Here is an 86,022-nt window from a genome sequence, read left to right as displayed (position 1 = left end):
CCGGGAGAAGGCCGAGCCCTCGCTCGCTCGACGACCGGGAGAAGGCCGAGCCCTCGCTCGCTCGACGACCGGGAGAAGGCCGAGCCCTCGCTCGCTCGACGACCGGGAGAAGGCCGAGCCCTCGCTCGCTCGACGACCGGCGGGTCGGGGCGGGTAACGTCGCACGAGGAGGATCCATGGCGGAGGGCGAAGGCGTGCTCGAGCGCACACTGCGCGTGCTCGGGTGCTTCACCGACGACGAGCCGGCGGTCACGGCGACGACGCTCGCGGCCCGCACCGGGCTCGCGTCATCCACGCTGCACCGCCTGCTCGCGACGCTCGTGGCCGAGGGCCTCCTCACGCGAGGGCCCGGCCACACCTACGCCATCGGTCCGCGGCTGTGGGAGCTCGGCGAGCTCTCGCCCCTGTCGCTGCGACTGCGCGAGACGGCGCTGCCCCACATGGTGCGGCTGTACGAGGCGACCGGCGAGAACGTTCACCTCGCGGTACTCGACGGCGCAACGCCTGCCACGACGACCGCGCTGTACGTCGGACGCCTCACCGGACGCCAGTCGATCCCGACGCTGAGCCGCATGGGCGGACGCGGGCCCCTCCACACCACGGGCGTCGGCAAGGCGCTGCTCGCGACGCGCGACGAGGGCTGGCTGCGGGAGTACTTCGAGGCGCCGCTCGAGCGCGAGACGGTCAACTCGATCGCGACGGAGCAGGAGCTCCGCGCCGACATCGCGCGCACGCGGGCCCTCGGGTACGCGACGACCCGCGAGGAGATGACCCTCGGCAACGTCTCGGTCGCGGCCGCGCTGCCGCGGGTCGAGGGCCTGCCGCCGGTCGCGCTCGGGCTCGTCGTGCACCTCGCGCGAGCCGACGAGCGGCGTCTGGGGCCCCTCGTCGTGCAGGCCGCGAAGGACCTCCACCACGATCTCCGCGTGGCGTGAGGGCGCGAGGCGGCGGGTCCCGCGCTTGGTGGGCCACGCGCTTCGCGGGGTCCCACGTGGCCTCACGTTTCGCGCTGTCGAGATCGGCATCCGCGCCCGAACGAAACGGCAGCGGTTGCCGATTTCCACAGCGCGACGGGGATGGGTGGTGCGAGATCTGCAACGTTTGTCGATTTCGACAGCGGGGGCGCGCGATGCCTGCAGGGCCGAGCGCACGACACCGACAGCGCCGACCCGCACAACGCGGGAGGGCGACGGATGCTGCGGGGTCGCCGCATCCGCGATTCCCACTGAGCGGGAATCCACGGCGGCGAGTGCACGCGGGAGTGCGACCCTGGGACGACCCGAGTCGTCGAAGGAGACCTCATGACACAGGCCCAGCCCGATCCCCGGGGCGAGGAGGCGTTCTCGTCGTCGGTGGTGCTCGAGCAGACGGCGGCGGCCCCCGAGTCGCTGCTGGCCTCGCCCGACCAGCTCACCCAGCGCGAGATCACGCAGGAGATCGTCGACTACCACGCCGCCGCCGCACGGCGTGAGGCGGCGGGAGAGCGGCTCAACATGAGCCTGCACGACTTTCCGCCGTACCGGTCGAGCCTGCTGCGCCACCCGACGAAGAACCCGAAGCTCGTCGACCCCGAGACGATCGAGCTGTTCTCGCCCGCCTTCGGCCAGCGCGACGTCGCGGCGATCGAGTCCGACCTCACGCTGCAGCACATCGGCGAGCCCCAGGGTGAGCGCATGACCGTCGAGGGCCGTGTGCTCGACTCGTGGGGGCGTCCGGTGCCCAACCAGCTCGTCGAGATCTGGCAGGCGAACGCCGCAGGTCGCTACATCCACCAGCGGGATCAGCATCCCGCACCGCTCGACCCGAACTTCACCGGCGCCGGCCGTATCGTCACCGACGACGACGGCTACTACAAGTTCACGACGATCAAGCCCGGCGCCTACCCGTGGAAGAACCACGTCAACGCGTGGCGGCCTGCGCACATCCACTTCTCGATCTTCGGCTCGGGCTTCACGCAGCGCCTCGTGACGCAGATGTACTTCCCGGGCGACCCGCTGTTCCCCCTCGACCCGATCTACAACACCATCTGGCGCCAGAAGGACCGCGACCGCCTCATCGGGCTCTACGACCACGACCTGTCGGTGCCCGAGTTCTCGATGGGGTACCGCTTCGACATCGTCGTCGACGGCCCCGACGCGACCTGGTTCGAGCCCGAAGAAGGAGAGCACTGATGGCCCGCACCGCCCGCGACCTCGGCCCGAAGACCCACGAGGCCACCGGCGGGCAGACCGTCGGCCCGTTCTTCGCCTTCGGCCTGGACTACGAGAAGAAGCACCAGGTGGTGTTCCCGCACAGCCCGGGCTCGGTCGTGCTCGGCGGCACCGTGTTCGACGGCGCCGGCAACCCGATCCCCGATGCGGTCATCGAGATCTGGAGCGCCGACGAGAACGGCCGGATCCCGCGCGCCCACGGCGCCTTCCGCCGCGACGACCACTCCTTCACGGGTTTCGGCCGCGCAGCCACGACCGACGTCGGCCGCTACGAGTTCTGGACGCGCAACCCCGGTCCGGTCGACGGCGGCGCGCCGTTCTACTCGGTCATCGTGTTCGCGCGCGGTCTTCCCGACAAGCTCGTGACGCGGATCTACCTGCCCGAGCACGAGGACCTCCTCGGCACAGACCCGCTCCTGTCCTCGCTCGAGGAGGACGAGCGCGCTACGCTCATCGCGACGCGCCTGCCGGACGGCAACCTGCACCACGACATCCACCTGCAGGGCGAGAAGGAGACCGTGTTCCTTGCCTTCTGACCGTGACCGGCCCGCACTCGATGAGGGCCTGCTCTCGCCCGTGACCGTCGGTCATGACGAGACGGTGACGGATGCTGCGTACCTCGACGCCCTCGTGACGGCCGAGGTCGCGCTCGCGCGGGCCTACCGCGAGATCGGCCTCGCGCCCGATGAGGCGGTCGATGAGATCGAGACCGAGTTCGGCTGGCAGGGTGCGCTCCGTGGATGCCGCGACCACGGCGTCGACGGCACGGCGCTGGCCGCCGCGGCCGTCGCCGGCGGCAACCCGGTGATCCCGCTGGTCGGGCGGCTCAAGGAGCGCGTCGGGGTCGAGGCGCGGGTCTGGGTGCACCGCGGCGCGACCAGCCAGGACATCGTGGACACCGCGGCGATGGTGGTCGCCCGGGCGGCGACGAGCCGTATCGTCGCGGCGCTCGTGCACACCGAGGTGTCGCTGCGCTCGCTGGCCCGTTCGCGCCGGGACGAGGTCGCGGCGGCGCGCACGCTGACGCAGCACGCCGTGCCGACGACCGTCGGGCTGCGCGCGGCCGGCTGGCTGCGGGGCATCGAGCGCGCGAGGACACGCGTCGACGACGTGCAGCACCAGCTGCCTGCTCAGCTCGGCGGCGCCGCGGGGACGCTGGCGTCGTTCGCAGAGATCGCCGGGCCGGAGGCGGCCGCCGCGCTGCCCGCCGCCTTCGCGCACGAGCTCGGACTGGCTGCCCCCGACGCTCCGTGGCACACGAGCCGCTGGCCCGTCACCGAGCTGGGCGACGCCCTGGTGCAGGCGATCGACGCCGTCGGCAAGATCGCCACCGACGTCGCGACGCTCAGCCGCACCGAGATCGGCGAGCTCGCCGAGGGCGCGGGCGGCGGTTCCTCGGCCATGCCGCAGAAGCGCAACCCCGCAGCATCCGTCCTCATCCGCTCGGCGGCGCTGCGCGCCCCCCAGCTCGGGGCGACGCTGCACCTCGCGTCGGCACTCGCGGCGGACGAGCGCCCCGACGGCGCGTGGCATGCGGAGTGGCCGACGCTGCGGGAGCTGCTGCGCCTCGCGCTCGGCGCGACCGCCCACGCGGCTTCACTCGTCGCCGGGCTCCACGTCGACACCGACGCCGTCGCCCGCAACCTCGCGGCCACCGGCGGGCTCATCGTCTCGGAGCGCCTCTCGATCGTGCTCGGGCCCGTGCTGGGTGCCGCGCGTGTGGCGGAGCTCGTGACCGAGGCCGCCGCGGGCGGCGACCTCGCCGGGCTCCTCGCGGCGTCACCCGACGTCGCCGCCCTCGCCGCAGCGGCCGGAGCGACCCCCGAGGCGTTCGCCGCCGACCTGCTCGACCCCGCCCGCTACACCGGACTCGCCGGCCGCCTCGTCGACGAGGCCGCCGCACGCACCGCAGAGGAGGACGCGTGACCGTCCCCGCCATCTCCCTCACCGACCCCGTCGGTCCTGACGGTGCGCCGCTGCTCGTGCTCGGGCCGTCGCTCGGCACGTCGACGCTGCTGTGGGACCGCGTCATCCCGGCGCTCGCCGAGCACTACCGCGTCGCCCTGTGGGACCTGCCCGGCCACGGCGCCGCGCCCGCGTCGACCGAGGCGTTCACGATCGCCGAGCTCGCCGACGCCGTCGCCGCCGCGGTCGACGGGCCGTTCCTGTACGCCGGGGTCTCGCTCGGAGGCGCGGTCGGGCTCGAGCTGCTGCTGCGCCACGGTGACCGCATCGCCGCCGCGGCGATCCTGTGCTCGGGCGCGAAGATCGGCACGCCGGAGGGCTGGCACGAGCGGGCGGCCCAGGTGCGCGCGCAGAGCACGTCGAGCCTCATCATCGGCTCGGCGCAGCGCTGGTTCGCGCCGGGATCGATCGAGCGCGATCCCGATCTCACCGGGCGGCTCCTCCACGTGCTGCAGAACGCGCACGACGAGAGCTACGCCCGCTGCTGCGACGCCCTCGCCGTCTTCGACGTGCGCGACCGGCTGGGCGAGATCGCCACCCCGGTTCTCGCGGTGTGGGGCGATCACGACGCGGTCACGCCCGAGGCATCCGCTCGCGAGATCGCCGCGGGTGTGCAGCACGGCGAGGCGATCGGGATCCCGGATGCCTCCCACCTGGCGCCCGCCGATTCCCCGGCGCAGACCGCCGCAGTGCTGCGGGAGTTCTTCGACGCCGTCGCCGCGGAGCGTGCCGCGTGAGCCGCCCGGACGGCGAGGGCCTCACCGACGAGGAGCGCTACGACCAGGGCATGGTGGTGCGCCGCGAGGTGCTGTCGGACGCCCACGTCGACCGCGCGACCGCGGGCACGACCGAGCTGACCGCCGACTTCCAGGACTTCATCACCCGCGTCGCGTGGGGCGACATCTGGTCGCGCCCCGGCCTCGACCGCCGCTCGCGGTCGGTCGCGGTGCTCACGGCGCTCATCGCGCTCGGCCACCACGAGGAGCTCGCGATGCACCTGCGCGCGGCGCTGCGCAACGGCCTCACCGTCGACGAGATCAAGGAAGTGATCCTCCAGGCGGGCCTGTACTGCGGCGTCCCCGCCGCCAACACCGCGTTCCGCATCGCGAAGGACGTGTTCGCCGAGGAGTCCTGACCGGCCTCCTTCTTCCGGGTTCGCTTCGCGCTGTCGCGTCCGGCGCGCGGTGACCTCGGGGCGTGCGGGGTGCGCCCCGAATGCACGCGCTGCGCCCCGAACCCGGGCAAAGCGCCCGAGCTGCAGCATCCGTGTCGCGCGTCGTCCTCCGGGTCGTCCCTGCCCTCGTCTTGGTGGTTTGGGGCGTGCGACGTGCGTTCGGGGCGTGCGACGTGCGCCCCGAACGCACGCGCTGCGCCCCGAACCCGTGGGGTGGACGGATGCTGCGACCACGAGTCCTCCCGACGGCCGAGCGTCTCGCCGACCGAGCTCATCGAGCCGGGGCTTCCGGCGACAGTGCCGTCCGCGCTACACTGGGTCGCAGAGCGTACAGATGTTCGCACAGCGAACAAGCGAGGAGGCGGTTCGTGATCGACAAGACTGTGGGCTCCGTCGAGGAGGCCGTGGCCGGCATCCCTGACGGGGCGACCATCATGATCGGCGGCTTCGGGCGTGCCGGGCAGCCCGTCGAGCTCATCGACGCCCTCATCGCGCAGGGTGCCAACGACCTGACGATCATCAACAACAACGCCGGCAACGGCGACGTCGGGCTCGCGGCCCTGCTCGCCAAGAAGCGGGTGCGCAAGATCCTCTGCTCGTTCCCGCGTCAGCACGATTCCTGGGTCTTCGACGGGCTCTACCGCGCCGGCGAGATCGAGCTCGAGCTGGTCCCGCAGGGCAATCTCGCCGAGCGCATCCGCGCGGCCGGTGCGGGCATCGGTGCGTTCTTCTCGCCGACGGGCGTCGGCACCCAGCTCGCCGAGGGCAAGGAGGTCCGCGAGATCGACGGCCGCTCCTACGCGCTCGAGTACCCGATCAAGGCCGACTACGCCCTGGTGAGTGCCTACCGCGCCGACCGGTGGGGCAACCTCGTGTACCGCGAGACCGCACGAAACTTCGGGCCGATCATGGCTGCCGCCGCGACCACGACGATCGTGCAGGTCGACGAGCTCGTCCCGCTCGGCTCGCTCGACCCCGAAACCGTCGTGACCCCCGGCATCTTCGTCGACCGCGTGGTCGCCGTGGGCGAGCGCGGGTGGCTCGACGCCGGCGCGTTCGTCGGGGGAGTGGACATCGAGGGCCGCCCGCTCGCCGGCGCCGCAGCATCCGGAACGGAGATCGACCAGTGACCGAGACCGCAACGACGGCGACGCGCATCTCCCGCGAGCAGCTCGCGGCGCGCATCGCGCAGGACATCCCCGAGGGGTCGTACGTCAACCTCGGCATCGGGGCGCCGACCCTGGTCGCCGACTACCTTCCCGAGGACCAGGAGATCATCCTCCACACCGAGAACGGCATGCTTGGCATGGGTCCTTCGCCCGAGCGCGGCGAGATCGATCCCGACCTCATCAACGCCGGCAAGCAGCCCGTCACGGCGCTGGCCGGTGCCGCGTACTTCCACCACGCGGACTCGTTCGGCATGATGCGCGGCGGCCACCTCGACGTGTGCGTGCTCGGCGCGTTCCAGGTGTCGCAGGGCGGCGACCTGGCGAACTGGTCCACCGGAGCACCCGGCGCGATCCCCGCCGTGGGCGGCGCCATGGACCTCGCCATCGGCGCGAAGAACGTCTACGTCATGACCGACCTCCTCACCAAGACCGGTGAGTCGAAGCTCGTCGACGCGTGCACCTACCCGCTCACCGGCGTCGGCTGCGTCACGCGCGTCTACACCGACCACGCCGTCTTCGACGTCACGCCCGACGGCTTCGCGGTGCGCGAGGCCTTCGGGAACAACACCGTCGAGATCCTCGCCGAGCTCACCGGCCTGGAATTGACGGATGCCTCGGCCCGCGGCATCCGGGAAGGGGAATGACATGACCACCTACGTGTACGACGCCGTCCGCACGCCGTTCGGCCGCGCCGGCGGCGCCCTCTCGGGAGTGCGCCCCGACGACCTTGCCGCGATCGTGATGAAGGCGACCCTCGAGCGCACCGGCCTCGACCCCGCGCGCATCGACGACGTGATCTTCGGCGACGCGAACCAGGCCGGGGAGGACAACCGCAACGTCGCACGCATGGGCGCCCTGCTCGCCGGCTTGCCGACGACGGTGACCGGCGTCACGGTGAACAGGCTGTGCGCCTCGTCGGTCGAGGCGGTCATCCAGGGCTCGCGTGCGATCGAGGCGTGCGACGTCGACGTCGTGCTCGCAGGCGGTGTCGAGTCGATGAGCCGTGCCCCGTACGTCGTCGAGAAGTCGCCGCGGCCGTGGCCCAGCGTCGGCAACCAGACCCTGTGGAACACGGCGATCGGGTGGCGCATGACCAACCCGAGGCTGCCGAAGCACTGGACGATCTCGAACGGCGAGTCGGCCGAGCTCATCGCCCGCGAGTGGGGGATCTCCCGCGACGCGCAGGACGAGTTCGCCGTGCGGTCGCACCGGCTCGCCGCCGAGGCGTGGGCCGCGGGCGTCTACGACGCCGAGACCGTGCAGGTGCCCGGCGCCGAGCTCACCCGCGACGAGGGCATCCGCGACGACACGTCGGTCGAGAAGCTCGCCGGGCTCAAGGCGCTGTTCGCCGTGGACGGCGAGGGCAGCGTCACGGCCGGCAACTCGTCGCCCATCAACGACGGCGCCTCGGCCGTGCTGCTCGGCCGCGAGGGCGTGCTGCCCACGGAGCCGCTGGCCCGCATCACCGGCCGCGCCGCCCACGGCGTCGACCCCGACCAGTTCCCGATCGCGCCGATCGAGGCCGCGAACAAGGCGCTCGCACGGGCCGGCCGCACATGGGCCGACGTGGACGTCGTCGAGCTCAACGAGGCGTTCGCATCGCAGTCGCTCGCGTGTCTGGCGGGCTGGCCCGACCTCGACCCCGACAAGCTCAACATCCACGGCGGCGCCCTCGCGATCGGCCACCCCCTCGGCGCATCGGGTGGCCGCATCATCGGCCACGCCGCGCACGAGCTCGCCCGCCGCGGCGGCGGGGTCGCGGTCGCGGCGATCTGCATCGGCGTGGGGCAGGGCCTCGCCGTCGTACTCGAGCGCTGAGTCGGCGAGCGCCCCGCAGATGGGTAGGGTGAGCCGGTGACCGACGACGCGGCCCGCTCCAACGACACCATCCAGTCCCTGGTGCGCGGGCTCGCGGTCATCCGCGCGTTCGACGCGGAGCACCCCGACTTGACGCTGAGCGAGGTGGCGCGCCGCGCCGAGATCACGCGCGCGGCCGCGGGACGGTTCCTGCGCACCCTCGAAGAACTCGGCTACGTCCGTGGTTCGGCGGGGTCGGGTGTCGGCCGCACGTTCGCGCTCACCCCGCGCGTGCTCGAGCTCGGGTTCAGCTACCTCTCCGCCCTGTCGATCCCCGAGATCGTGCAGCCCCACCTCGAGCTGCTGTCGCGCGAGGTCGACGAGAGCGTGTCGGCCGCCGTGCTCGACGGCGGCGACATCGTCTACATCGCGCGCGTCCCGACGCGGCGCATCATGAGCGTGCGCATCACGATCGGCACCCGGTTCCCCGCCTTCGCGACGTCGATGGGGCGCGCGCTGCTGGCGGGCCTTCCGGATGCCGCGCGCGACGAGCTGCTCGCAGCATCCGTCCTCCCGTCCCTCACCGACCGCACCGTGACCGACGCCGCCGAGCTGCGCGCGGAGCTCGACCGGGTGCGCGCACAGGGCTGGTCCCTCGTCGACGGCGAGCTCGAGCCGGGCCTGCGCTCGGTGGCCGTGCCGCTGCACGATCGCCGCGGCGACGTCGTCGCGGCGGTCAACGTCTCGACCAGTGCCACCCGTGACAGCGTCGAGCACGTCCTCGAGCGGCACCTGCCGGCCTTGCAGCGCACGGCCGCCGCGATCGACGCCGAACTGCGACTGGTCTGACCGGGACGGATGCCGCGGGCCGCCAGGCTCACCGGGTTTCGATACGCTCGTTCCTCGCTACTCAACCTTGACCCGGCACGCATCACCGCTCGTTCCTCGCATTGATCCGCACCGCGTCAAAACACGATCGTGTGGTTGCCGTGGCGGATGACGCGGTCCTGGGCGTGCCACAGCACAGCGCGGGAGAGGACCTGGCGCTCGACGTCGGCGCCCCTGCGGGCGAGCTCCGCGGCGGAGTCCGCGTGGGTCACCCGGACGGTGTCCTGCTCGATGATCGGGCCCTCGTCGAGGTCGTCCGTGACGTAGTGCGAGGTGGCCCCGATGAGTTTGACGCCGCGCTCCTTGGCCTTCTTGTACGGCTCGGCCCCGATGAAGGCGGGCAGGAACGAGTGGTGGATGTTGATCACCGGCACCCCGAGCTCCTTGAGGAAGTCGCCCGACAGGATCTGCATGTAGCGGGCCAGCACCACGAAATCGACGTTCCCGCGCAGGAGCTCGAGGATCTTCGCCTCGGACGCCGACTTGTCGGGGCCGGCGACGCCCGGCACGTGGAAGAACGGCACGCCGAACGAGCGGACGTCCTCGGCGGACGCGGTGTGGTTCGAGATCACCATCGGCACGGTCACGGGCAGGTCGCCGCGGCGGTGCCGCCACAGCAGGTCGAGCAGGCAGTGGTCCTGCTTCGACGACAGGATCGCCATGCGCTTGGGCACGGACTGGTCGGTGAGCGACCACTCCAGATCGAAGCCCGCGAGGGCGTGGGCGATCTCGGCCTCGATGTGCGGGCGGTCGGCCGCGAAGCCCGGCCGGTGGAACACGACCCGCTGGAAGTACGCGCCCCCCTCGGGGTTGTCGGAGTACTGGTCGAACGCGACGATGTTGCCGCCGATGCGCGTGATCATCGCCGAGACGGCCGCCACGATTCCCGGCTGGTCGCTGCCGTGGACGATGAGGCAGGCGTGGTCGGGATTCAGGTGCAGGGAGGCGGCCATTGTTCGATTCTGCCCTGTGCGAAGGAACGCCGCTTCTTGAGGCCGTTCCGCGCGACATGCGCGGGACAGACGGATGCCGCGGCCCGTACCCTGACGGCATGAGCACCACCTCCGGGGCACGGGCAGCGGCCCGCGACGATCGCATCACGATGCGGTTCATGGCGGTCCCCGCCGACACCGCCGCCGGAGGCCGCTCGGTCGCGGCGGGCAGCGTCATGGAGTGGATCGACAAGGCCGGCTACGCCTGCGCCGTCGGCTGGGCGGGCGCCTACTGCGTCACCGCGTACGTCGGGAACGTCCGCCATCGGCGGCCGATCGCGCCGGGCAGCCTCATCGAGGTGCAGGCGCGCATCGTCTACACCGGCCGCACGAGCATGCACGTGGTGGTCACCGTCTCGTCGACCGAGGTGAGCGAGCGCCTCTACACGCCGGCCACGACGTGCATCCTCGTCTTCGTCGCGAAGGGTGCCGACGGGCGGCCCGCCGAGGTTCCGGCGTGGACGCCGGTGAGCCGCTCCGACCACAAGCTCGCCGAGGGGGCCCTCGAGCGCATCGAGTCCCGCGCCGAGATCAAGCGCCTCATGCTCGATGAGGACTACACGGATGCCTCGACCGCCCCGCGCACGACGCTGAGGTTCCTCGCCCCGCCCGGCGTCGTGAACTTCGGGGGCAAGGCGCACGGCGGCACCGTCATGCGCTGGATCGACGAGGCCGGCTACGCCGTCGCCGCGGCGTGGGCGAAGGACGGCGAGGACGCGAGCGCCGCGATCGGCGTGTACTCCGGCGGCATCCACTTCCTCGCGCCTGTCGTGATCGGGCATCTCGTCGACGTCGACGCGCGCATCGTCCACACGAGCCGGCACAGCATGCACGTGAGCACCCGGGTGTGGACCGCCGACCCGCGCACGCCCGAGGACCGCACGCTCACCACGCAGTGCCTCAGCGTGTTCGTCGTGCCCGGCGCCGACGGCGTCGCCCAGCCGGTCCCGCAGTGGACCCCCGAGCTCTCCGAGGACGAGCGCCTCCAGGAGCACGTGCGCGAGATCATGGCCCTGCGCGAGGAGATCGTGCCGATCGCCGCCTCCCTCACGCTCGAGCCGTAGCTGAGGCGGCGTCGCGTCTTCGGTCTCGGCGCGATTCTCCGTTTCGACGTTGCCGGCACCCGACACGGCGTCAGGCGGGCTGGCTCACGACGGACGTCGGGCGATTCGACACGGATGCCGCGGCCTGTTCGAAGATGCCCCGCATCCAGGCGTGCTCGGGGTCGCGGCCGTGGACGGGATGCCACCACAGTGCGTTGACGACGGGCGTCGCGTCGAAGGGCGCCTCGAGCGTGCGCACGCCCGGGACGGACTCGGCGACGTGGGCGAGCCCCGCCTGGATCAGGCCGAGACGGTTGGTGCCGGCGATGAAGTGGGGCAGGGCTAGGAAGCTCTCGACGACCGCCTCGATGTGCGGCTCGATGCCGAGCTGCTGCAGCTGGCGGGCCGCCGAGGTGAACGCCGTGCGCGACTGGTAGGTGAAGACCCACGGCAGGGCGCCGAGCACGTCCATCGTGAGTTCGTCGCCGACCTGCTCGTTCGACTCGGAGGCCACGACCACCCAGCCGTCGCGCCAGAGATCGGCGTACGGGAGGTCGACGAGGTAGCCGTGCGGGATCACCATGCCGTCGGCGGAGCGCAGCCGGTTGAGGGCGTCGTCGACGATGGCGGGGTTGTGCAGCATGAAGCGGAAGCGCACGCCGGGTGCGGCCTCCGCCGCGAGACGCGACACCTCGCTGCCGATGGTGGCGAAGCCGTAGTCGGAGCCGTAGATCGAGAATTCGCGGGTCGAGTCCCTCGGGCTCCACGTCGCCTGGCTCTCGAACACGCGGCGCGCGGCCTCGAGCGCCGTCGTCGTGTGCTCGGTGAGGCGCAGGGCGAGCGGAGTGAGCTCGTACGTGTTGCCGCGGCGGGCGAGGATCTGGTCGTTGAAGTGCGTGCGCAGCCGCGCGAGCGACGCGCTCAGCGCGGGCTGGCTCAGGTGCAGCCGCTCGGCCGCGCGCGTCACGCTGCGCTCGGTCAGCAGCGCGTCCAGCGCGACGAGGAGGTTCAGGTCGAGCCGGGAGAGCAGCGGTTGATCGGACACGGCGGTGTGTTCCTCCGGGTTCGGGATGCCTCGGCCCAGTGTATCCGTGCAATCTATGTGGTGGGGAGGTGGCATCGTTCGCAACGATGAGCGGGCGTCGTCACGATTATGCGCGCATCACACTTACTTATGTCTAAATCAGTCCTAACGCTGATACTCTCGAAGAGACTCCCGGCCCGCGACAGCGCGGTCCCGACCCCAGAGAGCGAGCATCGATGCTTCTCGAGAGAGATCTCATCCAGTCCGTCGGCTTCCGCAATGTGCGCGAAGGAGGAGAGACCACCGGCTTCCAGTTCCGCCTCCGCATGCCGTCATACCGCGGCATGGCCGCATCCCTCATCGACGGCGTCGCCGTCCGGGTCGGCGATCTCGTCGACGTCCCCGCGGATGTGCCGCTGTGGACCTTCGCCGGTCGCAGCTACTCGCTGCAGGAGCTGTGGGACTCGGAGGGCGTCCGCTGGCCGCTCGAGGAGGCTGCGGTCGTGACGGTGCCCCACCCGGGCGGGCTTCCCGAGGGCACGCACGAGGTCTCGATCCAGCTGCGGCTGCGCATGTCGTACATCCCCCAGGAGCACCAGCCCTCGACATACGAGGTCTCGCGGCACATCACGCTGACCTCGTCGGAGGACGGCGGCCCCTTCAGGTACGGCGTCAGCCTCTACAGCTTCATGACCGACTACGGCACGGTGATGGACCTCGAGACGGCGCTCGCCGCCGTGGCCGATGTCGGCGCGACCGGTGTCGAGATCCTCGGCGAGGGCCACATCGAGCGGTACCCCGAGCCCACCACCGAGTGGATCGACCGCTGGTTCGCGCTGCTCGAGAAGTACTCGCTCGAGCCTACGAACTACGGCTCGTGGATCGACACGCGCCTGCACTCCAGCGGCGCGAACGCGCGTGACCTCACGGCAGCCGAGGGAGCTGCGATGCTGCAGCGGGACCTCCGTCTCGCGAAGCGGCTGGGGTTCCGCTTCGTGCGCCCGAAGATCGGCGTCGTCTCGAGCGATCTCATTCCGCACCCGATCTGGACGGAGTCCGTCGAGCGCTCGCTCGACCTCGCGGCCGAGCTCGACGTCGTGATCTGCCCCGAGATCCACTCGCCGACCCCCATCAAGCACGAGGTCGTCGACGACTACATCGGCCTCATCGAGCGCACCGGAACGAAGCACTTCGGGCTGCTGCTCGACACCGGCATCTTCCAGGACCGGCCCATCCCGCTGAAGCCCGGAGAGCTGCCCGGCCGTCGCCCCGCGTTCCTCGACGGCATCGCCGTCGACCCCGCCGACATCGCCGACATCGCGAAGTACGTCGTCTTCATCCAGGCGAAGTTCCACGACATCGACGAGAACCTCGAAGACCAGCAGATCCCGTGGGAGCCGGTGCTCCGCGCACTGAAGGACGCCGGCTACACGGGCTACCTCTCGAGCGAGTACGAGGGTGACCGCATCCCCTGGCGCTCGATCGAGCAGGTGCGCCGACAGCACTCCCTCATCCGATCCATCGCGTCCACCCTCTGACGAACCGCCCGAAAACGGAGAGAACCATGCCCAACGGACTCATCGCCGAAGACAGCCTCCGCCCCCACCCGGACGGCCTCGCGCTGAAGCTCACCATCCCCTGGTACCGGAGCCTGTGGCTCTCGTCCGTCTCGACGCTGCGCCTCACCGTCGACGGCGTCGAGATCCCCACGGACGACCTGGCCTTCGAGATCGACGGCACGCGCTACGCGATCGCTGAGCTGTCGCAGCAGAGCGAGACGCTCTGGTTCCTGCAGCAGCATCCGCTCCTCGTCGCACGTCTCGACCAGCCCGTCGCGATCGGCGAGCAGCACCAGGTGGAGATCTTCGGCGAGCTGCGCCTGCCGTACATGCAGATCATGCCCGGCCAGGACGGTGGACCCGGCATGTACGTGCCGAACATCGTGCGCCAGTCGTTCACGCTGACGGTGACGGACACGGATGCTGCGCCCCCGGCGACCGCGACCGGCATCGCGCCTCCGCCGCCCGCCGCGGAGGACGACCCCTTCAAGCTCGGCCTCACGCTGTACTCGGCGAGCGCCGAGTTCCGCGCGGGCTGGTACGACTTCGATGGCCTGCTCGACCGCGTGGCCGAGCTCGGCATCGGCCCGGGCATCGAGATCGTCGCGTCGCAGGTGCTGCCGACCTACCCGGTGGTCTCGGACGGGTTCGTCGCGCAGTGGCGCGCCGCGTTCGACAAGCACGGCTTCGACGCCAGCTCGTTCGGCGCGAACCTCGACATGGGCCGCCGGCGCGACCGCGACATGACGCCGGACGAGGAGTTCGAGTTCAGCGAGCTCATGTTCCAGGGGGCGAAGAAGCTCGGGTTCCCGCTGGTGCGCATCCAGTCCGCGAAGCCCGAGCTGCTGCGCCGGCTGCTGCCGGTGGCGGAGCGCCTCGACCTGCAGCTGGCGTACGAGATCCACGCGCCGATGGGGCCGAACGCCGAGCCGATCCTGAAGGTGCGCGACACCTACGCCGAGCTGGACTCGCCGCTGCTCGGGTTCGTCGCGGACTTCTCGTCGACGATGCACAGCATGTCGCCGACGCTGCTTCGCGCCGTGCAGCGCGCGGGCCTGGATGACGACGCGCTCGCCGAACTGCAGCGCATCTGGGCGACCGACGCGACCATGCAGGAGCGGCAGCAGGAGTTCATCGGGTACCTGCAGTCCCGCGACTTCGACCCGGGCCGCCTCGGCTCGTTCGCCCACCTCGCGTTCAACATGCACGGCCACGTCGACCCGCGCGAGTGGGCCGACATCATGCCGCAGATCAAGCATGTCCACGCGAAGTTCTACGACATCGACGAGAACGGCCAGGAGCCCGCCATCGACTACCCGGAGCTCGTCCGCGTCTTCGTCGAGGGCGGCTACCGCGGGTACTGGTCGAGCGAGTGGGAGGGCCACGCCTTCGCCGAGCTGGGCGAGGTCGACCCGCTGGTGCTCGTCCGCAGGCAGCACGACCTCATCCGCGCCTCGATGCGTGCGGTGCAGGCGGCCCATGTCTGACACCGAGGTCGACTTCCGCACGCTGCCGCTGGCCGAGGTGCTCCGGATGTTCCGTGAGCAGGGCGAGCCGGCCGACCCGCGCCCCGACATCGACACGGAGTCGCTGAAGCGCCGCTTCCCCCGACTCGCGAACGTCGAGACCCGCGAGGTCGCGATCGATGGAGCTGGGCGTGCGGTGCCGGCGCGGCTGTACACGGATGCCTCGGCCGAGGCATCCGGTCGCGCCCTCGTCTGGGTGCACGGCGGCGCGTTCATCGGCGGCCACCTCGACATGCCGGAGTCGCACTGGGTCGCGCTCGAACTCGCGGCGCGCGGAACCCCGGTGCTTGCGGTCGACTACGTCAAGTGCCTCGGCGACGTGCACTTCCCCGCGCCCTCGGACGACGTGCTCGCCGCCTGGCGTCACGCCGTCGCGCACGCGGAGGAGCTGTTCGGCACAGGCAACCTCTATCTCGGTGGGGCCAGCGCGGGCGGCAACCTGACCGCGGGAGCCGTCGCACGGCTGCGGGATTCCGGCGATCGGGTGCCCGCCGGGCTCGTGCTCGTCTACCCGGTCGTGCACCCGAACGGCCCGGCGGCCTCGGCGGACCTCGATCCCGACTCTCCGCACGGTGCCCTCGCCCTGAACTTCGCGGGGTCCGTCGAGGCGCTCGGCGATCCGCACGCCTTCGCCGCTCTCGGGCCGGTCGACGGCTTCCCGCCGACGTTCGTGCTCGTGTGCGAATTCGACGGCCTGCGTCCGTCGGGCGAGGCTTTCGCGAGGCAGTTGGATGCTGCGGGGATCGACGTCGCCCTCCGTCTGGAGGCCGGCGCCGACCACGGCCACATCAACGAGCCCGCCGACCCGACCGCGCTGCCGACCATCGAAGCGATCGCGAGCTGGATCGGCGGGACGGAGTGAGCGCCGGCGATCGCTCGGCCTGGACGTTCGGCGAAGACCTGCGTCTGCGCAAGGACGGCGAGCTCCGCCTTCTGCTGGGTGGCCAGGTGCACAACTCGTCGAGCTCGTCGACGGCATCCATCCGTCAGTCGTTCGCGCACGCGCGGCACCTGCACGCGAACACCGTGCTCGCGCCGGTCAGCTGGGCGCTGACCGAGCCGCGCGAGGGCGAGTTCGACTTCACGCTCGTGGACTCCATGATCGACGAGGCCCGGGGCCAGGGACTGCACCTCGTGCTGTTGTGGTTCGGCGCATTCAAGAACGCGACGTCGACGTACGCGCCGCGGTGGGTGCGGGCGGACCAGACGAGATTCCCTCGCGCCGTGGTGCACGCGAAGACACGGGGGAGTGCCTTCCACTATTCCGGTGTGATGCCGACGCCCGTGCTCTCGGTCTTCAGCGAGGCGCTCCGCGATGCCGATGCCACCGCGTTCGAAGCCTTCATCACTCACCTCGCAGAGGTCGATCGCACCGATGTCGTCGCGCTGGTCCAGGTCGAGAACGAGTCGGGGATCCTGCGCGACAGTCGTGACCGGAGCGACCTCGCCGAGACGGCGTGGCGTCGGGATGTGCCGCCCGCGCTCATCGCCGCCGCTCGCGAGGGCGACGAAGGGTCGCTGCTCCGCTCGCTCTGGGTGCAGGGCGGCCGACGTGAGGCGGGTACGTGGAGCGAGGTGCTCGGCGACGGCTCGGGCGCCGACGAGATCTTCATGGCGTGGTCGATCGCGTCGTACGTGCAGCATCTCGCCGAGCGCGGTCAGGCGGTCAAGCGGATCCCGATGTACGCCAACGCGTGGCTGGGCCCGCAGCCTGGGCAGGACGAGCCCGGGGAGTGGCCCAGCGGCGGACCCTCGAGTCGCGTCATCGACGTGTGGCGCGCAGCCGCACCCTCCCTCTCGCTCGTCGGCCCCGACATCTATGTGGACGACGCCGATTCGGCGATGCGGACCTACGCGACAGGTTCACAGCCGTTCTTCGTGCCGGAGAGCAGACTGCGCGCGGGAGAGCTCGTGCGGGCCATCGGCACTTATCGCGCTGTCGGATGGTCGGGATTCGGCTTCGACGGGGCCAACCCCGAGGGCCAGGTCGCCGCGATGCTCGCGTACCTCGCAGCCTTCGAGCCGGAGATCGCCGAGGCCCAGCGAGCCGGACGCATCGGCGCCGTCGTGGTGGAGCCGGGCACCCCTCCGGCCGAGACCACGGTCGGAGACCTCGCGGTGAGCGCCCGTGGGCTGAGCGACATCGTCCGCGACTTCCTGCTCGATGTGGGCGTGCAGCTCCCCGGCGAAGCGCTGCCGGTCCCCGACGAGACGCTCCCGCGTGAGCCCGTGCCGACGCCGGGTGAGCGGAGGCCGTTCGCGCTGGTCTTCGCGGTGGCCGACGACGAGCTCGTCGTCATCGGCCAGGGCGTGAAGCTCGACTTCGCCGCACCGCAGGGCTCGGTGGAGGTCGACGCCGTCGTCGAACTGCTCCTGGACGAGGGCCGCGTCGTCCCCGGTCGCGTCCTCAACGGCGACGAGCGTCTCCAGGTCGTCCCGGTGGATCGCGTGGGGGCCGCGAGGGTCACCCTGCTCCGAGTGTCGTGAGGAAGCGATGAGTCAGAACGATAGTGCGTGGCGCGAGTACCGGCGCATCCCCGTGATAGCGCGGGCGCGTATGGCGAGGAGTGCGACCCATGGCTGACCGGCCCACCTTCGTCAACCCCGTCCTGGGCGGAGACCGCCCCGACCCGGCCGTCATCAAGGTCGGCGACGAGTACTGGATGACGTACTCGTCGTTCGAGTCGGCGCCGGGGCTCCTGCTCTATCGTTCGCCCGACCTCGTGAACTGGACCTACGCGGGCTCGGCACTCGCCGAGCCGCTCGGCAGCACGTTCGCGGTCGACATCGCGGAAGTGGACGGGCGCTTCTTCATCTACATCCCCTTCATCCCCGCGCCGTGGTCGGAACTCGACGCGCCGGCGATCTTCGTCATCCACGCCGACTCGATGGAAGGTCCGTGGTCGGACCCCATCGACCTCGGCATCCGGTGGGCGATCGACCCGGGTCACGTCGTCGGCGAGGACGGCAAGCGGTACCTCTTCGTCAACGGCATCCGGCGCATCGGTCTCACCGCCGACGGCCTGGCCACCGTCGGCGAGCTGGAGCAGGTCTACGACGGCTGGCGCTACCCCGACGACTGGATCACCGAGGCGTATGCCCTCGAAGGGCCCAAGCTCTTCCGGCGCGGTGAGTGGTTCTACCTCGTGAGCGCCGTCGGCGGCACGGGCGGGCCGCCGACCGGGCACATGGTCATCGTCGCGCGGTCCCGTTCGGTCCACGGGCCGTGGCAGAACAGTCCGCACAACCCCGTCGCCCGCACGGAGGACGCCTCCGAGAAATGGTGGTCGCGCGGGCACGCGACGATCCTCTCCACGGGCGAAGGCAGCTGGTGGATGGTCTCGCACGGGTACGAGAACGGCTACCGCACGCTCGGTCGCCAGATCCTGCTCGAGCCCATCGCGTGGACCGAGGACGGCTGGCCGGTCGCCGCGCTGGACGACATCGGGGGCGAGCTGGATGCCCCGGCCGAGGCATCCGTCCCGTCACCGTCCCCGGGGTTCGACGACGACTTCGCCGATCTGCGTCTCGGTGAGCGGTGGACCTTCCACGCCCCATCGCCCGGCGAGGCCGCGCGTCTCACGCTCGACGACGGCCTGGTGCTCGCGGGCAAGGGGACGGGGCCGGGCGACACGTCGCCGCTCGCGCTCGTCGTCGGCGACCACTCCTACGAGGTCGAGGTCGACGTCGAGATCGACGGGGCCGAAGGTGGGCTGCTGCTCTTCTTCAACGACCGGCTGTTCTGCGGGATGGGGATGGACGGGGAACGGATGCGGAGCTACTCGGGCGGCCACGTCACGCACTGGCGGGAGCCTGCGCCCGCAGTGCGTCGTCTGCAGCTGCGGATCCGCAACGACGAGCACATCGTGACGGGCTGGTACCGCGAGCCCGGCGGGGAGTGGGTGCGTCACGCGATCCGCTACGAGACATCGGGGTACCACGCCAACACCATGGGCGACCTGCTGAGCCTGCGCCCGGCGCTCTACGCGGCCGGCGCGGGGACGGTGCGGTTCCGCGACTTCCGGTACCGGCCCCTGCGCTGAGTCAGACGACCCGCAGGTCGACGGCCTGGGTCGAGGCGAGCGTTGCACCGAGGTGCAGGCGGAAGAGGCCGGGCTCCACGACGAACGCCGGGGGCGCAGCATCCACAGCCCAGAAGCCGAGCTGATCGCGGCCGATCTCGAACTCGAACTGCGTGGTGCGGCCGGGCTCGATGGTCCGGCGCTCGAACGCGACGAGCCTGCGGACCGGAGGAGCGACGCTCGCGACGACATCCTCGACGTAGACCTGGACGACCTCGTCGCCGGTGCGCGCCGACGTGTTGGCGACCACGAGCGACAGTGACAGCGTCGCGCCGCCGTCGAGTTCGGCGCCGCTGATCGAGGAAGCCGACAGTGTCGCCGGAGCGTGCGCGAAGGTCGCATAGCCCGAACCGTGGCCGAAGGGGAACTCCGGCCCGAGCTCGAGGTCGAGGTACTTCGAGGTGTACTTGTCGGCGACGTTGGCCGGGCCGTGCAGGCCGATGTCGGCGGTCTCGGTGGTGAGCGATCCGCCCGTCGTCGCGGGGCGACCGGTGTTCTCGTGCGCGTAGTGGATCGGGATCTGCCCGATCGACCGCGGCCACGACATCGGCAGACGTCCGGCGGGATCGGCGTCGCCCAGGAGCACGTCGACGATCGCGGCCGGGGCCTCAGTGCCGCCGTGCCAGGCGACGACGACCGTTCCCGCGAGGTCGATCCAGTCCGAGACGACCAGCGGGCGTCCCGTCTCGAGGACGACGGCGAACGGGACGCCGGTGGCGGCGATCTCGCGGATCAGCTGCTCCTGGCGGCCCGGCAGGCGCAGGTCGCTGCGCGAGGCGGCCTCGCCCGACAGCGCGCTGGGCTCACCGACGAGCACCACGACGACGTCGCTGGCCCGGGCGGCCGCGACGGCGTCCGCGATGCCGGATGCGTCCTCGCCGAGGAAGTCGACGCCGCGGACGACCCGCAGATCGACGTCGGGTCGTCGCGCAGCGAACTCACCGGCGATGGTCTCTGCATCCGCGCCGAAGGACTGCGTCCAGGCGCCGAGGTGATCGGTCGAGTCGGCGTAAGGGCCCGTCAGCAGCACGCGCGCGGGTGCGCCGAGCGGCAGCGTTCCGTCGTTCTTGAGCAGCACCGACGACCGGGCGGCGGCGCGCCGCACGAGCGCCCGCCCCGCGTCGGTCGGGGCGGTGAGCTCGTCCCCCTCGCTCGCGTACGGGGAGTCGAAGAGACCGAGCGACTCCTTGAGCGCGAGCACGCGGGCGACGGCGTCGTCGAGGCGCGCGGGGTCGATCGCCGAGAGCAGGGCGTCGGCGACCTCCGAAGGGGCGCCGCCCATCTCGACGTCGAGCCCGGCGCGGAACGCCTGGGACGCGGCATCCGTCAGATCCTCGGCGATGCCGTGCGGAAGCAGATTGCGCACGCCCTCGGCATCGCCCACGACGACGCCGGGGAACCCCCACTCGTCCTTGAGCACCCCGGTCATCAGCCGCCGGTTGGCGTGCATCGGCACACCGGCGACGGTGTTGAACGACGCCATCACCGAGGCCGCGCCCTCGTCGACGACCGCGCGGAACGGCTCGAGATACGTGTTGCGCAGCCGGTGCTCCGACACGTCGACCGTGTTGTAGTCGCGGCCGCCCTCGGGCTGACCGTAGGCGACGAAGTGCTTCGCGGTCGCGGCGATCGCCTGTGGGCCGGCGAGGGCGTCGCCCTGGTAGCCGCGCACCATCGCGCGGCCCATGACAGAGGTGAGGTGGACGTCCTCGCCGAACCCCTCGACCACGCGGCCCCAGCGCGGATCGCGGGAGACGTCGACCATGGGGGAGAAGGTCCATGTGACGCCGCCCGAGCGCGCTTCGGCAGCCGCGAGCGCGGCGAGCTCCTCGACGAGCGAAGGGTCGAAGCTCGCGGCCTGCGCGAGCGGGACGGGCGCGATCGTGCGCTGCCCGTGGATGACGTCGAGCCCGACCAGCACGGGGATGCCGAGGCGCGTCTCTTCCACGGCGACCCGCTGCAGCGCGTTGGTCGCCGCCGCCGACCGGGGCCAGAAGATCGAGCCGAGACCCTCGCGGATGAGCTCCGCGGCATCGTCGTGCCGCGGACGGAACACGATCTGCAGCTGGCCGAGCTTCTCGGCCGGGGTCATCTCGGCGAGCAGCCGCTGCACGCGGGCGGATCGGTTCATCTGGTGCTCCTTCGGGGATCGTGACCGCGCGGGGTGGGGCGAGTCGTTCGGCGTGTTGCGCCACCTCGATGTCGGGGCCGCGCGCGGAGTCGGGTGGACGGCGATGCCGCCCGGGGCCGAGGCCCCGGGCGGCAGGTCGCCATTCAGCGACTGTGGGTCAGTTGCCCCACGCCGCGTCCATCTCGGCGAGTACCTGGTCGACCGTCTTCTGACCGGTCAAGAGGCCCTGCACTCCGACGCCGAGCGCGTCGTAGACGGCCGGGTTCGGCCAGCTGGCGTTCGGCAGGCCCGTGTAGGCGCCCGACTCGAGCAGGTCGCCGATCGGTGCGTAGCTCGGGAGCAGCTCGTCGGCGGTCGCGCCGGTGATCGGCACGTAGCCCGCCAGGTCGGCGTAGGTCTTGGCCTGCTCCGGCTGGGCCGCCCAGTCGAGGAACTCCTGCGCGGACTTCTTCACGGCGTCGTCGGACTTCGCGTTGATGGCCCAGGCGTAGTTCGCCGATGCGAGCGTGAAGGGCTCCTGGCCGTCTGCCGGAGGGAAGGCCTGGACGGTGATGTCGAGGCCGGTGGCGCCGCCGATCGAGGCCGCGGCTGAGCCGGGCGTCGCCGCCGTCAGCGCCGTGCCGCCACCGATGCCGGCGGTGATGTTGTCGAACGTGCCGCCCGCCGCGCCGTCCTGGAAGCAGCCGGTGTCGTTGAGCTCGATGATGTCGTCGAGCGTCTCCTGCCAGCCGTCGCTGTCGGCGAAGGTGACGTCGCCCGCGGCCCGCTGCTCGTTCCAGTCCGGGGTGCCCTCGTAGACGCGGGTGGCCGAGATGAGCTGGGCGAACAGGCCGGTGTTGAACGGCACGCCGCCGGCGAGGACCGTGAACGTCTTTCCGCCGTCGCGGGCCGCCTGGCAGGCGGCCAGCAGGTCGTCGTACGTCGCGGGGTACTCGTCGATGCCGACCTCTTCGGCGCCGGCGGAGTTGTAGATGAGGCCGACCGGGGCGAGCGCGGTGGGCTGACCGTAGACCTTGTCGTCGACGGTGTACTGCGCCTCGCTGCCCGCGGGGATGATGCCCGCGCTGGTGTCGTCGAGCGGCTCGAGGAAGCCTGCTTCGGCGAGCGTGACCACCGAGATCGGCTGGCCGGTACCGGGAGCGAGGATCATCGCGTCGGCGGCGTTGCCGGCCTGCAGCTGCGTGGTGACCTGCGTGTTGTACGCGTCCGACGGATACGGGATCACCTCGACCGGTACGCCGGTCTCCTCGGTGTACATGTCGGTGAGCTGCTGGTAGTAGTTGTCCGCGTCGTTCGCCTCGGCGACCATGAGCGTGAACCCCTTGTCGGCGGAGTCGCCGGAGTCTGCGCCGCTGTCGCCGCCGCCGGAACAGCCGGCGAGGATGAGGACCCCGGCGACGGGAGCCGCGAGAAGCGACCACCGGAGAGGCCGGGAAGCAGTGTGCTGTGGCATTTCGACCCTTTCGTGACTTCGTTGTCGCCAGCTCGGGTTGCTGGCTCGGCCTCGGGGCCGCACATCAAGCGTCGCACGATATGTAGGTTTCTGACATTAGCAGTGCTTATGTGCGGCAATTGCCTGGGTGATCCGCCATTTCGCCCAGGTCAGAGGGTCATCTCGATGAGCAGCGCCACGGGCCCTGCGAGGCCTGCAGCCAGCGGCGCGGCATTCTTCTCGAACACTTCGGCCATCGGCGCGAAGATCTCACCGGTGGGCACGGATGCCTCGGCGATGAGCCGATTGCGCCACGGATTGGCGATCTCGACCTCGAGCGCATTGTCGCCGGCCCTCACCGCCGCGGTCACGTCGACGTGGAACGGCGTCGTCCACGCGATCCCGCACTCGACGCCGTTGAGCACCACCCGGGCGATGTCGCCGACGCGCCCGAGCTCGAGCGTGATCCGCCCGTCGTCCGGTTGTCCGGTCAGCGTGAACCGCGTGCGATAGACCGCCGTTCCCGAGAACGCCCGTGCCTCGTCGTCGAGGTCGGTCCACGGCCGCGGTCCATCGGGCAGCGCGACCGGCGAGCGGCCGGGAAGCTCCAGCGTCCACGCTCCCTCGATCGTCCGACGATCGACGGTCCCGACGGCTGCCGCCGAACCGGGACCGCACGGCACCACGAACACCGAGCCGAACGGCGCCAGGGCGATCTCGAACGACCGGCGGTCACCGACCGCGCCGACGTCGACCAGCGGCGCGGTGCGGAGCGTGACCGGGTCCCACGCGCTGAGCGTCCCCACCTCGGCGGGCACGACGATCCGTGCGCTCACAGCCTCGGCGGTCGGATTGGCGAGGAACGTGATGCGCTGCCCGTCGACCACCCGCGCGATGGTGCGCAGCCTCGCCCCGACGACCTCGAGGTGCGGCGTGATGCCCAGCGTGCTCAGAGCTTCGCCGAGATTCGCCGTGGCCACGACTCGGCCACGCGCGCGCGGGCGAACCCAGATCTCGTCGCACAGCCGCGCGAACTCGACATCGGAGTCGGCGAGGGACGGCGACTGCTCGGGCGGCACGCCCACCACCGTCGCTCCCGCGTCGAGCAGCGCGGCGATCCGGCGCAGCGTCTCGTTGGTCAGGCGCCGACTCGAGCCGCCGAGGTGGAGCGCCCGGTATCGCGCGCCGTGCGCGACGAGCTCGCCGTCCTCCACCCGCAGCAGCGCCAGCGCGTCCGCCCCGACGTAGTCGAAGTCGAAGCCGTCCGGCACGGTCGCGTCGAAGCCGGCGTCGTAGAGGCCCGTCACCGGCGCCTCCTCGCCGACGAAGACGGCGATGTCGACCGCGGGCTCGCCCGACGAGAGCAGCGCCGAGCACCGCGCGAGGTAGTCGATCCACGGGCGTGCCATGCTCGCCCAGGTCTCGTTCGCGGTGAACGCCTGTCCGAGGAACGGCGCGAGCGCGATGCCCGGCGGCGGCGCCGCGAGCGGCTGGTGCGGCGACGTGTGGATGCAGAAGCGTGTCACGCCGAGCGCCAGCTGAAGGTCGGCGACATGCTTGAGGCTCTGCGGCGACGAGGCCCACGGGCGGTCGAAGCTCGTGAACGCCTCGGCGCCCGTCCACCGCCTGCCGTGAACATGCGCGACGGATGCTGCGCCCTTGAGGTCCGCGACATACGTCGGCCGCGGACCGGCTTCGGGGTCGAACGTCCACATGGCGCCCATCGGCACGTCGGCGTGCGCCCGCATCGCCAGGTCGTCGCCGAGCTGCGGCCGCCCGTCCTCGAGCGCCTCGGAGTAGTACGTCATGCCGCGGCGGTGCGCCTCGGCGGAGAGCGTTCCGTAGTACTCGGTCGCGAGCAGCTCCGAGAGCGTCCGACGGTAGTCGTAGAGGAATCGATCGGATGCCTCGGCTCCGCCCACGAGGTACCCGGTGAGCGTCGGCAGCCACGGCGTCGGGTCGTAGCCGCGCAGGTCGCGGAAGCGCTCGAGAATCCCGTCGGTCCAGTTCTGCGCCCCGGCCTCGATGCTGTCGCTGAGCACGGCGTCGTACCGACCGGGGGCGAACCGCTCGAGATGCCGCTCGAGGTACGCCGCGACCCGGCGGCCGTCGAGCTTGTCCACCTCGAGGCCCGTGGCGTCCGGCAGTGCCGGACCGTTGGTCTGGCCGGTGAGGGATGCCCCGATCCGCAGCACACGCCAGCGCCCGGGCGGAGCGTCCCACGTGAGGCGGGCGCCGTCGAGGTGGGCGGTGAGGTCGTGGATCTCGGACGGAGCCGTGGGGACCGTTCCGGCGATCGTGTCGATCGCGAAGTAGTCGGCGACGACGCCGAAGCCGGCCTTGACCTCGGCATGGTGCACGCGGGCGCCGGTGCGCAACGCGAACTCGGAGACGAGGAAGGCGTCGCTGCGGCGGAGCACCGGCGGCAGTCGCACGCCGTCGGCGACGGGCGGGAGCGCCTCGGCGGCGCTGGCGCCCGACAGCAGGAGCCGGAAGCGGCGGCCCGTGACCGGGGCGAACGTCGCAGATCTCGCCGGCACCGTCGTGGCCGGCAGGGTGATGACGTCGCGATAGGCGGTACCGTCGTCGCTCACCTGCAGCACGGCCTCGGGCGGTGGCGCGGCGCCGAAACCGCGCGGCCCGGGGAGGCCGAGCGTGACCGAGCGGACCGTCACGGGCTCGTCGAAGTCGAGCTCGAGCCATGCCGACGACCACGCGTCGGGATCTCGCGGGAGTGCGACGGCGCCGCCGAAGGAGCCGTCGACGAGCCGGTCGATGTCGTCGACGGGCGCGGAGCCGTGCACCCGGTCCGGACGGAGCGTCTCGTGCGCCGGCGCGGCCGGTAGGGCGACCACGCGCCAGTCCACCGCCCACGGTTCGCGCGGGTCCGCGCCGGGGCGTGGGGAGTCCTGGAAGGTGCCCGCGACCGCCGGCAGCGGCGGGAGCTCGACGGCGCGGCGCTCGCCGCCGTCGATGACGCACTCCGACCACACCACCTTCTTCATGGCGTCGGCGGGCTCCACCCACGGACCGCCCGAGGCGCTCCAGCCCGATGACGTCGCGACCGCGAGTTCGAGGCCGAGGTCGGCAGCCGTGCGCGACGTCGCCTGGATCGCCTCGTGCCAGGCATCCGTTCCCGGCCGCACCGGTTCGGGCACGACGAGGGGAACCCCCATGCCGCCGTCGAAGAGCTGCACACCGCGCACGCCGACATCGTGCAGCCAGGTCAGATCCCGCACGATGCCGGCGGGGTCGATGTTGCCGTCCATCCAGTGCCACCAGGCGCGCGGGCGCGCCTCGTCCGGCGGGTCGACGAAGTTCTGCCACAGGAAGGAGAGGCCCTCGGGCGCGCTCGACGATGACTCGGCCACGTCCTCATCCTGCGCGAGGAACGACCTGCCGCGGGGTCCTGAACCACTTATATCCGGTATTGCCAGAACTAATGTGTGCTTCCGACACAAGTGTGTGATAGTGGCTGTGACGCCGCCGGTGAAGGGGCGCATGACGACGAGGTCAGAGAGTAGATGACAGTGACGATCGAGCGAGACGCGACGCGCACCATCACGGTGCCACCCGAAGCACGACGCACGCCTCGGCCTCGCGGCCGCAAGCCCCTCATCAGCTACGGGCACTGGTGGTGGGCTCTTCCGGCCATCATCCTCGTCATCGCGGTGCACTATGTCGCCACCCTGACGGGAGGGTTCTTCGCCTTCACGAACTGGACCGGCCTCGGTGACTGGGAGTTCATCGGCCTCGACAACTTCGTGCGGATCTTCAACGACCCGCTCATGGTCGGCGCCGTGATCAATACGCTGTTCCTGGCGTTCGGCTCCGTCATCCTGACGAACATCCTCGGTCTCGGCTTCGCCCTGGCCATCAACCGCACGCTCAAGACCCGCTACATCCTGCGCACGCTGTTGTTCATGCCGGTCGTGCTGAGCCCCCTCGCGGTGGCCTACGTGTGGAAGTTCATCTTCCAGTTCAACGGGCCGCTCAACGGCTTCCTCGCCGCGATCGGCCTCGAAGAGATGCAGAAGGTCTGGCTCGCCGACCCCACCTGGTCGATCTGGGCGATCCTGCTCACGGTCGTCTGGCAGCAGACCGGCTTCGTCATGGTGATCTACCTGGCCGGCCTCGCCTCGGTGCCGGTCGAGCTGGAAGAGGCGGCCGCGCTCGACGGTGCCGGCGTCTTCAAGCGGTTCTGGCACGTCACGGTCCCCGGCATCCGTCCCTCCATCGCGATCGCCACGACGCTCGGCATCATCCAGGGCCTGCGCATCTTCGACCAGATCCTGGCGCTCACGGGCGGAGGGCCCGCCGGGGCCACCGAGACGCTCGCGACACAGGTCTACAAGCAGGCGTTCTCGCTCGGCCAGTTCGGTTTCGGCTCGGCGCTCGCGCTCGTGCTGACCTTGATCATCCTCGTCTTCGCCATCCTTCAGCAGTACGCGACGCGCGACCGCGACGCCGCTCGAAAGGCCTGACATGTTCCGGTACACCAAGCTCACCGCGGCTCGCGAGGTCCTCATCTGGATCATCACCCTGATCGGGCTGCTGCCGTTCTACTTCCTCATCGCCACCGCGTTCAAGACCGACCAGGAGGCGCTCACGACGAGCGCCATGGCTCCGCCGCAGTCGCTCGACTTCAGCGCGTTCATCGAGGTCCTGACGACCGGAGGGCGCAACAGCATCCCGATGGCGATGCTCAACAGCGCGATCATCACGGCCGGCGCGATCTTCGGCCTCGTGCTCTTCGGCTCGGTCGCCGCGTACGTCATCACGCGGCGCACGCGCGCCTGGACGAACCTGACGTTCTACCTCGTGCTCATCGCGATCATCCTGCCGGCGCAGCTGGGCACCGTGCCGCTCTACATCGGGGCGCGCTCCGTGGGCCTCACCGGCAACGCGATCGGCATGATCCTGCTGTGGATCGGCATCCTGCTGCCGTTGTCGGTGTTCCTCTACGCCAGCTTCTTCCGCGGCCTCACGACCGAGTACGAAGAAGCGGCCGTCATCGACGGGGCCTCGCCGACGCAGGCGTTCTTCCGTGTCGTGCTTCCGCTCATGGCCCCGGCGACCGGCACGGTCGCGATCCTCGCGGGCCTCATCGTCTGGAACGACTTCTTCAACTCGCTGATCTTCCTAGGCGGCTCGACGACGCAGACGCTGCCCGTCGCGATGTACACGTACGTCGGCGGCCTCGTATCGGCGTGGAACAAGATCTTCGCCGTCGTGATCATCTCGATGATCCCGATCCTGCTCTTCTACATGTTCGCCCAGAAGAAGTTCATCCAGGGCTTCGCCGGCGGCCTGAAGGGCTGAGGCGCTGGTTCCGCCGCGGTCGCGGACATCTACCGATTCGAGGACGGCCGGATCGTCGAGCACTGGGACGTGCGGCAGCAAGTCCCCGTGCATGCCGTCCACGACCACCCGATGTTCTGAAACCAGGAGAGTCATGTACCAGCTCGCACCCAACATCGAACTGCTCTTCACCGAGGCAGGCGATTACCACGACCGCGTGCGCGCGGCCGCTGCGGCCGGATTCGACGCCGTCGAGATGTGGGGCCCCACCGGAGCGGACGCTCCCGCGACGCCCAAGGATCTGCCGGCGCTCAAGGCCGCGCTCGAAGAGACCGGCACGCAGCTGACCGCTCAGCTCGCGGAGCCCCGCACGCAGTTCATGATCCCGCCGTGGGACCACTCGGAGTTCTACCGCAAGCTCGACGAGGGTGTCGCGATCGCCACCGACCTCGGCTGCCCGCGCATGGTCGTCGGCAGCGGCACGGGCTTCGGCGGCTGGAAGCGCCAGGTGCAGCTCGACAAGCTGGTCGAGATCTACCAGAAGGCCATCGCGCAGATCGACGGCTCCGGCATCACGCTCGTGCTCGAGCCGGTCAACGTGCGCGTCGACCACCCCGGCTCGCTCCTGGACCGCACCGCCGAGGCCGTCTATGTCGCGCGCGGCGTCGCGTCGCCGCAGTTCGGTGTGCTGTACGACATCTACCACTCGGCCGTCGAGGGCGAGGACATGGCCGTCGAACTGGCCGGCGCGGGCGACCTCGTGAAGTACGTCCAGCTCGCCGACGCCCCTGGCCGCGGCGAACCGGGCACCGGCGACCTCGACTGGGCGGAGCGCTTCGGCATCCTCCGCGCCAGCGGCTACGACGGGCCGATCGGCCTCGAGTATTACCCGACGGTCGAGTCCGCAGCATCCGTCGCGCTCATCCGTGAGCTGGCGGTCACGGCATGAGCCGCTACCCCGCGTCGGTCGACGTCGCGATCGTGGGCAGCGGTCCCGCCGGTGCGACGTACGCGCGCATCCTGAGCGAGGAGGCGCCGGATGCCTCGATCGCGATGTTCGAGGTCGGGCCCACGGTCTCCGACCCGCCGGGCGCCCACGTGAAGAACATCGAAGACGCAGAGCGCCGTGCCCGGGCGCAGGAGCGCTCGGAAGGCCCCGGGGCGGGCGCGGCGACGGTCAACTCGCCCGGAGCGGTGAAGTCGGGTGAGCGGCGCGCCCGCCCCGGCACCTACCTGCTCGCCGACGGCTACCAGCTCGACGGGGAGGACGGCCTTCCGGTCGCTGCCTTCTCGAGCAACGTCGGGGGCATGGCGGCCCACTGGACCGGCGCCTGCCCGCGTCCGGGTGGGAGCGAGCGCATCGCGTTCCTCGACGACCTCGACGACCTGCTCGCTGACGGCGACCGCCTCTTGGGGGTGACGACGGATGCCTTCGACGCGGCGCCGTTCACCGCGCTCGTGCGCGACCGGCTCGCGGCTGTCGTCGACGACGGCCGCGCGGAGGCCGCGCGCGTGCAGCGCATGCCGCTCGCGGTGCACCGGCGAGACGACGGACGGCTGGCGTGGTCGGGCTCGGATGTCGTGCTCGGCGACGTCACGCGCGCGAACCCACGGTTCTCGCTGTTCGACGAGTCGCTCGTGGCGCGCGTGCTCGTCGAGGACGGTCGCGCCGTCGGCGTCGAGGTCCGGGATCTGCGCACCGGTGAGGTGCACGCGGTGCGCGCCCGTGCCGTCGTGGTCGCCGCGGATGCGCTGCGCACCCCGCAGGTGCTGTGGGCGTCGGGCGTGCGCCCCGCTGCGCTCGGGCGCATGCTCAACGACCAGACGCAGGTGGTCTACGCCTCGCGACTGCGCGACGTCGAGCCGCCCGCAGAGGACGGGATCGCAGCATCCGGAGCCCTCAGCGAGCAGAGCGGGGTCAGCTGGGTGCCGTTCACGGACGAGATGCCGTTCCATGGGCAGATCATGCAGCTCGACGCGTCGCCGGTGCCGCTCGCGGACGACGACCCGGTGATCCCGGGGTCGATCGTGGGACTCGGACTGTTCTGCGCGAAGGACCTGCAGTGGGAGGACCGCGTCGAGTTCTCGGATTCGGAGCAGGACTCGTACGGGATGCCGGCGATGCGGCTGCACTACACGCTCACCGATCGCGATCACGCCGTGCTCGATCGCGCGCGGGAGGAGATCGTCGAGCTGGCGAAGGCCGTCGGCGAGCCGATCGGCGACCGGCCGTTCACGATGCCGCTCGGTGCGTCGCTGCACTACCAGGGCACGACCCGCATGGGTGAGACCGACGACGGGCGGAGCGTCTGCGGCCCCGACAGCGAGGTGTGGGGTGTGCCCGGCTTGTTCGTCGCCGGCAACGGCGTGATCCCGACGGCGACGGCGTGCAACCCCACGCTGACGTCGGTCGCGCTCGGGGTGCGCGGAGCGCGTCATATCGCTCGAACCCTCACGCCCGGTCGTTGAGCGAGCGAAGCGAGACGAAACGCCTCGAATCGACGGCCAACTCTTGCTTATGTCTGATTCAGACATTAGAGTGTAGAAACAAGAAGTAAGTGTCAAGGAGGACTCTGTGATCCCCGATCGCATCATCGAGCAGGGAACGCTCACTACCGACGGCGCCCGCGTCTCGGTCGAGGTTCGGCTGCCGTGGTACCGCGCACTGCCCGCCTCGTGCATCGGCCGCGCCACGCTCACCGTCGACGGGGTCGAGGTGCCGGCCGATTCCCTCCGCTGGGGGATGAACGGCCAGACCTTCACCTTCGACGAGCTCGTGCCGAACACCGACGAGTGGTGGTTCCCCACCGACTCCGCCGTTCTCTCGGGCGACCTCGAGCTCGCCGACGAGACCGAGCACAAGGTCGAGGTCGGCCTCACCCTCTACATCCCGTACATCGTCATCGGCGCCGACGAAGTGCTCCACATCGAGGAGCGCGACGCGAAGACCCTGACCGCACGAAAGGCGGTGGCGGCATGACCACGCTCGGCTCGCCCATCCAGGGCGTCACGCTCTACAGCTTCACCCGCGCCTTCCATGGCCGCGAATACGACCTCGAGGGCCTCATCCGCAAGGTGGCGGCCGACGGCTACGGCCCCGGCCTCGAGATCATCGGTTTCTCGAGCTTCCGCGGCTTCCCCGAGATCGACGACCGCTTCGCCGGCTGGTTCCGCGACCTCGTCGACGAGACCGGACTCGTCACCACCTCGCTGGCCGTGAACGCCGACATCGGCATCCACCGCGACCGGCTCCTCACCCAGGACGAGCTGCTCGAGTACATGCGCCGCCAGATCGCGGCCGCCGCCAAGCTCGGGTTCCCGATCGCGCGCGTGCAGATCTCGATCACGCCCGACTCGATGGAGGCGCTCGCGCCCATCGCCGAGGAGTACGGCGTCACGCTCGCCCTCGAGGTGCATGCCGACCAGTACGCCTCGCACCCGCGCATCCTGGCGCTGCGCGACCGCTACGAGAAGGTCGGCTCGCCGTTCCTCGGCTTCACCATGGACTGGGGTGCCACCGTTTCCGGTTTCGCGCCGTCGCTGCTCGAGGCCTACCGCCGCCGCGGCGCGTCGGAGGAGCTCCTCGGCAAGGTGGTCGAGCTGTGGAACGAGTTCTACGAGCAGGGCCCGCCCGCCGACCAGGCGGACCACGGGCAGCGCTTCGGACGGTTCATCGGCCTGGCCGCGCAGAACGGCCGCCCCGATCTCGGAATCGACTTCGGCATCAACGGCACGGGGCTGTTCGGCCCCGCGCGCGTCGACGACTGGCTCGAGATCTTCCCGTGGATCAAGCACGTGCACGGCAAGTTCTTCGGCATCGACGAATCAGGCGAAGAGCCCTCGGTGCCGGTGCGCGACCTCGTGACCCTGCTCGTCGAGAACGGCTACAACGGCGCCATCTCGAGTGAGTACGAAGGCTGGCACTGGAACCACTGGCAGTCGCCCTTCGACATCATCGCGGGCGAGCAGGCCGTGCAGCGCTCGGCTGCGCAGACGGCAGGGTCGCGCATGGTGACGGATGCTGCGGCCGCGCGCACGCAGCTGGCCCAGTGGCTGCCCAGCACCGAAGGGGCGAAGGCATGAGTGCCGACATCGCCGGCACCGGCATCCGCCTCGGCACGACGCTGTACTCGATGACGAGCGAGTTCGCCGCCGGGCTCTACACGCCCGAGACGCTCATCGCCGCCGTCGCCGCGAACGGCATCGGACCGGGCGTCGAGTTCAACATCGCGCAGCTGCTGCGCACGTACCCCGACGTCGACGATGCCTTCGTCAAGGTGTGGTTCGACGCGCTCGAGAAGTACGAGCTCGAGCCCAGCGCTGTCGGCACGAACCTCGACATGGGGCGCCGCAAGGACCGCGACATGACGCCCGACGAGGAGCACGACTTCCTCGCGCGGCAGCTGAAGACCGCGCACACGCTGGGCTTCAAGAGGGTCGTGATCCGCTCCGCAGGCAAGGAGCTGCTGCGCAGCCTCCTTCCGCTCGCCGAGAAGTACGACCAGCGGCTCGGCTACGAGATCCACGCGCCCGAGGGGCCGAACAGCCCCAAGGTGCTGCAGATCCGCGAACTCTACGAAGAGCTGGGCAGCGATCGGCTCGGCTTCACCGCAGACTTCTCGTCGACGATGCACAGCCTCTCGCCGCGCCTGCTGGGCACCCTTCGCCAGATGGACATGCCGGAGGAGTACTTCCCGGTGATGGACGAGATCTGGCACAAGCCGCTGCCGATGCACGTGCGGAACCAGGAGTTCGAGGACTACCTCACGGCGCAGGGCTGGGACTTCCTCAAGGCCGGTCCGTTCACGCGCCTCGCCTTCAACATGCACGGGCTCGTCCCGCCGGAGGAGTGGCTCGACATCATGCCGCAGATCTTCCACGTGCACGCGAAGTTCTACGACATCGGCGCCGACGGCGAAGAGCCCGCGATGGACATTCCGCGCATCGTGAAGCAGTTCGTCGAGGGCGGCTATCAGGGCTACCTCTCGAGCGAGTGGGAGGGTCACGCGTTCTCCGACCTCGGCGAGGCGGACCCCATCGACCTCGTGAAGAAGCAGCACGCGCTCATGCGGCGTGCGATCGAAGAGACCGTCGCCGCCCGCTCCGGCGCGGCGGTCTGAGGCCGGGAAGGATCAGCCATGGCCACCCACAACTCGCTCTTCTCCGAGAAGGACGTCCGCCGCACCGACGACGGCATCGCCATCTCGGTGCAGCTGCCCTGGTACCGCAGCCTCTGGCTTTCGGCGGTCGACGATGTCGCAGCATCCGTCAACGGCGTCCAGGTCCCCAAGGAGTCGCTGCGGTTCGAGCTGCAAGGGCGCAGCTACCGCATCGACGAACTGCCCCAGCAGTCCGAGACCCTCTGGTTCGTCGCCGACCGCCCCGACGTCGTGATCTCGCTCGACCAGGCGCCCGCGTCGGGTGAGAAGCTCACCGTCGAGGTCGTCCTCACGATGCGCCTGCTCTACATGCAGATCATGCCGGGCACAGACGGCGGCCCCGGCCGCTACGTCACCAATCGCGTGCCGGTCGAGCGTGAGGTCGTGCTCGCATGACGCTCCGCGTGGCCATGATCGGCTACGGGTTCATGGGCGCCGCGCACTCGGTCGGGTGGCGGCAGGCGCCGCACGTGTTCTCCCTGCCCGACGACGTCGAGATGGCCGTCCTCGTCGGACGCAACGTCGAGGCGGTGGCGGATGCTGCCGCCCAGTGGGGCTGGGCCGAGTCGGCGACCGACTGGCGCGAGGTGATCGAACGCTCCGACATCGACATCGTCGACATCGTCACGCCCGGCGACTCGCACGCCGAGATCGCCATCGCGGCGCTCGAGGCCGACAAGCACGTGCTGTGCGAGAAGCCGCTGGCCAACACCGTCGAGGAGGCCGAGGCGATGGCCGAGGCTGCCGCCCGCGCCGCCGCGCGCGGCGTGCGGTCGATGGTCGGGTTCACCTACCGCCGCGTCCCGGCGGTGACGTTCCTGCGGGACCTGATCGCGCAGGGCGCGGTCGGCAGGATCGCGCACGTGCGCGCGGCGTACCGGCAGGACTGGCTCGTCGACCCTGAGATGCCGCTTGCCTGGCGCCTGCAGAAGGAGCACGCGGGTTCGGGCGCACTCGGCGACATCGGCGCCCACATCATCGACATGACGCAGTTCGTGACGGGGCTGGACGTGACCGAGGTCTCGGGCGTGCTCGACACCATCGTGAAGCAGCGTCCGCTGCAGGGATCCGGCTCCGGACTCTCCGGCACCGCGGCCGAGGGGTACGGCGAGGTCACCGTCGACGACGTCGCGATCTTCACCGGTCGCCTGTCCACCGGCGCCCTGGTGTCGTTCGAGGCGACGCGCTTCGCCACCGGCCGCAAGAACGACCTCTCGATCGAGGTATCCGGTTCCACCGGCGCGCTGCGCTTCGACCTCGAGGATCTCAACACGCTGTGGTTCTACGACCGCACGGCGCCCGAGGCCACGCAGGGCTTCACGCGGATCCTCGTCACCGAGGCGCAGCATCCGTACGTCGCCTCATGGTGGCCGGCCGGTCACATGCTCGGCTACGAGCACGGGTTCAGCCACCAGGTCGTGGACCTCGTGACCGCGATCAGCGAGGGCACCGACCCGCACCCGTCCTTCGCCGAGGGGCTGTCGGTGCAGCGCGTGCTGGCCGCTGTGGAGGAGAGCTCGCAGAGCGACTCCGGCTGGGTGCGCGTCGGTGCGCCGGTCGCGGCCGAGACGACCACGGGGTGACCCGCTGCCACCGGCGCATCGCCGGATAGGTTCATAACAACAAGCGAAGGAGCTTCGATGCCTCGTCCGATCACCCTGTTCACGGGCCAGTGGGCCGATCTGCCGTTCGAGGAGGTCGCGCGGCTCGCGGGAGAGTGGGGCTACGACGGGCTCGAGATCGCGTGCTGGGGCGACCACATCGACGTGTCGCGCTGGGATGACGCGGACTACGTGCAGTCGCGCCGCGACATCCTCGAGCGCAACGGCCTGAAGGTGTGGACGATCTCCAACCATCTCGCAGGTCAAGCGGTGTGCGACGACCCGATCGACGAGCGTCACCGCGACATCCTGAACGACCGGGTGTGGGGCGACGGCGAGCCGGAGGGCGTGCGTCAGCGCGCCGCCGAAGAGCTGAAGATGACGGCGCGGTTCGCGGCGAAGCTCGGCGTGAAGACGGTCACCGGGTTCACCGGATCCTCGATCTGGAAGGCCGTGGCGATGTTCCCCCCGGCCTCGGACGAATGGATCGCCGCCGGCTACCAGGACTTCGCCGACCGGTTCCACCCCATCCTCGACGTGTTCGAAGAGGTCGGGGTGCGGTTCGCGCTCGAGGTGCACCCGTCCGAGATCGCCTACGACTACTGGACGACGAAGGCGACGCTCGACGCAATCGGGCACCGCGCGAGCTTCGGCATCAACTTCGACCCGTCGCACTTCATGTGGCAGCAGCTGGACCCGGTGGCCTTCGTGCTCGACTACGCGGAGCACATCTTCCACGTGCATGTGAAGGAGTCGATCACCAACCTCGACGGCCGCAACGGCGTGCTCGGCTCGCACTTGCCCTGGGCCAACCCGCGTCGCGGCTGGACGTTCGTGTCGACCGCGCACGGGCAGGTGCCGTGGGAGCCGCTGTTCCGCGCGCTCAACGCGATCGGCTACGACGGCCCCACCTCCGTCGAGTGGGAGGACGCCGGCATGGACCGCCTGCAGGGCGCCCCTGAGGCGATCGCGTTCGTGCGCAAGCTCAACGCGATCACCCCGCCCGCGGCCGCGTTCGACGCCGCGTTCTCGACCAAGTCCGACTAGGCCCGATCCACAGCCGCCAGCGCGCGCTGTGCGAGCGCGAGGTGCGCGCGGGTCGTCGCCGCCGGATCGTCGTCCAGCCACTCGTGGCCGCCCCACTCGCTGGTGAGGGTGCCGGTGAAGCCGGTGCGTCGCAACGCCGCCCCGATGTCGGCGATCGGCGCGGACACGCGGCCGTCGGTGTCGTCGAGATCCCAGAACTTCAGGTGCACGCCGGCGGTGAGCGGCAGCAGCGGCTCGAGGTCGGCGACGTCGGATCGGCCGAAGCGCACGAGCAGATTCATGAAGAGCCTATGGACGGAGGGCGGCACGCGTCCCTCGCGGAGGGCGGCGATCACCGCCTCGTGAGTTGCGGGCGCGCGCCACTCGGTCTCGAGGCGGTGCACCAGCGCATCGTCGACGCCGCCCCGGCGAAGCTCGTCCAGGTATGTCGGCGGCAGCGAGGGCATGAGCAGGCTGATGTCGACCAGCACCCGGATGCGGGGGTCATCGAGTCCCTGCAGCAGCTCGAGGTTCGCCGCGACCGCAGGCGCGTCGAGCGTCTGCTGCCCCTGGATCTCCTCGTAGAGGACCACGTCCAGCTCCTGGAGCACCGGCTGCGCGAGGCGCATCAGCTCCGGACCTGTCTGACCGAACGGCACGCGCACACCGCGGGCGCCCAGCCGGGCTGCCGCGCGCAGCTGCGGCACGAGGAACGCGAGCCGCTCCTGCTCGGTGCGCCGATACGTCGGCGAGATCCAGTCGTCGAGGCTCGCGCCGACGATCGTCACGGCGCCGCCCGCCGAGGCCAAACGCTCGCGGAACGCATCCACGTCCACGTCGGACAGCTCGGGGAACGAGCGCCACACCTGGCCCGCCTCGATCTCGATGGTCGATGCGACGCCGTCGGCGACGACGCCGATCGCGATGTCGTCGGCTGTGCGCTCGGCGCGGATCACCTCGGGTGTCCAGTTGAATGCGCTGGCCGAGACAGTCCAGTCGCCGCGAACCTCGTCGCGCGGAGCGTGTGCCCGGTCCTCGACGTTCACGATGCGCGGGGTCGAGTGAGGGCGAACGGATGCTGCACCCCCGAGCACGAGCGGCCGTTCGGCGCGGAACGGCAGGAGGAGCGGCCCGGACGGCCCGGCCTGCAGGTAGGGCACCACGAGGACGAACGACACCGAGATGTCGTGGGCGCCGGGAGGCAGCATCCGTTCGCCGCGCAGTTCGAGCCGGTCCTGGATGAACCACCAGCCTTGCTCGGCCTGGAGGGCGTCGGGCTCGACCTCGCGCTCATCGAGCCGGGCGGTGACCGAGACGGGGGAGCCGTCGATAGAGACCGCGAGATCGGTGACGGCCGCCAGCGGCATGGACCGGATCCACGGCAGGCTCACGCGCAGGGCGAAACCCGACTCCGTCGCGACGAGCGCATCGTTCAGCAGCAGCGGCAACGCCATCGTGTTCACTCCCTTGTGCTGGCACCGGCAGAACCGGCTTCAGACAGGAAGCTACACGCTTTTGTCGTTTTTCGTAAGAAGTTGTCGAGAACGACGAGAGTCCTACGCCACCGCTTCGAGAGCGCCGCGGATCGCCACGACGGTAGGCCGCCCGTCGCCGAACCAGCGAGGGAAGGTGACCTCGAAGAGCTGCTCGCGCACCATCTCGACACCGCCGCGCAGCGGCTCGCGCCGGTCGTTGACGGACTGAGCGATCGTCAGGTCGCGCGTGGCGAGGGGGAGCGACAGCTCGTAGACGCGCTGACGCACCTCGGCCAGCAGCAGCTCGCCGGCGCCGGCCATGGCGCCGCCGATCACGATGACCGACGGGTTGAACATGTTGACGAGCGCGGCGATCGACTCTCCGACGACGCGGGCCGAGCGCTGCACGAGCCGGATCGCGAGGGCGTCGCCGTTCTCGGCCGCGATCGAGATCAGCTCGGGCGTGAGCTCCTCGCCGTCGGCGACAGCTGTGGCGAGCACGCCCGTGGCGCCGGCCTCGATCTCGGCGAGGGCGTCGCGGATCATCGCCCATCCGCCGGCGACGGCTTCGAGGCATCCGATCTTGCCGCAGCGGCAGAGAGCATCCGAATCGCGCACCCGCACGTGGCCTATGTCGCCGGCGGCGCCGTTGACGCCGCGATGGATGCGGCCGTGCGAGAGGAGGCCGGCGCCGATGCCGGAGCCGATCTTGCAGTAGATCAGGTCGAGGCGGTCGTCGTCGCGGCGGGCCCGCTCTCCGAATGTGAGGAGGTTCACGTCGTTGTCGACCCAGACGGGAGCGTCGTAGCGCTGCTCGAAGCGGCGGCGCACGTCGAAGCCGTTCCAACCGGGCATGATCGGCGGTGCGACAGGACGACCGCTGTCGAAGTCCACGGGGCCGGGCACTCCGACGCCGATGCCCCAGACCGGCACGTCCGGGGTGCGCGCGAGCACCTCGTCGATCATGCTCAGGGCCTTGTCGAGGGTCTCCGTGGGACCGCGGGCGATGTCCCACGGCGAATGCTCCTGATCGATGACGTCGCCGTCGAGGAGCGCCACGCCGACGTGGATGTGGAGCGCGCCGAGTGCGCAGACGACGATGCGTCCGGCGTCGCCGCGGAAGCGGAGGGTGCGCGGTGCGCGGCCCCCCGACGAGGGGCCGAACTCGCCGTCGGCGAGGTAGCCCATCTCGATCGCGTGGTCGACGCGCTGCGTCACGACGCCACGGCCGAGACCGGTCACGCGGCCGATCTCGGGACGGGTGGCGGCCTCACCGGTGCGAACCATGTTGACGATGCGGAGAAGGCTCGTCATCTCGTCGGTCTGTGCGCCGAACCTCAGCGTGGACTCTCTGGCCATGGTCGATTCTTACATAACACTGCACGCTAGACGCGGAAATCGAGACATCTATAGTCAAACGGCTTCACACTTAGGTACGCTTCCAGCCGAAGTAAGGAGGCGATCATGGCGCGTGGTGTGGGCATCATCGGCGCGGGGCCTGGAGTGGCGGCGCTGCATCTTCCGACGCTCGCGCGCGTGGGCGATGCCTTCCGCGTCGTGCACATCGCCGACGGGGGAAGTGGCCGCTCGGCGGCACTCGCGGCGCGGGTGGGTGCGCGGTCGTCGACGGGTGTCGACGCCATCATGGCGGATCCGGAGGCCGAGGTCGTCGCGATCTGCAGCCCGCCCGCCCAGCATGCGGCGCAGATCATCGCGGCCGTCGCCGCCGGCAAGCGCGCGGTGTTCTGCGAGAAGCCCATCGGCACGACGGTCGCCGAGGCGGAAGAGGCCGTCGAGGCGTGCCGCCGCGCCGGGGTGCCGCTGATCGTCGGCACGAACCACTACTTCGACCCGGCGTGGGGCCGGGCCAAGCATCACCTCACCGTGTCGGGCGGGCCGGTCGTCTCGATCTCGGTCACGCTCGCGCTGGCGCCCAACGCGCGGTATCACGAGCTCGTCACCGAGCTGCCCGCATCGCCGGCCGCCGGCCGGGGCGCTCCCGACCTGACGCGCGCCGCGGTTGCCGCGGGCGTCGTACGCCAGCTTCTCACCGGGCTCGCGATCCACGACATGCCGCTCGTGCGTGATCTGGTCCCGCGCTTCGAGCGCGTCGTCTTCGCGCGGGCGCTGCCCCCGCTCGGGTACGCGGTCGGCTTCGTCGCCGGCGGGGTTCCGGTCCAGCTCACGACGGTGATGCTCCCGGAGGGCGCCGACACGCTCTGGCGCATCGCCGTCGCGACGGCCTCCGACCGGCTCGACGTCAGCTTCCCGCCCCCGTTCGTGCACGCGGGCGGAGCGCGGGTGCGCGTGCGCGCCGCGGACGGCCGCGACACGATCTACGCGCACGATCCCGGCGACGGATACGTCGCGGAGTGGCGCGCCCTCGCGGAGCTGCTCGACGCCGGTCTGCCCGTGGAGTACGACGAACTGCTCGACGACGCCCGCTACGCCCTGCGGCTGGCCGACGCCGCGGCAGAGCTGATCGGAGCCGCAGCATGACGACGCCCGTTCGCACCGACCTCGACGCCTACCGCATCGCGGTGGCCGAGCTGCCCGAGAGCGCGGTGGCGAGCCGTGACACGAAGGGTGCGGTCGCCGTCGTGCCCGGGGGCGACGGGTGGTGGGTGGTGGCCTCTGATGCGATCGCCGCCGGCGCGGCGGCCGTCGTCGTCGCGCAGCCCGCCGTCGCCCCGATCGAGGCGCTCGAGGCTCTGGGCTCGCTCGCCGGTGCGACGCCCGTGGTCGTGGAGCGCCCGCTGCTGCGCGCCGACCTGGTCGCCGGAGTGGGCGCTTCGATCGAGGAGCTCCCCGCTCCCGGCGCGCTCGTCGTCGAGTGTCATGCGCCCGCGCGCACCCTCGCTCCGGCGTTGCGCGACGCGATCGGGTGGGCGCGGGTCCTCGCGCGCGCTCCGCTCGCCCCTCTGACGACCGAGTCGTGGGGCGGCCGCGTGCTCGCGCTCCTCGGGTCCACAGAGGGCGCTTCCGTGTCGATCGTCGCCGCCGTGCAGCCGGGCGCGCCGATTCCCGGCTGCGTGCGGATCACCTCGATCGCCCCGACGCGCGTGGAGATCGACGCCGATATCGAGACCGTCGCCTGCGTCACGGATGCCGCGGGTCGCGGCATCCTTCCCGCGCTCTTCGAGAGCTCCGAGCGCGTCGCGCTGCGCCGCGCGATCGCGGCGGTCCGCACGGACGAGTCGCCCTCCGATCTCGCGGATCTGCGCCATGACACGGCGCTCGCGGCCGCGCTCCTCACCGCACCGACCTCATAAACGTCGGTGATTCGAGGGATAGCCGATATGGGATTCCTCGATATGCCCGAGTTCGGCGAAAGTGGGTGACGGGATCACCCCGATGACTCACCGAAAGGGATCGAAGATGATCAAGCTTCTGTCGCATCTGTCGTATGTGGCCATCACGTCTCCGGATGTCGAGGCATCCGTCGACTTCTACGTCAACCAGGTCGGCCTCACCGTCGTCGACCGCGTCGACGGCGCCGTCTACCTCCGCTGCTGGGGCGACTACTACGCCTACTCGGTCGTGGTCGTGCCGGGCGACGAGCCGGGTCTCGTGACCGCCGCGTGGCGCACCTCGAGCCCCGAGGCGCTCGAGGAGGCCGCCAAGCGCGTCGAGGCCGCCGGCATCCAGGGCGAGTGGATCGACGTCCACAAGATCGGCCGTGCCTATCAGTTCACCGGCCCGTGGGGCCACACGCTGACCCTGCACTGGGATGTCACGCGCCACCACGACACCGAGGGCGACGCGGCGTCGATCTACCCCGACCGCCCCTCGCGCCGCAGCAAGGTCGCGGGCGCTCCGCGTCAGCTCGACCACGTCACGATCGCGACGAGCGACGTCGACGCCTTCGTCCAGTGGTACGTCGACGTGCTCGGCTTCCGCTTCATGGCCCGCACGCAGCTCGACGAGGCGCCGATCTCTGTGTTCTCGGTGCTCACGACGAACGAGAAGTCCCACGACCTCGGCGTCGTGCTCGACGGCTCGACCCGCGCCGGGCGCGTGAACCACTACGCCTTCTGGGTCGACACCCGCGAGGAGCTGCTCATCGCCGCCGACGTGCTCGGCGAGAACGGCTACCCGATCGAGTACGGCCCGTCGATCCACGGCATCGGCGAGCAGAACTTCCTCTACTACCGCGAGCCCTCGAGCCTGCGCATCGAGCTCAACACCGGCGGCTACCGCAACTACGTGCCCGACTGGGAGGCCAACACGTGGAAGCCGTCGCAGGGGTCGAACAACTTCTACCGCAACAGCGCCATGCCGATGTCGATGACGGAGTCCTTCCCGCCCGCCGACGGTCCGTCGGCGACGGAGGAGGGCGTTCCGGACGAGATCAAGGACGCCCTGCTGAACCCCTACGCCAAGCACGGCCAGGGCTGACAGGCTCGAGGGTGGGGATGCCGGAGGCGTCCCCACCCTCGCACCACGTTCCGAACCACGGATCTGGAGAGAACATGACGACGTCGTCACACGGACTGACCGCCCCCTTCGCCCTCGCGCGCTTCCGCGACGGCGATTCCGTGCGTCTCGGGCTCGTCGCCGGCGACCGCATCCGCGCGGTCTCCGATGACGATCTCGGCGCCGCTGGACTCAACGCCTTCCTGGCGCATCCCGATTGGGACCGCCTCCGCGCGCTTGCCTCACACGACGGGGGGTGGATGCCGCTGGCCGACGTCGTGCTCACCGCCCCGGTCGAGCCCCGCCAGGTGGTGCAGGCGGGCGCGAACTATCGCGAGCACGTCATCGAGCTGGTCGTTGCCGGCCTCACGCAGGACCCCTCCCGCTCGCCCGAGGAGGCGCGCGAGTTCGCGGCCAAGATGATGGACGACCGCCGTGCGAACGGCGAGCCGTACTTCTTCCTCGGCCTACCCACTGTCGTCGTCGGAGACGACGTGCCGCTCGTGCTGCCCGGCTACAGCGAGGTGCACGACTGGGAGCTGGAGCTCGCCGTTGTGATCGGCACCGAGGCGTTCCGCGTCTCCCGCGAGGACGCGCTGAATCACGTCGCGGGCTACACGATCGTCAACGACGTCACGACCCGCGACCTCGTCTTCCGCAAGGACATGAAGGAGATCGGCACCGACTGGTTCCGCTCCAAGAACGCCCCCGGCTTCCTTCCGACCGGTCCCTTCCTGGTGCCGGCGCCCTTCGTGGCGGGGGAGGACCTCACGGTGCGACTCGATCTCAACGGTGAGACGATGCAGAACGGGTCGACGAGCGACCTCCTCTTCGACATCCCGGCGCTCATCTCTGCCGCTTCCCAGACGACGGCGCTGCTGCCCGGCGATCTGCTGCTCACCGGGAGCCCTCCCGGGAACGGCCAGCACTGGAAGCGGTTCCTGCGTGACGGCGACGTCATGACGGGATCCATCTCGGGCCTCGGCACCCAGGTGGTCCGCTGCCTCGCGGAAGGACCGGCGGTATGAGCGCACCGAGCGAGAACCCCGCCGACCTCGACCGCAACGACCCCGAGGCCGAGATCGCCGCGCGCGCCGAGGCGTTCCGCAACTGGGGCCGCTGGGGTGAGGACGACGTGCTCGGCACGCTCAACTTCATCGATGCCGCCAAGCGCGTCGAGGCCGCCGCCCTCGTGCAGGACGGCGAGGTGATCTCGCTCGCGCAGGCGTTCGACACGAACGGCCCGCAGAAGGGGTGGCGCCGGCGCACCAATCCGGTGCACACGATGACCGACACCGGCACCGACGCCGAGCGCGGCAACCAGGGCTTCCCGCACGGCATCGGCGGCGCCGACGACGTGATCGCGATGCCGCTGCAGTGCTCCACCCAGTGGGACGGGCTCGGGCACATTTTCGACCACGGCAACGCCTGGAACGGCCGGCGTGCGGGCGACGTCGTCACGAGCGACGGCGACCTCGTCACGGGGATCGAGCACGCGGCATCCGTCATCGTCTCGCGGGGGGTGCTGCTGGACGTGGGCCGCCATCTCGCGCCTGACACCGGCGAGCTCGCCGACGGCTACGCGATCACCGTCGCCGACATCGAGGCGACCATCGCCGCGCAGGGCGCGTCGAGCAGCGTCGGCCGCGGCGACATCGTGCTGGTGCGCACCGGCCAGTACGCCCGCACGCGGCGCGATGGTTGGGGCGAGTACGCCGGCGGACCCGCGCCGGGTCTGTCGCTCACCACGGCAGGGTGGCTGCACCGCACCGAGATCGCCGCGATCGCCACCGACACGTGGGGCTTCGAGGTGCGGCCCAATGAGTTCGACGCACCGGCGTTCCAGCCGCTGCACCAGGTCGTGATCCCGAACATGGGACTCACGATCGGCGAGATGTGGAATCTCGACGCCCTCGCCGACGCGTGCGCGGCGCGCGGGCGCTGGGACTTCCTGCTGTCGGCGGCGCCGCTGCCGATCACGGGGGCGGTCGGCTCGCCGATCAACCCCGTCGCGATTCTGTGATCCCCCGAAGACAAGAACAGAGAGGTTCTGACATGACCGCAGTGAACAAGGTCGCGATCGCCGGAAGCGGCGTCAGCGGACTCGCCGCCGCCATCCAGCTCGCCAAGGCCGGCGTCGAGGTCGACGTCTTCGAGGCGAAGCCCGAGCTCAGCGCGCTCGGGTCCGGCATCTCGCTGCAGGGCAATGCCCTGCGCGTGTTCGACGCGCTCGGCGCGTGGGACGACATCCGCGCCGCCGGCTACCCTTTCGAGGGGCTCAACCTGCGCGCTCCCGGGCCGGGTGCGCCGATCGTCGCCGAGCTTCCCGACGTCAAGACCGGCGGACCCGACTACCCGGCGGCGATGGGGATGCCGCGGCCCGCACTGGCCCGCATCCTCCTCGACCACGCGCAGAAGGCGGGCGCGAACGTCCGCTTCGGGACCAAGGTCACGGGCCTCGAGCAGAGCGGCGACGGGGTCGAGGTCTTCGTCGACGGCGCCTCCGCCGGCACGTACGACCTGCTGATCGGCGCCGACGGCCTGAACTCCGCCGTCCGCGGGCTCATCGGCATCGAGACCAAGCCCGAGCCGACCGGCATGGGCATCTGGCGCTCGTTCGTCTCGCGGCCTGCCGAGGTCGTCCGCAGCGAGCTGTACTACGGCGGCCCGGTCTACATCGCCGGGTACACCCCGACGGGCGACGACACGATGTACGCCTTCCTCGTGGAGAAGGCGCAGGACCGCTTCGACGTCAGCGACGAGGACGCCACCCGCGTCATGCTCGAGGAGTCGCGCGCCTACGACGGCCCCTGGAACTCGATCCGCGCCGACCTCGAGGGCGGTGCGCACGCGAACTACACGTGGTTCACGAAGCACATCGTCGAGGGGGCGTGGAACCGCGGCCGCGTCGTCCTCATCGGGGACGCCGCGCACTCGTGCCCGCCCACGATCGCGCAGGGCGCGGCGCAGGGCCTCGAGGACGCCCTGGTGCTCACCGAGCTGCTGGCCGGCCGCGATGCGGTCGACGCGGCGCTGTGGGACGAGTTCCACGCGCGTCGGCTGCCGCGGGCCACGGCCGTGGTGGAGGCATCCGTCCAGCTCGGCCAGTGGCAGTTGGACGGCGTCCGGGACGCGGACGTCGCGGGCCTCATGTTCGGCATCGCGCACCAGATGGCGGTTCCCGCATGACGGAGCGCATGACCGTCACCGGCGACCGGATGCCGGTCGTCGATGTGCACGCGCACCTGCTCCTGCCCGCCCTGCACGCCGAGGTCGAGCGCCGCGCGCCTGAGGAAGTGGCCGCGGCCGCCGATCTCGAGCGCCGGCGCAACGGCGTCGAGAGCCTGCAGGCGTCGGGCGCCATGATCGGCGCCCGCATCCCGAAGCTCACCGACGTGCACGCCCGGCTCGCCGCGATGGATGAGCAGGGGGTCGACCGGCAATGGGTCAGTGTGTCGCCGAACCACTTCTACCCGTGGGCGAACGAGGGGTTGTCGGGCTGGATCGCGGGGGAGACGAACCGGCTCATCGCCGCGCACGTCGCCCAGGCGCCCGACCGCCTCGTCGGCCTCGGCGTCGTGCCGCTGCAGCACCCCGCGCATCTCGTCGAGTACCTCGACGACGCCGTGCTCGGCCGGGGCCTCGCGGGTGTCGAGATCTCGTCGTTCGCCGGCGACGTCGAGCTGTCCGACGAGCGTCTCGAGCCGTTCTGGGCGCGCGCGGCCGAGCTCGGCTGCGTGATCTTCCTGCACCCGTTCGGCTGCAGCCTCGACGAGCGTCTCGACCGCTTCTACCTCTCGAACACCGTGGGCCAGCCGACCGAGAACGCCGTCGCGCTGTCGCACCTCATCTTCGCGGGCGTGCTCGACCGGCATCCCGGGCTCAAGATCGTGGTGGCCCACGGCGGGGGCTACCTGCCGTTCGCGATCGGCCGCTCCGACCGGGCGTGGCGGGTGCGGCCCGAGGCGCGGCGCTGCGCGCACGAGCCGTCGAGCTATCTCAAGAAGCTGTGGTTCGACACGGTCGTGCACGACCCGATCGCCGTGCGCCACCTCGTCGAGGTCGCCGGGGGCTCGCGCGTCGTGCTCGGCAGCGACTTCCCGTTCGACATGGGGCTCGACGACCCGGTCGCCTTCGTGCGCTCGGCAGGCCTCCCGGCTGAGATCACCGACCGCATCCTCGCCGGCAATGCCGCGGAGCTGCTGCGCACGAAGGTCTCCGCATGAGGATCGCCCGCTGGACCGACGGCGCCGGCATCGGCGAGGGGTTCGTCGTCGGCGATCGCGTCGTCCCGTTCCCCGACGGCCAGACCGTCGCCGACATCCTCGCCGGGGGAGTGGATGCTGCGCACGCAGCGTTCGGCCGGGTGAAGGGTGAGCCCGGCACAGCGCTCGCCGACGTGCGCCTGCTGGCGCCGGTGGTCCCGGCATCCGTCCGTGATTTCGTCGCCTTCGAGGAGCACGTCGAGGGCGTGAGCGCGTCGGTCGACGGCAAGAGTGAGGTCGTGCCCGAGTGGTACCAGGCGCCGACGTTCTATTTCACGAACCCGCACACGATCCTCGGCCCGGGCGAGCCCGTCGCCCCTCCGGTCACCGAACGGCTCGACTTCGAGCTGGAGGTCGCCGTCGTCGTCGGCAACGCGCCCGGGGTCGGCGAGGCGAACCTGACAGCGGCGGAGGCGGCCTCCCGCATCTTCGGCTACACGATCATGAACGACTGGTCGGCCCGCGACATCCAGTCCCGCGAGATGAAGGTGCGACTGGGGCCGGCGAAGGGCAAGGACTTCGGCACCAGCCTCGGCCCGTGGATCGTGACGGCCGACGAGCTGGAGCAGTACGTCGACGCCGACGGCTTCCTCGCGATCCGCGCCGAGGTGCGCATCAACGGCGAACTCGTCGGCGAGGACCTCGTGTCGAACATGGGCTGGCCGTTCCCCGAGCTCGTCGCGTACGCCTCGCGCAACTCCCGGGTCGTGCCGGGGGACGTGCTCGGCAGCGGCACGGTCGGAAACGGCGGATGCCTCGGCGAGCTGTGGGGCAGGGGCTCGACCATCCCGTCTCTGCGCGAGGGCGACGAGGTGCGCATGACCGTCGAGGGCATCGGCGAGCTCGTCGGGACGGTGGGAGCGGCGGTGCCCGCGCCCGCGTTGCCCGCTGCGCGCCCCCGCCCGCGCACGAGGCAGCGGTAGCGCCCTGCGCCGAACGAGCTGCCGAGACAGGGGATCCCGCACGAGACCCAGGGCGACGTCCTCGGTCTTGTCGTGAGTCCCCGGTTTCGACGCCAGGTGGGCCAGGGTGGGCGCAGGCTTATGTTGATTTACGACCGAAGAGTGGCTAGAATCGACAGTGACGTCGGGGCCCACGGAGGCCCGTTCCCTGCGGCGAAGCCGCCCAGGGGCACACCCCGTCGCGTCGATCGCCCGGTCGTACGGGCCAGAACGCGTATGAGCATGTCACCGTGGAGGCTTCGCCTCCTGATCGTCTCCCTCCTGACGGTCGCGATCCTCGGAGCCCTCGACCACACGATCGTGTCGACCTCCCTCGCGACCGTCGCAGGAGAACTCGGAGCCCTCGCCCAGATGGGGTGGGTCGTCGTCGGCTACACGCTGGCGAGCACCGTGCTGCTGCCGGTCCTCGGAAAGCTGGGCGATGCGGTGGGGCCGCGCGCCGTGTTCCTGGTGTCGCTGGTGCTGTTCCTCGTCGCGTCGCTCGCGTGCGGCTTCGCGCAGGACATGCCGCAGCTCATCGGCGCGCGCGTCGTGCAGGGCATGAGCTCGGCGGGGCTGCACCTGATGTCGCAGACCATCGTCGCCCGCGTGACCACACCGCGCGAGCGGCCGCGGTATCTCGCGCTGATCGGCGCCGCCTTCCCCGTCGCGATCCTCATCGGCCCTGTGCTCGGCGGCCTCATCACGGACTACTGGGGCTGGCAGTGGGTGTTCTGGATCAACATCCCGTTCGGCGTCGCCGCGCTCCTGCTCGCCCTCGTCGCCGTGCCCCATCTGCCAGGCTTCGGCCGGCGTCGGTTCGATGTCGGCGGCTCGGTCTCGTTCGCGATCGCGATGGTCGCTCTGGTGCTCGCCGTCACGTGGGTCGGCGATCCCGTGCTGGCGGCAGCATCCGTCGTCGCCTTCGTCGTGGCGGGCATGGCGTTCGCCGCGTTCTTCCTCATCGAGCTGCGGGCGCCCGAACCCCTGGTTCCGCTGCGGCTCTTCGCCGACCGCACCATCGCGGTGGGCACGGTGCTGTCGGCCATCATCGGCATCGGGCTATTCTCGATCACCGCGTATCTGCCGACGTACTTCCAGATGGCCTACCGCACGAGCGCGACGGTGTCGGGTCTCGTGCCGATCGCGACCGTGTTCGGGATGCTGGTGAGCAATCTCGCGACCGGGTGGCTCGTCAGCCGCACCGGCCATTACCGCGTCTACTGCATCGTGGGCACCGCGCTGAGCGCCGCCGGGCTGTTCGTCATGTCGGTCCTCCCGGTGGGCTTGCCGCTGTGGGTGCCGATGATCGTCATGGCCGTCGTCGGCGTCGGCACGGGCGCGTTCATGAGTCTCGTCATCGCGGTCGTGCAGAGCGCCGCGCCGCGTCGCGACACCGGCAGCATGACGGCCACCGTGAACCTCGTGCGCCAGGTCGGCTCGACCGTCGCGACCGCGATCATCGGCGGAGTCATCGGCTTCGGCGTTGCGGCGCTGCTCCCATCGTCGCTCGATGCGGCGACGCTGACACCGCAGTTCGTGCACGACGCGTCCGCCGCCGTGCAGAGCCAGGTCGCCGGGATCTACAGCGGCATCTTCGCTCCCGTGTTCGCGGCTCTCGCCGTCACCTACGCCGTCGGCATCGTCGCCGCGGTGCTCCTTCCCGCCGGTCGCCTCTCGGATGAGTCCGAGCCCGCACCGGCACCCAGTTCCGAACCCCTCACCGCGTGACCAGAAGAGGTACCCCCATGTCTTCCACCCCCACCGTCGCTGTCGTCGGCTCCGGCCCGATCGGCTCTGCCTACGCCCGCGTCATCCTCGAGGCGAGCCACGATGCCCGCGTCGTGATGTTCGAGGCGGGCCCGCAGCTCACCGCCGTTCCCGGTGAAAGCGTGCGCAACATCGCCGACCCCGACGAGAAGGCCCGTGCTCGCGAGATGTCGCAGGGGCCGCAGTCTGGCGCCTTCCGCGAGAGTCTGGGCATCCCCGCCGGTGTCGTCGTCGAGGGGATGTTCACGGCCCGGCAGGGGACGCACCTGCTCGACTTCGGCGGGCCGGGATCCGCGCACGCCGCCACCTTCCCCGCGGCGGCGGCCGCGACCAACGTCGGCGGCCAGGGCGCGCACTGGACCTGCGCGATACCGCGTCCGGCCTTCAGCGAGAAGGTCGACTTCATCGACGATGGCGAGTGGGAGGACCTGATCTCGACAGCCGAGGGACTGCTGCACGCGCAGCAGGCGGCGTTCGCCGATTCGGCCATCGGAACGGCGATCCGCTCGCTCCTGAACGACGAGTTCGGCGCCGAGCTGCCCGCCGGCTACGGCGTGGGCACCCTGCCGGTCGCCGGAGACCCGCAGCCCGACGGCTCGATGGTGTGGGCGGGCGCGAACACGGTGCTGGGACCCCTCATCGAGGCCGGCACCCCCGAGTCGGCGCGGTTCGAGCTGCGCGACCTCACGCTCGTGCGGCGGGTCGAGACCGAGGACGGCGTGGCCACCGGAGTCACGATCGAGGATCTCCGCACGAAGGAGGTCTCCTTCTTCCCGGCCGATGTCGTCGTCGTGGCCGCCGACGCGTTCCGCTCTCCGCAGCTGCTCTGGGCCAGCGGCATCCGTCCCCGCGCCCTCGGGCGCTACCTCACCGAGCACCACGTCGTCATCACGACGGTGGCCCTCGACGAGGAGCGCATGAGCGCGCGCATCACGGACGAGGAGTTCACGGCCGAGCTCGCCCGACGCGCCCAGAACGCGGCCGACCCGGTCGCGGCCGTCAACCGGATCCCGTTCTCCGAGCCGGGGCACCCCTTCTCGCTCCAGGTCATGTACGCCGAGAACCCGCCCTTCCAGCTCGACCCCTCGCACCCCGCCGCGGGCAACCGCTGGGGCTACGTGAACATGGGCTACGGCGTGCGCAAGCACCCGCGCGTCGAGGACGGCGTCACCTTCGACGACAGCGAGCTCGACTACCGCGGCTTCCCCAACATGACGATCGAGTACGCGCTGACGGATGCCGAGCAGCCCGAGCTCGACGAGGCCACCGCGCGCGTGCGTCGCGCCGGCGCCGCCCTCGGCGCCTTCGTCGCCGAGCCGCGGCTGCTGCCCAACGGCTCGAGCCTGCACTACATGGGCACCCTGCGGATGGGACCGTCCGACGACGGCACGTCGGTCGCGGATCCGTACTCGCGGGTCTGGGGCTACGACAACCTCGTCGTCGGCGGGAACGCCCTGATCCCGACGGCCAACACCATGAACCCGACGCTCATGAGCGTTGCGATCGCCGTCCGCGGCGCCCGCAAGCTCGTCGAGCAGCTGGATGCCGCGCGGGTCGAGCAGGTCGCCCGATGACCGGGGGAGATGCCGCACTTCGCGCAGGCAATCGCGCGGTGGTCGAGGCGTTCTTCACCTCGAACCTCGACAATCCGGCCGAGCGGATCGCGCTGTGGCACCCGGACGGGGTGAAGGAGCTGCCGTTCGCGCCGTCCGAGCTGCCCAAGACGCGGTGGGAGGGCCGCGACGACATTGTCGCCAACACGCACGCGAACGCCGGCATGTTCGAGAACGTCGTCCACACGGACCTCGTGATCCACGACTGCGTCGACCCCGGGCTGTTCTTCGTGACGAGTCGGATGGTCGACGAGGCGCGGTTCCTCGGTGAGCCCTACCCGCAGTCGTTCGTGCACCTGATCCGCGTGCAGGACGGCGCGGTGATCCTGCAGCAGGAGTTCTTCGACTCGGAGATCCTCGCGGGCGCCGAGCGCGCCGCGCGCGCGAAGGGTCGTACCCCGCTCGGGTCGTGACGCGGGCGCTCGCCCTGCAGAACTCCACTGATCTGGTCGGTCAGCGGGTGAGGAACCGCTCCCTCGCCTGCCGCAACCTCGATTCCGTGGAGTTCTGCGGGTGGGTCAGGACCCCGCGATGCGGTCGGCCATGAACTTGGCCCCGGCCGACGACGTCGCACCGCCGTCGACGGGGATCTCCGCTCCGGTGAGATACGACGCGGCGTCCGACAGCAGGAACGCGACCGCCTCGGCGACCTCGTCCGCCTGCCCGAGGCGGTCCAGCGGGGTCAGGGCGAGCTGCGCCGCGCGCATCGCCTCGGGCGCGTTCGCGGTCATCGGCGTCTCGATGAAGCCGGGGTGCACGACGTTGACACGGATGCCGCGCGCCCCGAGCTCCGTCGCCGCGACATGCGTGAGACCGCGAAGCCCCCACTTCGACGTCGTGTACGCCACGGGGTAGTGCGCGTTGAGCGCGGCAGACGAGCCGATGTTGACGATCGACGAGCCGGACCCCATCAGCGGCGCGAGCGCCTGGATGCCGAGCATCGGGCCTGTGAGGTTGACCGCGAGCACCCGGTCCCAGTCCGCGCGATCGACCGAGCCCAGCCGCGCGCGATGCGTGATGCCGGCGTTGTTCACGAGGCCGCGGAGCGGTTCGCCGTCGAGTGCTTCCGTCAGGTGGGCGGCGAGTGCGGTCCAGTCGCCCTCGTCCGACACGTCGAGCCGCCGGTACTCGACGCCCTCCGTGGGTGAGGCCGGGGCGTCCGTCACATCCGTGGCGATGACGCGCGCTCCCGCTTCCGCCACCACGCGCGCCTCCGCCGCACCCTGGCCGCCTCCCGCCCCGGTCACGACGATCGTGCGTCCCTCGAGGCCCGGATACCTGGTCATGGACGCGACGCTAGACCACCGCCCGGCCGGCGGGAACCGGCATCCGCTGATGCCGCGCATCGGAATCGCCGAACCCGCGCCGGCCCCCGGGGCGCGGGAGCGGCACCCTCATCTCGGACTGAGGATCACGCCTCCGGGCGATAGCGACCCACCAGCTGCCGGTAGACATCGGCGCTCGGCTTCTCGGTGCGTGCGAAGGTCTCGGGATCCACCTCGTGCAGACCGAGCCTCGGGCCGTAGCCGAAGATCCACTCGAAGTTGTCCATGAGCGTCCAGTGGCAGTACCCGATCACGGGGACGCCATCGGCGATCGCCTGAGCGAGGCCCTCGAGCGACGGCTCGATGAAGTCGGCACGGATGCTGTCATCCGGCGTGCTCACGCCGTGCTCGCTGACGAGCACCGGGACGCCGGCCACGGCGTAGGCGTATTCGACGGCGCCGCGCAGCGAGTCGGGGTCGACCGTCGTGCCCATGCCGTTGAGCACGGCGCCCTCCGGCGCGGGCACCAGCCCCTCGGGTCCGTAGACCAGGCGCTCGTAGTTCTGCACGCCGACGAAGTCGTCGTCGGCGGCCAGTCGCAGCCAGTAGTCGTAGACCTCCGCCCGCTTGCGGTCGCGGACCGCTTCGCCGCCGGGCACGGCGACGTCGTCGCACATCGCGAGCGAGAGACCGACCGGCAGGTCGGCGCGGCGCTGCTTGATGGCGGCCTTGGCCGCGACGTGCGCCGCCGTCATGCCGGCGCGCATCCCGGGGAAGTCCTCACGGGTCATGACGTTGCCGGCCCGGTATCTCTCGACACCGGCGGCTTCGGATGCCGCCGCCAGCGTCGCGCGCTCGAGGTCGGCGACGAAGGCGGGAAGGTCCGCCCATGTCAGCATCTCGGGCAGATCCGGCTCGTTGAAGGTCACACCGAGCTCGATGCGGTCGCCGAAGCGGTCCATCACGACGCCGCAGTAGCGGGCGAAGAGCTCCGGCGCCTCGGGGTCCAGCCACGCCCCGCGGCCCGCGAACCAGTGCGGCGACGTGAAGTGGTTGAACGTCACGATCGGCGCGAGGCCGCGGGCGCGGCATCCGTCCACGATCGCCTCGTAGTGATCGAGCGCCTCGGACGAGAACTCGCCTTCAACAGGTTCGACGCGGGCCCATTCGACCGAGAAGCGATAGGCGTTGAGCCCCAGGCCGGCGACGATGTCGAGGTCGGACTCCCACAGCTCCCAGCCGTTGGTCGCCTTGCCCGAGCGCGCCTGGAAGACGGTCGGCGTCACGTTCTCGAGGAACCACGTGTCGCTGGTGACGTTGTCGCCCTCGTTCTGATGGCCGGCGGTGGCGACTCCCCAGAGGAAGTCGGCGGGGAAGGATGCTGCGGGCATGAGTGGTCCTCTCTGAACTCCGTTCATCATGCACGAATTGTTCATTCTGCGAAAGCTATTTTCATTAGATGCACGGAGGAGAACGACCAGCGTTAGGCCGCGGCTAACGAATCCCAGAGGAATCCGAATGGCCAAACCGCCCGTGGATCGTCACTGTTGACCGAAAGATCGCATCCCGAATCGCGATCACGACACCGAAGTCCGCAGCAGCACACCGATCACAGGAGATCAGGATGTCCCGACTCATCACAGCACGCGGCGCCGCCGTCATTGCGGCCGTCGCCGTATCAGCCCTCGCACTGGCGGGCTGCAGCGGCGCAGGCGATCCCAGCCAGACCGGCAGTGCGGCCGACACGTCGAAGCTCGTCATCGGCCTCGACTCTGACCAGGCCGCGCTCGGGTACGACCCGGTCCGCTACGGCAGCGGCCAGCGCTTCTTCTTCGAGGGGATCTACGACTCGCTGTTCCTGCTCGACGAGGACGGCCAGGTGGTCCCCGATCTCGTCACGTCGTTCGAGTACAACGAAGACAACACGCAGCTCACGCTCGACCTCGACACCAGTGCGACCTTCGACGACGGCACGGCGCTGAGCGCCGAACTCGTGAAGGAGAACCTCGACGCGCGCGGCAACCCGGACCTCTCGGCCTACAACGGCTTCGCGACCGGCGGGCAGAACGAGATCTCGGACGTGACCGTCGTCGACGACGACACCGTGACGCTCACCTTCGCGGGGGCGCAGCCGGGCTTCGAGGCGAACCTCGTGCTGCCCGCCGGGGCGATCGTCGGGCCGACGGGCGCCGCCGACCGCTCCACGCTCGACACGACGCCGGACGGCTCAGGACCCCTCACGGTCGACGAGGAAGCCACGGTGAAGGGCAACTCCTACCTGCTCGTCAAGAAGGAAGGCAGCGACGCGGCCGCGGACTACCCCTTCGACTCCTACGAGTTCCGCCCCGTCCTCGACCCTCAGGCTCGCGTCAACGCGGTGATCTCGGGCGAGGTCGACCTGGCCTACATCACGGCCGACACGCAGGCTCAGGTCGAGTCCGCGGGTGTCGGGCTCGTCGCCAACGGCGGCACCGTGCAGAACATCGTCGCCTTCGACAAGACGGGTGCCCTCGGAGAGCAGTGGGCAGACCCGCGCGTGTACCAGGCGCTCTCGATGGCGATCGACCGCGAGGCGTTCGTCGAGGCGATCCACCCGGGCGAACTGCCGACGGCCAACGCGCTGCCCGCCGACAACCCGGGCTACCTGCCCGAGCTCGACGAGGAGTACGCCTACGACCCGGACGCCGCCAAGGACCTCCTCGCCGAGGCGGGCTACCCTGACGGCTTCGACTTCACCTTCACGATCTCTTCCGCCAGCCAGCGCGATCTCGAGGCTCTGCAGCCCTACTGGGAGGCGATCGGCGTCAACATGACGCTGAAGAACGCCGCGTCGACCGAGGAGATCTTCGCCGTCGTGCAGACCGAGCCGCTCGGCGGGCCACTCCCGCTGACGTGGACCAACCCGCTCGGCAACGTCTTCGGGGTGCTGTTCGGCTTCGCGAACTTCCACGGCGCGGACAACCCCGAGATCAAGGCCGCCGCCGGCGCATACGGTGCGGCGACGGGCGACGAAGCGGCTCAGACCGCGGCGCTCAAGGACCTCAACCGCGCGATCGTCGACTCGGGGTGGCTCATCCCGCTGTTCGAGCAGCTGGCGCCGTGGGCGTACAACGCGAAGAAGGTCGCCGAGCCGACGTTCCCGGGCGCCGAGGCCTTCCCGATCCTGGCCTCCATCCAGCCCGCATCCTGATCCGACGGCGGTGCCGGCGACCCGCGTCGTCGGCACCGCCCGTCAGGGAGAGTTCTGATGCTCATCTTCATCCTGAAGCGCGTCGCCTGGGGCATCGCGACACTGCTGATCGCATCGTGGATCGCGTTCATGCTCGTCCACCTCTCGGGCTCGACGCCCGGCGGCGTCGCCCTCGGGCAGTCGGCCACGCCCGAGCAGGTGGCGGCGTACAACGAGTCGATCGGCTGGTACGACCCCTGGATCCAGCAGTACCTCGCCTGGGTCGCGCAGGTGCTGCAGGGCAACCTCGGCACGTCCCTCATCGACGGGCGTCCCATCGGCCCCGACATCGCCAAGCGGCTCCCTGTGACCGCGGCGCTCGCCGTCTTCGGAACCCTTGTGGCCGCCCTCATCGGCATCGTCGTGGGCGTCATCGCGGCGGTGCGCCGCGGAGCGGTCGACAAGGCCATCACGGCGGCCTCCGGCATCCTGCTCTCCGTCCCGGCCTTCTGGGTCGGAGTCCTGCTCGTCTACGTCTTCGCCGTCCAGCTGCGGCTGCTTCCCGCGACCGGTTTCGTGCCGTTCGCGAACGACCCGGCCGCGTGGGCGCGCTCCCTCGTGCTGCCCGTCCTCACGATCGCGATCACGTCGGCCGCCGGCATCGCCCGGCAGACGCGGGCCTCGATGTCGGAGTCGCTCGCGCAGGAGCACATCCGCACCCTCCGCGCCGTCGGAACCCCGACGAACCGCATCATCTACGTCCACGCGCTGCGCGGAGCAAGCCTCCCGATCCTCGCGAGCGTGGCCGTCATGTTCATCGTCCTGTTCAGCGGCTCGGTGGTCATCGAGGTGCTCTTCGCCCTGCCCGGCATCGGTCAGGCCATGCAGAGCGCCGTCGGCTCCGCCGACCTCCCGTTCGTGCAGGCGCTCGTGCTCGTCGCGACCCTCGTGGTCGTGATCGTGAACGTCGCGCTGGAACTCCTCAACCGGACCCTCGACCCGAAGCTGCGTGCCTCATGACCGTCTCGACGACCTCGATCGTCCGCCCCCGCCGCTCGGAGCGGAAGCTGCGCCTGCGCGTGCTGCGCTCGCCGGCCGCCGTCATCTCGATCATCTGGCTCGTCGGGCTCGTTCTCGCGTCGCTCACCTCGCCGCTGTGGCTGCGGTACGGCCCGCTCGAGCAGGACCTCTCCGTCGTGCTCCAGGGCCCCTCGCTCGCACACCTCCTCGGCACGGACGAGCTGGGCCGCGACATCCTCTCGCGTCTGGTGACCGCCGCCGCCCCGACGATCTTCATCGGACTCGTGGTGCCGATCGTCGCGGTGCTGGTCACGATCCCCATCACGCTCTGGGCGGCTCGGAGCCGGCGCGGTGAAGGGGCGATGAACCAGGTCAGCGAGATCGTCCTGTCGCTGCCCGGAACCGTCATCATCCTCGCCTTCATCGCGGCGGTCGGCACCAACATGCCGCTCGTCATGGCGGCGTTCGGGCTGCTGCTCTTCGGGGCGATGTACAAGATCTTCTTCGGCCAGGCGAAGTCGCTGCACACGCAGCTCTACGTCGAGGCGGCCGCGATCGACGGCGTGCGGCCGATGCGGGCGAGCATCCGCCACGTGCTGCCGAACATGTCGACCACCGTCATCGTGCAGTTCGTCCTGCTCTTCGGCGTCGGCATCGGGATGCAGGCGGCCCTCGCGTTCATCGGACTCGGGCCCCAGCCGCCCGAGCCCACCTGGGGCGGCATGATCCAGACCGCGTCGCGCTTCATCTTCCAGCAGCCCTGGATGATGGTGCCGACCGGCGGCATCCTCGCGCTCACGCTCATCGCCGCCAACTCCCTCGCGGACGTGCTCGCGGGAGGTACGGCAGTTCCGCCCCCGCTCGTCGCCCTCCGTCGCCGCCTGCGACGCGCGCCCGCGACCGAGGTCGCCGCGTCCGCCGTCGCCGACGATCTCCCCGTCGTGGGGCTGACGGACGATGCCGCCCCCGAATCCCTCGACATGATCGCGGATGCCTCGTACCCCGGGTCGAACGCCGACCCGCTGCGCGACGCGCAAGCGCAGGTCGACGTCATCGCCCTCGGCGGACTGCCCGCCGACGCGGTGTCGAGACCCACCTCCGGGCCGGCGTCGCCGGGCGCCTCGACGAGCCGCGAGCAGCTCGCGAACGACGATCACGGGCTCGTCGTCGAGGACCTCGTGATCGGTGTCGACGGCGGCCCCACCCTCGTGACCGGCGTCTCGATGCGGGTCCGCCCGGGCACCGTCATGGGGCTCGTCGGCGAATCGGGGTGCGGCAAGAGCGTGACGTCCTACGCGCTGCTGGGTCTGCTCGCGCCGGGACTCTCGGTGCGCTCGGGTCGCATCGGCTGGCGGGGTGCCGACCTCGCGGGAGCCGCCGAGAAGACCCTTCAGAAGGTGCGCGGCCACGAGATCGCCTTCATCTCGCAGGAGCCTGCGCGAGCGCTCGATCCCATGTTCACCGTCGGCGCGCAGCTCGCCGCCGCGATCCGGCGCCTGCGCGGCGTCGGACGGGCCGAGGCCAAGCGCATCGCCTCCCAGCTGCTCGCCGACGTCGGCATCGTCGATCCGGCGCGCGTGCTGAAGAGCTACCCGCATCAGATCTCGGGCGGCATGGCGCAGCGCGTCGCGATCGCGCTCGCCCTGAGCGGCACGCCGAGTCTGCTCGTCGCCGACGAGCCCACGACGGCGCTCGACGTCACGATTCAGGCCGAGATCCTGGCGCTGCTGCGCGGGCTCATCGCGCAACGCGGGATGTCGATCATCATCGTGACCCACGACCTCGGTGTCGTCGCCGACATCTGCGACGACGTGTCGGTCATGTACGCGGGCGAGATCGTCGAGACCGGCACCGTGCGCGACGTTCTGCTGCGGCCCGAGCACCCGTACACCATGGCGCTGCTCGCGGCCGATCCGCACGCGATCCTCGATCTCGAAGGGACCGCGCGCCTTGCGTCGATCCCCGGGCAGGTGCCGCTGCCGGGTTCGTGGACGACCGGGTGCCGCTTCGCCGAGCGCTGCCGCTTCGCGCGCGACGAGTGCCTCGTGACGGTGCCGCTCGACCCGCGCGCCCAGGGCGAAGGCGGAGTCCGCTGCGTCCGGCGAGACGAGGTGCAGGGTCGCCGAGACGAATGGCGTCTGCCCGTGACGACAGGAGCAGGACGATGAGCGCCCCAGACACGGTCTCCCCAGGTGTACGAGCCGCGGATGCGCCGCTGCTCGAGGTGCGCAACCTCGTCGTGCGCTACGGCAAGAAGGGACCGGCCGCGGTCGACGACGTCTCGTTCGCGATCGGCCGCGGTGAGACGCTCGGGCTCGTCGGCGAGTCCGGTTCGGGAAAGACGACGATCGGCCGGGCGATCCTCGGCCTGCAGCCGGTGAGCGACGGGCAGATCCTCTTCGAAGGGCGCGACATCACGCGCGCCAGCGTCGCCGAGCGTCGTGCGTTGCAGGGCGACCTGCGCGCGGTGTTCCAGGACCCGTTCTCGTCGCTCAACCCGCGCCGGGTGATCGGCGACGCCCTCACGGAGCCGCTCCGCGTCGCCGGTGTCGCCCGCGAGGAGCGGGAGCGCCGCGCGCATGAGGTCCTCGCGTCGGTGGGGCTTCCCGCCGGCTCGTACGACCGCTACCCTCGCCAGTTCTCCGGCGGGCAGCGGCAGCGGATCGCGATCGCGAGAGCTCTCGTCACCGATCCCCGTCTTGTCGTGTGCGACGAGGCGGTGAGCGCGCTCGACCTGTCGACGCAGGCGCAGGTGCTGAACCTTCTCGCCGAGCTGCGCACCGGCGCCGATCTCGGCTACCTCTTCATCGCCCACGACATGGCGGTCGTCGAGTTCCTCGCCCAGCGGGTCGTCGTGCTCTATCGCGGCAGGGTCATGGAGCAGGGAGCCACGGCCGACGTCATCCGCAACCCGCAGAGCGACTACACGCGCGTGCTCATGGCGGCCTCGCCGGTGCCCGATCCCGACGAGCAGGCCCGTCGCCGTGAGGTGTGGCAGAGGCTGCGGGCCGACGCGAAAGCGACGGCCGGCTGACTCGGCGGCTCAGTGCAGCGTCGCGTCGACGAGCGGCGAGAGCTCCTGCGCCGTCTCGCGGAACGTTCTGACCATCGGGTTCGGCGAATCGCTGAGGCTGCACAGCACGATCGTGGCCGGCTCGATGTCGGAGATCGGCACGAACGCGAGCTCGTCGCGGCGGTACTGGCGTGACGCCGACTGCCCCGCGATGTTCACCCCCGCCCCGGCAGCGACCAGTTCGAAGAGCCCGTCGACGCTGTCGGCCGTCGGGCCGCGTCGGGGTCGCGTCCCGTCCGGGCGGGGGTCGACGATCCACCAGTTCACGACCTCGGGAACCCCGCGGGCGACCGCCACGAACACCTCGTCGTTGGTTTCGAGGATCGTGACCGACTCTCGCCCGGCGAGGGCGTGCCCGGCGGGGACGACGAGCACCCGCGGCTCGCGCCACAGCGGCTCCACGCGGATCCGAGGCGGCAGCACCATCGGCGACGGCGCGAACACGACATCGACCTGCCCGGCTTCGAGTTCCGAGGCCACGTCGAAGAAGCCGAGCCGCCGCATCTCGATCCGCGCCGTCGGGATCGCCTGCATCGTCGCGGCGATCGCGGCGGTCGTCAGCGCGCCCGCGCCTGCGGCGACGACGCCGACGCGCAGGAGCGGCGTGTGCTGATCGCGGCGCACCGACTGCGCCCAGGCGAGGAGCTGATCGTGGTCGTCCTGCACGCGGCGGGCGAGAGGCAGCAGGTCGCGCCCGTAGCCGGTGAGCTCGACTTTGCGAGGACTTCGATCGAACAGCTTGACGCCGAGCTGCTGCTCGAGGCGGCTGATCTGCTGGCTCAGCGACGGAGGGGTGATGCTGAGGCGCTCGGCGGCGCGACCGAAGTGCAGCTCCTCGGCGAGCACGCAGAAATACCGGATCACGTGGATAGGCACGTCCATGCTCGGATCTTAGCCTCAGGCTAACGCCGGGTAGGGATGTCGAACTTCCTCAGGGTGCGGAACCTCGTGAGACTTGAGGCATCTGGAACGGTCGATCGGAATGGCCCGATGTTCCCGTCTGCCTAACGGCACCACTGTCTTACATGGAGGTAAGCATGACCACTTTCGCCGCTGACGACCCCGACAAGGTCGCGTTCGCCGGAATCCTGCCCGCGGCCCCGAAGCCCTACGTGATCGGCAACGGGCAGGGTGAGAAGTCGCTCGTCTTCGACCAGCTCTTCGAGATCCTGGTCTCGGGAGACGAGACGGACGACCAGTACGGCGCATGGACGATGAAGGCGCGTCAGGGGGACCGCATCCCGGCCCACACGCACCTCAAGACCCACGAGTTCTTCTACGTCGTCGACGGTGAGATCTCGGTGTGGATGGACGACCAGGCGGACTACCACAGCAAGACCACGCTCACCACGGGCGACTTCGCGTTCGTGCCGGCGAACATCGTCCACGCGTTCAAGATCGAGAACACCACGACGGTGTTCGGCGCCGGCACGGCGGGCTTCGAGCGGTTCTTCCACGCGATCGGCCAGAAGACCGACCTCGACGAGCCGCAGGGCGTCTACGTGCCGGACTTCTCGATCATGCGCGCCGCGGGCGAGAAGTACGCCACGATCTTCATGCCCGAGTTCCAGTTCCGCGACTGACGCACCCGTGTCCTCGCTCTTCGAGGTCGACGTCGCCCAGCCCGAGGGGTTCCGGCCGCTGTCGCTCGACCTGCGCACTCCCGAGACCGCAGGCGCGCCCCTCGTCGTGTTCCTGCACGGCGGGGGGTGGCTGCGCGGCAGCCGCAAGGTCTTCACCCCCGGCATCAGCGTCGCCGATTCGTTCGACCGCATCGTCGCCGCAGGCTTCGCGATCGCGTCGGCCGAGTATCGGCTGAGCGGCGAGGCGCGCTTCCCCGCACAGCTGGACGACGTGGATGCCGCGATCACGTGGTTGCAGGACCACGCGGCCGAGTACGGAGTGGATGCCTCGTGCCCGGTGCTGTGGGGAGTCTCGGCGGGTGCGACCCTCGCTGCGCTCACCGGGCTCCGCCGCAGCGACGTGCGCGGCGTCGTCGACTGGTTCGGCCCCGCCGACCTGTTCACGATGGCTGAACACGACATGGGCGATCCGCCCGAGAAGACCCGTGAGGCCCGCTGGATCGGCGGACCCGCCGCAGAGCATCCCGAGATCGCGCGTCGGGCGAGTCCCGTGCACCAGGTGCACGCCGGCGCTCCGCCGTTCCACATCGCGCACGGCACCGCCGACGAGCACGTGCCGTTCTCGCAGAGCGAGGCGCTCGCCGAGACACTCCGAGGCGTCGGAGCGGATGTCGAGTTCCACACCGTCGCGGGCGGAAAGCACTTCTGGCAGGGGCTCGACGACCCGTCCGCGGTGTTCGACGCCGCGATCGGCTTCTGCTCGCGCGTCACACGTTCACAAGGAGACTGAAGTGACAGACCCCACCCGCGACGAAGGCTTCCACCTCGCATCACCTGCTGAGCCCATCGACGCAGGTCGCCCGACGATCGAGATCCACGACGTCGCGCTTGCCGCCGCCGGCTTCGACTTCCGTGTCCGCGTGTATCCCGCGACCCAGCCGAACGGCTCCGTGCTGGTCTGGCTGCACGGCGGTGCGTTCATGTTCGGCGACCTCGAGATGCCGGAGGCCGACCAGGTCGGCCGCCGTCTCAGCGACGGCGGAATCACCGTCGTCTCGGTCGACTACACGCTTGCGCCGCTCGACGCCCTGGAAGGTCTCGCCCCGCCCGACCCGGACGCCGGCCTGCCCACGCCGGAGCAGCTGCGGGCGGAGGCCGACTCCGCCCGCCCTCGCGCCCGGTTCCCGGTCGCCGGACTGCAGACCGTCGCCGCCTTCGACTGGGCCGTTGCGAACGCCCGCACGTACGGCGCCGACCCCGAGCGGGTGTCGCTGGGCGGTGCAAGCGCCGGTGCCAACCTGTCGGCCGGTGCCGCGATGCGACTGCGTGATCGCGGCACGACGGCCCCCCGCATCCTCGCGCTCGTGTACCCGTCGCTGCACGACGGCATACTGCCTCCGAACGACGAGACGGCCAGGCTCCTGCGGGACGTTCCACCGGCGCGGCTGTTCACACCCGAGACCCGCGCCGCGATCAACCGCAACTACCTGCCCGACGGCAGCGACCCCGACGGCTACGCATTCCCGGGCGGCCATGACGTCGCGGGCCTACCTGAGGTGCTGATGGTCGACGCCGAGCTCGACAGCCTGCGCCCCTCTGGCGAGGCATTCGCGGCAGAACTGGCGGCGGCAAGTGTCGATGTCCGCGTCGTGCGCGAGCGGGGTGCGATGCACGGCTACCTCAACGAGATCGGCCACCCGGCCGCGGAGCACACACTTGTGCTCATCGGGAATGCCGTCGCGGCGCGCTGAGCCGGCGTCGTCCGGGACGAGTCAGGTGGCGCGCAGGAGCCGCGAGATGTCGTCCGCCGTCGCCCGCAGGCGATCGAGGATCGGTCCGCGCAGCGAGGCGAGATCATGACGCTGCGTCGACACCGCGATGTTGATCGCGGCGGCGGGCTTCGCGGCATCCCGCCCGAAGACCGGCACCGACACCGAGCGCAGGCCGGCGGCGACCTCTTGGTCCTGCAGCGAATAGCCCCGCTCGCGGATGACGGCCAGGCGCTCGCGCAGTTCGTCGAGCGATGTCGCGGCGTTGGGGCCGGCATCCGTCCCGAAATCATGCGTCGCAAGGGTCGTGGCGAGTTCGTCGTCGCTCAGATAGGCCAGCAGGAGCTTGCCCATCGAGGTGTAGGCGGCAGGCAGCGTCGACCCGACCTGGATGTTCGCGGTGACGAGGTCCGAGTTGCGCAGGCGTGCGAGGTACAGCACCTGATCGCCGACGAGCACGCCGAGGTTGACGGTCTCGCCCGACTCTTCGGCGAGGTGGCGCAGCGGCTGCTCGCTGAGCTGGACGAGGCTCGACCCGCGCAGCGCAGCCGAGCCCAGCAGCAGCACCGCGACACCCGGACGGATGGCGCCGTCCGCCAGGCGCTCGAGGTAACCGCCCTCTTCGAGGGTCGCGACCACGCGGAAGGCGGTCGGCATCGGGATGCGCGTGCGCTCGCTGATGTCGCGGAGCTTGAGCGACGTGACGGACTCGTCGAAGAGCCGCAGGACGTCGAGTCCTTTCGCGAGCGCCTCGATGCGATAGCGGCTCGGCGACTTCTCGGCGGACTCGCTCGGGGTGTCTTCGGCTTTCATCGTGTGAAACCGTATCTCTCGGTCCGGAGGGGTGCAATCTCAGCCGTCGACGCGGAACACGCGCAGCTGCAGGGCGAGGGTGGCGTAGTAGCCGACGAGCGTCGTGAGCTCGAACACGACGGCTGCACCGAGGGCGACGGATGCCGTGTCCCACAGTTCGTCGTCGAGATCGCCGCCGACCAGCTGGAGGGTGACGGCGGCGACGAGACCTTCGTCGCCCTCGAAGGGCGTGATGTCGCCCGCCCGCAACGCGGCCAGCTCGGCGTCGCCGAGGCCCGCAGCGGCGCCCACCGCCTCGTGGGCTTCGCGCTCGAAGGCGCTGTTCCAGTGGGTCGCGACCAGCAGGATCGCGAGCTCGCGCGCGCGATCGGTGAGCGCACCCCGGTAACGGATGGCGGACCCGACGTGCTGCAGCGGGCCGCCCAGGTCGGGTGCGAGCAGAAGGGCGTTGAAGGGGCCGCGCAGCGAACCATCCGGACTGGTCAGGGCGAAGTGCTGCGGGCCCTGCGCGCGCGGCCCGCCGGCGATCGCGCCGTACAGGTCGGCCTGAGCGGGGGAGAGGTCCTCGGGGCGGAGCGGGGGAACGCGGGGCGGCATCTGTCTCCTCCATTTGACGAATCGCTGGGATCAGCCTACATTCAATCAACGAAAGTCGCTTTCACCCAATGAACTCGATTGCGAGAGACGTCATGGCAGACACCCTCCAGGCCGCGAAGGCCGCATGGCTCGGACTCGAGGGCGCGCGCGTGCTCGTCGCCGGAGCCGGCGGGATCGGCGGAGCGTGCGCGCTCGCGTACGCCGAGGCGGGGGCAACCGTCGCCGTCGTCGACCGCGATCAGCGCGCGCTGGACGCGATCGGCGCCGACCTCGATGCCACGGGGGCGCGGTACGCGCTCCTCCAGGCCGACCTCACCGAGCACGGCGCGGGGGAGCGGGTCGTGGCCGACGCCGTCGAAGAGCTGGGCGGCCTCGACGTGCTGCTCCATGCCGTCGGCATCAATGACCGGCGTCCGATCCTCGAGTTCACCGAGGACGAGTGGGACCACATCCTGCGGGTCAACCTGTCGTCCCTCTTCGGGCTGGCGCAGGCAGCCGGCCGGCACATGGTCGCGCAGGGCCACGGCCGCGTGCTCGCGCTGTCGAGCGTCTCCGGACTGCTGGCCCACCACTCCCACGGGCCCTACGCGGCCTCGAAGGGCGGGATCAACCAGCTCCTGCGGGTCATGGCGCGCGAGTGGGCCGCGTCGGGCGTCACGGTGAACGCCCTGGCGCCGGGCTACATCGAGACGCCGCTCACCGCCGGCGAGCTCGCCAAACCCGGCAAGCGCAAGGACCTCGAGAGCCTCGTCCCTGCCGGCCGTCTCGGCACGCCCGACGAGCTCACCGGCCCCGCACTCTTCCTGTCCTCACGGCATGCCGGGTTCGTCACCGGCCATGTCATGTACATCGACGGCGGACGCACGCTCGTCTGAGCGCGCTCGACGATTGGAGAACCCGATGACCGACCCCACCCCGCAGATCTTCCCGCGCTTCGCCGGCAAGACCGTGCTCGTCACCGGTGCCGGCACCGGCTTCGGCGCCGAGATCGCCGTGCGCGCCGCACAGGAGGGCGCGAAGGTCGCCGTCCACTACCGCTCCTCGAAGGCGGGCGCCGAGGCGACCCTCCAGCGCATCCGCGAGGCGGGCAGCGACGGCATCCTGGTGCAGGCCGACATCGGCTCGTGGGACCAGATCAAGCGCATGGCCGACGAGGTGTGGGCCGCGTTCGGCACGCTCGACGTGCTCGTCAACAACGTCGGCGACGTCTCGAGCGAGCAGATGAACTGGGACGAGCTCACGCAGGAGGCCCTCGACGCCGTCATCGACATCGACGTCAAGGGCACGCTCCTCATGACGCACGAGTTCGGCGAGCGGATGCTGGCGCAGGGGCACGGCAACATCGTGCAGGTCGGCTCGACCGTGATCGTGCGCGGCTCGGCGCGGGCGCCGCAGTACGCCGCGGCGAAGTACGCGATCCTCGGCATCACGAAGTCCTACGCCAAGGCGTTCGCCCCCGCCGTGCGTGTCAACACCTTCGCGCCCGGGTTCATGGAGACCGAGCGGCTGCTGAACCGCGAGGACTGGAAGAACGGCCGCCGCGAGGTGCTGCTGTCGCAGACGCCGATGGGCGTCATCCCGCCGCCCGAGTTCGTCACCGGTGCCTGCCTGTGGCTCGCGACCGACGAGGCGGCCCACCTGACCGGCGGCTACATGCTCGCCGACGGCGGATTCAACATGGTCGGCGCCTGAGCGCCCGCCCGATATCTAGGAGACAGAACCCATGAAGCTCATCACCTTCGACGGCGGACGCGTCGGCCGGCTGGAACTCGAGGAAGGCGTCGTGATCGAGCTCGACGTCCCCTCGACCCGCGAGTACTTCGAGCGGGGCGGCCAGGTCACCGAGACCGGCGAGCGCCTCGCGTACGCCGACGTGAAGCTCGAGGCGCCCATCCGCCCCAAGAAGTTCTTCCACACCGCGGGCAACTTCGCCGACCATCACAACGAGCTCGAGGCCGTCAACTGGTCGCACCCCGTCCACAAGGGCATCGTGTTCTTCCAGAACGTCGACGCGATCATCGGCCCCGACGACGACATCGTCTACCCGGACCACCTCACGAAGGAGATGGACTACGAGCTCGAGCTCGCCATCATCATCGGCAAGTCGGGCAAGTTCTTCGGACCCGACGAGGCCGACGACTACATCGCGGGCTTCACCGTGTTCAACGACATCTCGGCGCGCGACATCCAGCGCAAGGAGATGGAGTCGGGCGTCTTCTCGTTCTCGAAGGCGATCGACACGTTCTGCCCCATCGGCCCGTGGATCGTCACGCGCGACGAGGTGCCCGACATGCACGAGCTGCCGATGCAGCTGCGTGTGAACGGCGAGGTGCGCCAGCAGGGCAACACGAACCAGACCCGCATCAAGTTCCCGCACCTGGTGGCCTACCACTCGCCGCAGATCTACAGCGCCGGCGACATCATCACGACCGGCACGATCTCGGGCGTCGCGGCCATCCAGGACAACCCGTTCGACTTCTACCTGAAGCCCGGTGACCGGATCGAGGCCGAGATCACCGGCATCGGGACGCTGCGCAACACGGTCATCAGCTGGGAGGACCGCTACGGCGAGCCCGCGCCGCAGCGGGTCGACTGGTGAGGCTCGCGAACCTCGCCGGTCGCGCGGTCGTCGTCATCGGCGACCGCGCGGTCGACGTCGAGCAGGCATCGGACGGTCGCTTCGGTTCGGACCCCCAGGCGCTGTTCGACGACTGGCAGGCGTTCGCGGAGTGGGCGTCGGCGGTTCCGGATGCTGCGGCCGCAGCATCCATCGCCTTCGAGGCGACCCGACTCGGCGCGCCGGTGCCTCGCCCGCGGCAGGTGTTCGCGATCGGGTTGAACTACGCCGAGCACGCCGCCGAGGCGGGGTACCCGCCGGATGAGATGCCGGTGACGTTCACGAAGTTCCCGTCGTCGATCGTCGGCCCGGAGTCCGTGGTGGAGCTGCCCGAGGGCCACGTCGACTGGGAGGTCGAGCTCGTCGTGGTGATCGGCCGGGAGGCCCACCGTGTCGACCGCGAGCGCGCGTGGGAACATGTCGCCGGGCTCACGATCGGCCAGGACCTGTCGGAGCGCGTCACGCAGCTGCAGGGCTCGGCCCCGCAGTTCAGCCTCGGCAAGTCCTTCCCCGGCTTCGGGCCGACCGGTCCGTGGCTCGTGACGCCCGACGAGCTCGTCGACCGCGACGACCTCGCGATCTCGTGCAGCCTGTCGGGCGAGGGCATGCAGACCTCGCGGACGTCGATGATGCTCTACGACGTGCCCGAGCTGCTGGTGCGGCTGTCGGCGGTCTGCCCGCTGCTGCCGGGCGACATCATCTTCTCGGGCACGCCGTCGGGCATCGGCAACCGCCGCACGCCGCCGCGGTTCATCGGCCCGGACGACGTGCTCGTGAGCGAGATCGAGGGCATCGGCACCCTCACCACGCGCTTCACGTCAGCGCCCTGACCCCACCCGGTCGCCGAGTCCGTCGAAGCGCCCGGCACCTTCTGCGAGGACACATGACACCGTACGACCTGCGCGTCGAACACCTCCGCGCCCCGATCGCCCTCGGAACATGGCAGCCGCGGCTTTCGTGGCTCGTCGACCACGCGCGCGCGGCGTGCGAGCTGGAGGTGTCGACCGGGGGCAGGCTCGTCTGGGCGAGCGGTGTGATCGAGACCGCCGACGCCGCACCTGTCGTCTACGCCGGCGAGCCGCTGACCTCGAACACCGTCTACGAATGGCGCGTGCGCAGTCGTCCGTCGGGCGGCGAATGGTCGGACTGGGCCACCTCGACGTTCGAGACGTCGCTGCTGGATGCCTCCGACTGGGTCGCGCCCTGGATCGAGCCCAGGCAGCAGGACGCGGTCATCGAGCGGTGGAGCATCGTCGACTGGATCCGCGGACTCGGACCCGACTCGCCGCCCGAAGAGCGCCTGCGGCCCCCGCAGCTGCTGCGGCAGGCGTTCGAGATCGGTCCCGGCGTCGTCCGGGCGCGGCTGTTCGCCACCGCTCGCGGCGTGTACTCCGCGTCCGTCAACGGCCGGCGCGCGGACGACCAGGTGCTCGCCCCCGGATTCGACAGCTACGAGCACCGCATCTCGTTCACGTCGTCCGACGTGACGGCGGCGCTCGTCGAGGGCGAGAACGTCCTCGGGCTGGCGCTGGCAGACGGCTGGTGGGCCGGCCGGATGGGCCTCACCGGATCCAGCGCGCAGTTCGGCACCCGCACATCGGCCATCTGGCAGCTGCACGTCGACTACGCCGATGGCACGACCCAGCTCGTGACCTCCGGCGCCGATGTGCGCAGCGCGCCCGGGCCGTGGGCGTACGCCGATCTGTTCGTCGGCGAGAGCTTCGATCGTCGCGCGGTGCCGTCGGGCTGGGACCGACCCGGATTCGACGACGGCGGATGGATGCCGGTGGCCGAGGTCGGCACCGATCACGCCGTCCTGGTGCCGTTCCGCGGCGAGCCGGTGCGCCGGGTGCTCGAGGTGCGCCCGGTCGCGCTCGTCGAGACCGCGCAGGGCACGATCGTGGACTTCGGCCAGGTGCTCGTCGGTCGCGTGTGGGTGCGTCTGCGCGACATGACCGCAGGTCAGCGCGTCACGATCGAGCACACCGAGACGCTCGCGGCCGACGGCTCGTGGTTCGCCAACATCGTCGGCATCAACAAGGAGCAGACGGACGTCTTCGTCTCGGCCGGCGGAGCGGACGAGTGGGAGCCCGAGTTCACGTTCCACGGCTTCCGTTACGCGCGCATCAGCGGCCTGACGGCGGAGCTCTCGGCCGACGATGTCGTCGCCGTCGTGATCGCGAGCGATCTGGAGCAGACCGGCTCGTTCGAGGCATCCGATCCCCGTCTCGACCGTCTTCATCAGAACGTCGTCTGGAGTCAGCGCGGCAACTTCCTGTCGGTGCCGACCGACTGCCCGCAGCGCGAGCGGGCGGGCTGGACCGGCGACATCCAGGCGTTCGCCGCGGCGGCGACGAACAACGCGCAGGTGGTCCCCTTCCTCGAGCGGTGGCTCGACAACCTGCGCGCCGACCAGCTGCCCGACGGCCGCATCCCGATCTTCTCGCCGCGTTCGCCGTTCGACGCCGAGGCGGCCGCCTCCGCTCAGGGGATCGGCTCGATCGTGGCCGCCGCGGGCTGGAGCGACGCCATCGCGATCGTGCCGTGGACGCTCTACGAGCGCACCGGCGACCGCCGCGTGCTCGAGGAGAACCTCGACGCGATGCTCCGGTGGATCGAGTACCAGCGCCGGGCCGCGGCGGCCGAGCTCCCGGAGGCCCTCCATGGCCTCGATCTGCCCGACGAGCGCAGGCGCAACCAGGCGCTGCTCTACAACACCGGCGCGCACTTCGGCGACTGGCTGACCCCGAGCACGATGGAGGGGCGGCCGACGCACGAGGCGATCGGCATCGCGCCGGCCCTCACCAGCGAGTACCTTGCGCCGATGTTCCAGGCGAACACCCTCACGATCGCCGCTCAGGCGGCCGGAGTACTCGGACGACCCACGGATGCCGCCGACCTCGCCGAGCGGGCAGCTCGGGTGCGTGCCGCCTTCGCCGCCGAGTACGTCGACGCCGACGGCGACCTGCCGGTGCGCCTCCAGGGTGTCTACGTCGTCGCGCTCGCGTTCGACATGGTGCCTGCCGGGCTGCGCGCCCGCACCGCCGCGCGGCTCGTCGAACTCGTCCACGAGCGCGGCGACCGGCTCGACACCGGCTTCCTCTCGACGCCGTACCTGCTCGATGTGCTGTGCGATCACGGTCACCCCGAACTCGCCCGCACCCTGCTGTGGCAGTCCGAGATGCCGTCGTGGCTCTACGAGGTCGACAACGGCGCGACGACGATCTGGGAGACGTGGGATGCGATCGCGCCGGACGGCTCGATCCGCCCGATGTCGTTCAACCACTATGCGCCCGGCAGCGTCGACGACTTCCTCTATCGTCGGGTCGCCGGCATCCGTCCCACCGCAGCCGGCTATCGCACCGCCGTCATCGAGCCCGACTTCGAGGCCGGGCTGGACCATGTGCGCGCGCACGTCGGCACGCCCTACGGGCAGCTCGGCGTGGAGTGGACGGTCGCCGGCGATGCAGCATCCGTGATCGTCGACGTGCCGCATGGCGTGACCGCCCGGCTGGCGACGCCCCACGGAGAGATCGCGCTGGCGCCCGGGCGCTCGCGCCACTCGCTGCCTATCGGACTCCCCGCATCAGCTTCAGCACCGGCTTGACCGCGGCAAGCAGCGCGAGGCCCAGCACGATCGCGATGCCGCCGAGGACCGTGAAGTAGGGGATCTCGTTCTCGGGGTCGTAGAACTGGGCTGCGGGGGCCTCACAGAACGGCACGCACATGCGGATCGGCGTCATCGGCGGCGCCGCGCGCCTTGCTGGGTGACGTACGACGATGAGCTGCCGCAGCCGTCGACGCGACCGCGACCTACCGGAACGGCCTCGTCGCCACCGAGTCACTTCGCGCGCAGCAACGTGGTCTTCCTCAGTTGAGGGTCTGCGCCGACGTGAGGAGCCACAGGCCGGGTGTGCTCCGCATCTCGGCACTGCTCCTCATCTGAGGACGGGGGTTCTCCGCCGACGAACGCGCGGAGCGGCGCCATCACTCCGGGAGGGACGGATGCCGCTCCTGCGGTGCGTGGTGGCGAGGGATGAACAGCGCGACCAGCAGGGCGACGAGCGCCGCCCCGCCGCCGAGCAGGAACGAGATGTGGAACGCCGCCGGATCGGGCACCGGCACGCCGTCGACCTCGACCGCGAAGGTCGCGAGCACCGCGCCGATCACGGCCGCGGCGGTGCTGGTGCCGAGCGAGCGGAACAGCGCGTTGAGGCCGTTGGACGCGCCCGTCTCGGACTGCGGCACCGAGCGCATGATGAGCATCGGCATCGCCGCGTAGCCGAAGCCGATGCCGAAGCCGATGCCGATGTTCGCCACGAGGATCTGCCACACCTCGCTCGCGAACAGGAGGGTGAACGCGTAGGTGACGACGAGCGCGATGGCGCCGACCACGAGGAGGAGCTTCGGCCCGACCGTGCGCGCGAGCTGCCCTGAGAAGGGCGAGAGCACCATCATCACGAGACCTGCCGGCATCACGATGAGGCTCGCGGCCACGAGCGACAGGCCGAACCCGCCTGCCGCGGTCGGCAGTTCGAGCATCTGCGGGTAGATCACGTTCGACGCGAACAGCGAGAAGCCGAACGCGATCGAGGCGAGGTTGGTGAGCAGCACGGGGCGCCGCGCCGCGACGCGGAGGTCGAGCAGCGGGTCCGTGATGCGCAATTCGTACCAGCCCCACAGCAGCAGCACGGCGAGGCCGCCGAGGCCGCACGCGAGCACCACGGGGGAGGTCCAGCCCCACTCGTTGCCCCGCGACACCGCGAGCAGCACGCCGACGAGTCCGACGGCGAGGCCGGCCGCGCCGAGGTAGTCGAACTTCCCGCCCGTGCGCAGCGCACTCACCGGCACGATCCACAGCACGAGGGCGAAGACGATCACGCCGAGGCCGGCGGCGACCCAGAACAGCACGTGCCAGTCGCTGCGCTCGGTGATGAAGGCGCTGATCGGAAGCCCCAGCGCACCGCCCACGCCGAGCGTGGCGCTGATGAGGGCGATGGCGGAGTCGACCCGGTCTTCGTGCAGCACGTCGCGCAGGATCGAGATGCCGAGGGGGATCACGCCGGTCACGGCGCCCTGCAGCGTACGCCCGACGATCACACCGACGATGCCGGGGGAGGCGGCGGCGATCACCGATCCGACGACCAGCAGGGCCAGCAGCACCAGCACGATGCGGCGCTTGCCGTACATGTCGCCGAGGCGTCCGGCGATCGGGGTCATCACCGCAGCCGCGAGAAGGGTCGAGGTGACGACCCACGCGGTGTCGTCGCGGCTCGCGTTCAGGAGCTCCGGCAGCTTCGACTGGATGGGCACGACCAGCGTGAACATGAACGACGACGCGAGCCCCGCGATCGCCAGGACCGCCACGATGGCGCCCTGGCGAGGCATCCGGGTGAGTCTTCTTCTCGCGTCCTCGTCACCCGTGCCCATCAGTTCAGGCTATCTGGGGCTGCGAGCACCGGGCTCCGCGGCGTGGGGTGCAGAACTCCTTCGATTCCGCGCCGGACAGCGGTGCCGTGCGGGGTTCCGCGATGCGCGGGCCGGATCGGAGGAGTCCTGCCGGGCCTGCGGGTGCAGACTTAGCACATGCCCGAGACCGCGACGCCGCCCGGCATCGACATCCGCTTCCTCGACACGGTCGAAGAGGTCCACCGCGCGTCCGCCGTGCTCGCCGAGGTGTGGGGCGGCGACCGGGGCGGCATGCCGCCGAACCTGCTGCGCGCCCTCGCCCACGCCGGCAACTACGCCGTCGGCCTGTACGACGAGGAGCGGATGGTCGGGGCGTCCGTCGCGTTCTTCGCGGAGCCCGCCGCGCGCTCGATGCACAGCCACATCACGGGCGTGCTCCCCGACCACCAGTCGCAGGGGCTGGGCCGCGTGCTCAAGCGGCACCAGCAGGAGTGGGCGCTCGCACGAGGCGTCGGTCACATCACGTGGACGTTCGACCCGCTCGTCGCGCGCAACGCCCACTTCAACCTGCGCGTGCTCGGCACGCGGGTCACCGAATACCTCGTCAACCACTACGGGCCGATGGACGACGGCGTCAACCGCGGCGACGAGACCGACCGCATCATGGTGTCGTGGGCGCTCGCCGCGCCGCCCATGCCCACCCCCGAGGACGAGCGCGTGGTCGCCTCGGTCGAGATCCCGCACGACATCGAGATCCTCCGCCGCGAGACGCCGGTGGATGCCGCGGTCTGGCGCGCACGCGTGCGCGAGCAGCTCGTCGGGCACCTGGCCGAGGGCCTCGTCATCGGCGGCTTCGACGACGCGCGGGGGTACCTGCTCGTTCCCGGTCGTTGAGCGGAAGGCGCTCCCGCGCGAAGCCGAAACGCGACGAGTCTTCGAGAACGCCCCACGCGTTTCGACTCGCACGCTCGCTCAACGACCGGAATTCGGCGATGAGTGGCAGTCCGCGCGGGCGCTGCGCCCCTACGCTGACCGCATGCCCGAATACCGCGCCCACTTCGACTTCGACATCCGCTTCGCCAACGGCGGCGGTCTCGCCGGCACGGGGTTCCGGCTGGACCTTCCGCGCGCGGATGCCACCGAGGACGAGATCGCGCGCCTGCTGATCGCCCACCTCGGGCTGGCGCTCGTCGACGAGGTGGAGCTGCGGGGCCTGCGCATCGTCGAGGAGCCGCACCGCGGCAGCAGGGGAGTGGATGCCGCGTCCCCGGCCGCCGGCGGCACGCGCGTGGTCGATCTCAGCCACCCGATCCGCGCTGGCCTCGTCACCTACCCCGGCCTTCCCGCGCCCACGATCACGCCCCACCTCACGCGGGAGGACTCGCGCGCCCGCTACGCGCCGGGGACGGAGTTCGCGATGGACGTCATCCACATGATCGGCAACACCGGCACCTACCTCGACTCGCCGTTCCACCGGTACGCCGACGGCACCGACCTGGCGGGTCTCGAGCTGTCGTCGCTCGTCGGCCTGCGCGCCGAGGTGTTCCACCTCGAGGACGCGTGGGATGCTCCCCACGACCTCTCCACGCAGCGCTGGCGCGCTGCGCGGAGCCTCGGGTCGTGTGGGCCCACCCGTCGAGGCATTTCTTCCGCCACGCTCGCCGATCGCGACGTGCGCGGCGCGGCCGTCCTGCTGCACACCGGCTGGGACCGCTGGTTCGGGCAGCCGGAGTACGGGGCCGGGGCACCGTACCTCACGGGCGAGGCCGCGCAGTGGCTCATCGACGCGGGGGCCGTGCTCGTCGGCATCGACTCGGTGAACATCGACGACACCGAGTCGGGCGGCGAGCGGCCCGCGCACTCGCTGCTGCTCGGCGCCGGCGTGCATGTCGTCGAGCACCTGACGAACCTCGGCTCGGTGCCGCCGCGCGGCGCGCGGTTCACCGCGGCGCCGCCCGCCGTCGAGGGGTTCGGCACCTTCCCGGTGCGCGCCTTCGCCGAACTCCCCGCGTGACCCCGGACTGACCGCCCGAGCCGTCCGCCGCGCCCGCGAGATCATCACCGATGTCGGAACCCCCTCGTACCGTGGCGTCATGGACGGGTACGCAGGTGTACCGATCAGTTCGTTCGCCGATCAGTCGGCCCACGAAGAGCTGGCCCTCGCGACGCGGCGGGTGATGTATCAGCACCGCCCCGAGCATCTCCTCTTCTACGAACGAGGAGGAACCATGCGCGAGCACATCGAGACCCTGATCGTCGCTCTGAGCGACGCGCTGCGGGGAACGGCGCACCACACGGCGCCGGCAGAACCGCGTCGCCGGCGGCCGCGGGTCGCCCGGTCCACGTACGTCCCGGTCCTCCGGGACGCCCAGGCCGCGCGCTTCGCGCACTGATCGCCTCGCTCCGTCGCCGGCCGGGCGTACGCTGAGCGCATGCCCATCGCCCGGCCGGCGGCATCCGTCACCCTCGAAGGATTCGAGCTGCGGGTGCTGCACCTGCCGCTCGTCGCCCCCTTCACCACGTCGTTCGGCACCGAGACGGTGCGTGAGGTCATCGTCGTGCGGGCGCTCACCGCTGACGGCGACGGCTGGGGCGAAGTCGTCACGCAGGCCGATCCGCTGTACTCGAGCGAGTACACCCAGGGCGCGTGGGACGTCGCGCTGCGCTTCCTCGCGCCGGCACTCCTCGACCGGGAGCACCTCGCGCCCGAGGAGGTCGCGAGCGTGCTCGAGCCCTTCAAGGGCCACCGCATGGCCAAGGCCGGACTCGAGCTCGCCGTGCTCGATGCGGCGCTGCGCGCCGAGGGACGCAGCTTCGCCGAGTACGCCGGGGCGGTGCGCGACCGTGTGCCGAGCGGGGTGTCGGTCGGCATCCAGCGCGACCCCGCGGCGCTCGTCGAGACCGTGCGCGGCTACCTCGACGAGGGCTACGTGCGCATCAAGATCAAGATCAAGCCCGGGCGCGACGTCGGTGACACGGCCGCCGTGCGCGACGCCTTCGGCGCGATCCCGCTGCAGGTCGATGCGAACTCCGCCTTCACGATGGCGGATGCCGACACGCTCGCCGAGCTCGACCGCTTCGACCTGCTCCTCATCGAGCAACCGCTGCAGGAGGACGACCTCGTCGACCACGCGACGCTCGCTCGGCGCCTGCGCACCCCCGTCTGCCTCGACGAGTCCATCGTGTCCGACAAGGCGGCGGCCGACGCCCTCGCGCTGGGGTCGGCATCCGTCATCAACATCAAGGCCGGCCGGGTCGGCGGCTACGTCGAAGCGGTCAAGATCCACGACCGCTGCCTCGCGGCCGGCGTGCCGGTGTGGTGCGGCGGCATGCTCGAGACCGGCATCGGCCGTGCCGCGAATGCTGCCCTCGCGGCGCTCCCCGGCTTCACGCTGCCGGGCGACGTCTCGGCCTCGAGCCGCTTCTACACGCGCGACATCGTCACCGAGCCTGCCGTGCTCGAAGACGGGTACGTGCGGGTGCCGATCGGTCACGGCCTGGGCGTCGACATCGACCCGGTGGCGCTCGAGGACTTCACCGTCGCCCGTGAGACGCTGACGCGGTGACCATCACGGAGTATCGTGCAGCGGCCACGGAGTGCGGAACTCCTCACAATCGGTGAGCGGATGCCGCGACGCAGCGGAGACACCAGGAGATCGGGAGACCGCGGCAGGATGCGTTCCCGGCATGCTCGCGGGCGCGCAGCGCTCTCGATGGCGGTCGCCGGAGTCCTGGCCCTCGGCGGCTGCGCGGCCACGCCAGGCACCGATCCCCTCGCACAGCCGACGGTTCCCGCCGGGGTGAGCGTCGAGCTCGCGCAGCTGCGCGCCGACGTCGCGCCGCGGCAGGCGCAGGTGCGGGTGGTGAACCGATCCGCCGAGCAGCTGGTGATCGGCGAGGTGCGGGTGCAGGACGCTCGCTTCGACGGCCCGGCGACGAGGGTCGTGGCGGGGCGCACCAGCACGGTCCGCGCCGGCGGTGGAGTCGACATCCGCGTGCAGCTTCCGCCGGTCGCGTGCGGGGCGTCCGACGAGGGGCAGCCGGTCGTTGTGCTCGAGGTCATCGAGGAGTCGGGCGCGCACGAGATCGAAGCAGCCGCGACCGACCCGCTGGGATTCGTCGCCCCACTCCACGCTCGCGAGTGCCTGCGCGAGCGACTGGCGGATGCCGCGACCCTCGCCTTCACAGGGTTCCAGGCGTCCGCCCCCGGCGAGCCGGCCGCACTCGAGCTGACCGTCACCCCGGCCGGTGGCGCCGCCGCCACGATCGCGGGCGTGCAGGGCACGAACCTCCTCGACTTCGGATCTGCCACCGTGGACGGGGCGTTCCCGCTCGACCTCGAGGTCGCCGAGGGTGACGAGACGCCGATCGTCATCACGCTGCCGATCGTGCCGTTCCGCTGCGACCCGCACGCCGTGCAAGAGGACAAGCGCGGCACGATCTTCGACGTGCGCGTCGAGGTGGCGGGGGAGCCCGGCGAGATCGAGCTGTTCGTCGGCGATGAGCTGCGCGGCCGGATCCTGTCGTGGGTCGCGGCCTGGTGCGGATTCGGCGGCTGAGCTCAGAGTCGTCGCCGCGTTCGGCGCGTTTCGACTCGCAAGCTCGCTCAACGACCGGGACCTGAGTATCGGTCGTTGAGTGAAGCGCGCTCTGGCGACTCGCAAGCTCGCTCGACGACCGGGACCTGAGTATCGGTCGTTGAGCGAAGCGCGCTCTGGCGACTCGCAAGCTCGCTCGACGACCGGAACCTGAGTATCGGTCGTTGAGCGAAGCGCGCTCTGGCGACTCGCAAGCTCGCTCGACGACCGGGTCCTGAGTATCGGTCGTTGAGCGAAGCGCGCTCTGGCGACTCGCAAGCTCGTTCGACGACCGGAACCTGAGTGTCGGTCGTTGAGCGAAGCGCGCTCTGGCGCGCGAAGTCGAAACGCCCGGGGCCCGGCGCAGACGCGAAGCGGCCGGCCGCCCGAGGGCGACCGGCCGCATTCCCGGAGTCCGGCTACTTCACCGTGACCGTGATCGCCTTGGAGCTGGTCGCTCCGGCGGCGTTCGCGAACTCGGCGACGTAGGTGTAGGTGCCGGGTGCGCGTCCCGCGATGGCGGTCTTCGCCTGCTGCGCGTTCGGGGAGGCGGCGGTGAGCGACTGCTCGTCGATCACCGTGCCGTTCTCGAACAGGCGGTAGGTGGTGGCGTTGGTGCCCCACCACAGGTCGGCGGTGACGGTGTAGTTGCCGTCCTTGTCCCAGTTGTCGTGCGAGAGGACGGGTGCCGCGGGTGCGGCGTCCTTCACCTTCACCGTGACCGAGGTGGTCGCGGTGGTGCCCTTCGCGTTGATGAGCTCGCCGGTGTACACGTAGGTGCCGTTGGGCTTGCCCGACACGTCGACGGTCGACAGCTGCGCCTTCGGCGAGTTCGCGTCGAGCAGCTTCGTCGAGACGAGGGTGCCGTTCTCGTACAGCTTGTACACCGCGCCGTTGACCCCCGACCAGAGGTTCATCGAGACCGTGAACGTGCCGTCGTGCAGGCCGTCCTCCCAACCGGAGTCCGTCGACAGCACACCGCGACCGGGCTTGGCGGCGGCGCCTTCGTCGTCGAACACCAGCAGCTGCACCGACGCGGCGGTGACGAGGCCGTCGTGGTTGACCGCGTTCACCGTCACGGTGTGCGGGCCGACGAGCTCCGCCAGCGCGATGACCTGACCCGGCGCGACCGGCTCGCCGTCGAACGCGATGTCGAGGTTTCGCACGCCCGACTCCGGGTCGCCCGCACTCACCCCCACCGTGAATGTCGCCGTGCTCGGCAGCAGCGTGCCGTCCGCGGGCAGCCCCGACAGCACCGGTGCGGTGGTGTCCGCCGCCCCCGAGGGGTCACCGGTGACCGCGATGCGCGGAGCAGGCGGTTCGGCCATCCCGTCGCCCAGGAAGAACGACGTCTGCGGCGGCTGGTTGTAGCCGGTGTTCTGCCACGCGACCGACAGGCGGTAGACCGGGTCGTGCATCAGCGTGCGAATGCGCAGGTCGGTCTCGTCGGTGGTCGAGTAGATCCGCAGCTCGCTCGAGTCCGCCGAGCGCCATGCGATCTCCTCGCGCCAGTCGCCGAACAGGTCGGCCTGCAGGTTGGGTGTGCCCTTCGTCGAGTTGTTCGAGCGTGCGCCGTCGGCCTTCACGATCACGTCGGCGGAGCCGGTCTCCCAGTTCCACTCGGCGATCGTCGGCACGCCCTGGGACGTGGTCGCGTTCCAGTCGTGGTCGACGATCTCGCGGAGCGGGTCGCCGTCGAACCACGCGAGGAAGTTCGCCGCGGGGATCTTCTCGCCGATGAGCTCGCCCGTGGACGACTTCAGCTGCCCGACCGGGGAGTTCCACGCGGCGTCGCCGCCGATGGCCCACCCCTCGGCCCCGGCGTAGCGGGGATCGATGTCGCCGGATGCCGCGCGGCCGGTGTCCTTCACCGCGGGGATCGACCACAGCACCTCGCCCGTGCGCGCGTCGCGCATGGTCGCGCCGAGGTTGCCCGAGTTGCCCATGTCCTCGTGGGCTGCGAAGACCTCGAGGCCGGGGTTCGAGGGGACGAGATCCGACACGTGGATCGCGTCGCCGTGGCCGAGCCCGGTGGAGTAGAGCAGCTCCCCGTCGTCGTCGACCGTCGCCGAGCCGTAGACGACCTCGTCCTTGGCGTCGCCGTCCACGTCGGCCACCGACAGGTTGTGGTTGCCCATGCCGTAGAAGCCCTCGTTGCCGTCCTCGTTCGAGTCGAGCACCCACCGCTGGGTGAGCTGCGAGCCGTCGAAGTCGTACGCCGCCATCACCGCGCGGGTGTAGTATCCGCGGCTGAAGACCGCGCTCGGGTGCTCGCCGTCGAGGTACGCCGTCGCCGCCAGGAACCGGTCCACCCGGTTGCCATAGGCGTCGCCCCAGGCTCCGACGTCGCCGCGAGCGGGCACGTAGTCCACCGTGTCGATCGCCGCTCCGGTCAGGCCGTCGAACACCGTGAGGTATTCGGGGCCCGTGAGCACGTAGCCCGAGCTGTTGCGGTAGTCGGCGCTGGCGTTGCCGATCGGCTGGCCGATGCCGTCGATCGTGCCGTCACCGGTCTTCATCATGAGCTCGGCACGTCCGTCGCCGTCGTAGTCGTACACCTGGAACTGCGTATAGTGCGCGCCGGCCCGGATGTTCACGCCCAGATCGATGCGCCACAGCCGCGTGCCGTCGAGCCGGTAGGCGTCGAGGTACACGTTGCCGGTGTAGCCGGCCTGCGAGTTGTCCTTCGCGTTGGACGGGTCCCACTTCACCAGCAGCTCGTACTGGCCGTCGCCGTCCACGTCGCCCACGCTCGTGTCGTTGGCGGAGTAGGTGTACGGCTGGCCGTCCTTGCTGTAGGCGTCGGCCGGCTTGTCGAGCGGCACCGACCGGTACGCACCGGTCTGCACCCCGAACGAGTCGGTCTCGGTGGTCTCGACGCCGTCCAGCACCTTGGTGATGAAGTAGACGGATGCTGCGGCCCCGGCCTCGTCGAGATAGTTCGTCGAGTCGGTGATCGGCGTCGACGTGATCCGCGCGCCGTCACGGTAGACGTGGAAGGCGACGCTGTCGGGATCGGTGCCGAGCATGCGCCACGACACCAGGTTCCCGGCATCCGTGTCCACGGCCGCCGGGGCACGGTCGAGGTACTCGGCCTGCCGCTGCAGCACCGTCACCGCCTCGGTGCCGAGCTGCGCCGACGCGGCGCCGGCGCCGCCCGCGTTCACCGCGACCACCGTGTAGAAGTACGGGATCGTGGTGAGCACGTCGGTGTCGGTGTAGCGGCTCGCGTCGGCCACGCCGATCAGCTCGCCGCGCTCGCCCTCGACCTCGGAGCGGAACACCAGGTAGTACAGCGCGCCCAGCGGCTGTGCCCAGGAGAACTCCACCGCTCGCTTGTCGATGCTCTCGACGGAGAGCCCCGACGGGGCCGCGGGCGGCGTGACGTCGGCGTCGACGAACGAGACCTCGACGGTCGCCGACGGCACCGACTCGAGCTTCGTCTGGTCGACCGCGGTCACGTGGTACGCGTAGTCGAGGCCGACGCGGGCCGTCGTGTCGACGAACGCCGGCTCGCTCACCGCGGCGACGAGCACGGGCTTGGTGTCGAACGGCGAGGTCCGGTACACGTTCCAGGTGAGGCCGGGCTCGGCGTCCCATGCCAGCGACACACTCGGCGCCGCCGGGTCGGCGTTCACGTCGGCGACCTCGAGACCCACGGGTCCGAGCAGGATCGGTGTGATCTCCAGGCCGTTCAGGCGCGTGCCCGCCGCGGCGCCGTACGCCTCGACGTCGAGCTGCCCGTCGGTGACGAGGAACGGGCCGCGCAGCGTCTCGTTGACCGCGCCGCGCCCCGCGTTGCCGGTGCCGGCCTCCTTGCCTTCGACGCGGAAGGTCGTGCGGGTCGAGCCGATCCAGTCGCCCGAGTAGGTCTTGACCGAGTACGTGCCGTTCGGGACGTCGAGGGCGAAGGTGGAGCTGTCGCCCGGGAGCACGAAGTCGCGCACCAGGTCGTTCGAGCCTTCGGCGGCGCCGCGGTCACGACCGGCTCCAGCGGGAAGGGTGTTGAGGAACCCGTAGCCGCGGTCGGCGGTGTAGGCCGTGTTCGGGTTCACTTCGGTGTAGCCCGCCATCAGCGGGTTGCCCGCGAGCTGGAAGTCGTACTTGTACAGCGCCTGCTTGGTCGTGAAGGTCACGGCGGCGCTCGGCGCGGACTCGCCGCGGCCGTTCACGGCGACCACGCGGTACCGGTAGCCGGTGCCCTCGGCGAGGCCCTGAACGATCGAGCTCGTCTGCGTCACCATGCCGACGAGCGTCCACTCGGGCTCGGGGTCGGCCACGGCCTGGCGGTAGATCTTGTAGATGTCGGCCGTGGGCGACGCGTCCCACTGCAGCGTCGCGCCGCCGTTGCTGATCGCTCCGGCCACCACGTTCTGCGGCGCGACCGGCACGTCGGCGGGCGGCGCGACGTCGGCGACCTTCGCGGCGAGCGGGGTGTCGAGGTCTGCGACGTCCTGCGCGATCAGGCGTGCCAGCTGGATGGCGCCGTACTCCTGGAAGTGCGTGTCGTCGACGATGCCGGCGGGACGGTTCGGGAAGACGCCCGGGTCCACGTGCAGGAACACGGCCTTCGCCGCCTCCGGGCCGATCTCGTTCAGGTACGCGCGGCTGGACGCCGACAGGTCGACGAGCAGCACGTCCTCCTCGGCGGCGAGCTCCTTCATCTTCTCGACGTACTCGGGGAAGCTCACGTTGAACAGTCCCGTGGCCGCGTCGAAGCTGCGGCGCGAGACAGGCGTGACCAGGATCGGCGTCGCACCGCGCTGACGCGCGCCCTCGACGTAGACCCGCAGGTACTCCTTGTAGTCCGCCGGGCTCGCGTACCGGTCGTCGACACCCTGGGTCGCGTCGTTGTGCCCGAACTGCACGAACAGATAGTCGCCGGGACGGATGCTGCGCAGCACCTCGTCGAGACGTCCCTGCGTGATGAAGTTCTTCGACGAGCGACCGCCGATCGCGTGGTTGGCGAAGGCGACGTCGTCGGCGAAGAACCGGTCGATCATCTGGCCCCAGCCGGCCTGCGGCGCGTAGGCGATGGGGTCGTAGGTCTGCACGGTCGAGTCGCCGGTGATGAAGGCCGTCGAGAGGGCTCCGGCGACACGGGCCGGCAGGCGCGTGATGGTCAGCGCATTGACGGCAGGGGCGTCGCCCGCGAACTGCAGCGTCAGCGTGCCGTCGACGAGGGCGATCGTGAAGGACATGTCGAGGAACGCGCCCGCGGCCTGCGGGTTCGCCAGCACCTTGGCGATGCTCTCGGCCGTCACGGTGGTCGTGGTCGCCGCCTGGGCGTCGCCCGAGACCAGGCGCACAGAGTAGTCGCCGGCACCGAGGGCGACCTCGAAGGTCGAGCCGGCCGCGGCGACGAAGTCGCCCCGCAGCGCGTCGGAGCCGCCGCGGTCGACGTCCGGCGTCGCCGAGGTGGGCGCGGTCGAGAAGCCGTAGCCCCACTCCGGGTTGTACGCCGTCGCCGACGTCACCGGCAGTGCGCCGTCGGCCACCTGGCCTGGGCCGAAGTCGAACGTCACGACGTCACCGGCCGGAAGCGGCGCCGGCGCGGTGTAGGCGTTCGAGGTGACGGGTGCCGAGGCCGGCGAGGAGCCCGCTTGGTTCCGGGCGGTGACGCGGTAGGTCCACTGCTGCGCCGTGTCGGCGGCATCCGTGTATCCGGGCGTCGTGACCGTCGTCCGCACGGAGAAGACGCCATCGGCGCCGGCGCGCTCGACGACGTACTCGTCGCCGTTCGCGACGGCCGACCACGACAGCGCGACCGCGTCGCGGGTGACCTGCGCCACGGCGAGGTCGGCCGGCGCCACCGGCGCGACGAGCTCAGGGACGATGCCCGAGCGCACCTCGGCCGACAGGGTGGAGGCCACGCCGTCGTCGTTCACGGCGACGACCGCGTAGGCGTACGAAGCGCCCTCGGCGACCGAGGTGTCGCTGTAGGAGGGGTCGGTGGTCTCGGCGATCTGCGCGAAGTCACCGGTGGTGTCGTTCGCGACGGGCGCGCGGAGCACCCGGTACTTCGTCGCGCCGTCGACGGCGGTCCACGCGAGGTCGACGCCGTTCCAGGCGACGCGGGTCGTGGCGAGGCCGGTCGGGGCGTCGGGAACGATCGGCGCGACGACGAGACCGTTGACGAAGGCACCGAGCCCCGAGCCGGTGAAGCCCACCGTGAGCTGGCCGTCGGTGACGGCGGTGGTGAACGTCGCGGTCGTGTTGAGTCCGCGCGCCGAGGTCAGGCGGGTCTGGGCGACGCCCTCGAGCGTCACGGTGGCGTTGGTCCCGGATGCGGAGCTCAACCCGTCGCCCACGGTCACCGTGACCTCGTAGTCGCCCTCGGGCAGGCCGTCGAGCTGGAAGCCCCAGTTCGTGCCGGCGATGAAGTCGTCCTCCATCGGGCCGGCGGGGGAGTCGTCGGTGCCGCGGTCGCGGTCGAAGAGCGTGACGCCGTCGGGCACGGTGATGCCCCAGCCCGCCTCAGCGGTGTACAGCGATGTCGTGCGCACCTGCTGCCAGCCCTCGGCGACCGCGCTCGTCGCAGTCCCGAAGTCGAAGCGCCATGCTCCGTCGTCGGCCGGGGGGAGCAGAGCCGCGGCGGGGGTCGCGGTGATGAGAGCTGCGACCACGGCGGTGGCGCCGGCGATCGCGGTCAGTCGAAGCCCGCGGCGAGGTGCGCGGGCCGCGGGGGCGTGTTCTGCGGGTCGCGTCGCGCCATCGGCGCGTGCGGACACGTGGGGCACGGTTCCTCCTGTTGTCAGCATCGGCAAAGGATGACGGCGCACGCCGCGGCATCGCGGCATCCATCGTCGTGAACCGGGCGCGTACGGACTCGAGCCCTGTCCGGTGGAGCGCGGCTGGGGCCGCGGTCCGGGTTTGTTGTCAACCGCACGGAAAGCGTATTCCAGCCACGGTCGCTCGCAGTCTGGCACGGGTGCCCGCGGTGTGGCAAGGACTTCGTGAAACGTTTTTACGATGTGGCCTGCCGCCTTGCGCCGACGCGCCACCGTGTCTTAGGGTTCCTGGCGAGCGCTTTCCCATACCCCCGTCGCCGACGCGTATACGGACCGTGTCGGCGGCGGGCTCCGCCGCCCCGCCGGCGCCACGTCGACGCGACCAGGCAGTGCCGCGTCCGTGCGGACGGGGAGGTGTGCCGATCGTCTGTGCGCCCGCGACCGGGAGCCTTAGGCTTCTGCCATGCCCGCACGAAGCCGGCGCTCGCCCGCCGACAGCTCGACCCTCGCCTGGATCCGACCGCGTCTGCTCGCGGGCGCGACGGTGCTGATCGCCTCGGCCATCGCTCTGACCGGCTGCTTCGGCGCCGACCCCGTGGTCGAGGAGTCGGGCGGCGGCGATTTCGCCGACGACGGCTGCACGAGCGTCGTCGTGGCGACCTCGTCCGAGAAGGTCAACATGCTGGACGCGCTGGCCGACGCCTTCAAGGACTCGTCGCAGCACGAGCAGCTCGCCGAATGCGCGACCGTGCATCCGATCAACGTCTCGTCGGGTGACGCGACCCGGTTCCTCACGGCGGGTGGCGACTGGCCCGACGACGACACACGCCGCTGGCCCACGATGTGGTCGCCCGCGTCGACGGTGTGGACCGATCGGGTCGCGGCCGCAGCATCCGCTTCCCTCGTCGGCGAGCCCGAATCGTTCACGCACACGCCGGTCGTCTTCGGCGTGCCCGAGACGATGGCGAAGGCGCTCGGCTATCCGGCATCGCCGATCGGCATCGCCGACTTCGAGGCGCTCTGCCAGGACCCCGCGGGCTGGGCGGGCGTCGGCAAGCCGCTGTGGGGCTCGTTCAAGATCTCGAAGACGAACCCCAATACGTCGACGACCGGGCTCTCGGCGATCCTGATGCAGTCGTACGAGGCATCCGGCAAGAACGCCGATCTCACGGCTGCCGACGTGGCCGCCGCGGCCGAGTTCTCGCGCGTGTTCGAGGAGTGCGTGATCCACTACGGCGACACCACCGGCAAGGTGCTGACGCGGCTCTACGACGAGACGCAGAACGGCGCCGGCGGCTCGGGGTACGTGTCGGCGGTGGCGCTCGAAGAGACCTCGCTGCTCAACTACAACCAGGGCAACCCCGACTCGCACACGGTTCAGCCGGGTGAGACGCTGACGCCTCCGAAGGAGAAGCTGGTCGCCGTGTACCCGTCGGGCGGCTCGATGTGGTCCGACAACCCGATCACCGTGCTCGGCGCCGACTGGGTGACGCCCGAGCAGGCCGAGGCGGGCGCGGCGTTCGCCGCCTTCCTGCAGACCGACGCGGCGCAGAAGATCCTGCCCGAGTACGGCTTCCGCCCGCTGGATGCCTCGGCGCCGCTGGGCGACCTCTTCACGGCGGAGTACGGCGTCGATCCCGCCGGGCCCGCGGTCACCCTGCCGAAGCCGGCCGTCGACGTGGTATCGGCCGCCATCGACCAGTGGACGCAGATCCGCAAGCCCTCGTCGGTGCTCGAGGTGATCGACATCTCCGGCTCGATGGACGAGGCGATCGGCGACGGCCGCTCGAAGCTCGACGGCGCGATCGAGGGCGCGCAGGCGACCCTCGGCCACTTCCGCTCCTCGGACGAGGTCGGGGTGTGGGCGTTCACCACCGGCGTCGAGTCGGAGGCCGGGAAGAACATCGTCGTGCTGCGTGACGTCGAGCCGCTGGCATCCGACCGTGAGTCCGTGGACTCGTCGCTCGACGACCTGCGCTTCGCCCATCGCGACGGCACCCCGCTGTACGACGCGATCGCCGCGGCCTACGACGAGATGGTCGCGCGGGCACAGCCGGGGCGCATCAACGCGATCGTGCTGCTGTCGGACGGCCAGGACACCGACTCCGAGATCTCGCTCGACTCGCTCGTCGCGAAGATCGGCGCCGCGTCGAAGGAGGGCGGCGACGAGGCGCCGGTGCGCATCTTCCCGATCGCGTACGGCGAAGGCGCCGACACCGGCGCTCTGCAGCGCATCGCCGAGGCGACCGGCGGCCAGTGGTTCGACGCGTCCGACGCCGCGAAGATCGACCTCGTCTTCGCGTCCGTGATCAACAACTTCTGAACGGCGGACGGATGCTGACGCTCGCTGACGCCGAGGGGTACATCGACGAGGCGGCCGCAGCCCTCGCGCAGGGCAACGTGTACGTCTCGCCGGAGATCTCCGACTCGGCGGCGCTCGCGGCGAAGCTGGATCAGCAGATCGGCGACTCGTCGGTGGCCGTCGCCGTGTTCTCGTCGAACGCCGCCCTGGAGGGCTCGAGCACCGAGATCCTGCGGGACCTCGCCGCTCCGGCAGACCCCGGGGCGCCGACCTACGACACCGTCATCGTTGCGGTGGGCGAGGATCTGGTCGCCGGGTCGAACGTGCTCCCCACAGGCGAGGCGATGCGGATCGCGAACGAGGCCGAGGCATCGGCGGATTCCTTGGATGCTGCGCTCACAGAGACCGTGCAGGGCGTCGTCGCCGCGGCACCCGCTGACGCGGGCCAGGGGGGCGGGGTAGACGGCGGCCTCCTCGTCGGCGGCGCGCTGGGCCTGGTCGTGCTCGTGGCCGCGGGCGGCGCGCTGTGGGCGGTGCT

Annotated in this window: 71 protein-coding genes; 56 read left to right on the top strand and 15 right to left on the bottom strand. The window is 70.7% G+C overall.

Going from position 1 to position 86,022, the window contains the following annotated elements; translation table 11 throughout:
* Positions 1-176: 176 nt before the first annotated feature.
* The 10 genes from AC3A46_RS07445 to AC3A46_RS07400 all read left to right on the top strand — a co-directional run bounded on the left by AC3A46_RS07445 (position 177) and on the right by AC3A46_RS07400 (position 9,164).
* The gene (locus tag AC3A46_RS07445) at positions 177-935 is read left to right on the top strand and encodes an IclR family transcriptional regulator (protein WP_310243695.1); all 759 of its coding nucleotides are present in this window, start codon (positions 177-179) and stop codon (positions 933-935) included.
* 366 nt (positions 936-1,301) lie between these two features.
* Positions 1,302-2,171 carry a protocatechuate 3,4-dioxygenase subunit beta gene (gene pcaH, locus AC3A46_RS07440; protein WP_487664566.1) on the top strand — a complete coding sequence of 290 codons (870 nt, stop codon included), beginning with the start codon at positions 1,302-1,304 and terminating at the stop codon, positions 2,169-2,171.
* On the top strand, positions 2,171-2,746 hold the full coding sequence (pcaG, locus tag AC3A46_RS07435) for a protocatechuate 3,4-dioxygenase subunit alpha (protein WP_487664565.1): 576 nt from the start codon (positions 2,171-2,173) through the stop codon (positions 2,744-2,746). The genes pcaH and pcaG overlap by 1 nt, the downstream gene beginning before the upstream one ends.
* Positions 2,736-4,136, top strand: a complete 1,401-nt coding sequence (locus AC3A46_RS07430) for a lyase family protein (RefSeq protein ID WP_487664564.1) — start codon at positions 2,736-2,738, stop codon at positions 4,134-4,136. The genes pcaG and AC3A46_RS07430 overlap by 11 nt, the downstream gene beginning before the upstream one ends.
* Positions 4,133-4,912, top strand: coding sequence for an alpha/beta fold hydrolase (locus AC3A46_RS07425; RefSeq protein WP_487664563.1), 780 nt, complete (start codon positions 4,133-4,135; stop codon positions 4,910-4,912). The genes AC3A46_RS07430 and AC3A46_RS07425 overlap by 4 nt, the downstream gene beginning before the upstream one ends.
* The gene (pcaC, locus tag AC3A46_RS07420; protein WP_487664562.1) at positions 4,909-5,310 is read left to right on the top strand and encodes a 4-carboxymuconolactone decarboxylase; all 402 of its coding nucleotides are present in this window, start codon (positions 4,909-4,911) and stop codon (positions 5,308-5,310) included. The genes AC3A46_RS07425 and pcaC overlap by 4 nt, the downstream gene beginning before the upstream one ends.
* A gap of 407 nt (positions 5,311-5,717) precedes the next feature.
* The gene (locus tag AC3A46_RS07415) at positions 5,718-6,479 is read left to right on the top strand and encodes a 3-oxoacid CoA-transferase subunit A (protein WP_487664561.1); all 762 of its coding nucleotides are present in this window, start codon (positions 5,718-5,720) and stop codon (positions 6,477-6,479) included.
* Positions 6,476-7,162: a 3-oxoacid CoA-transferase subunit B gene (locus AC3A46_RS07410; RefSeq protein ID WP_487664560.1), complete on the top strand. Its 687-nt coding sequence runs from the start codon at positions 6,476-6,478 to the stop codon at positions 7,160-7,162. Before AC3A46_RS07415 ends, AC3A46_RS07410 begins: the two co-directional genes overlap by 4 nt.
* Position 7,163: 1 nt before the next feature.
* Entirely contained in the window at positions 7,164-8,336 is a 1,173-nt protein-coding gene (locus tag AC3A46_RS07405; RefSeq protein ID WP_487664559.1) for a thiolase family protein, read from the top strand.
* 36 nt (positions 8,337-8,372) lie between these two features.
* Complete coding sequence (locus AC3A46_RS07400; protein WP_487664558.1) at positions 8,373-9,164, top strand: IclR family transcriptional regulator domain-containing protein; 792 nt, start codon at positions 8,373-8,375, stop codon at positions 9,162-9,164.
* 116 nt (positions 9,165-9,280) lie between these two features.
* Here the strand turns inward: AC3A46_RS07400 and purU are convergent, their stop codons facing one another.
* Positions 9,281-10,156, bottom strand: coding sequence for a formyltetrahydrofolate deformylase (purU, locus tag AC3A46_RS07395; RefSeq protein WP_487664557.1), 876 nt, complete (start codon positions 10,154-10,156; stop codon positions 9,281-9,283).
* 98 nt (positions 10,157-10,254) lie between these two features.
* On the opposite strand from purU, the gene AC3A46_RS07390 reads away from it, so the two are divergent.
* Positions 10,255-11,259, top strand: a complete 1,005-nt coding sequence (locus tag AC3A46_RS07390; protein WP_487664556.1) for an acyl-CoA thioesterase — start codon at positions 10,255-10,257, stop codon at positions 11,257-11,259.
* Between the two features lie 70 nt (positions 11,260-11,329).
* On the opposite strand, the gene AC3A46_RS07385 is transcribed toward AC3A46_RS07390, so the two are convergent.
* Positions 11,330-12,283 (bottom strand): LysR family transcriptional regulator, encoded by a 954-nt coding sequence (locus AC3A46_RS07385; RefSeq protein ID WP_045298634.1) that lies wholly within the window; start codon positions 12,281-12,283, stop codon positions 11,330-11,332.
* A gap of 215 nt (positions 12,284-12,498) precedes the next feature.
* Between AC3A46_RS07385 and AC3A46_RS07380 the strand changes: the two genes are divergently transcribed.
* The 5 genes from AC3A46_RS07380 to AC3A46_RS07360 all read left to right on the top strand — a co-directional run bounded on the left by AC3A46_RS07380 (position 12,499) and on the right by AC3A46_RS07360 (position 19,390).
* Positions 12,499-13,800 (top strand): C-glycoside deglycosidase beta subunit domain-containing protein, encoded by a 1,302-nt coding sequence (locus AC3A46_RS07380; RefSeq protein WP_487664555.1) that lies wholly within the window; start codon positions 12,499-12,501, stop codon positions 13,798-13,800.
* A 26-nt stretch (positions 13,801-13,826) separates the two neighbouring features.
* Positions 13,827-15,308 (top strand): C-glycoside deglycosidase beta subunit domain-containing protein, encoded by a 1,482-nt coding sequence (locus AC3A46_RS07375; RefSeq protein WP_487664554.1) that lies wholly within the window; start codon positions 13,827-13,829, stop codon positions 15,306-15,308.
* A complete protein-coding gene (locus tag AC3A46_RS07370) occupies positions 15,301-16,209 on the top strand; it encodes an alpha/beta hydrolase (protein ID WP_487664553.1) in 909 nt (302 codons plus the stop codon). The genes AC3A46_RS07375 and AC3A46_RS07370 overlap by 8 nt, the downstream gene beginning before the upstream one ends.
* On the top strand, positions 16,206-17,834 hold the full coding sequence (locus AC3A46_RS07365; RefSeq protein WP_487664552.1) for a DUF5597 domain-containing protein: 1,629 nt from the start codon (positions 16,206-16,208) through the stop codon (positions 17,832-17,834). Before AC3A46_RS07370 ends, AC3A46_RS07365 begins: the two co-directional genes overlap by 4 nt.
* An 89-nt stretch (positions 17,835-17,923) precedes the next feature.
* The gene (locus tag AC3A46_RS07360) at positions 17,924-19,390 is read left to right on the top strand and encodes a family 43 glycosylhydrolase (RefSeq protein ID WP_487664551.1); all 1,467 of its coding nucleotides are present in this window, start codon (positions 17,924-17,926) and stop codon (positions 19,388-19,390) included.
* A gap of 1 nt (position 19,391) precedes the next feature.
* Here AC3A46_RS07360 and AC3A46_RS07355 read toward each other — a convergent pair whose 3' ends face one another.
* The 3 genes from AC3A46_RS07355 to AC3A46_RS07345 form a co-directional block, all read right to left on the bottom strand.
* Positions 19,392-21,560 carry a glycoside hydrolase family 3 N-terminal domain-containing protein gene (locus AC3A46_RS07355; protein ID WP_487664550.1) on the bottom strand — a complete coding sequence of 723 codons (2,169 nt, stop codon included), beginning with the start codon at positions 21,558-21,560 and terminating at the stop codon, positions 19,392-19,394.
* A gap of 157 nt (positions 21,561-21,717) precedes the next feature.
* Entirely contained in the window at positions 21,718-23,013 is a 1,296-nt protein-coding gene (locus AC3A46_RS07350; RefSeq protein WP_487664549.1) for an ABC transporter substrate-binding protein, read from the bottom strand.
* A gap of 149 nt (positions 23,014-23,162) precedes the next feature.
* The gene (locus AC3A46_RS07345; RefSeq protein ID WP_487664548.1) at positions 23,163-26,363 is read right to left on the bottom strand and encodes a glycosyl hydrolase; all 3,201 of its coding nucleotides are present in this window, start codon (positions 26,361-26,363) and stop codon (positions 23,163-23,165) included.
* Positions 26,364-26,516: 153 nt separating this feature from the next.
* Between AC3A46_RS07345 and AC3A46_RS07340 the strand changes: the two genes are divergently transcribed.
* The 10 genes from AC3A46_RS07340 (at position 26,517) to AC3A46_RS07295 (ending at position 36,100) form a co-directional block, all read left to right on the top strand.
* Positions 26,517-27,476, top strand: coding sequence for a carbohydrate ABC transporter permease (locus tag AC3A46_RS07340; RefSeq protein ID WP_487664547.1), 960 nt, complete (start codon positions 26,517-26,519; stop codon positions 27,474-27,476).
* A gap of 1 nt (position 27,477) precedes the next feature.
* Positions 27,478-28,314, top strand: coding sequence for a carbohydrate ABC transporter permease (locus AC3A46_RS07335; protein ID WP_487664546.1), 837 nt, complete (start codon positions 27,478-27,480; stop codon positions 28,312-28,314).
* A 133-nt stretch (positions 28,315-28,447) separates the two neighbouring features.
* On the top strand, positions 28,448-29,242 hold the full coding sequence (locus AC3A46_RS07330) for a TIM barrel protein (protein WP_487664545.1): 795 nt from the start codon (positions 28,448-28,450) through the stop codon (positions 29,240-29,242).
* Positions 29,239-30,762, top strand: coding sequence for a GMC oxidoreductase (locus AC3A46_RS07325; RefSeq protein ID WP_487664544.1), 1,524 nt, complete (start codon positions 29,239-29,241; stop codon positions 30,760-30,762). Before AC3A46_RS07330 ends, AC3A46_RS07325 begins: the two co-directional genes overlap by 4 nt.
* 106 nt (positions 30,763-30,868) lie before the next feature.
* Positions 30,869-31,273 (top strand): C-glycoside deglycosidase beta subunit domain-containing protein, encoded by a 405-nt coding sequence (locus AC3A46_RS07320; RefSeq protein ID WP_487664543.1) that lies wholly within the window; start codon positions 30,869-30,871, stop codon positions 31,271-31,273.
* Positions 31,270-32,376 carry a sugar phosphate isomerase/epimerase family protein gene (locus tag AC3A46_RS07315; protein WP_487664542.1) on the top strand — a complete coding sequence of 369 codons (1,107 nt, stop codon included), beginning with the start codon at positions 31,270-31,272 and terminating at the stop codon, positions 32,374-32,376. The genes AC3A46_RS07320 and AC3A46_RS07315 overlap by 4 nt, the downstream gene beginning before the upstream one ends.
* Positions 32,373-33,413, top strand: a complete 1,041-nt coding sequence (locus AC3A46_RS07310; RefSeq protein ID WP_487664541.1) for a sugar phosphate isomerase/epimerase family protein — start codon at positions 32,373-32,375, stop codon at positions 33,411-33,413. Before AC3A46_RS07315 ends, AC3A46_RS07310 begins: the two co-directional genes overlap by 4 nt.
* Positions 33,414-33,431: 18 nt before the next feature.
* The gene (locus tag AC3A46_RS07305; protein ID WP_487664540.1) at positions 33,432-33,848 is read left to right on the top strand and encodes a C-glycoside deglycosidase beta subunit domain-containing protein; all 417 of its coding nucleotides are present in this window, start codon (positions 33,432-33,434) and stop codon (positions 33,846-33,848) included.
* Positions 33,845-35,035: a Gfo/Idh/MocA family protein gene (locus AC3A46_RS07300; RefSeq protein ID WP_487664539.1), complete on the top strand. Its 1,191-nt coding sequence runs from the start codon at positions 33,845-33,847 to the stop codon at positions 35,033-35,035. The genes AC3A46_RS07305 and AC3A46_RS07300 overlap by 4 nt, the downstream gene beginning before the upstream one ends.
* 57 nt (positions 35,036-35,092) lie before the next feature.
* Positions 35,093-36,100 carry a sugar phosphate isomerase/epimerase family protein gene (locus AC3A46_RS07295; RefSeq protein WP_487664538.1) on the top strand — a complete coding sequence of 336 codons (1,008 nt, stop codon included), beginning with the start codon at positions 35,093-35,095 and terminating at the stop codon, positions 36,098-36,100.
* On the opposite strand, the gene AC3A46_RS07290 is transcribed toward AC3A46_RS07295, so the two are convergent.
* Both AC3A46_RS07290 and AC3A46_RS07285 read right to left on the bottom strand, forming a co-directional pair.
* Complete coding sequence (locus tag AC3A46_RS07290) at positions 36,097-37,533, bottom strand: hypothetical protein (protein ID WP_487664537.1); 1,437 nt, start codon at positions 37,531-37,533, stop codon at positions 36,097-36,099. The genes AC3A46_RS07295 and AC3A46_RS07290 overlap by 4 nt on opposite strands.
* Positions 37,534-37,635: 102 nt before the next feature.
* Complete coding sequence (locus tag AC3A46_RS07285) at positions 37,636-38,913, bottom strand: ROK family protein (RefSeq protein ID WP_487664536.1); 1,278 nt, start codon at positions 38,911-38,913, stop codon at positions 37,636-37,638.
* Between the two features lie 105 nt (positions 38,914-39,018).
* Between AC3A46_RS07285 and AC3A46_RS07280 the strand changes: the two genes are divergently transcribed.
* The 11 genes from AC3A46_RS07280 (at position 39,019) to AC3A46_RS07230 (ending at position 50,972) form a co-directional block, all read left to right on the top strand.
* Complete coding sequence (locus AC3A46_RS07280; RefSeq protein WP_487664535.1) at positions 39,019-40,053, top strand: Gfo/Idh/MocA family protein; 1,035 nt, start codon at positions 39,019-39,021, stop codon at positions 40,051-40,053.
* Positions 40,050-40,826 carry a hypothetical protein gene (locus AC3A46_RS07275; RefSeq protein ID WP_487664534.1) on the top strand — a complete coding sequence of 259 codons (777 nt, stop codon included), beginning with the start codon at positions 40,050-40,052 and terminating at the stop codon, positions 40,824-40,826. Before AC3A46_RS07280 ends, AC3A46_RS07275 begins: the two co-directional genes overlap by 4 nt.
* 106 nt (positions 40,827-40,932) lie before the next feature.
* Entirely contained in the window at positions 40,933-41,952 is a 1,020-nt protein-coding gene (locus AC3A46_RS07270; protein WP_487664533.1) for a VOC family protein, read from the top strand.
* Between the two features lie 74 nt (positions 41,953-42,026).
* Entirely contained in the window at positions 42,027-42,998 is a 972-nt protein-coding gene (locus AC3A46_RS07265; protein WP_487664532.1) for a fumarylacetoacetate hydrolase family protein, read from the top strand.
* Positions 42,995-43,993: a cyclase family protein gene (locus AC3A46_RS07260; protein WP_487664531.1), complete on the top strand. Its 999-nt coding sequence runs from the start codon at positions 42,995-42,997 to the stop codon at positions 43,991-43,993. Before AC3A46_RS07265 ends, AC3A46_RS07260 begins: the two co-directional genes overlap by 4 nt.
* Positions 43,994-44,025: 32 nt before the next feature.
* Positions 44,026-45,159, top strand: coding sequence for an FAD-dependent monooxygenase (locus tag AC3A46_RS07255; protein WP_487664530.1), 1,134 nt, complete (start codon positions 44,026-44,028; stop codon positions 45,157-45,159).
* Complete coding sequence (locus AC3A46_RS07250) at positions 45,156-46,196, top strand: amidohydrolase family protein (protein ID WP_487664529.1); 1,041 nt, start codon at positions 45,156-45,158, stop codon at positions 46,194-46,196. The genes AC3A46_RS07255 and AC3A46_RS07250 overlap by 4 nt, the downstream gene beginning before the upstream one ends.
* Complete coding sequence (locus AC3A46_RS07245; RefSeq protein WP_487664528.1) at positions 46,193-47,158, top strand: fumarylacetoacetate hydrolase family protein; 966 nt, start codon at positions 46,193-46,195, stop codon at positions 47,156-47,158. The genes AC3A46_RS07250 and AC3A46_RS07245 overlap by 4 nt, the downstream gene beginning before the upstream one ends.
* Positions 47,159-47,413: 255 nt before the next feature.
* Positions 47,414-48,907 (top strand): MFS transporter, encoded by a 1,494-nt coding sequence (locus AC3A46_RS07240; RefSeq protein WP_487664527.1) that lies wholly within the window; start codon positions 47,414-47,416, stop codon positions 48,905-48,907.
* Positions 48,908-48,924: 17 nt separating this feature from the next.
* Positions 48,925-50,520 (top strand): GMC oxidoreductase, encoded by a 1,596-nt coding sequence (locus tag AC3A46_RS07235; RefSeq protein WP_487664526.1) that lies wholly within the window; start codon positions 48,925-48,927, stop codon positions 50,518-50,520.
* Positions 50,517-50,972: a nuclear transport factor 2 family protein gene (locus tag AC3A46_RS07230; RefSeq protein WP_487664525.1), complete on the top strand. Its 456-nt coding sequence runs from the start codon at positions 50,517-50,519 to the stop codon at positions 50,970-50,972. Before AC3A46_RS07235 ends, AC3A46_RS07230 begins: the two co-directional genes overlap by 4 nt.
* Before the next feature lie 105 nt (positions 50,973-51,077).
* Here the strand turns inward: AC3A46_RS07230 and AC3A46_RS07225 are convergent, their stop codons facing one another.
* Both AC3A46_RS07225 and AC3A46_RS07220 read right to left on the bottom strand, forming a co-directional pair.
* A complete protein-coding gene (locus AC3A46_RS07225) occupies positions 51,078-51,845 on the bottom strand; it encodes an SDR family NAD(P)-dependent oxidoreductase (RefSeq protein WP_487664524.1) in 768 nt (255 codons plus the stop codon).
* Between the two features lie 125 nt (positions 51,846-51,970).
* Complete coding sequence (locus AC3A46_RS07220; RefSeq protein ID WP_487664523.1) at positions 51,971-53,215, bottom strand: family 1 glycosylhydrolase; 1,245 nt, start codon at positions 53,213-53,215, stop codon at positions 51,971-51,973.
* Positions 53,216-53,448: 233 nt separating this feature from the next.
* Here AC3A46_RS07220 and AC3A46_RS07215 point away from each other — a divergent pair, with 233 nt between their 5' ends.
* The 4 genes from AC3A46_RS07215 to AC3A46_RS07200 are packed head-to-tail and all read left to right on the top strand — an operon-like array spanning position 53,449 to position 59,047.
* Positions 53,449-55,014, top strand: coding sequence for an ABC transporter substrate-binding protein (locus tag AC3A46_RS07215; protein ID WP_487664522.1), 1,566 nt, complete (start codon positions 53,449-53,451; stop codon positions 55,012-55,014).
* 57 nt (positions 55,015-55,071) lie between these two features.
* On the top strand, positions 55,072-56,013 hold the full coding sequence (locus AC3A46_RS07210; RefSeq protein WP_311294124.1) for an ABC transporter permease: 942 nt from the start codon (positions 55,072-55,074) through the stop codon (positions 56,011-56,013).
* Positions 56,010-58,181 carry a dipeptide/oligopeptide/nickel ABC transporter permease/ATP-binding protein gene (locus AC3A46_RS07205; protein WP_487664521.1) on the top strand — a complete coding sequence of 724 codons (2,172 nt, stop codon included), beginning with the start codon at positions 56,010-56,012 and terminating at the stop codon, positions 58,179-58,181. Before AC3A46_RS07210 ends, AC3A46_RS07205 begins: the two co-directional genes overlap by 4 nt.
* Complete coding sequence (locus AC3A46_RS07200) at positions 58,178-59,047, top strand: ATP-binding cassette domain-containing protein (protein ID WP_487664520.1); 870 nt, start codon at positions 58,178-58,180, stop codon at positions 59,045-59,047. Before AC3A46_RS07205 ends, AC3A46_RS07200 begins: the two co-directional genes overlap by 4 nt.
* Positions 59,048-59,056: 9 nt before the next feature.
* Here AC3A46_RS07200 and AC3A46_RS07195 read toward each other — a convergent pair whose 3' ends face one another.
* Positions 59,057-59,968 carry a LysR family transcriptional regulator gene (locus AC3A46_RS07195; RefSeq protein ID WP_487664519.1) on the bottom strand — a complete coding sequence of 304 codons (912 nt, stop codon included), beginning with the start codon at positions 59,966-59,968 and terminating at the stop codon, positions 59,057-59,059.
* A 155-nt stretch (positions 59,969-60,123) separates the two neighbouring features.
* Here AC3A46_RS07195 and AC3A46_RS07190 point away from each other — a divergent pair, with 155 nt between their 5' ends.
* Genes AC3A46_RS07190 through AC3A46_RS07180 form a run of 3 tightly spaced genes read left to right on the top strand, consistent with a single transcriptional unit; the run spans position 60,124 to position 62,420 of the window.
* Positions 60,124-60,669 (top strand): quercetin 2,3-dioxygenase, encoded by a 546-nt coding sequence (locus AC3A46_RS07190; RefSeq protein ID WP_310243648.1) that lies wholly within the window; start codon positions 60,124-60,126, stop codon positions 60,667-60,669.
* Between the two features lie 7 nt (positions 60,670-60,676).
* Positions 60,677-61,459: an alpha/beta hydrolase fold domain-containing protein gene (locus AC3A46_RS07185; RefSeq protein ID WP_487664518.1), complete on the top strand. Its 783-nt coding sequence runs from the start codon at positions 60,677-60,679 to the stop codon at positions 61,457-61,459.
* A 1-nt stretch (position 61,460) separates the two neighbouring features.
* Positions 61,461-62,420 (top strand): alpha/beta hydrolase fold domain-containing protein, encoded by a 960-nt coding sequence (locus tag AC3A46_RS07180; RefSeq protein ID WP_487664517.1) that lies wholly within the window; start codon positions 61,461-61,463, stop codon positions 62,418-62,420.
* A 21-nt stretch (positions 62,421-62,441) separates the two neighbouring features.
* Here AC3A46_RS07180 and AC3A46_RS07175 read toward each other — a convergent pair whose 3' ends face one another.
* Positions 62,442-63,251: an IclR family transcriptional regulator gene (locus tag AC3A46_RS07175; RefSeq protein WP_487664516.1), complete on the bottom strand. Its 810-nt coding sequence runs from the start codon at positions 63,249-63,251 to the stop codon at positions 62,442-62,444.
* Between the two features lie 39 nt (positions 63,252-63,290).
* On the bottom strand, positions 63,291-63,848 hold the full coding sequence (locus AC3A46_RS07170) for a carboxymuconolactone decarboxylase family protein (protein ID WP_487664515.1): 558 nt from the start codon (positions 63,846-63,848) through the stop codon (positions 63,291-63,293).
* A 92-nt stretch (positions 63,849-63,940) separates the two neighbouring features.
* Here AC3A46_RS07170 and AC3A46_RS07165 point away from each other — a divergent pair, with 92 nt between their 5' ends.
* From AC3A46_RS07165 to AC3A46_RS07145, 5 genes are read left to right on the top strand one after another with little or no spacing between them, the layout of a single operon-like run.
* Positions 63,941-64,723: an SDR family NAD(P)-dependent oxidoreductase gene (locus AC3A46_RS07165; RefSeq protein ID WP_487664514.1), complete on the top strand. Its 783-nt coding sequence runs from the start codon at positions 63,941-63,943 to the stop codon at positions 64,721-64,723.
* Between the two features lie 25 nt (positions 64,724-64,748).
* Entirely contained in the window at positions 64,749-65,540 is a 792-nt protein-coding gene (locus AC3A46_RS07160) for an SDR family NAD(P)-dependent oxidoreductase (protein ID WP_487664513.1), read from the top strand.
* 31 nt (positions 65,541-65,571) lie between these two features.
* Complete coding sequence (locus AC3A46_RS07155) at positions 65,572-66,447, top strand: fumarylacetoacetate hydrolase family protein (protein WP_487664512.1); 876 nt, start codon at positions 65,572-65,574, stop codon at positions 66,445-66,447.
* Complete coding sequence (locus AC3A46_RS07150) at positions 66,444-67,295, top strand: fumarylacetoacetate hydrolase family protein (RefSeq protein ID WP_487664511.1); 852 nt, start codon at positions 66,444-66,446, stop codon at positions 67,293-67,295. Before AC3A46_RS07155 ends, AC3A46_RS07150 begins: the two co-directional genes overlap by 4 nt.
* 53 nt (positions 67,296-67,348) lie before the next feature.
* Complete coding sequence (locus AC3A46_RS07145) at positions 67,349-70,072, top strand: family 78 glycoside hydrolase catalytic domain (RefSeq protein ID WP_487664510.1); 2,724 nt, start codon at positions 67,349-67,351, stop codon at positions 70,070-70,072.
* On the opposite strand, the gene AC3A46_RS07140 is transcribed toward AC3A46_RS07145, so the two are convergent.
* Together AC3A46_RS07140 and AC3A46_RS07135 are read right to left on the bottom strand one after the other, a co-directional pair.
* Positions 70,035-70,208, bottom strand: coding sequence for a hypothetical protein (locus AC3A46_RS07140; RefSeq protein ID WP_487664509.1), 174 nt, complete (start codon positions 70,206-70,208; stop codon positions 70,035-70,037). The two genes, AC3A46_RS07145 and AC3A46_RS07140, sit on opposite strands and share 38 nt — an antisense overlap.
* Before the next feature lie 244 nt (positions 70,209-70,452).
* Positions 70,453-71,853: an MFS transporter gene (locus AC3A46_RS07135; RefSeq protein ID WP_487664508.1), complete on the bottom strand. Its 1,401-nt coding sequence runs from the start codon at positions 71,851-71,853 to the stop codon at positions 70,453-70,455.
* 198 nt (positions 71,854-72,051) lie between these two features.
* On the opposite strand from AC3A46_RS07135, the gene AC3A46_RS07130 reads away from it, so the two are divergent.
* The 5 genes from AC3A46_RS07130 to AC3A46_RS07110 all read left to right on the top strand — a co-directional run bounded on the left by AC3A46_RS07130 (position 72,052) and on the right by AC3A46_RS07110 (position 76,433).
* Entirely contained in the window at positions 72,052-72,768 is a 717-nt protein-coding gene (locus AC3A46_RS07130; protein WP_487664507.1) for a GNAT family N-acetyltransferase, read from the top strand.
* 142 nt (positions 72,769-72,910) lie between these two features.
* The gene (locus AC3A46_RS07125) at positions 72,911-73,888 is read left to right on the top strand and encodes a cyclase family protein (protein ID WP_487664506.1); all 978 of its coding nucleotides are present in this window, start codon (positions 72,911-72,913) and stop codon (positions 73,886-73,888) included.
* Between the two features lie 79 nt (positions 73,889-73,967).
* Positions 73,968-74,267, top strand: a complete 300-nt coding sequence (locus tag AC3A46_RS07120) for a hypothetical protein (RefSeq protein WP_487664505.1) — start codon at positions 73,968-73,970, stop codon at positions 74,265-74,267.
* Between the two features lie 39 nt (positions 74,268-74,306).
* Entirely contained in the window at positions 74,307-75,440 is a 1,134-nt protein-coding gene (gene menC, locus AC3A46_RS07115) for an o-succinylbenzoate synthase (RefSeq protein ID WP_487664504.1), read from the top strand.
* A 147-nt stretch (positions 75,441-75,587) separates the two neighbouring features.
* Positions 75,588-76,433, top strand: coding sequence for a hypothetical protein (locus AC3A46_RS07110; RefSeq protein WP_487664503.1), 846 nt, complete (start codon positions 75,588-75,590; stop codon positions 76,431-76,433).
* Positions 76,434-76,870: 437 nt separating this feature from the next.
* On the opposite strand, the gene AC3A46_RS07105 is transcribed toward AC3A46_RS07110, so the two are convergent.
* Positions 76,871-83,182 (bottom strand): rhamnogalacturonan lyase family protein, encoded by a 6,312-nt coding sequence (locus AC3A46_RS07105; RefSeq protein WP_487664618.1) that lies wholly within the window; start codon positions 83,180-83,182, stop codon positions 76,871-76,873.
* Positions 83,183-83,645: 463 nt separating this feature from the next.
* Here AC3A46_RS07105 and AC3A46_RS07100 point away from each other — a divergent pair, with 463 nt between their 5' ends.
* Both AC3A46_RS07100 and AC3A46_RS07095 read left to right on the top strand, forming a co-directional pair.
* Complete coding sequence (locus tag AC3A46_RS07100; RefSeq protein ID WP_487664502.1) at positions 83,646-85,505, top strand: vWA domain-containing protein; 1,860 nt, start codon at positions 83,646-83,648, stop codon at positions 85,503-85,505.
* 11 nt (positions 85,506-85,516) lie between these two features.
* Positions 85,517-86,022, top strand: a 506-nt coding sequence (locus AC3A46_RS07095) for a hypothetical protein (protein WP_487664501.1), incomplete at its 3' end; no start/stop codon positions are given.

The sequence above is a fragment of the Microbacterium sp. Soil_C_42 genome, assembly GCF_057656735.1.
The sequence above is the reverse complement of the archived record's forward strand: the minus strand, read 5'-3'. Positions and strand labels throughout refer to the sequence as shown.

Bases quoted from the DNA above. Each gene is read 5' to 3' on its own strand.
- AC3A46_RS07285 (WP_487664536.1), bottom strand. From the start codon at position 38,913: ATGGCCAGAGAGTCCACGCTGAGGTTCGGCGCACAGACCGACGAGATG.
- AC3A46_RS07225 (WP_487664524.1), bottom strand. From the start codon at position 51,845: ATGACCAGGTATCCGGGCCTCGAGGGACGCACGATCGTCGTGACCGGG.
- AC3A46_RS07125 (WP_487664506.1), top strand. From the start codon at position 72,911: ATGCCCGAATACCGCGCCCACTTCGACTTCGACATCCGCTTCGCCAAC.
- AC3A46_RS07350 (WP_487664549.1), bottom strand. From the start codon at position 23,013: ATGCCACAGCACACTGCTTCCCGGCCTCTCCGGTGGTCGCTTCTCGCG.
- AC3A46_RS07195 (WP_487664519.1), bottom strand. From the start codon at position 59,968: ATGGACGTGCCTATCCACGTGATCCGGTATTTCTGCGTGCTCGCCGAG.
- AC3A46_RS07370 (WP_487664553.1), top strand. From the start codon at position 15,301: ATGTCTGACACCGAGGTCGACTTCCGCACGCTGCCGCTGGCCGAGGTG.
- AC3A46_RS07360 (WP_487664551.1), top strand. From the start codon at position 17,924: ATGGCTGACCGGCCCACCTTCGTCAACCCCGTCCTGGGCGGAGACCGC.
- AC3A46_RS07280 (WP_487664535.1), top strand. From the start codon at position 39,019: ATGGCGCGTGGTGTGGGCATCATCGGCGCGGGGCCTGGAGTGGCGGCG.
- AC3A46_RS07160 (WP_487664513.1), top strand. From the start codon at position 64,749: ATGACCGACCCCACCCCGCAGATCTTCCCGCGCTTCGCCGGCAAGACC.
- AC3A46_RS07110 (WP_487664503.1), top strand. From the start codon at position 75,588: ATGGCGGTCGCCGGAGTCCTGGCCCTCGGCGGCTGCGCGGCCACGCCA.
- AC3A46_RS07245 (WP_487664528.1), top strand. From the start codon at position 46,193: ATGAGGATCGCCCGCTGGACCGACGGCGCCGGCATCGGCGAGGGGTTC.
- AC3A46_RS07260 (WP_487664531.1), top strand. From the start codon at position 42,995: ATGAGCGCACCGAGCGAGAACCCCGCCGACCTCGACCGCAACGACCCC.
- AC3A46_RS07405 (WP_487664559.1), top strand. From the start codon at position 7,164: ATGACCACCTACGTGTACGACGCCGTCCGCACGCCGTTCGGCCGCGCC.
- AC3A46_RS07200 (WP_487664520.1), top strand. From the start codon at position 58,178: ATGAGCGCCCCAGACACGGTCTCCCCAGGTGTACGAGCCGCGGATGCG.
- AC3A46_RS07325 (WP_487664544.1), top strand. From the start codon at position 29,239: ATGAGCCGCTACCCCGCGTCGGTCGACGTCGCGATCGTGGGCAGCGGT.
- AC3A46_RS07250 (WP_487664529.1), top strand. From the start codon at position 45,156: ATGACGGAGCGCATGACCGTCACCGGCGACCGGATGCCGGTCGTCGAT.
- pcaG (WP_487664565.1), top strand. From the start codon at position 2,171: ATGGCCCGCACCGCCCGCGACCTCGGCCCGAAGACCCACGAGGCCACC.
- AC3A46_RS07205 (WP_487664521.1), top strand. From the start codon at position 56,010: ATGACCGTCTCGACGACCTCGATCGTCCGCCCCCGCCGCTCGGAGCGG.
- AC3A46_RS07275 (WP_487664534.1), top strand. From the start codon at position 40,050: ATGACGACGCCCGTTCGCACCGACCTCGACGCCTACCGCATCGCGGTG.
- AC3A46_RS07305 (WP_487664540.1), top strand. From the start codon at position 33,432: ATGGCCACCCACAACTCGCTCTTCTCCGAGAAGGACGTCCGCCGCACC.
- AC3A46_RS07235 (WP_487664526.1), top strand. From the start codon at position 48,925: ATGTCTTCCACCCCCACCGTCGCTGTCGTCGGCTCCGGCCCGATCGGC.
- AC3A46_RS07215 (WP_487664522.1), top strand. From the start codon at position 53,449: ATGTCCCGACTCATCACAGCACGCGGCGCCGCCGTCATTGCGGCCGTC.
- purU (WP_487664557.1), bottom strand. From the start codon at position 10,156: ATGGCCGCCTCCCTGCACCTGAATCCCGACCACGCCTGCCTCATCGTC.
- AC3A46_RS07220 (WP_487664523.1), bottom strand. From the start codon at position 53,215: ATGCCCGCAGCATCCTTCCCCGCCGACTTCCTCTGGGGAGTCGCCACC.
- AC3A46_RS07315 (WP_487664542.1), top strand. From the start codon at position 31,270: ATGACCACGCTCGGCTCGCCCATCCAGGGCGTCACGCTCTACAGCTTC.
- AC3A46_RS07380 (WP_487664555.1), top strand. From the start codon at position 12,499: ATGCTTCTCGAGAGAGATCTCATCCAGTCCGTCGGCTTCCGCAATGTG.
- AC3A46_RS07375 (WP_487664554.1), top strand. From the start codon at position 13,827: ATGCCCAACGGACTCATCGCCGAAGACAGCCTCCGCCCCCACCCGGAC.
- AC3A46_RS07135 (WP_487664508.1), bottom strand. From the start codon at position 71,853: ATGCCTCGCCAGGGCGCCATCGTGGCGGTCCTGGCGATCGCGGGGCTC.
- AC3A46_RS07120 (WP_487664505.1), top strand. From the start codon at position 73,968: ATGGACGGGTACGCAGGTGTACCGATCAGTTCGTTCGCCGATCAGTCG.
- AC3A46_RS07190 (WP_310243648.1), top strand. From the start codon at position 60,124: ATGACCACTTTCGCCGCTGACGACCCCGACAAGGTCGCGTTCGCCGGA.
- AC3A46_RS07165 (WP_487664514.1), top strand. From the start codon at position 63,941: ATGGCAGACACCCTCCAGGCCGCGAAGGCCGCATGGCTCGGACTCGAG.
- AC3A46_RS07290 (WP_487664537.1), bottom strand. From the start codon at position 37,533: ATGGCGTTGCCGCTGCTGCTGAACGATGCGCTCGTCGCGACGGAGTCG.
- AC3A46_RS07155 (WP_487664512.1), top strand. From the start codon at position 65,572: ATGAAGCTCATCACCTTCGACGGCGGACGCGTCGGCCGGCTGGAACTC.
- AC3A46_RS07255 (WP_487664530.1), top strand. From the start codon at position 44,026: ATGACCGCAGTGAACAAGGTCGCGATCGCCGGAAGCGGCGTCAGCGGA.
- AC3A46_RS07330 (WP_487664545.1), top strand. From the start codon at position 28,448: ATGTACCAGCTCGCACCCAACATCGAACTGCTCTTCACCGAGGCAGGC.
- AC3A46_RS07140 (WP_487664509.1), bottom strand. From the start codon at position 70,208: ATGACGCCGATCCGCATGTGCGTGCCGTTCTGTGAGGCCCCCGCAGCC.
- AC3A46_RS07270 (WP_487664533.1), top strand. From the start codon at position 40,933: ATGATCAAGCTTCTGTCGCATCTGTCGTATGTGGCCATCACGTCTCCG.
- AC3A46_RS07210 (WP_311294124.1), top strand. From the start codon at position 55,072: ATGCTCATCTTCATCCTGAAGCGCGTCGCCTGGGGCATCGCGACACTG.
- pcaH (WP_487664566.1), top strand. From the start codon at position 1,302: ATGACACAGGCCCAGCCCGATCCCCGGGGCGAGGAGGCGTTCTCGTCG.
- AC3A46_RS07340 (WP_487664547.1), top strand. From the start codon at position 26,517: ATGACAGTGACGATCGAGCGAGACGCGACGCGCACCATCACGGTGCCA.
- AC3A46_RS07390 (WP_487664556.1), top strand. From the start codon at position 10,255: ATGAGCACCACCTCCGGGGCACGGGCAGCGGCCCGCGACGATCGCATC.
- AC3A46_RS07230 (WP_487664525.1), top strand. From the start codon at position 50,517: ATGACCGGGGGAGATGCCGCACTTCGCGCAGGCAATCGCGCGGTGGTC.
- AC3A46_RS07445 (WP_310243695.1), top strand. From the start codon at position 177: ATGGCGGAGGGCGAAGGCGTGCTCGAGCGCACACTGCGCGTGCTCGGG.
- AC3A46_RS07100 (WP_487664502.1), top strand. From the start codon at position 83,646: ATGCCCGCACGAAGCCGGCGCTCGCCCGCCGACAGCTCGACCCTCGCC.
- AC3A46_RS07240 (WP_487664527.1), top strand. From the start codon at position 47,414: ATGAGCATGTCACCGTGGAGGCTTCGCCTCCTGATCGTCTCCCTCCTG.
- AC3A46_RS07170 (WP_487664515.1), bottom strand. From the start codon at position 63,848: ATGCCGCCCCGCGTTCCCCCGCTCCGCCCCGAGGACCTCTCCCCCGCT.
- AC3A46_RS07130 (WP_487664507.1), top strand. From the start codon at position 72,052: ATGCCCGAGACCGCGACGCCGCCCGGCATCGACATCCGCTTCCTCGAC.
- AC3A46_RS07295 (WP_487664538.1), top strand. From the start codon at position 35,093: ATGCCTCGTCCGATCACCCTGTTCACGGGCCAGTGGGCCGATCTGCCG.
- AC3A46_RS07310 (WP_487664541.1), top strand. From the start codon at position 32,373: ATGAGTGCCGACATCGCCGGCACCGGCATCCGCCTCGGCACGACGCTG.
- AC3A46_RS07175 (WP_487664516.1), bottom strand. From the start codon at position 63,251: ATGAAAGCCGAAGACACCCCGAGCGAGTCCGCCGAGAAGTCGCCGAGC.
- AC3A46_RS07265 (WP_487664532.1), top strand. From the start codon at position 42,027: ATGACGACGTCGTCACACGGACTGACCGCCCCCTTCGCCCTCGCGCGC.
- AC3A46_RS07355 (WP_487664550.1), bottom strand. From the start codon at position 21,560: ATGAACCGATCCGCCCGCGTGCAGCGGCTGCTCGCCGAGATGACCCCG.
- AC3A46_RS07145 (WP_487664510.1), top strand. From the start codon at position 67,349: ATGACACCGTACGACCTGCGCGTCGAACACCTCCGCGCCCCGATCGCC.
- menC (WP_487664504.1), top strand. From the start codon at position 74,307: ATGCCCATCGCCCGGCCGGCGGCATCCGTCACCCTCGAAGGATTCGAG.
- AC3A46_RS07335 (WP_487664546.1), top strand. From the start codon at position 27,478: ATGTTCCGGTACACCAAGCTCACCGCGGCTCGCGAGGTCCTCATCTGG.
- AC3A46_RS07300 (WP_487664539.1), top strand. From the start codon at position 33,845: ATGACGCTCCGCGTGGCCATGATCGGCTACGGGTTCATGGGCGCCGCG.